Source organism: Ktedonobacteraceae bacterium (genome assembly GCA_035653615.1).
In the GTDB taxonomy this organism is placed as follows: Bacteria; Chloroflexota; Ktedonobacteria; order Ktedonobacterales; family Ktedonobacteraceae; genus DASRBN01.
The window spans coordinates 230,687-329,306 of record DASRBN010000035.1 but is presented as its reverse complement, the minus strand read 5'-3'; the positions used below and the strand labels follow the sequence as shown (position 1 = coordinate 329,306).

Here is a 98,620-nt window from a genome sequence, read left to right as displayed (position 1 = left end):
CGGCAACGCGCGCGGCTCCCAGGGCAACTTCAACACGGCGAAAGGCTTCACCGGCCAGTATAACGACCCCTTGACCGGATTGGACTATTACGTCTCGCGCTACTACGACCCGGTGGTGGGTGTTTTCCTCTCGGCGGATAAGGTGCAGGGGAACCTGCCGGGGATGGACCCCTATACCTATGTCGGGGGGAATCCTGAGACGAAGAGTGATCCAACCGGCCAGATGATCGAGGGACAAAACAACGAGTACGGTAATATCGATTCGCAGGGCAATCTGCACATCTGGGTGCAGTACCCCTCCTATGGCAACGGGCAAGGCTACCTCTATCACACCTACTTCTATACCCGTGAGCAGCTTCAACAGCCGGATTCTCAGCCGCCCCCTTCTCCTCAAGGAGACTTTTGGCAGCAGACCTTGGGATTTTTCGACATACTATTGAGGAAATGGCTGGTTGAGAGCAATATAGATACATCTTGTGGCTTTTACATGCTGAGTTTTACACCCTCAACCAAGGTCGCTACATCGGAGGGGGAAAGGGCTATTGGCTCCTTACATGCAGGGGAAAAAGTCTGGGCCTATAATTCCAGGACGCACAAAATGGAATGGGAACCAATTGTCCATGTGTGGATCAACCATGATGATGACCTGGTCGATGTCACCATTACCTCTACCCTACGTTCCCAACACGGTAAGCCAGCTCACGCGACCAATGAGGTGATCCATACCAACAAGAAGCATCCTTTTCTGACGCTAGAACAGGGCTTTGTCCCTGTCTCGCAACTAGGAGTAGGGATGCACGTGGTAAATGCAGAGGGCGGTATCGGTACCGTCACCCGTTTGAAGACTGTGCCAGGGATCATGACGATGTACAACCTGGAAGTGGCCCAGGACCATACCTATGCGGTCGGAAAGGGCAACTGGATTGTCCATAACTGCAGTGTCCCCATGTCGTCGTTCGATAATCGTTTTGCAGGAATGGGTGGCGCACCTTATAGCGAACTAATCACACTGATCCCAGCAGGGGCTAGATTCCTTCCATTCAAGGGTGAGGGAGGGATGCAAGGGTTTAAATGGGTCTGGAACGAAATAGGCCCAGATGGCTTATCGTATAGATACGAATTAAGAATGCACAGCCCGGATCCTAGAGCTATAGCAAACTATCCCGATTCAAATGCTGCACAGGGCTGGACCTGGCGTCTACAAAGATCCGGCGGAGTTGATCCAACAAATCCGAAGTCGCAAGGAAAAGGTACTTGGTTCATGGATGCAGAAGGAAACTGGTATAAGCAGGGTCAGATGACTGAGGAGGAAATTAATGCGACACATATTCCTATGGGCACTCCAACTCCAGAGGATATACAAATGCTAGAGGATCTCTTTGGCCCTCCGTCTTCCCCATGATGTATATCGTCTCAGTATAGCTGAGACGATATTCTATGAAAGGATCAAGAGAGAAGCACTGCTTCTCTCTTGATCCTTTCAGTATTGCTTTCAAGCTTCTTCTCCCCAGCTATGAAGCCCTTCTAATTCATCAGAATAGAGTAAAGTAATTTCTATACTAGCTGCCGCTAAAAAGTATTTGCGAGGAGGCCTTTTTATCCACTGAGGAAGTCTCTCCTCCAAACAATAGATTCGTGCATCAGGAAGCATTTCTGCATAGACTTGAATCTCAGCAGCCTCTTCGTCAGTCGCCATCCGCCAATAAAACTCTTCCTCAAAATAGGTTGGGCATGCTATATAAGTAATGCTATATAAGCGGATTTCTACATTGTAAGCCTTGGGAAATCCTCTATCTCCCGTAATGAGTAGGATGAGAATATTATCTCCCTGTTCAAACGCTTTCAAGTAAAAATAAAACATCCCCAATTTATTGATGTCAAGAATGTTCCAGGATTTTCTAATAGCCATATTGCTCCTCCTCCTTCAGAGATTACATACACCACCAAGAAAGCGTCCTCAGTTCCAATTCTTGCCCGGCATATGAGGCAAAAATAAAATGACTGACGTAGGTGTAACTCTTGACAGAGTGTAGCAGATGAGCAATGACTGGTCAATAACGGTTGGAGTAGTACTCAGGGCTTTCCAATGCTAGCCGATAGGGATGAAAATGCTGCTCAGCCGACGCAATTTTTACTTACCAGCTCCTGCTCGGTTTTTTAGCATTGGAAAGCCCTGGTTCCGGCTTGACCCGCTTGACCTCTTTCCGTTATAGTTGGTGCGCATACAACCATTATTTGGATGAGGAATATGATGAGCGAGCAACGAAAAAGCATTTACCTGGGATTGTTACTCCACAATCACCAGCCGGTCGGCAATTTCCCCTGGGTATTTCAGCAGGTCTACGACGAGGCCTATCTGCCAATGATAGAGGCGCTGGAACGCCATCCTAAAGTACGCCTGTCGCTGCACTACACAGGTTCATTGATAGATTGGTTAGAAGAAACGCATCCTGATTTCCTGCAACGAGTAGCGAAACTGGCGCAAAGCGGCCAGGTCGAGATTGTCAGCGGTGGCTACTACGAGCCGATCCTGCCCTCCATCCCCGATAGCGACAAAATCGGCCAGATTCGCCGCTTGACGGAACGTATCCAGCAAGATTTTGGCGCGAGCGCAAGCGGCATGTGGATCGCCGAACGCGTCTGGGAGCCTGGCTTGCCGCGCCTGATCCGCGAAGCAGGCATCGAATGGACGATTCTGGACGACATACATTTTAAAAATGTGGGCTTAGAGGACAGCGATCTCTATGGCTATTATGCCACCGAAGATCAAAGCCCTGTCCTCAAAGTCTTCGCCACCAGCAAGGCCATGCGCTATACCATACCCTGGCGCCCGGTAAGTGAGACCATTGAAACGCTGCGCTCGCTCGCCACCATCGACGGCAGGCGCATCATGGCAATGGGCGACGACGGAGAAAAGTTCGGCAGCTGGCCCGGAACCCAGGAATATTGCTGGGGTACCAATTCCTCCAAGGGCTGGGTAGAGCAATTTTTCACGGCGCTCGAAGAGAATAGCTCCTGGTTGCACACCATACCGTTAGGCGAATACGCCCGTACCTATCCGGCGCTGGGCCGCATCTATATCCCCACATCCTCGTATATCGAGATGACGGAGTGGGCCTTGCCCGCCAAAAAATCGTATCTATTCGGCAAGTTGCTGCACCAGTTAGAGGATGAGAAACGCGATACCATCCTCCAATTCATGCGCGGCGGGTTCTGGCGCAATTTCCTCGTGCGCTATCCTGAAGTGAATAACCAGCACAAAAAAATGCTGCGCGTGCATGACGCCGTCTATGCTGTTGAAGCCGGTGAAGAGACCGGCCTGGTACAGTTGTGGAAGGCCCAGGCCAACGATACTTACTGGCATGGCCTCTTTGGTGGCATCTACATGGGCCACGTGCGCTCGGCTATCTACCACCATCTGATCAAAGCCGAGAATGCCGCCGACCGCGTCCGTTTCGGCACCGGTCACTGGCAGCGTTACGAGTTCACCGATTTTGACCGCGACAGCCAGAACGAACTGATCATCGAGAGCGATACGCAAAATCTCTACATTGACCCCCATCGCGGCGGTACGCTCTTTGAGTGGGATGTGCGCCGCAGCGAACATAACCTGCTCGCCGTCATGACCCGCCGCGAAGAAAGCTATCACCAGACGCTGCGCGAGTACGAGCGAGAACGGCGCAAGAACCTGGCCGCGACAGCCGCCAGAGCCCTCACAACCCGGGTCGAAAGTGAAAGTGCTGAGCCAGAATCCCCCCATACCACTATACGCACGAAAGAACCCGATCTCGACCGCTTGCTGGTCGTCGATCCCTATCGCCGCACCAGCCTGATCGATCATTTCCTGGCGCCCGGCACCACCCTGTCACTCTTCGCTGAGGCTCGTTTCGAAGAGCAAGGAAACTTCGTCGAACAACCCTATCATGCTGAAGTACACCAGCATGAAGAGGGCATAAGCATCCTTCTAGTACGCGATGGGCACGTTCGACGCCCTGGAGCTTTATCCCCTATTCCGGTGCGTATCAGCAAAATGCTCTTCCTGCCGCCTGGCAAAGAGCAACTGGTTGTTCGTTATACCATCCAGAATAGAGGGGAAGCACGCCTACAAACGCGCTTCGCGTGCGAATGGAACTTGCATCTCCTGGGAGGCGGCGGCAATGACCAGGCCTATTACCATGTCCCTGGGCGTGTCCTCGATAATCAGCATTTCGACAGCACAGGCGAGGTTCCCGGCGCCAACAACTTTCACATCGGCAATCGCTGGCTCCGGCAAGACCTGAAGTTTTCGCTGAGCGAGGCTGCTACGCTATGGCGTTTCTCCATCGAAACGGTAACCGGCTCCGAGGCCGGCTTCGAGCGCAACCACCAGGGCAGTTGCCTGGCCCTGTTATGGCCGGTAGAGCTTCATGCCGGCCAGCATTGGGATGTTGAAATTAATTGCACCGGACAACCCCTTTAGACAGTCAGGAAAACCCGTAAAACCTGTGTAGGCCCTGGTTTTCTGGCCGTTTGTATGGTATAGTTCTAACAACGCCTATTGTTGATCTGTAGGGGCGTACCACGTGTTGGATCAGTCCGCACGCTACTGGTCGCCCGCTTTCGATGATCAACAATACGTGAGCGTTAAGAAGCCGCGTTGACTCCCAACTGTTTTCCAGTTGCAACGATGGCACCAAGCAATAGCTCTAAATGTTGTAACACGTAGCAGGTGCATGTCTTCATGCTTCTCTGAGAGGAGAATCCTGCCCGTGCCCTGCTACAAGAGCGAAAAGGAGTTACCTTCATGGCTCGTGTCGCATTTGAACACGTCTACAAGCGATTCGGCAAAGTTGAAGTCGTCCACGATATCAACCTGGATATCAAGGACAAAGAGTTCCTCGTACTGGTTGGCCCCTCCGGCTGTGGCAAAAGCACCTGCCTGCGTATGATCGCCGGCCTGGAAGATGCAACCGAGGGCCTCATCTACATTGGCGACCGGGTGGTGAACAATGTCGATCCCAAGGATCGCGACATCGCCATGGTTTTCCAGAACTACGCCCTTTATCCCCACATGACCGTCTACGACAACATGGCCTTTGGCCTGAAACTGCGTCACTTCCCACAGCAAGAAATTAAAAAGCGTGTGGAAGACGCGGCGGAAATCCTCGGCCTGCAACAACTGCTCAAACGCAAGCCCAAAGAGCTTTCGGGCGGACAGCGCCAGCGCGTCGCGTTAGGTCGTGCCCTGGTCCGTTCCGCGCAAGTCTTCCTGTTGGACGAGCCGCTCTCCAACCTGGATGCCAAGCTGCGCGTCCAGACGCGTGCTGAAATCTCCAAGATTCACCAGCGCGTCAAGACCACGTTTGTCTATGTCACACATGACCAGACCGAGGCGATGACCATGGGAACCCGCATCGCCGTCTTGAATGCCGGTGTCATCCAGCAGTTGGGCGCGCCGCAGGAACTGTATGATCATCCCTCCAACCTCTTTGTGGCCGGTTTCATTGGCTCCCCTGCCATGAATTTCTTCCCTGGCGCCCAGGTAGTAGCGGATGGCAACACAACTCGAATCGTCATTCCCGACGTAGGGCAGGTCGAGGTTCCGCCGCTGTACGTCGAGCAGACACGAGCCGCGGCTGACAAAAACCTGACCTTCGGCATACGGCCAGAACACCTGGAAGATGTCTCATTATTGCCTGAGAATGCCCGCACCGGTTCGGTTCTTCAAGGTCCCGTCGATGTTGTGGAACATCTTGGCAGTGAATTGCTTGTTTACATGACTGCCGGCGGCAAGAATATCGTCGCTCGCGTCGATCCGCGTTCCCATGCGCATCCCGGCGGCGTCATCGCGCTGCACGTCGATAACGAATACATCCACCTCTTCGACACTGATACAGGAGCAGCGATCTATTAATCGCCCTGATTGGTAAGAAGGTGCGGGGAGCGAGCAGGTATGATGCCTCTCTCGCTCCCCGCCGCTTTTTGGAATGCGCTACTATGACTACTAAAACACCTCTCCCGTAGCGCGTTGTATAATAAAGGCCGGAGTGGTTGGGCTATAGGGAACTTTAGGAATGGAAACGAGATAAGAATGGTAACTTTGGCATCTGCCGCCGACCCCACCTATCGTCGCGAACTTGGCAATGGGCTTGTTCAACGCTGGTCTACTCAAGCGGATACGGAAAAGATTGCGCAACTGTGTGGGATAGTCTTTCGCGATAAAGAGAATGACCCATCTAATAACTATATGCTGACCTCTGTGCGTGGGCAGATGAGTGGCGATCATCCCCTGATGGGGCCAGGCGACTACGCGGTAATCGAGGATACAAGCAAAGAGGGCAATCCCATTATTGCCTGCACCTGCCTCTGGCGACGGCGTTGGGAGTACGAAGGCATCGCCTTTGATGTTGGGCAGCCCGAATTTGTTGCTACCCACCCGGACTATCGCAATCGTGGGCTTATACGCAGGCTATTTGAAATGGTACACGCCCGCAGCGAGGCTGAAGGGCATCTTGTGCAGGGCATCACCGGCATTCCGTACTTTTACCGCCAATTTGGCTACGAATACGCGCTCGATCTGGAAGGGCGCAGGGTCACCTATAGTGCGCTCATCCCCAAAGCGCAGGAGTCTACCCCTGAGCCATATACACTGCGAGCGGCCACATTTGACGATATTCCCCTGCTCATGGAATTATATAATCGCCAGCAGGCGCGGAGTATGGTCTGGTCGGTTCTCTCAGAGCGCTTCTGGCGCTACTATCTTGATGAAACGGAAGATCCGTCTGCATTAGGCAAGCAGATAGCAATCAAAATGATCATTGATACTGTGGGTGTGGCGCAAGGGTACGTTATGTTTGCAGATCGGCGCTGGGGCAGCAGCCTCAATGTGTATGCATTGAACATTGTTGCAGGCGCGAACTGGCAGGCGATTGTGCCGTCACTTCTGCGCGCCCTGCAATCGTATGGTATACAGTTGCCTGATGCAAAGCCGGGTGTGCCGCCTTTCAATGCTCTCAGTTTCTGTTTGGGGAGCGCGCATCCCCTCTATGAGGCGTTGGGTGAGGAACTGGCCCCGTTTTACGAACCGCCCTACGCGTGGTATATTCGTGTCCCTGATGTGCTGGCATTCCTGCGTCATATCGCTCCTGTTTTAGAGCGACGCCTGGCAAACTCTGCGGCGGCATCCTTCACGGGCAAATTCACCATTGATTTCTTCCGTGGCGGCTTGAGCATAATTTTCGACAGCGGGCGTATCAAACAAATCGAACCATGGCGCGCGCCACTCTACCAGAGCGATGCTGATGCGATCTGCCCCGCGCTGGTCTTTTTGCAATTGCTCTTCGGCTATCGCAGCCTGGACGAATTGCGCTATGCATACCCCGACGTGCGTGTCGAAAAACCTGGCGCCGGCGTAGTGCTCAACGCGCTCTTCCCAAAGAAATTCTCCTGGGTACCAGGATAAAATCGAATACTCTATAATCGAATACTCTATAATAGAATCACCTGTTGTTAGCAAAGGAATATCCACAATATGAAGCGAGTGCTGGCCTTACAACATTGTTGGGATGATCCACCTGGGTATCTAGGCGAAATCCTGCAAGAACACGACATCTATTGCGAAACCGTCAAGGTCGAAGAGGCCCCCGTGCCTGAAGATGTTGCGCAATATGATGCCATCATTTCGATGGGCGGCCCGCAGCATGCCGCCGACGATGAACACTATCCCTACTTTGTTCCCGAAAAAGCGCTCATTCGCCAGGCCGTTGAGCTGGATATTCCTTTTCTAGGGGTCTGTCTCGGCGGCCAGTTGCTCGCCCACGCCCTCGGCGCTCCTGTCAGGCGTCACGACATGATCGAACTTGGTTTCTTTCAGGTGGAGTTCACGCCCGAAGGGAAAACCGATCCGCTCTTGCAGGGTTTGCCCGGCTCGCAGCTCGTCTTTCACTGGCATATGGATGTCTTCGACATTCCGCAAGGCGGAGTCAGGCTGGCTTCCAGCGAGAACACGCTTAACCAGGCATTTCGCATCGGGCCAAGGGCTTATGGCCTGCAATATCACGTCGAACTGACCCCCGGCATGTTCAATACCTGGTTCCAGTACCCCGATTATCGCCAGGAAATCATCAACATATTAGGCCCCAATGCGCCCGCGCTCCTTGAGCAACAGCGCGACTTGCACTACTCGACATATCGCCAGCATTCGCGCATCATGTTTGAGAATTTCCTGCGGATAGCGGAACTGCTTCCAGTGGCAAGCGATCGCCCAGCAGCGTCTCCAGGTAAGGCGTGACGTGCCAGTAGTTTTTCAGCTTGATATATTCCTGGACGAATTGCGCCGTATCCTGTTGCCCGCGTTTGACTGCCCGGATCATCAGATTTTTGTCCGTATGTTCGGGCGAAACAAATTCAACCACGTCGGTTTTGTAGCCCAGCATGCGCAGGATGAGCGCTCGAAAAGCGTCCGTCAGGATGTCGCCCATGCGCTGCTTCAGAATGCCATGCCGGAAAACCGGCTCGAACGGTTCCACAGCCTGCAGCTGCTTCTGCAAATGATGGTGGCAGCAAGGCGCGCAGAGAATCAGCCGCGATTGCCAGCGAATGCCCTGCGCAATCGCCTCATCCGTTGCCGTATCGCAGGCATGCAAGGCCAGCACGATATCGGGTGGTACGTCAGGCTCGTAATCGATAATCGACGACCTCTGGAAACAGGCATCTGTATATCCTAACTGCTCGCTTTCGGCGTTATCTTTCTGAATCAAGGTCTCATTGACATCGATCCCTACCAGGCGCGCCGGAATGCCACGCACATCATTGAGATAATGATAGGCCGCGAACGAGAGGTAGGCCGAACCGCAGCCACAATCAAGGATATTGACCGGCGTCTTCTCAAACGCATCCAGTTCTTCAGTATGCTCAAGCAGCTTGAGAAACTCGTTGATCTGGGAAAATTTGGCATGCATGCCGGGCCGGATTTTTCCCAGTGTATCCATAATGCCCACCGCTTGCAGGAAGGCATCGGGCCGCTCCGCGGGCAGGGGCAACTTTTTGCTCGCGTCATGGGCAAGGTCTGGTTTCTGGCCGGGCGTGTCAACTTTCTCCACCTGTACAACCGCCTGTCCCTTTTTATTCAAGTGAACACGCAGGATTTGATCTATGGCCTGAGCGGTGATGCTGCTGAAAGGCAATGCCAGCACTTCATCAAGTTTCTCACCGGCCTGCACGCCGGAATAGTTCCTGGTAATATCCTGCTTTTCCGTAAAGTACGAAAATTGCAGGTGGCGCTGCCTTTTGATCATGACCGGTCGCACGATCACCTGCCGCCAGGGCATCGCCTTTCCCTTCACGGTCAACCGCACGAATTTTTCTTCGTCCAACGCGATGCGTTTTATTTGTTCTTTATAAGTCTCTGTCATACCATCATTTTACAACAAAGCGTCATTTCTTATAGTTTTTCAATTTTTTTGGAGATTTCCCATTTCATTTCCGCTCTGTTTCTGCTATACTTGCTCACAAATGTCTCATCTGATCTCCGTAGGGGTAGGCACTGTCCCCACGGGAACACCGGGACAGGCACCAGGCACTGTCCCTACAGGACGGGTGAAGCTGGGTCACTGCAAGGAGCATTCGACATAGATGTCGCAACATAAAACGAGTCGGCGGAAGCATAGTACAACGGAAGCACATATACCATTCAAAATTGTAGGCTATAGCATTGCTTGCGAGCGACATATTCACCGCAATGAAGATAGCTTTATCATAGAAAAAAATAGCGGTCTTGCCGCGGTATTCGATGGCGTTGGTGGTAGTGCCGCCGGTGAGATCGCCTCGCGTACCGCCGCGCGTGCTACCCGGCAGGCCTGGCGCCAGGCTTTACAAGAGGTGCGCAAGGGCCGCAATGTTGATAGTTACCTCGAAAATTGTGATACCACCGATTTTTGTTTATTGCTGCAACATTTGATCGAAAAAGCCGACGATCTCGTGCGCACCGAGGGGGCGCGGCAGGCAGGAACCGATGACCTCGCCACTACCGTTGCGCTTGCCGCGCTCTGCCGCCAGAGCGCGAAAAATGAGTATACAATGGTCTATGCCCATGTTGGCGATAGCCGCGTATACCTGTTGCGCGAGCACGAGACTCTCAAACGCCTGACCGTTGATGATGGCTTATTGGGCAGGCTGGTAGAAAATTCGATGGTGAGCGAGGAAGATGCCCACCGTATCGACCAGGCCATGCATGTCGAGGATCTCTCAGACCTTGAATTTAGCTACTTCCGCCTGCGCGGTGGTATAACGCAGGCCCTGGGTGGCCCTACGCCCCCAACTATTCATGCCGAACAGGTCACTATCATTCCCGGCGACCGTATCCTGCTCTGTACAGATGGCATCCATGATAATCTGACCGATGCGGAGATTGAAGACATCTTGCGCAACGCGCCCCGCCAGACCGTCGCGCGGCGCTTAGTGGAAAAAGCGCTACTCCGCTCCCGCCAGGAACGCCAGGATACCATTCGCGCGAAACCCGACGATATGACCGCAATTGTCATGACTTGCCGCTTCTAACCTGCAGGCTCCAGGACAGGCACCAGGCACTGTCCCTACAGTCCATTCCAGGCATAGACCGTGTCGGGCTTCACACCAGGACTGTTGTATGCCAGGGTAATCAGTTCGTGCGCGGTCAGTGTGATATTGCGGAAATCCCCCGAATATGGCTTCCCATTGACCCAGACTTGCCAGCCGTTCGTCGAGGCCAGCTGTGTGGGGAACCCCAGGGACGAAAAGTGCGTAGACCATTCATCGAAGAAATTCCCCAGCGTATAATCTTTCTGCGTGGGGGACTCGATATGAATGACTCCGGTTGTGTCGTGCGTATGCAGCCAGTAGTAGCAAGAACCATCAGAAGCAATGCCCATATTTGCCGGAATCGGGCTGAGCGAGCCATTGATGTAAATCGACAAATGAGCATGAATATGGTAGACCGTTTGCTCCAGAGCATCGCAGTAAATATTATCTACCGGCGGGTAAGCCGAATTAACGACCGTCTCAGTTGATGAAGCCTGATTCTGTTGATTATAGATCACGAAGCCGGCGATTGCCGCGAGAATAATGATACCGGCGCCAACGAAACTGAACAGGGTAATACGCCCTGAGCGCCTATCCCGTTGCAGTTGCTGCTGTTTCTGCTGCTTCGCGGCCTGCTGAGCTGCCCGGCGCGCACTCGGTTTGCCCTGTACCCTGGCGGACTGCCCATTAGCGCCATCCTGGGCAGATGGCTTCGTTACACTTCCGGTATTCTGTTTGGATGCAGTACTTCCGGTGCTCTGTTTGGAGACAGCATTCTGAGAACGTTGCTTACTATTACTTGTACCTGTCTTACTTGTTTGCTTCGGCATGAAATACAACCCCTTAAAAGCTTGCAGTAGCGAGATTATTCCATCCACCTTTATACCGCATGCTGGCTAATAAATCAATACTAAATTGTAAAATTTCTATAAAGTGAGATCAGCCAGTCGAATCGTCCTGCTTTCACCCCATGTGGCCTCCCATTCACAATGCTGCTCCACCATCTTCTGCTGAGATACCGCTAACCCCTCATCCTGCCCTTCTTCCCCTACTGGAGCCTGGCAGAGCAAACGCAATGCATACCGCTTCTCATCCACCACCCTGCACTCCACATGCAACACATACTTTCCCCACGGCAGGGGGCCGATACGATAGCTTGCGCCCGCTCTACGCAGCTGCTGCGGCAACACCGGCTGCACAGTAAGATGGCCCGCCTCTTCCGCTCGCAAACCCAAGACATAGCGCGCAATCAAATCGACGCTCAAGGCGCCCCAACCGTAGCCCTCGATACCGGCGTTCACATAGTCGATAGCGCCCCATTTACCGCTCGTAATCGTTCTGCGATACTCTCGCGTGACTCCCGGTATATTACCATATTCGTCCAGTGTGCGAGCATCTGTGCTGCGATATGAGCTGTCAATGAAGCGATAAGCCATTTCAGCAGCTTCAACCGGCATCCCGGCGGCGCTGGCCGCGCCGATCATGGTCATGACAATCGGCGGCCAACCAAAAGGCGCGACGAACCGCGCTTCCTGACGAGTTTGCGCCAGAACCGGGCGTAGTTGTTCGATCTGTCCCCAGCCCGCGGCTCCACAAAAAATGGGCGCGAGGTGCATCGGGTCGCGTTCTGTTGACCACTCGCCCGTCACCGAATCATAGTCGCGAAACCAGCCATCCTGCCACATCTGGCGCGTCTTCACCGTAAATTCATCTGCGATCCTTTGCCATTCTGCCGCGTCCTGCGCGTAGGAATAGACTTCCTGCTCGCCTGCTACTTCCCCCTCTGGAATCTGCGCATCCCCTGTCATGGCGGCATTGGTAAGTAATGTCGCCCAACGTGCCAGAATAGTCGCGCTCAAAGCCATGCTCGCCTGAAGATCAACCGGTCGCACGTGTTCGATGATCGTCCCGCCCGTCTGTTGCGGCCCGAAACGGCTTGACACATCCTGGCCGCTCTCCCACGAACAGGCATAGACCATCCAGCCCTCGGCATCGCGACGCGCATCGAGCCACCATCGAATATACGCCACTGCTAGCGAGTAGAGACGACGCAGCCAGTTCAGGTCGCCCGTGTGCCGGAAGAGCTGGTCGCAGCACCACAAAGGATAACCCCATTCCGGCGCGGTACCACAGATTTGCCCATCATCGGCCACCATATTGTAGCTGCCATCCTCGCGCATACATGGTAAATTGGGCCGTGGCGAAGACTCGAAATGGCCCAGGATGACTTCAGCAGCCAATGCAGGGTCGGCATAGCTCAGGAAAAGGGTATCCATGGCAGCCTCCGCAAGCACTGTGCGCGGGGCCTGAATTTGCATGCCATCCCAGGGTGTCGGGATGATACCGGCGGGCGGTCGAATGGTCATGCGCAGCGTCTCTAGATCGTAGACAAATCCACGCTTCCAGTGGGCAGGCCAGTCGCCGCTCAGTTGAGGCGCGTTCTGCCAGAAGGCTTCATCGTCTTCGCGATGCCCGGCCTCGGCAAGCGCGATCTCTTCAAGGCCATCTTCCCAATGCTTGTAGGCCGAATCCTGCGAAACGCCGCGTGCCAGGACAGCATTCAGCACACAGCTCGATGATCGCTCTGCTAACGTCAAGGTACAGGGCAAGGCCAGAGTCCGCACCTGCCAGCCGGTATCCTGCTGTCGCTGCGTAATATTCGGCGTGGGTACAGCTACACCACGTGCCCATGCCGAGACATCCTCAAGTGAAACGACATACGCCATCCCTCCCCACGTAATCGGCGTATCGCCCGCGGCCCGCGCTCCATGGATAAAAACATCGCCCTCGCTCGCCAGACCAAGCATACCACAGCCAACCTGCCGATTTTCCAGCGCGTAAAGCCCATGTTCCCACAGCCGGCTGGTAGCAGGATTATGCGTATGCGCATGAATAAGGTAACAGGTAACGGGCAGTGGCAAATCCGCGCTCGTTGCCAGGTTGAGTACGCATCCCAGCGCATGCTCGCTGACAAGAAAATAGCGCGCTGTCAGTGTAAGATGGAACATTGGCACGTGGCAGCTATACTCAAAGCGGTTTTTCGTATGCAGGTGGCTGGTAATCGTGCATTTATACCGCCGAAAGTCTTCCGGTGTCACAAGCACCATATCGTATATCTTCAGGCCAATCGTGAGGTGAGAGGTATATTGGAACTGGTTGTTGACATAACTACCAAGATTAGGTACATGCCAGCCCATGCCAAGTGGTGGTAGCGAACGCAAAACCCCACTCGGATTAAGTTTCCACGCATGATAGGGGTTGTCGAGGTAACCATGAGGGGTAAAATCGTCATGTGGAACCATACAATACTTGCCTTCCTGGATACCGGTCATGCCATAAAAAGATATGACTGCATTGTACAGATACCAGGTGGGCGAGGTCAATACCTGCTTTCACCTCTTCAGCGAGGCGAGATTGACTTTGTCTTCCCCCTCTTGTACAGTATCATCAGAGAAAGGCTAGCCGGGCCATGTCTTTCATAGCATAATTGTATTGAAAATGGAGCCATGAACCTGGCTGCTTGATGCTTCCTCTTATCTTATGGCCTGGACATCGTTGTTTGAGTTTCTCCACAATGGCGAAAGGAGCAGAGCTTCTCATGAAGACAATGGACAGCGACATTAAGGATGAAGTTTTTGTAGATGAGTATACCGGTGGACTGATTGGACCCAGCCTGGGATTTGCGGCGACGATCAAGGATGGCGGCCACATTCGCTGTGTCGTTCCGCCTGGCTGCTGGGGACCCATGATCACGCCGGAGTTCCGCGGTGGGCACGAAGTCACGCGCCCGGTTGCCGTGGAGGGAGCGCGCGTGGGTGATGCGCTTGCCATCACCATCGAGTCTATGCGCGTGCTGTCGCTGGCAACCTCCTCCGGCACGATGGTGACCAACAAGGCCGCCTTCGGCGACGATCCGTTCGTCGATAAAAAGTGCCCGGGCTGTGGCACAGCATGGCCCGCGAGCCGTGTCGAGGGAACCGGTGAGAACAGCATCCGTTGTGTGAAATGCGGTACAGTTGTCAATCCGTTCGGCTTCGAGGAGGGCTATACCATCGTCTTCGATCATGATAGCCAGGTCGGCCTGACGCTTGACGCCGCCAATGCCCACGACTTCGCGCAGCACGCCCGCGAAGTTGCCGCCCTGCCGCCCAATGCTCGCCAGCATCCCATCCTGTTATTTGAGCCACACACCATTCCCGGCGTGCTTGCTCGCCTGCGCCCATTTATCGGCAATATCGGCACAACGCCCAGCGCCGATCTGCCGGATTCGCACAATGCAGGGGACTTTGGCAATTTCCTCGTCGGAGCGCGTCACCCCTATGGCATGACATTGGAAACGCTCAATCGCGTCAAGACCGACGCGCACCTCGATACCAACGAAGTGCGTCCCGGCGCCATTCTGATCTGCCCCGTCAAGATCGACGGCGGAGGCGTCTATATCGGCGATTGCCATGCCAATCAGGGCGACGGCGAATTGGGCCTGCATACGACCGATATTACCGCCGAGGCCCGCGTGCGCGTCAACGTCATCAAGAACCTGGCGCTAGATGGTCCCATTCTGCTGCCGGTGGCGGAGGACCTGCCATTCATCACCCGCCCTTATTCAAGGGAGGAGCTGGAAGCAGGCGAGCGCCTGGCTCAGCGCTACCATGTGCAATTGCAGCGCAGCGTCGGCCCCGTACAATTCATCGGCACCGGCCCAACCCTCAATGAGGCCACCGATAATGCCATCCAGCGCGCCGGCGAGGTGTTGCATATGACGACGGCTGAAGTGCGCAACCGCTGTACCATCACCGGCGGTGTAGAGATTGGCCGCCTGCCCGGTGTCGTGCAGTTGAACATGCTTGTACCCATGGACAAACTCGATGCCATAGGCATCGGCAGCTATGTCCGCCAGCAATATGGGTTGTGATACAATCGAACATTTTCTGGTTGTTATGTTCCTCCTTCAGGAGAGAGGAACACAACAGCCTCGTCTATTTCAATGATGGGGGAACCATGCATGTAAGGGTTGCAATATACGGTGCGGCGCGCGTCATCATCGGCCAGCCACTCGTCGAGCTATCGTTTCATGCTTCCTCCATCACCCTTGGACAGCTATTGGAAGAAATGAGCAAGAGGTTTCCCCGTGCCCGTCCATACTTGCTGGATGAAGCCGGAAAGCTGCCATCCTACATGCGTGTCCTTATCAATAATAGGCGCCCGGACCCCGATGCTACCCCTGCTACAGCGATTCATGATGGCGACCATGTCGCTCTCATGGTAGCTGTGGCAGGCGGAGTTTATGAATCTGGTGAAAGGCTCGAATCCTCTTTCTTAAAGAAGGGAATGTACATTCATGACAACAGTACCCTACGAGCGCGTTGACCACGCCATCGAGCAAGTCACGCCCACCATTCAACGTATTGTCAGCGACGTGTGGCAGTTCTCCGAACTCTCGCTCCAGGAGGTCAGGTCGGCACGGCTGCTCATGCAGGTATTGCAGGAAAACGGGTTTAGGATCACCAGCAGAGGCACTGCCGGCGTTCCCACCGCCTTCATCGCCGAATATGGCTCCGGCACCCCCATCCTTGGCTTCCTGGCTGAATATGATGCCTTGCCGGGTCTTGGCAATGAAGCCGTGCCATATCGCGAGCCGCGCAAGGACGGCGTCAGTAGCGGACACGGCTGCGGTCACAATCTCCTGGGGGCCGGTTGCGTTGGTGCTGCTATTGCCCTGAAACAGGTTATGGCCGAAAACGCTATTCCCGGCACCATTCGTGTCTACGGCTGCGCCGCTGAAGAGACCGAAGGCGCGAAGGTCTACATGGCGCGCGAGGGACTGTTCCGCGACCTGGATGTCGCGCTGCACTGGCATCCCGGTCCGCTGGCCAGGGTCAGTAATTACCGATCCACAGCCGTCAATCAGCTCAAAATCGAATTCTTTGGCAAAAGTGCCCATGCCGCCGGAGGCCCCTGGCTTGGACGCAGCGCCGTACATGCCGCCGAACTCTTCGCCCACGGACTCAATCTCATGCGCGAGCATCTCGAACCTACGGCTCGCATGCACTATATTTATGAAAGCGCCGGTATGGCCCCCAACGTCGTTCCCGATTATGCCAGGCTGATCCTCTACATCCGCGATAGCGACCGCCCGCGTGTAGAAGCTACCACTGCCTGGGTGAAACAGGTCGCCGAGGGAGCCGCCCTTGCGACCCAAACCAGCGCTAAAGTTCTCGTATATACCGGCCTTTACGATCTCTTGCCGAACACACCTCTCGCCGCCCGTATGCAAGAGCACCTTGAACGTGTCGGCATTCCGGCATATACTGAAGAGGAGCAGGCATTTGCCAGGGAACTCCAGCAAAACATCGGAGTTGAGCCAGAGGGCATGACATCGGAGACGCATCCGCTCGGCGATGAAAACTTCTTGATGGGCGCATCGACCGATGTAGGCGATGTCAGCTGGAACGTGCCCACAATGGGTTACGGCATGCCCACCATGCCGCTGGGAGTCGCGGTGCATACCTGGGCAGCCACCGCCTGTCACGGCATGAGTATTGGTTTCAAGGGGGCGCTTCAGGCGGCAAGGGCGCTGGCGCTGGCGGGTCTGGACGTTATGACGGATGCGGAGTTACGCCAGGCGGCCCGCGATGATTTTGAGCGCCGTGTCCGCGAGCATCCCTATGTCTCGCCGCTGCCAGCGGAGTTGAAGCGCCCACTCGGCATTCCAGCATGGCTTGACGATGCGGCTATAGCGGAAGCTTGATGGAAAAACCACAGGAGGTACAACCTATGGCGGTCTACATCGTCGCAGAGCAAGAAATTATTGATCCAGAGGGCTATCGTGAATACCAGAGGCGAGTAGTTCCAACTATACTCCAGTATGGCGGAAAAGTCCTCGCCGCCGGCAAACCGGTTGCTATCATAGAAGGCAACTGGCATCCAAAGCGAGTGCTGATCCTGGAGTTTGAAAGTCTCGAGCAGGTCAATCGCTGGTACAACTCGGAAGAATACACGGCAATAAAAGATATCCGCCTGAAATCGGCCCTTACCCAGGGCGTGGTAGTACAGGGGCTTCAGTGATGGATATCGTGCAGGAGGTCTTGCGAGCGGAACATCGCATCCGGCTTTCCATTCGTGAGACGCCGCTTGAGCATTCATTCTCCTTGAGCAAACAAACGGGAAGCCAGGTGTATTTGAAACTGGAAAACCTGCAATATACCGGCTCGTTTAAGGTGCGCGGGGCTATGAATGCTCTCCTCTCGCTTGCACCACAACAAAAGGAAAAGGGCGTGGTGGCCGCGTCTTCCGGCAATCATGGCATCGCCGTGGCTTTTGGATTGCATACACTCAAGATGCATGGCACCATTTTTGTGCCTGAAGATGCCTCTCCCATCAAGGTGAGGGCTATTCGAAGTTATGGCGCGGATATTCAGGTCTGGGGCAGCGATTGCGTGGTGACGGAGGCCTATGCTCGTTCCTACGCGGCGCAGCACGGCATGGCCTATATCTCACCTTACAATGATGAGCACGTCATAGGCGGTCAGGGCACTATCGGCGTCGAGCTATGCCGTCAGGCGGAGCATATCGACGTGGTGCTGGTGGCCCTCGGCGGCGGCGGAATGATCTCCGGCGTTGCGGCCTATGTAAAGACCGTTTTCCCGCGCGCAGAAATTATCGGTTGCTCGCCGGAACATTCGCCCGTCATGGCAAAGTCGGTGCAGGCCGGGCGTATTCTAGAGATGGAGTCGCTGCCGACACTTTCGGATGGCACGGCGGGCGGCGTGGAGCAGGATGCGATTACATTCCCACTCTGCCGCCGCCTGGTCGATGACTACATCCTCGTCACCGAAGCGGAGATTCGCCAGGCCATGCGCCTGTGCATCGAGACCCATCACATGCTCATTGAGGGCGCAGCCGCCGTTCCACTCGCCGCACTGCTGAAAACACCGCGGCGGTTCCAGGATAAAACCGTGGTGGTGATCCTGTGCGGCGCCAATCTGAGCCTGGAAACCTTAAAAACGATCTTATAGCTGCGGCTGCCAGATCTGAACGGTGGCATCCTGGCTGCACGAAGCAATCAGCTTGCCATCGGGCGACCACACAACGTTCCAGACGATATCTGTATGCCCCTTGTACGCCATGATGGTTTGCCCTGTCGTCGCGTTCCAGATACGCACCATATTATCGTCCCCACCGGAAGCAATCAGTTTGCTATCACGCGACCATGCCAGCGCGTAGATGTTATTTGCATCCCCATATCCTGTATATGTCAGCAACGTCTGGCCTGTTGTCGCGTCCCACACCTTTACTGTGTTGCCGGAAGAGACGGGGCCATTGGTACCTGCGCTTCCGGTACTTGAAACGATCTTTTTTCCATCCGGCGACCAGGCAACCATCCACACAGGCGCTCCATTGCCCTTATACGTCAACACGTGCTGCCCGTTGGAAGCATTCCAGATTTGCACGGTGCCATCATAGCTGGCCGAGGCAATATCTGTGCCATTGGGAGACCAGGCAATCCTTTGTACAGCGCTGCTATGACCCGTATAGTTCACCATTACCCTGCCGCTCGCAGCATCGCGCACCAGCACCGTACCATCCTCGCTGCCCGAAGCGATGCGTTTGCTATCCGGCGACCACGCCAGCCCTTGAATGAAACCGGTCTGTCCGGTGTAGTTCGCGATGAGCTTGCCTGTGGCAGCGTTCAACAGCGTCACCGAGCCATCGCCGCCGCCCGCGGCAATTTCTTTCCCATCCGGCGACCATGCCACCGCGAATACATAGCTGCCGGTGTTATAACTCCAGACCTGTTTTCCGGTCTGCGTACTCCAGGCTTGCACCGTATAATCATCGCTGCCGGAGACCATTTCCTTTCCATCCGGCGACCACGCTATCCCCACAACCGCCTTGCCGTGTCCATTGTATGTCAATAGCGCCTTGGAGAGCGTTGGAAAATTCGGGGTAGGGGTGGCAGTCGGAGCCATAGTCGCGGTAGCTGTCGGTCTAGGCGTGGACGCTCCAGAACCGGCGGTTGAAGCAGGCGCGTTAGAAGCGCACCCGGCAAGCAGCAGGAATACCATGCAACAGGCTCCGTGAAATACTACGCGGCGAAGATTGAGGCCATAAGCAGATAACGCAATTGGATTTCTATCCATCGTCCTTCCCTTTCATAAGCCATCTACGCGGCAATTACCGGTGCATCCAGCGTAGCATATGGATGGGAAAGCGTCATTCGCCAAAAGACGTATTTTCTCGTAGAGGGCAGTACGCGCTTGCCCTCATAAAAGATGAAGTGTCCTGGCCCTTACAATCGCGGCGGTGCGGCTATGCGCGTCGAGCTTGGAGTAAATGTGTTCGAGGTGCTTCTTCACGGTGCCCCTGGTAATTACTAATCGCCCGGCTATCTCTGAATTGGAAAGGCCGCCCGCTACGAGTTGAAGTATCTCTATTTCCCGTTCGCTCAGCGGCTCCAGAAGCTCAGAAGATACAATGGTGGGAAGGAGTGGGTCTGATGAACTGCCCGCAAGTCTGCGCCAACCGGGCACATAGTCGTTCATGAGTTGTTCCAGGCAACGGCAGCGCTCATAGAGATGGTGCGCCTCATACTGGCGTATGACATCGTGCAGGCGTATGAACCCGGCCACCGTATCGGTGAATTGTCGCTGTTGAAAAGTAAAAACGATCTGATCAATCAGCAGTTCAACCAATGTATAGTAATCGCCGAACAGTTGCGCAAGTGAAAGGGTAATCTCGGCCAGCTCCTGCGCGCGTGCATAGTCTCCCTGTGCGCGTGCCAACTCGGTCTGCACGGCCATAGAAAAAAGCTGCCGGTATGCGGATGGCGGTGTGCCTGGAGGGGTGTATCCCGGTGATCGCCCGTCTGCCTGGAGGAGCGTACCCAGGTGGTCGCCCGTGGAGAGCAGACGCAAAGAGTAGCTGAAATCTTCAAACGCTCGCTCAAGATTGCTGCTGGTGCGAGCAAAAAATCCACGCACAAAAACGGCCACAGCCAGCATGTCCGGAGCGTCAATGCCATCAGTGTGTTGTAAGCTCTCGGCGAACTGGTGAGCGGCTTGATAGTTCCCAAGCATATCCGCGATATACACAAAACTGGCGAGCGGTTCCCAGAGGCCGTGCGAGGAACCGGATGCTCTTGCCAGTTCCAGACTTTTGCACCAGATACGCCATCCCTGCGAGTACCTGCCGCGGGCAGTAAGCAAGCAGCCCAATCGATTCAAGAAATGGGTCAGATGCTGCCAATCCTGCATGCGCCGGCTGGCTCCAATGCCCAGGCGCAGTATATGCTCCGCCACAGCGGAAGTGCTGGGACGGCAAACCAGATATGCCAGCGCATGAACCAGGCGTATGATGATGACGTGCTGCGATTGCCTCCATGCCTCGATCAATGCCGCGTAAAGGAAGCGCCATTCCTGCTCCAGTTGGAGGACATCATACGTATAGCGTTCAGCATAGGCGAGGGCATAACTCAATAGATCGCCAGTAGCCGAATGAGAGACCTCCGGCACCAGCAACGCAACGCGCTCCATCTCGCTTGAAATCCACGTGGGATCGCACAAGTAAACATCATTATGAGGAAGCGCCTGTAGAGACAGCGCCTCGTGCCTGTCCTCATCCTCGACATGCCGCCGCTCCTGTAGGGACAGTGCCTCGTGCCTGTCCTGCTGCCCCGAGGAGTATTTCAAGTCGCTACCTCCAACGCCGGGATTGGCTCATTGCAAGCGTTTCTTTCTACACCCTAATGTACGCTCTCGAAAACCACAAGCTCACATCCCCTCTTCTCCTCACCTGGCTATGTTCTCTTACTTTGTATCTGACCGCTCCCTACCACATACTTCCGCAGTAGCATAAACGAGACGCCATGTATCAGCAGTGCGGCACATAATGCCAGGATGAAAGCGAATGCGATGCCCCAGCTTTCAATGGTGGCGGAAACAATAACAAAGAAGACCGCGAAGGTACTAAAGCCCATCATAAGCCCGCGCAGCACCCGCCGGGCGGCTATCGGCCCTTGAAAATGTGCGGAGAAAGCAGACAAAATACTGGCATACATAGGGAAAGTCGTAAGCAATCCACTTAATTGTGGACCCAGAACATTTGCGAGTCCTGTAAGGACCAGCACAACACTCGTAGCCACTAGCATACGCAGGAATATTTCCCACTGCGGCGGATTTTTTAATTCCACTTGCTCCTGACCCCCAGGCAAGAGTTTCAGCACGATTGCAAGCACACAAACAACTGTTATAAATGCGACGATCAGGGGAACCGAGACGTGTGCTAAAACAACAGTCAGCAGCATAAATACGCCCCAGCCTACGAGCATACTCCATAGCCAGTTCAAGCGGAACGAGAGCCAGCTATACGCCAGGCAAAAAAGCGCTGTTGAAATCTGTCCCAACAATGTGCCGACCGCCGCGGTGGCAGCGAAAGATTTTCCTTGCTCAAGCGCCAGGAATAAACTAACCGGTCCCGAAGTGAGGGGCAGTCCAATGAGCCAGCCGCTTACCGCAGGCCCCCAGCGCCTGCCCGCCAGGCTCACCAGGCCGATTAATACCGGGGTCAACAATACTTTGAAGAGGAGCATCTTATGCCCCTCTACGGGCGCACATATGCGAGCTACGCCAAGATTTCATGGGAAGGAAGCACCATTTCATAACAGCACAGTAGCACGCGTAACTGTACCCTGTCAAGCGACCAGGAAGCATTGAAACAATTTTATTTCCCCCTTCGTTTTACGTATATAGAATATATGTTCTAAGAAAGAACGGCCTGGTGCAAAGGAGTGTATTCCAGCCATTTCTGAGGCTTGACGTTCAGAGTGAGAATAAGAGAAATCGTTTTTAACCATGCTTACGATACATACACAACGCGGCAAGCGCATAGAGATCATCTTGCAATCTGAACTTTGCGATCCAGTACACGTGGGTGAGTACGTGCGCGCCTACTGCCACCTGCATGGCAGCGATCACCAGCGCTCGCTCTCCATCAATAAAGCGAACGGCTGGGGGCATTGTTTTAATGCTGCATGTGATGTCACCGTGCTGGTCGCAGAATGGAATCGTGAAACCGCGCAGCGCCTGATACGCATGCACTATCAGGGATTATCTCCTGAGTCGTCAGAAACCTATCATCCTCCAAACGAAAATAAAAAGAAATTGCCGTTTGTCTACCAGCCTGTACTGCTGCACGCGCCCAGAACCGTGCCGAAGTGGCAGCGAGACGAACTGGCCTGGCTGCTTTCACTGGAACAACAGATGCGCGCGGCTTTAAAGCAATCAGCCAGGGCGCGGGCATATCTACGCGAACGGGGCATTCCACTGGAAGTAGCGATTGATACCGGCGTTTGCTATCTACCTGCCGAGATAATGAACAGGCCCGAACTGCGTGGGCAGCGCCGCATCCTCCAGCGCTGGACAGACCGCATGCTTTTTCCCCTGGTCTCTCCTTATGGCAAGGGGTTCATTGGGCGTTCCTTATGGCAGTGGAAGCCAGGAATGGATGAAAACGCGCATAAGGAGCTCCTGGATAAGCCTGGGAGACCACGCCGCTGGATCAAGACGAATCCGGCCGGCTGGTTTGGAACTGACCTGGAGCAGTTTCCGCGATCCATTGTACTCGTCGAGGGAGCTTTTGACCGCCTGGCGCTGATCGCGGCAGGTTTTCCTGCAAGAGATATTGTGGCATTGGCCGGAACCGCGGCACAGGTAGACTGGTTCCCATCGCAATTGTATATTGTGACGCTTGCGCTTGACAATGACGCTGGTGGTGAGGAAGCAACACGCCGCCTGGCTGAACAGTTTGAAGAGGCCAGTATCACAGTAAAAATATGCTCGCAGCAAGAAAATCCCGGCGGCAAGGATTGGAACGAACGCTGGCGTCAATCAGGATCGGCCTGCCTGACTCCACTTCTAGCCCTGTATGAGACTGAAAATGAAGAATACACTGTAATCCGTCCCTTTACCTATTTGCCTTCTCGAAAAGCATTCGAAATAGGCTCTCAATCTCCTCGTTCGGTAAATCAAGTGTAGCATCCCCCACAGTCAGCTCGAATTTTTGATAGGCAGGTAAGACCGCCGGAGTTAACCACTGAAAGAGCCTGACACGCGTCTCTTTTGCGATCTCAAGCGCGGCGGCCAGCAACTTCTCTTGTTCTCCACGCAGGAAAACGTGCATCATATTCGTATGCGGTGGGTTTGGCACAATCTCGATTTGTGGAAATCCGGCAAGCAGAGCCGCTATCTCCTTTGCCTTTGCGCAATAGACCTCCATCCGGCCCAACTTCTCCCTCAAGCCCTTCTGAGCCGAGAGAACATAGGGATAGAGGTGAATCAGGTTACCACCATGTCGTCGCTGCCAGACGCGCGCCTCAGCAATAACATCCGCAGGCCCGGCCAGCATCGACCCTGCAATGCCGCCAAGAATTTTGTAAAAAGAGACATAGACAGTATCGAACAGCCCGGCAATTTCAGCATATTCGCGCCTGTAGAATGGCTGTGTTTCCCAGAGCCGCGCCCCATCCAGGTGCGTGGGAATATGACGTTGAAGTGCCCAATCGATCACCTCGTTCAGCTCCTCCCAGGTCGGCAATTGACCACCTATTTCTCGCTGTGGCAATTCCAGTAACAAAGCTCCCACCGGCTCGGCAATCGCACTGAGGTCTTTGAGCGTAAGCAGCCTATCCGGAGAACCGGCCAGGATAGCGTGCAGTCCATGCAAACGCTCATACGCTTTCTGTTCATGTATTTCCAGGTGACTCGTAGGATGAAAAACAACCGTAGATGTCCCTCGTCGCTCGCACCAGATACGCAACGCAATCTGCTGGCACATGGTTCCACTGGGCATGAAAACGGCCGCCTCTTTCCCCAAAAGTGCCGCCACTTCTGCCTCAAATCGATTGATGATCTCGCCCTGTCCATAACGATCTACTTCGATGTCTGGGTCTGTCGTCTCCGCAAGTTCTCTCAAAACCTGCTGAGGTGTGCGAGGATAATGCTGGGTAAGAAAACGTGTGCATGCCTTATATACCTGCTGTGCTTCGTCTGTATGTGTCATGTCGGATCCTTAATAGTCGGCGTGGAAGAACAGGGTTATCACCCTGGAGACAAATTTTTCAACAACAAAATCGTATCACAAAAACTCACATTCGTAACGTTCACCGTTACGAATAGCAAAGCGCTACATTATCTGCTTCTAAAAGGTTCGACAATTAAAAATTCTATGGCACAAAACAAATACAAAAAGGAGTTATACCATGATCTACTACCGCGTTGCCTTACGCGTAAATGAAACCGCGAACTGGCAATGGAAATCAACCCTGTTAACATCTCCACAATCAGTCATGGGTTTAATCAAGATGTTTAGCTGTGTGCCGCAAGAGCGTATTCGCGTATTCTTCTCTGCCTCGCCTGAGAAATTGAATGAGATGCTGACCCGTGAAAACGAAGGCCTGACTTCCAATTCCATGACGGCAACACAATTTCTAAGTGGCCAAAGAATAAGCCGCGAAGATATAGTACGCCTTGAATCCGAGCCTTTAAATACCCATGAGAAGGAAGTTGCTATCCCGGCCGCGGTGACCGCAACAAAGGCTATCAACGAGCACCACAGTGACACGAACAGAGCAGGCATCAGCGTACTTGACATAAGAAGATTAGAGGTAGAACCTGGCACACCCGGCGATCATGATACACCTTACAGGTTCTCCTTGCCGGTCTCAATGCCGCAAACGCTGGCCTGGCTCACCCTCATGCTGAAAGTACAATCGGGCGAATTGGTACCGTAAAGGGGGAGATCTTTGCGGTATACTACTATTACAGGGTCTATAAGCCCTGGTGATTCTCGGTAGGAGCGCGAGGGATTCTTCGCTTCGCTCAGAATGACAGGCGTGCGCGCACGCCTGTCATTCTGAGCGAAGCGAAGAATCCCTCCCCCATCCTGAGCCTACCTGGGTTCACCTCGTCCTGGGGACCTCTGGGAAATCAGCGGGATAAGCCGGATTGTCAACCATAAAAAGCGTTATACATGCCTGAATATTATAAATATGATGCAATTGTAGTTGGGTCGGGACCCAATGGCCTGGCAGCCGCTATCACCATCGCGCGTACAGGCCGATCGGTAATTGTCTTCGAGGCGAAGGACACAATAGGGGGTGGCGCTCGCACGAAGGAATTGACGCTGCCGGGTTTCCTACACGATGTCTGTTCTGCTATACATCCACTTGCAGTAACCTCCCCATTCCTTCGTTCGCTGCCTCTTGCTTCACACGGCCTGGAATGGATACAACCCGATGCTCCCCTTGCTCACCCGCTCGATGATGGCACGGCCATGGTGCTTGAGCGTTCAGTAGAGCAAACGGCTGCGACCCTGGGCCGTGACGCGCTGGCATACGAGAAAATGGTGAATCCACTCGTCAGGCACTGGAACATCATCGAAAATGCATTCCTTGGCCCCCTGCGTATATCGCCCTTGCTGCATCCTTTCGTCCTGGTTCCCTTTGGACTGCGCGCCATTCGTTCGGCCAGCAGCGTCGCGGAAACAGAATTTAAAGGGGAGCGCGCTCGTGCCCTTTTCGCCGGCCTTGCCGCGCACTCCATGTTGCCCCTCAATCGCCCACCCAGCGCCGCCTTCGGCCTCATGGTTGGTCTTCCCGCGCATATTGTCGGATGGCCTTTTCCACGTGGTGGCGCCCAGAAAATCTCAGATGCCATGGCGGCATATTTACGTTCATTGGGCGGAGAAATTGTAACAAATTTCGAGATCAACTCTCTCGATGCATTGCCTGAAGCGCGGGCAACCCTTTTTGATGTGACGCCGCGCCAGTTATTGCGCATCGCCGGTGATCGCTTGAACGGTTTATACAAGCAGCAACTCAGGCACTATCGCTATGGTCCCGGCGTCTTCAAAGTTGATTTCGCATTGGATGGCCCGGTGCCATGGAAAGCGGAAGCATGCCTGCGCGCCGGAGCCGTCCATATCGGCGGCACCTTCCCGGAGATAGCCGCGTCTGAATCGGCCTGCTGGAAAGGGATACCCCCCGAAAAACCGTTCGTCATCACCGCCCAGCAGAGCCTCTTCGACCCTACACGCGCCCCCACTGGAAAGCAAACCCTCTGGGCCTATTGCCATGTACCCAATGGCTCGACCTTCGACATGACGGAGCGCATCGAAGCGCAGATCGAACGTTTCGCGCCCGGTTTTCGCGACCGCATTCTGGCCCGTCACACCATGTCACCCACCCAACTCCAACAATACAACGCCAATTATATCGGGGGCGACATCAATGGTGGCGTGCAGGATTTCCTGCAACTCTTCACGCGACCCGCCGTCCGCCTCGTGCCTTACGCCACCCCCGACAAGCATCTCTATATCTGTTCATCATCGACCCCACCCGGTGGCGGCGTGCATGGCATGTGCGGCTATTTCGCGGCCAGAGCAGCCTTAAAGAGGGCCTTTTGAAGGTCTGCATCTCCTGAGTGGTCAATGTCTCTCTGTACTCGTATCTACATCAAAGAGAATCTTTTTCACATCCTCAACCGTCTGAGCATGAATCAGTTTAAGGAAGACCGTTTGTAAAGTCTCAGGGTCTCTGATCTTATTTACCTGCTCCTCGGCCAGGATCAATGCCTCAGGGAAATCCTTCTGTATAAAGGTCAGCAACATCTTCCGTTGTCCCTGTAGCTCGCCCTGCTCAACTCCTTGTTCAATGCCCTGCTCAATGCCCTGCTCGATACCCTGAGCAACCCCTTGCTCAAAGTATTCTTGCGCGATCTCCTTGTAGACCCAGGATTCGCGCAGAATATCCTGGAACATGTGAAACCTCCTCTTGAACCATGCGCTTGCGTCGGTGCCTTCTTTGTACACCAGCCCACCCAACAAGCGGGTCAGTGCCAACAAGTCGTACTCCTGCGCCTGTGTCAATTTTTCTACCACCTGATTGACCGCGGCGGGTCGTTTGCCTCCCCGGGTCAGAATCACCAACGGTAGCAATCCTAACCAGCCATGCTGCAAGAAGAACTCGGCCGGTAGCTCCCATAATTGTATCATATGATAGTTGAAGCGATACTCCTCCCAGCCATCGCGATGCACACGAATATATGGCGGTTGGTCCACTTCTCCAACCTTGCGCAGGAAAATCACGAACGGAGAGACTTCCCAATGCTGGTTTTCCCGCGAGGCGATCACGCTGTACTCCGCCACTCGTCGCCCCATCTCAGGATCACGATACGATTGAAATTCGATCAGCAGCAGTCCAGGCTCGCCACCTTTGCTGATCTCGATCAGGGCATCGACATAGAGCTGCTGGCTCTGCAATTCCACATTTAAGGTGCGTACAAACGTGGCCTCCGCCATTAGCCAGTTAGTAAAGTGCGGCGCATAGGTTTTGACCAGCCGCTTCATAATACTATCCCATAAGCCTGCCATGCTGGACTAGACCCCCTCATCCATTTTATGGCCTGTAGTGTAGCATGCTGTAGAGGTTTTGTCGAGTGGGCAAGCCAGGGGCCAGGGGAGGGAAGGCACGAGGTGTTGTTCCTAACAGCATTTTAGCGAAGTTCATCAGAGCGAGATGGCTCCTCCTTCTTCTTCTGACAGATATGCAAAAACTTCTCAACTACCGCCTCCTGCTCAGCCGTCTCAATCGAACCTGGGCGTTTCATGCGTACCTGCTCAATCGCTTCCCTGGCGCTACAGCCCTGCGAGACCAGGTAGCATGCCAGGATGGTTCCGGTGCGGCCAAGGCCCGCTCGACAATGGACGGCAACCGGTAAGCCCTGCGCCAGAAAGTCGTCAATAATGTCTATGGCTCGCTTGACCTGCTCAAGAGTTGGAGCAGTAAAGTCGGTTACAGGCAAATGCTCCGCTCGAAGCTGATACTTGCTGAGCAGTTCAGCTGGCAATGACTCTTCCGATAGGGTGAGTAACGCCTGTACTCCTAGTTTGCTCAACAGAGCGATGGTATCCTCAGAGCGTGGATAGGAGACGCCAGCCAGCCTGTTCTCAATCATCCAGCCAAAGTTCGGAGCGATAAACTGTTGCTTTTCCTCTTCGGTGAGAGGATATGCTTGCAATACACGCAATGGCGAATCAATAAGCTCGTGGCGAAAGGCAGGGTCCGAGTACATACGTTCTTTGATTTGCTGAACAATTTCTTCGGACATGGTTTGCCTCGCTTTCGGCCTTCAGATGGTATTGGTTTGATATTATTTTGAACGCAGTTTGCCAATAACTCCGCCGATAGTTCCTCCAATGAGTCCAAGCAGGATTACTGGTATTATCTCAATACCATGAATGTAAAAGATTTGATATTGAATCCAAATGCTTAAAAAACCAATAAATTCTCCTATCAATGATGTATATATACCTGAAATGATCCCTGTTCTTATTTTTCTAGTTTTCTTCGAAGAACCTTGACCCGCAAACAGGCTGAAAAATATAAACAAAAGCAAAGAGAAAATGTTGAATCCTCCGACATCAAGATAAATGTTAGTATAAAAAAGAATAATAGATACAATACCAAGGATGCTTCCGAAAATAAGGCTGTGCCGCAAAATAGGATGGCCAATTGTTGTTGCCTTCTGAGGTGCAGGCTGTCCTGTATATGGTGTGCCTCTGAAAGCATTTTGCGTCGTAGATACGCCCGGAGTGTTTGGAGTAGAAAGCGATCCCTGGTTATAAAGCGCAACCGAGGGATTCCTGGCTGGTATCGTTGGTGCAAGAGGTGGATTGTATGGCGAAGATTGATGCAATTGCGTAGCTGGCTTCGAGACAGCTGCTTTGAAATCCACCAGTAATTTCCCCGCCGTCTCGTATCTCGCAGCCGGGTTTTTCGCCATTGCTTTCCCTATCACTGGCTCCAGGTTGGAAGGCAGGTCTGATCGCCTTGAACGTAAAGGAGGCGGCGGTTCAGTAAGGTGTTTGAGCATGATTGATTCGGGTGTTGTGCCGCGAAATGGTAGTTCGCCTGCCAGCATCTGGTAGAGCATCACGCCTAAAGCATAGATATCGCTGCGCTGCTGGGGCAGGCCTTGAAGATGCTCCGGCGCCATGTAATGTGGAGAGCCGAAACGCAGGCTCGAACCGCCCTCTACCGCGCCCTCTTTCATCAAATGGGCCAGTCCAAAATCTGAGAGTAAGAGGATGCCATCCTGGTGCAGCAGGTTGAGCGGTTTGAGGTCAAGGTGAACGACGTTTCTGGCATGGGCGTAGTCTAAAGCCGCGCAGATTTGTGTGAGATAGTTTTCGGTCTCTTGCAGGTTCAATTGACCGCGCTGCTTCAAAATATCGTGCAGCGTTCCTCCACTGATAAAGGGCATGACGAGAAAGGCGCGGTTGCCCTCTAGTTCAAAGTCGTAGACGGGCAGGATGTTGGGATGGCTCAGGCCAGCCAGCGTTTGTGCTTCGCGAATAAAACGCTGGCAGAAAGATACATCACTGAAATGTTTCTCCAGCAGAACTTTGATGGCCTGTGGCCGGTTGAGGTAGAGATTTTGTGCCTTGTAGACATCCCCAAATCCCCCACTGCCAAGCAGTTCGCCCAGGAGGTACTTGTTCCCCAATCTTTGACCAGAAAGCGGACCTTGAGAAGCCATCTGACTATCCCCTTCTCAATCACTCATGCAACGCTATTTAATAACTGAACGACTCATCTTGCCGTTGAGTTATTATAGCATAGCTGAGAGCGATTGAAAATGTGGGATAGTCAAGTTCTCCTTCTCAAGCCTGAAATCAGGACGACCCTTGCGGTCGTCCTGATGAATTTTTCCCATCGAATCGGGTAATGCTGTAGGGACAGTGGCTTGTCCCTGTCCTCGTGCCCCAGCCGGGACAGGGACAAGCCACTGTCCCTACAGGACGAGGCGATTCCTCTGTTCGGTTGACAAAGTTCATTAGAGGTAACTTTCAAATTTACTCCAGCGGTGACTTCTCGGTCGGCGAAATCTCTGTCGGAGCTGCCTCATTCTCCGTCGTTACCTCGGTCGGCGTTTCCATGCTTGATGCGGTTGATTCTCTCAGTGGAGGCACAAAGAAGGATTCCTCGTATTCCTCTGTGGGAACGTAACGGTTTTTGCCGATAGCGCCGCCAATTGCTCCACCGGCCAATCCAAGCAGCAACGCGACGATAATCACAATCACCAGCACAAACAACTCGATCTCAATGACCGTCTGGGATGTATAGACAGCCGGGTTCTGGTGAGTCTTTCTGGCCTGATCCTGGAAAGTCCCAATGATAGCGTTTATATTGACTAAGACGAGAACGAAAGAGACCAGAGAAGAGACCAGAGAACTGAATAGACCCGTCCATACACCGGCTGCCACGCCTGTCGTCGTCTTACCGGTTAGTTGTGAAGCTCGCAGACCGGCGATGAATCCGAATAGAATATAGAGTCCGTAAGCTATCAGCGTACCAATGCCAGCCAGGGCAGCCGCTTGACTTATAAAGCTAAACAGCACCTCGATAATGCCGAGAGCGATTCCAAAGATAAGCCCATTGCGCAAAGCTGGCCGGCTCGGGCTTGTTAAGAAACTCTGCATATTGTTCTCCTACTATATGACATAACAATCATTGCGATAACAAAAACCTTTTCCATGATACCTTAGTGTGCAGGAAGATACAAGTCATGCTCCCTTTAAATGCTTGATCTCATCTTCTAACCGGTCGCAGTAGGCGCTCCATCGCTGATTTTCAGTCTGCAGCGCCTCATTCTCCTTCAGCGCCTGTTGTAGCCTGTTGCGCATCGTCTGTTTCTCCTGCATCGCGTCGTTCAGGTTGACGCGTAAATGGTCGATCTCCCGTGTGGCATACTCCAGTTCCTCACTGCGCGAACTGTGTTCCTGGCGTACCTGCTCGAGATCTTCTTCAAGTTCCTGTACCTGAGCATTCAGTTCGAGAATTTTTTGTGTGAAATTCAATACATCTTGTTTGCGCTGCTGGCGCTCGTTTTCCAGATCGTGTTGAAGCAGCGCGATACGCGGACTGTTGCGCCATCCCAGCAAGATATCATACAACTCGCGCTCCGCGCTGCCCTCCCGGCTCGCATTGCGCATACTAAGTAATTCGTTAATATCCCAATGACCTCCTGCCAGCAAGCCGCCAAGGGCGCGCAGCGAGATAGCAAGACGGTCGGGTTGCAGGAGGCTAGAGCGACCGGTCGAACGTCCTGCCCATAAACCATATTCACCCAGCATACTCGCATATTCCCGGATATCCTGGTGTGGTGCGATAATGCCCAGCACTCCCGCAGCCTCAGCGCGCAGGCTGGTAGGCGCATCGGGATCATGCAGCATATCCAAAAGGCTCTCTTCCGCCTCCTCACCGAGCAGCAAGAATGCCTGGATGATGCGCTCCTGGTGGCTTGGATAGTCATACAGCGCTTGAACCATATGGGTCAGTACCATATTCGCGCCCAGGAGCAACAACAATGCCAGCACCCGCAGGCTCGCCTGCTCATCGCTATGTGTTTGCACATGTTCCAGCAGCGCCGGTATCATTTCATGCTCTGATCCTGGCTGCAAGGCCTCATCGTGAATGCGCTCCAACAACAATATCAGCGCCATAGAAACCTTATCCAGCTCACTGCTATTCAGTAGCTCGACAAGCTCATCCTTGATGACGACCGTGCGCATCTTGCGAAAGATGGTGCGGGCAGCTTCACGCCGTTCAGGATTGCTTGTATCGCTGCGCGCCGACCAGATGAAGGCAAAAGCCGGTACGCCCATCTCGCTCAATATATTTTGTGCTGTCTCCGCCACATGCGCCTCGGCATCGGTAATCAACCTGCCCACGCCGGGAACAGCTTTTTCGCCGATATCAACCAGTGTAAATGCCGCGCCATGACGCCTCGGCTCTATACGCAGGCTATCCAGCAGCGCATTCAGCGCTATTTCGCCGCTCCTGCCATCCTCCTGCACGATACGCACCAGTACCTCCGAAACATGGCCCACCAGGTGCGCATCTTCCAGCCCTTGTAGCAGCGTGGGAATGCTTATCTCGGCCAGGTCGTAGACCAGTACATGCACAAGCGTCTCGCGTGCGCGCTGCGGCAGCCCCAGGTTGAAGAGCTGCACAGCTTCATGAATCGCTTCAGGTATCTGGCGTACCAGCTCCACCACGATATGCCGCGAGCGCTCCTGCGCCAGATTATTCAAAGAATCCAGGCCTGGCACCAGCATCGGGAGTATCTCCGGGCCGAAGTTTGATAAGACCGCGAAGGCAGGATCGCCGCGTTCGGGATCGTCCAGCAAGGCGACCAGGGGGGGAACGGCTTCCTGAGGATGCCGCAGCAGGTATTCGGTTATTACTTCCCTCCAATGAGCCTCCGGTCGATGTAACTCGTCCAGCAGCGCCGGAACAATAATGCGCCCGCTCATCTCGCCTACCATCAGGCGCACGCAGTCCTGCACACGCCTGTTGGAGTGAAAGAGATTGGCGACCAGTACCTGCGCGGCTTCAGCCCCTTTTTCCAGGAATATATCAATGATCCGTTCTGCCTGCGCATCGCTGCCCCTTGCCAGGCTATTCAACAATTGCTCACCTGGGAAATGCGCCATGCCGAGAATCGCGCGCTGCACCCGCGCGATGAGTTCCGCGTCTTGATAAACCTCCAACGCCTCGATCAACTGGTCGAGCGCTACTTCCCCAAGCCGGCTGAGTGCATTGATCGCGCCTTCATGGAGCAATGGATTGGAATGCGCCAGTATAGCGAGCAAAGGTGGAACGGCTCGCGCATCGGCGAATTCGCCCAGCGCATGGATAACGGCCAGCAGCAGCGTCTGCCCCGCCTGCGCTGTTTGCAAAAGAGGAATAAGCGCCGGAAGCGCTCGTGGATCACGCACGCGCTCCAGGACATGGACCAGCAGGTGCGTGCGCTCGGGTTCCACAGGAGATAATGCCTGTATAACCGGATTGACGACATCCTCACCAATATCGCCCAATACCTGTTCTGCCCTGGTCGCAACGAACTCGCTATCGCCATGCAATACGACATCAATGAGACCGGCAATGCTTGCAGGAGCATAAGCGCGCAAAGCAAGCGCAACATATTGCTGCACCGTCATAGAAGGATCAGCCAGCAGCGTGAGAAGATAGGGCAATGCACGCTCATCGCGCACGTATCCGAACACCTCGACAATGCGTACACGCACCAGTTCCGGCGGCTGCTGGCGTAGTAGCCCTATCAGGCGCGAAGTCGCCGCCGGGCCGATATCTTCCAACGTCTTGAGCGCGCTGCGAGCCGTTCCCTCATCACTTGACGCGAGATTCTGTACCAGTAAGTCAATGGCCTTTTCCCCACTCTCGCTCTGACCCTGCTGCACAAGGATTTCTCGCGCCGCCTCCTGCACCTCTGCTGCATAATTCGCGGACAGCACCGCCAGGAGAAGATTAATGATGCTCTGATATTGTGTTTGATTGAGTCGCCTCGCAGGGCTTGATTCCCCAAGAAAGCGCTCTAAGATTTTGAGTGCTGCCAGCTGAATTTGTTTTCGCACCGCCGATGGCGTATGATTTGCCAATTCTTCTAGCAAAAGCAATAGCGCATGTTCAGGGCCAAGGCGAATTAACGCGCTGATGGCCCGATTCATCACGAATTGATCCTGATCGCCCAGACAGACAAGTAAAGGGGGTACCGCGCTCGATTCACCGGTCCCGCCAAGGATATTAATCGCCGCGGAGCGCAAACGCAGGCTTCTGCCGGCCCCGACCTGCGACAGTTCTGCCGCGCGAGGAACAGCTGTCGCCCCGCAATGCCCCAGAACGCGCACCAGCCGTTTGACCTGCTGATCGTAAGCCCCGTTATCTACAATCGCACACAGTTCTTTGAAAAGCAGATCGGGAACAATCAAGGGATCGAGAAGCGGTATAAACAGTTCAGCGCCATCAATCAACAATATTGGGAACAGCGATTGATAGATTTCCTCGCCCCCGCTCACAGCGCAGCGAGTAAAGAGATCTGCCAATTGTTGGCGCGAACTCGCATCACTCAAAACTGCCGCCGCAACTTTCTCCACTGTTGGCGGCATTCCTACCCGACCGGCATTCTCACCCTGCGATCCTGACCAGGCCGTACCAATACAGAGCATGCTAAATACCAGCGTTTCTATAGGAGCTTCCTGTGCCTGTGCAGTGATGCGTTCGGCCAGTGCTACTGCGTTATCTACCTGTCCGGCCCACATCACTATAGCTACAGCGTGGCATTCAACATCACTGAGTAAACGCTGTAGCATCGCCCCATTGTCTATCTGTCCTGCCTGGCCTGTTGCAGTAGATTCTCCCATTACAGTATTGAAATAGTAGCCAACCAGGTACGCGGCAATCAATTGATGGCGGAAGCGTATCGTACCACCAGGATTTTCTTCGATCAGAGTCGCGCGTCGTGCAAATTGCAGCAGTTGCTCCTTCTCATCCCGGCTAACTCCCTGATCTCCCCTCCGCTCCTCATGACTATCTATCTGGCCTGGTCCCCGTAGGGGCCGATTGATCGTGCCCACCGCCGATTTATCGGCCCCCCCCGCCCAGGCCAGTTCGCCAAGGAAGAACAATATCTCTTTCTCTTCTGGAACCTCCGAATGCTGATCTAACGTGCTTGACGCATGCCGCATCACGCACATCACAAATTCCTGTAAAAGGCGCCCGCGCGTATCAATGTGCCTGGCCTGTTCAACGCCAATCTTATCGATGATCTCAAGCAGCACGAAGAGCAACATAGGGTTAGAATATTGATGACGAACAGGACTATGCGTAATCACATCGATAATTTGCCCCGCGGTATGCCTCCGGTCGTTGCCTGAACGTGCAATGACCAGTGATGCCCCCGAATCGATGTATTGCTCGATGAAGCTGCGAATCTGCGCCATATCAAGCGGTAAAAACGTTGCCCGTGCCACCAGATTTTCGCTTGCCGCCCGCACCAGTTCTTGCTGCCGTCGGAAATGCGCTTCGCTGCCGGTGACTACCAGCCGGTTTTGCTGCTGGCTCATCAACTGCGCAACTTCTGTATTGACTACAGCCTGGTACTGCTCATCAACCTCGTCCAAACCATCGCATAAGAACACGATACGCCCCCGCGCCATTAATCTGTTCAGATACGGGCGCAGGTGGTGCAGACCCGGAAGGTCGCCACTAAGCAGAAAATCAAGTAACGTTCCATTTCCCATCGCCTCTGTTGAAGTCGTCTCCTTGAGTGCCTGGAGGAAGAGGCTGTACTGGCTCAAAGGAATATAGATGGGGATGTGGTCGCGACCAGACATCAACGCGGCCCATCGCTGCAAGCAGGTGTACTGGTACAGGCGCAGGAACGTCGTTTTGCCCATGCCCGCCGACCCCAGAACTAACAGGTGCGAATGCCGTTCCCGCGCGAGTTCACTCAACGACATGCTCTGGGATGGGGTCGAAATCGTGGGATCGGCAGTATCTTGATGATAAGCCAGATTCGTATTATATGCGACTTTCCAGGTCGTCAGCGGCGTATATAAAGTGCGATAGTCTTCTAGATTGCTCTGTATTTCTCGCAGGTAAGCGCGAATAGCAAGCGGTCTTTCGGATAGTAGCACCAGTCCACTGATAATTAGCAGTTCAAAGAGAGGAATGACTAGCAATAGCGGAGTGTGTACGAGCGTTGTCAGCAGGCTTGCAAGGCTATGTGGGGCATTTCTACCGAATAGATGGAATGGATTAAGTATCCAGAGAATCACCTCAATGCAAATAAGGACTAGCGCTATGCCAGGGCCAATCAGAAAATGGAGTAAGCGCGACCGCGTCTCACCTGATCTTACAGAAGACCCTATGCTCCTGTCGATCATCCTGGCTTGAGCTGCGGATTCTGTGGCGTACTGCTCTTTTGACATGCCGCGATCACTGCCTTTCATGTTTTGTCATGGCTAGCAGAGACAGTATATCGCAAATATCACTTATTGACTATAGCTCGCAGGCCTCGATTTGCCGGCCTGCATAGTCTCAATAGCACCTGATATTTAGTCAAAAGTGAAATCTCCGCCAAAAAAGGGGCCTGATTGCTCAATTTTGTGATAGAAATCACTGTATTCCGGTGAATATTGTGCTAGTATAGCGATTAGAATAGGAGAAATGTCGGTTTATGATTCAACTCATCCATTGTATCCGTTTCTTTTTAGGAAGTCACCTATGTTCTCTTTACCTTCAGAAATATCGACTTTGAAAGAGGTATCCTATGGAATCAGCCCAGAATCAGTTTCCCGGGACGCGCTATGGAACAGGTGAAGATGACGATACGGCAAAACACGTAATTGTGAAGGTGCCCGCAAATTTTACGCATATGGGGATAGCTGCCATAGGGAAAGAACCGGTCGAATCAAAAAGCCCTGCGCAAATGAATGGCAATGCCGAGAAGAAAGCCATCTCTAGCGTTGAGGCTATTGATACCCTCAAACTGCCAGACATGTTACCCGGTATTTCTGGAACGCGTACAGCAGTGGTATTGCCTGCCGCGGCAGGTCAATCGTATCAAAAAAAGGGAATGTCGCGCAGTAAGGTCTTCTTCTTGCTGGGCCTGCTTTTGATGCTGGTCATCAATACCACTATCGCCGGTTATGCGCAGATTACGGGACCCCAGGGGTGGGCTAATGTACTTGGCGGTTCATCGACCACCGCGAATAAAAACCTGATCCAGGTGATCAATAAAGGTCTTCGACAGTTAACGCCCCGAGCGACCGGACAGGCAACGCAAAAGTTGACGCCGCAGCAATATATCAATCTGATCCTGCAAAACATGACGTTGGACCAAAAACTGGGGCAGATGATGATTGTGCAGTTTACCGGGCCGACCTATGGACTCGATATCAGCGCTATGGTCAGCCAGTATAATGTAGGAGCCGTGCTAATTTTTACCGCTAACAATAACATTGTGAGTAAGACGCAGCTCAAAGGCTTGATCGCCCAGATGCAGAGCAACAGCACGATTCCCCTTGCCGTGGCAATCGACCAGGAGGGTGGGACGGTAGATCGATTAGTAAACCTGGACGGGCCTCGACCATCAGCAACAGAGATAGGGGCGACAAACGACCCGGCTAAAGCCGGGGCAGAGGGCATTCAGGATGCCGAAGACCTCTCATCCTACGGTTTTAACCTCAATCTTGCGCCTGTTGTGGATGTGAATAATACGTATAACCCGCAGCTGGTTGATCGGACATTCGGCAACAATCCCTCGCTCGTCACCGAAATGGCCCAGGCCTACCTGCAAGGGCTGCAACAGAGCGGCAAAGTACTCGGCACGCTGAAGCATTTCCCCGGATTAGGCGATGTCAGCACCGACCCACATATAGGAGTTCCTGTTTTAACCCGCTCAAAGAGCGAATTGGAAACTATCGACTGGGCGCCATATCGAGCGCTGATCCAGCAGGGCATTGTCCATGCCGTCATGGTAACGCATGAACTCGTGCAAGCGGTGGATAATACTATTCCATCTTCCCTCTCTTACAAAGTCGTCACCGGCATCCTGCGCGACGAATTAGGCTTTCAAGGCGTTATTATGACGGATAGTCTTACCATGGAAAGCATTACCTCCTACTATCCAGAAGGGCAGGCGGCGGCCTTAGCTGTTGAGGCCGGCGATGACCTGCTGATGGGTGCATCTACACCACAAGACGTTGCTACTATGATCGAAGGCATCAAGCAGGCTATAGCCTCGGGCGCCATTAGCCAGCAGCGTATCGACGACTCGGTACGCCGCATTTTAATGCTAAAATACGAAATGGGTTTGCTTCCTTTACCAAAGGAATAAAAGTAATCAGGATATTCCGGAATCGAAGGGTCAAAGATGTTGCGCGTAAGTATACCGGATGCAGAGAAAAATAAAAGATGGTCAATGTTGGTATTCGGGCTCATTGCACTTGAAACGATACTGGTAACATTGGCGCTGGTGCCCGCTCAATTGTGGACGCGCCTGCTGCCGAATTCTGAAACGGCGGCATTGGATGGACCATTCCCTCCCATTATCGCTATGATCATACCCGTGCTGTTGTACCTCCTCCCTACGGTAATCGGATTTCTCTGCCGCTCATGGCAGCGAGCGCTGCTTTTTGCCACATTGCCGGCATGGATAGGGCTTGGACTCTTCGTCATTGCTGCCACCTCCAAAGTTGGCGCATTCTACCTGGTTGCCCCCACCCAGGTTATGGCTAATGTCAGCCTGCTGGAACTTTTCGCCGCACTAGGAGGAATAGGTTGGTTAGCTCGACATCTCTTCGATTTGCGCTAGAATAAGGGTATGCAAAAACCATCATTGCGTCCGTTGAGATTGGTACATATCGATTCATTTCAACCGGAGGAAGATAATAACCTGGAAGCAGGGGATGAACAAGTGGAGAAGGCGAAGACAAAAGGGATAAAAGCAGCGCCTATTGAAAATAGTACACGTACAATTTCAGGAGTATTACCTTCTGTGCCCTCTTATGCTGCCGAAACAGATATACCTCTCGGAGAGGCGGGCGCGCAGCACCTCCTCAAGAGAACACCTGCCAATTATCTGCTCAACCAGGCCTATGGTCTCTGGGTTTATTTTTCTCTCTTCTTCCTGACGCTCATCATCACACACAAGGTATCGGTTGAGGAATACGGCATCTTCGCGGTTGCATCTGCCGCTTTCAATACCATCGCCTATATCGTCGCCTTCGGTCTGGAAGACGCTACAACAACCTTTGTGCCACGTGTCTTTGCCGAGCATGGTAAGGCATCGGCAGCGCTACTCGTCCGGCGCTTGATGGCCTTACGCATCGTGACGCTCATCATTAGCGTCATTATCATGTTATTCGGCTTGCAGGTACTCGCTGCTATCATTGCCGCCATTCCCATTTCCGGTTCAGCAGCCATGGCCGCGGGCCTGCGCGCCCCCAGCCTGCTCGGCCACATCGCTCCCATCGCTTTCTATATCCTCGGCAATGGCATTGCCAGCCTGCTTACCGCCGTCTACGCCTCCATTATGCGCATGCGAGTGGTCTTTATTGCCGGCAGCGTGGTGCAGTTGCTGATCCTGGTCTTCAGCTTTTTCCTGCTGCAAATCGGTTGGGGTATTGATAGTATTCTCTGGCTGGAAGCCATATGTACGCTGCTGAACGCCGCTGTGCTTGCCCTCTGGCAGGCTCCATTACTACTCGCGCGTGGGGCCGAATACAAACAGCCGATGTGGCCTGTAGTGCGGCTTGGCATTTCCGCCTGGCTGACGAATCTGGTTTCAGGCGCGCTACTCAAGCAAGTCTCGATCATCCTGCTGGGTTACTTTGCCATCTCGCTGGCACAGATCGCTTTCTTCAACCTCTCCTTTCAGCTGGCACATGCCGCCAGTATCCTGCTCGTCTCTGGCTTTGGTGGTGTTGGCGGTGCCGCGCTGGCGGCAGCTTTCGTCGGAAAAAACTATCATCGGCTTGGCCGTTCGTGGCAGACGCTCATCAAAATTGAAACATTGCTGGCCGCTCCTCTGCTCCTATTCTGCCTCTTCAACGCGCAAAATATCGCGGTAGCGCTTTACGGCTCAAATTTCGCCGCTGTAGGGCCGCTCCTGGCCATCTTTCTGTTCTTCAACATCATCGTGCGTGTCCTGGGCACGACAATTCACCAGTCCACGCTCTATGTCATGGGAAAGGCAAGACTGGTCGTGCTGGGCCAATGGGTTGGTCTGCTCGTGGTGGTCGTCATCGGAATAGCGTTAATACCCCGCTGGGGGCCTGCTGGAGCGCTTGTCGCCGATGGAATTTCGCAGATCGTCACAGGCAGTATGCTGCTCGCATTCCTCTGGCGCGACCTGCCGGAGAAGTATCCCCTGGGGTTCACGCTGCGCTTACTACTCGCGTTCACCATCGCCGCGCTGCCTGAACTTGTCTGGCATCCTGCCGGGCACGTCTTGTTGGGCGTTGCCGGTATAATCTTCCTGCTCCTGAGCCTTGGTCTTTTGCTCTTGATCCGCCCCCTCAGCATGACAGACCTGGAGATGATTCACAGCCTGAATCCGCTGGCAGCGAAGTATTTGAAAAGTTTCGCCAGGACAAAGTAGTGGTCAGTTCAGTTAGGTTTTAGGGAGGGAGCGGACCCGCCTCTCTTCTGTTGTCAGAACCATCTCCCAAAACCCAGGTACAATGATCGTCAAGCAGTTCCAAGTTTGACCGGCAAGGAAAGAAGGAGAGAGTGGGAGTGAAAAGCAGAAAGGTTTTTAGTAGCCAGCCGACCACTGAGCTTGACCCGACCTGAATCGAAAGCTCCATTGAGGAGGCAAAGCATGACTGACATCCCTATTCATGAGTTGGTCGCTCGTATCCGAGAAACCCCTGGCTGTACGGTAGCTGAGCCGATTGGACGACGAGACCTTCGCCTGCCGGTCGTGCATCCCGGACACGTCTTGCCAGAGGACTTACGCGAATTCTACGAGGTGTGCGGAGGGCTGACGCTCTTCAAGCAAAGTCCGTATACCACGATTCTTGTGCCTCCCATGGAGGTTGTCGTAGCCACGCCGTTCTTAGAGCCGGGGGCCTATCCTGATCAATTCACCTCTTCCCTGGACGATATTTCCTGGTCGTGGTATCTCATCGCTCGCGATGAAAACCGAGAGTATCTGACGATCGATCTGAGCAAGGAGCGGGCGGGGCGCTGTTATGATAGTTCGCTAGGATGTCATGCCAATCCCGGTTCTTGCGCGATCGTGGCCTTTTCCTTTACCGAACTCGTTAGACGGTTATACGAGGACCAGGGAGAGCATTGGCTTCCTGACCTGCTTGCCTTGGGCGACGCTTATCAAGGAATTGGCTCCCAGTGAAGGGATAGACCTAGCAGAGCCGCGGGTCATCCCTTTTGCCCTCTCGCTACAGACGGGCCTACTACTCGCCTCCTCCTAGAGAAGCAGCCCGTGCAGTCAGTTCACTTCGGCTTCTTTCACCGGATAGAGCCGCGAGAGCTTGACGCGCGCATCGCGCGAGGTGAACTGCCAGGAGATCCCTCGCCGCTGTTGGTTGCGTTCCGTTTCCACCGCCGAGACCTGGCGGCGGAGTGCTGCTTCGTCTGGCAAGCGTCGGGAGAGGGCATTGCGCTCCAGAATAGCGATCTCGATCTCGGCCATATTCAACCAACTGCCGTGCTTGGGGGTGTAGTGGAACTCGACACGTTGCAGAATGCGACGTGCTTCGGCGGGAGGGAAGGCTTCGTAGAGGGAGGCCGGGGTGTGTGTGTTCAGGTTGTCCTGCACCAGGCGAATGTACTCCACGTGCGGATAGACCTCATCCACCAACCAGCGCACCACCTTGGCGTAGTCCTGCATGGTCCGTTGTGCGGTGACTTCCACATGTCGCCAGCCTGCCAATGGCTCGACCATGACGAAGAGATTGCGCGTGCCGTTGCGTTCATACTCGTAATCCACGCGCACTGGCTGGCCTGGCTCCACAGGAAGGGACGGCTGGACATCGGCATGCAACACCACCGGCTTCTCATCCAGGCAGACCGTCGGGTACTGCGGATCATACGGTTCCTCGTAGAGGTCCAGCACGTCTTCCATCGCGGCGACAAACTCCCCTCCTACTGACGGGAGGCACCAATGTTCGTGTTGCCAGGGCTTCAGTTCGTTTTTTTGAGCAGCTCGTGGATGGTCGTGGGCGAAATGTTGGCCACAAATCCCAACTCGACCGCTTTCTGCGCCAGGAGTCGCACGGTCCAGTGGTCATGCCCATCGGGCGACGGGCTACACGCCACGGCAATCAGGTGAGCGGTCTGGAGACCCGAGAGGGCGCTGCGGCGGTGCTGCTGCACTTTGTCGTGCAAGACAACCTCCAGTCCTCCCTCGGCGAACCTCCGTCGCACATTCGTCACCGTTGCCTCACACACATCGAAGGCGGCAGCAAGCTCGGCGGTACTCCATCCCTCGGCGGATTTGAGCAGGATGCGCGCACGGGTGAGGGTGCGGGCGTTGGCTTTGCCGCGATGCACAAAGGTTTCCAGAGTTCGCTGCTCTTCCTCGGTTAAGGTCACTGCTGGTGGTCGTGGCATACTGATCCTCCGTTTTGGCTCAGCATACCACCTCCCTAAAACCTAACTGAACTGACCAGTAGAGAGTTTACGTATCATATTTTATCGGGATCAAAACCAAGTGAGCGCAGTTTTGCCGCCAGTGCTTCATCTTTAGTGAGACGCTGTTGCCAGTATATATCGAAGAGACGAAGGTACTGCTCGTCTGGCACTAAAAAAACTTTGCAGTTGTACACTCCATAAGTGTCCTTCTGGTTCTATTTTGTCCTGGTTGGCTTCTCAGGCTTGCTGGCCCAGAAGTAGCATAATTATCATAGCATACTTATGAAACCCCAACAAGTGGCTCACTTTTGATAAAGTATACAAATTTGGCGTCAAATGCTATACTCAGCATGAGTTTGAAGTACTTTATTAGCAATGGTAATACATCACGTTACCCGCATTGGAGAACACAATGGATACTCGATTTTATCAGGCGCAAGGACTTGACATCCAACGAATTGCCATCGATTTAGAGAATATGTTCCTTATGCAAGGCTACCAGGTGCAGCATTTTGGCGATAGAAATCATATGGTCGTTCAGTTCAAAAAGGGCGGCGACTTTGCCGCTATCATAGGTATGCAGGCCGCGTTGACATTGACCCTGCAAAACACGCCGGGCGGCGTCATGGCAGTCATTGGCCAACAAAAATGGGCGGACAAAGCAGCAGTGGGCGCTGTCGGACTACTTGTCTTATGGCCACTTGCATTCACAGCTGGCGCGGGCGCGATACGGCAATCGAACCTCACCGAACAACTCCTCAATGCCCTGGATGCAGTAGTACGCCAGCAGCAAGCCAATGTGCAGGTTGGCCCCGTTCCTTTTCACATGCTACCGCCACAGGTGCAGCAGCAAATGGCACCGCCGCCTCCACCATCCAATACACCACCTCCACCACCTGCTTACACGCCACCACCTCAATGGACCCCTGGCTCACCGTCTCCCTATCCTCCACAACAGGCCGTAGTGCCACCACCTCCACCCTTACAACAGCAGGTACGAGCAGTATCGCAATCACCTGCCTTTAAAAAAGTAGAATGCCCGCACTGCCATACACAAAACGACGCCGGCGATGTGTACTGCGCCCACTGCGGCCAACTATTAGTACCGCAAGAAATACACTGCCCTCAATGTGGAGCAAGCAATAAACCGGATGCCGCCTTTTGTACAAAGTGTGGTACTTCGTTCAAAGAAAAACGTGTGGCAGAACCAACGGTCGCAGTGGAGATGACCCCAAAAACAGAGGTGGTGATGCCCAATAAACCGGGCGGCAATGCCTGGGGCTACCTGCTTTTTGCGAATGAGAATCGGGTAGAACTGACCGGTTCGCGCTTAACTATCGGACGTGCCAACCCGGATACAGGCGATGTGAAACCAGACATCAATTTGTATGATGTCCCCGAATCCAATACCGTCTCGCGCATGCATGCCGTAATAGAGCGCACGCAGGATGGCTATACACTTACCGACCTGAAAAGTACAAACCTCACCCGCATAAATGGCCAGCAGCTTGCTCCAAATACTCCTACCTCCTTTGAGGACGGCAGTACGCTCGAATTTGGCAAAGTAGCCTGTACTTTCAAGCAAGCTTCATGATTTCCGAATATCTGATAAGCGTGTCGCGAAGCGCAGCCCAAGCCCATCTGGCCCCACAATGGTGAAATCGCGCAGGCCATAATAGCGGTCTTCAAGCGGCCGTAAGACCTGCGCGCCTAACTCCTGTGCCAGGCTCCAATAGTCATCGACGTTCGGCACCATGATACGAATATTGCCAACAGGAGACGACGGCGGAGGTGATGCAGCGGGTACCTCTTCAAGAAACAAAAGCGAATCTTCCCACTGCAATTCCACGAAATCGCCATCATCGCGCGCAAGCTGGAAGCCCAGCCGCTGGTAGAATTCGCACGATGCTCTCAGATCGCGCACATATAGCTCAACAATAAGCTGATTAGCCGGCGGAACGTATGGATTCATAAAAGCTGTTCTCCTTGCTACTATCCCTCTCTCATGGTACACTCAACAAGAACACCTGTACAACGTCAAGGAGAGCGGCATGGTAGTAATAGCAAAAAAAAACGCAACGCAGACACTCTATTGGGCACGTGTGCCTGGCCCGATAGGAGCCTGCGTCGTCATAGCCACAGAAAATGGTGTATGTTGGACCGGCACGCCCGGAACACCGGCAGATACAGGCTTCGCGTGGGCGAGGCGCAAAATGGAAATCGAGCGGGTGATCGAAGGCGAAAAGATCGGCCCCCTGCAAAAGGCGGTGGACGAACTCGCGCGCTACATGGCAGGAGAACCCCTGCAATTCACCTGCCCCCTGGACATGCAGGGTACGGCATTTCAGCTCGCCGTCTGGCAAGAACTGCTTCGTATCCCCTACGGTGAAACCCGCTCCTACCAGGAAATCGCGCAAGCCATTGGCCGGCCCGCAGCTGTGCGAGCAGTGGGAGCAGCCAACGGAGCCAATCCAATTGCTATCATCGTTCCTTGCCACCGCGTCATAGGTAGCAATGGCTCACTAACAGGCTATGGCGGTGGCATTCCCGCCAAACAATGGCTGCTCGCGCTGGAGAAAGCTGGCGTTCCTCAATCTTAGTAGTTCTCTGCCGGTGTCATGAATATTTTCAATAGCCCGCGAATTGCGATTGCCGCAATGCTGACATCAAGAATAATCAGTACAATCCACAGCCAGACGAGTGAGATATTGTTACTCACCGAGTTGGAAAGCAAGGGTATCAGAATAATCAGCGGTATCGCAAGCATGGCCAGGCAACAGAGGATTACAAAACCGGGCAGGATGATACGCCATAGACCTGAATCTCGCAGATTCTCGGTTTTTGCCGTACCATAAGCCTGCCTGCGCTCAGAAATCGGTATTTCCTGCGCAACATTCGGGCTGGTAAAGGATTCCTTCTCGGCGGTTGCCGCAGGACTTGTATCGAGGGCAGGTTTTTCTGCCTCCACATTCGGGCTGGTAGCAGCAAGTTTCTCTTCTGCTGCGCTGCTGCCAGCATTTGGCGCTCGTTTTTCTGGTGGTACATTTGAAGGGGAGCTCATCTGATCCATGATCATCTCCTGAATAATAATTGCTTTAACGTAAGTATATCACAGAAACACGCCAGTGCGGTCTGACAGCGACGATCATATCATGTTGCAATTACCCCCACCATGAACTATGCTACATGCTAATCAAACGTTCCAGGCGCAAAAACAGCAATCAACATCGGAGCCTATCCCATGCCGGACAATCTGGTACAGCATGAAAACGAAAAAGATTCATATGATAACTCGCCTATCTTATGGTGGAGCTGGCGGCCCGGCATTAAACCACGTAATGCCATACTTTTCGGTGGCCTGCTCGCTTTCCTCGGCCTGCTGCTTATAGGCAGCGGGCTATTTACGCTGCTAGTGGGAATAATCGATGCCAATTCGCCACCGCTACAAATTCCAGGAACCGTAACGGGGCATACGACGAATATAGTAGATACCCTCCCTCATCTCATCATTCGTTTGCATGACGGCAATTCTGCGGTCGTTCCCGCGGTCTCTCAATCTCTTGCTAAAAGCATACACAATGGCGACCCGGTACTGCTGGACTATTCACCGCACCTGCGTTTCCTCTACGCCCTGGATTATGCCGGCCAACGTTATCCCCTGCCGGGAACGAGCGCGAGCGGTGACCCATTCGGTTCTTTAGCACTGTTGCTCATCGGCCTGGTATTATTCCCTTATCCTTTCCTACTCGCGCGTTGGGGATGGCTCGATTGGCGTGCAAAGTATCGCGGTCGAGATAGAGGACAATACACTATGATAGCAAGCGTCGTTGCATTACGCTCGACAGGGCAAGCACGCCGCACCAATCGCCCTGGATTGACCCCGCGTTTTGCGGGTTCCTGGTATGGAGTAGCATTACAGCCCTTAGATTCGGACGAGATCAAAACCTTTAGCGTACCTGAACAAACATACAAACGTTTGCGTAAAGATACAATAGTAGAGATTATATTTTCTCCTCAACTGCATTATGTGTATTCAATTGAAGAAACAAACATTAAAAATCCATAAGAATACTGAAAACCTCTTCCAAATTTTCCCGTCTCATGGTATAATATCAACCAGGGGAAATTCCATATCAGGCCAAAATTTTTACATTGTCACAGTAGGCACTCGTCTTACGTCGTTGGAGTTTGTCCGCAAGCTCGCAAATCACAACCGAGTGTTGAGGGGGAACAATGGACTTCAACCATTTCTTAACCAATTCATAACCTTCCTTCCCTTCCGCCGCATTGCCAGAGGTTGAATAATTGAATTGGTTAAATGTTTCTCTGTTCGAGCAGTCGGACAACATTGATCTCTATTTTTGAAAGTGAGGTGTAGTTTTGCGCTTCTCTTCCCGCTCAAAGTTGAGCATCGCGCTCTCCCTGTTTGCTCTGGCAGCCATTGTCGCCGGGCTGTTCGCAACAGGAGCATTGCGCGGAACAGCTACCCATGCTGCATCGGCAAGCAATCCAGGGCTAAAACATGTGACGTACGGATGTGATGAGACCAGTGCTTTGCTATGCACGGAGATCTCCAATGCATACAATCCCTGGCCCTACTACGTCGGACATGACGAGCCATCGAATCTCTACTATTCCAATGTGCCTGGCTCTGGTAATCAGATGCAGTACGAGCTCACGCTGCCTAAAGATCCGCAGGGCACCAAGGAAGTCAAGGGGAAATCCTGGAACTTCCAGCTCACGCCAGCCTTCTGGTTCGGTATGGCGATGTGCGATACGCAGTCATTCCCCGAACAGGTGAAGAACTGCACGCCCGACAGCGACAAGAACATCGTCGACCCCGCCATCAGCCCCAAGCATCCTGGAACCGCATTCATGGAGATGCAGTTCTATCCTCCCGGTTGGGTGGAGTGGCCTGCTGGCAACAGCTGCGACCCCACCAAGTGGTGTGCCGCCCTTAACATCGACAGCTACTCTGCCAATCCTGTCACGGGACAGGCGCTCAACTCTACCTGTCAGGGAGAGATTGTCGGTGGCGTCGAGTACATCAACTTCGCGTTCATTACCTTGAACGGGAAACCGCAGCCGAATTCACCCCCCAATCCCCTTCATGCAACGCAAGATACCTTTACGCCCAATCCAAATTACGACCTGTTCATGAATTCGGGCGATGATGTCATCATTAGGATGCATGACACCGCTCATGGCCTGCAAATCGACCTCAACGACCAGACGACAGGGCAGAGCGGCTCCATGACAACGAGTGCCGCCAATGGGTTTGGCCAGATCAAGTTTGCGCCCAACGGAACCAGCTGCACGGAAATTAATTACGATTTCCATCCCATGTACAGCACCTCCTCTGAGGAGACCCGTGTGACGTGGGCCGCCCATACCTACAACATCGCCTACGATGTCGAAATCGGCCACTTTGACTACTGCAATGGCTCAAACGCGATTTCTCCTGGAGGCAACTGCCCCACGGGTAATACAGAGGGCATCATTAACGACCAGGAGCCAACCGACAGCGATGATACGGGCTGTTTCCCTGCCTCTTCATCTTCGCTAGTTCAGGTGAGTGGATGCATAGGCGAAAATGTCCCCGGCTTTGATGGAGTCCCCTACCAGCCCCTGTGGCCTGATGGCAATACTACCCTGCATCCAACGCCGATTCGCGTCACCAGTCCTCTAACCGGCCCAGATTACAATGTCAACTATAGTCGTACGGCGTTCGAGTCGGATATGCCGCGCATTGAGATTGACACTGGCCAGTGCAATCGCGATACCGGTCAGGGCTGCACAATTATCCCAGATACCGATGACGGGTATCCCGCCAACTTCTACCCGTTCTTCAGTACAGCTCAATTCCGTCAGGATTGTGTCTGGCAGTTCGGTAATCACATTCCGGGCAGCACCAATGACTTCAACGAGTACAACCAGTATGGTCAGTTGATTACTGTAACCTATACCAGTGTTGGTGGCAGCGCCGTTGCGCACTTTGAGGATTTCCGCCAGATACTGCCGAAGAATTATTGTCCGTCCAACAACTAATTCGCTCTTCTGAGCGAGAGAAGGAGGGCCACTTCATCGAAGTGGTTCTCCTTTTTTACTTTCATGGTAGAAGAGAACCTTCGCTGTTCATTGCATGTAAGGGAAGTTCGTACCTTCAAAGATTCTGATTTCCTCGAGGTATAAAAAATGAGCTTGAAAGCTCCTCAACAACAGGCCCAGACTCTTACGCAGCATTTCCTGGATATTGTCTTCCCTCCACGATGTGCCGGTTGTAAGCGCAATGGCTATATCCTCTGCCCATCCTGTATCGCTCGAATTCAACCTCTGCCTCCTACAATCTGCCAGCATTGTTGCGCTCCGCTTCCTCCTGATGGAATCTGTAAAGCCTGCTATTACCATCGCCTGACCTTGAGTGGTTTGCGGGCCATTGGCCCGTTCCAGGAACCATTGCGTGGATACATTCATGCGCTCAAGTACAGGGGAAATACCCGCCTGGCACAACCTCTTGGAGAACTGCTGGCCCAGGCTTATGTGAGATATGCTATTCAAGCCGACATGATTGTTCCGGTGCCCTTGCATAGCCAGCGCGAACGCCAGCGTGGCTATAACCACTCCTATTTGTTGGCCCGCACCTGTTCTACAAAACTCGGCATTCCGCTGCATACCGGCCTGCTCATCCGCACACGGGCAACGCTCGCTCAGGTAGACTTGCACCCCAGGGAGCGCCGCCAGAACGTCACCGGCGCCTTTATTTGTCCCCCTCCATTTACAACTGGCGCTCTTTTGAATCGCAGAATCCTTATCGTCGATGATGTATCTACCACCGGTTCCACGCTGGAGGCCTGCGCCGCTCCCCTCTTCTCAGCTGGTGCGCTGGCAGTCTGGGGCCTCGTTCTGGCCAGGCCAGCATTTTAAACGATTATATCCCGGTTCATGACAGGTAAAGTGTCCTCAATCTACAAGTTATGTGGAAGGGTGTGCTATAATAAGCCACAAAGAGTCAAGCATTGCATGTCAGGCAGCAAAAGGATAGGCTTATTGAGTGTCGGGGGCGTGCTGCCTGCCCGAGAGTAGAGAGGAATCCCAATGTCGAGCAGTGGGAAATGGCTAAGAACCAGCTTTATCTGGCTCATAATGTTGCTGGCCATTGTCCTGATCATCGTACTTTTCTTCCGTTCGCCATCTGATACAAAACAGGTCAACGTATCAACGATTTTGAGCGATATCAAAACCGACATGAGTAAGAATCAGCAGGATACGTTGGATGTCTCAAGCGATACCATCACATTGACTCGTGGCCAGGATGGAAGCAAAGAAGCAGCGAATATAAACAGTTCTTTTGATGTTACGCAGGTGCTCAAGGATAATGGCATCGATTATACGAATAGCCACTTGTTGGTACTTGAGTATGAAGCCCCCAGCGCATTAGGAGCCTGGCTGAGTATTCTCGGTGGTCTCATTCCTTTTATCCTGGTTGCCGGCCTGCTGATCTTCATGATGCGCCAGGCACAGGGAAGTAATAATCAGGCTATGTCGTTTGGCAAGAGCCGCGCCCGCATGTTTATGGGCAACAAACCCACCGTCACCTTCGCCGATGTTGCCGGCGTGGAAGAGGCAAAGCAGGAATTGCAGGAAATCGTCGAGTTTTTGAAATTTCCTGATAAGTTTGCCGCGCTTGGGGCCCGTATCCCTAAGGGCCTGTTGCTGGTAGGCCCACCAGGAACCGGCAAAACATTGATTTCACGCGCTGTCGCGGGCGAGGCCGGTGTCCCTTTCTTTAGCATCAGCGGCTCCGAATTTGTCGAAATGTTTGTCGGCGTCGGTGCCAGCCGCGTTCGTGACCTCTTCGACCAGGCCAAACGCAACAGCCCCTGTATCGTTTTCGTTGACGAGATCGATGCCGTCGGTCGGCAACGCGGCGCAGGTCTCGGTGGCTCCCACGATGAACGCGAACAAACACTCAATCAAATTCTCGTCGAGATGGATGGGTTCGATACCAATACCAATGTAATCGTGATAGCGGCGACAAACCGCCCCGATGTACTCGATCCCGCGCTGCTACGCCCCGGTCGTTTTGATCGCCAGGTCGTGCTTGATCGCCCCGACATTCGCGGGCGCATCTCCATCCTCCAGGTTCACGCCCGCGGCAAGCCATTAGAAACAAGCATCTCTCTGGAAACGCTCGCCAAACAAACACCCGGCTTCTCCGGCGCTGATCTTGCCAATCTGCTCAACGAGGCCGCTATCCTGGCCGCCCGGCGCAATAAGCGCAAAATTGGCATGAGCGAGCTCGAGGAGGCGATTGATCGCGTTGTTGCCGGCCCGGCGCGTAAAAGCCGCATCATCAGCGAGCGTGAAAAGGCGATCACCGCGTATCATGAAGTCGGCCACGCCATGGTAGCTCGTATGCTGCCCAACACCGACCCCGTGCATAAGGTCTCCATTGTAGCGCGCGGCCAGGCAGGCGGCTTTACGATGTTGCTGCCTACAGAGGATCGGTACCTCTGGAGCAAACCACAATTTGAGGATATGCTTGCATACGCCCTTGGCGGACACGTCGCCGAGTTGATCATCTTTGGCGAGGTCACAACCGGCGCTTCGAATGATATAGAACGCGTGACAAAGATTGCCCGCTCAATGGTGACCGAATATGGCATGAGCAACGTTATTGGGCCAGTAGCGCTGGGGCACAAAGATGAGCTTGTTTTCCTGGGCCGCGACTTCGGCGAGCAGCGCAACTACAGCGAACAGACCGCCCGCGAGATAGATGAAGAGGTACGCCGCATCATCCAGGAGGCTTTTGATAAGGCCTATAACGTACTCCTCCAGAACAAAACACGCCTGATTATGATCAGCGAACGCCTCATAAAAGAAGAGACCCTCGAGGGGCCGGTGTTTGAAGCCCTCTTCAACCAGCCCATCGACGATGGGCAATACGAATCACCCTCCATTCTCGCAGGCATGCCCCATCTCAATCCTGCGGGTAGCAACGGCGGGCAACTTCGCATCCCAGAACACGGTTCATCTTATCCTCTGCCCCCAATGTTGCAGCCACCGTATGCACCCGAAGCTGGCGCCTGATACTACTCGCTCGCAAGCACAGGAGTTGCGCTCAGGCCGACGTGACGCTGGATCAGACCAAGCGTATGCAGATGTACAATAAGGCCGAGCAGCAGTTGGTCAACGATGTGGCCTGGCTGCCTATGGATCAGCGCTTCGGCACTCACCTGCTGAAGCCCTATGTCATTGGCCGCGTCTTCAACGCACAGGACCTCGTCCCGCCTGATGACTGGGCCAATGTGTACATCGCCGCGCATTAATCGGCAAAGGATGCCTTCGCCGCAGGTCTGGTAGCTGCGCTTACAGATGCAGTGAAAAAAAGAGCGAGGAACGGTACTTCCGAGAGTACCAATCCTCGCTCTTTTTCGCCAATAAAAAGGGTGACCGATGGGGCTTGAACCCACAACCGCTGGAGCCACAATCCAGAGCTCTGCCGATTGAGCTACGGTCACCATAGCAACACGTCTTGAACGTATCGCTAGTATAGACGAGCGCTTGCGAATTGTCAAGCAGAAAATTGCCTTTTTTCGTGCGTTAGTGCCCGTGTTATGCTATCACACCATCATGCCATGATTTTCCAATGTCTGCGGCGCCCTGAGATACAAAGCCCAGTACCCCTGGTATTCGCCATAACGATCCAGCAATACCTGCATCTCGGACGGGGCAAGCATTTGTCCCTGGTTGTAAATCCTGGCCGCCGCCTTAGCAAGTTCCTGGTCAACCGCCGGTACTCGCTCCATCCGTCCCAGGCCACGTACCATGATGAAGTGCGCAGACCACTCGCCGATACCTCGGACGCCACGAATTGCCGCCGCAACTTCATCGTAGTCACCATATCGCAAAAATTGCTCGTCCACCTCATTGAAGAACTGGATAACCGCCCGTAGATACTCTACCTTACGCTCGTTGCGCACCACACTTGCCAGCTCAGCATTATCAACGGCGGCCATCTGCGCCGGTTCCGGGAATCCCCAATAGCTTCCCTCCGGTAAGGTAATAGTGCTTCCCCAGCGCTCCACCATAGCCATCTTTATTTTGTGAGCGACACGCCAGGGAATGCGCTGCCCTAAGATCGCCCAGCAGGCAATCTCGAACGGCGTCAGAAACTTCGGCTGGTGCAATCCATAGAAACGCTCGACCATAGGAGCAAAGGCATCGTCTTCCCGCCCAATCTCGTAGAAAGGTCGCAGATCATCGTCCAGGCTGAGAAAGAAGCGCATGCGGTCAGTCATGGTAGCACATTCCGCCTCGCTCAATGGCTGTTCCGAATAGAGGGTATAGGCAAGTTCAGGTTCCTCGATTGTGCCGGTACTATGTAGCTCAAAGGCTACCGCGTGCCCATTTAGCGTGACCGCTTTGGTTAGCGAATCAGGAGCAAGCGCCTGTTCTCCCACCGTCGGTCCGAAGCCATTGAGAAAGCCCAATGTCTTGAAGAAGTCAAAAGGTGGGCATGGTTTCAGTGCCCCAGAGAGTACATTTAGATCAGTGGATGTTGACATAAGTACATTACCTCCTGCTTTCCTGGCGTGTTGAGTAACTGTAAGCATCAAAAGATTCCCTCCAAATCCTCTTAATCGAGGATGAATCAGAAAATTCCTTCAGGTCTGCTTACAGTATAATTGGTGCTGATGACAACAGTATGTCAGCAGCAAACTTACTCTTGACAATAACTCTTTCCTGCCCTACACTCCAAACAGAACAGAAGATAACTTTGACCAGCATACTAACCAGAAGGTAGATCAATGGAAAGGGATCGCAAGTAGCATGTCGCAAAGTATTCCAGACGAAACCAGGAACCAGGCATTACCTAATCACAATGAAGCGGACCTTTCGCATCTACCTCAGGTTCCTCCCGGCATCTTAATTCCCGTTCCTGGCACGACGCCGCGTCGTAGAACGCGCTGGCCGGACGCCATTGACGTCATCTTCGAGAAAGACCCCGCGTGTCGCAACATCTTCGAAGCCTTGCTCTACCAGGGGCTGTGGGCGCTTTTCTATCATCGTATTGCACATGCCCTCTACAAAGCGCACATTCCCTTTATTCCCAGGCTGATCTCGCAATTCGCGCGTTTCATCACTGGCGGTATCGAGATCCATCCCGGCGCGAAGATCGGCAAACGTTTCTTCATCGACCATGGTGCTGGCGTCGTAATCGGTGAAACGGCAGAGATCGGCAATAACGTCATGCTTTATCACCAGGTCACACTCGGCGCAACCGGCTGGTGGCGACCCAGCCCCGGTCGTCGCCAGAAACGTCACCCCACCATAGAAGATGACGTGACCATCGGAGTCGGAGCAGCTATCCTGGGACCGATCACCATCGGTAGGGGCAGCAAAATTGGCGGCATGACCCTGGTGCTCGAATCCGTTCCCCCCAATTCCGTCGTTGCTTCCAAGCCTGCTGAACTGCTGGTAAAGGGCGGCGAAACGCTCAAAAAGCACCAGGAACTCACTCAAGGCTGGAACGGTGAGATGGACTACCAGATTTAGACTGTATATGGATGCGGCTGGCCTTTTCTCTAAATTTCTTCTGCAAGAAGATCCTCAATCTTGAACAGGGAGTCTTCCCGAAGGCGGTGTAGGTGGCCTCCATCCATGACCAATATAGAGCCTGGCCTGTTCGTGCCTGGAAAATCCTGGCAGCGAGTCATCATGACGTGCCGATGAGTCGTAAAGCGAAGGATGGTTGCGCGGTGATCTGAAATTTTCTTCGTCGTATCCTGAGATCAGGAAGCGAAAAAGCCAGCGGCCAAAGCGAACGATTGATTTCAACATTTTGCTCCTTACTCGCTTGCATCAAAACTCTTCTGCTCCAAATCTTCCACCAGTATATCCCGCATCGAAGATAATAACAAGTAAGTACAGGTTCCCATCTAATACGTCAGGATCGTGCTGATAACCATGTCCCAGAACCGATTCACCTCCAGGGCATAACCGACGCGTGCATTGGGTGCTTTGCCGCGTGTGTCGTAGACATCGCACACCGTCCGCCCGCTTGTCCATTCACCCGTCGTTTCGATCTCAACATGCATATCATGGGCTTTCAGGATGGTGGGATCAACTACGGCAGCAACAGCGCACGGGTCATGTACCGGAGCAGCTGGAAAGCCAAACTTATCCCGATACCTGCCGGCAAAGAAATCCAGCAGGTCTGCCGCGAAAGTCGCAACCGGTCGATGTGCTTCGCGCAAGCAGCTTAAGATTTCCTCGGTAGCCAGCGCCTGGTGCGTCACTTCCAGCGTACTCATCGTAATCGGTCGTCCACACGAGAAGACAATAGCCGCCGCTTCAGGGTCGGTATGGATATTAAACTCGGCAGCAGGCGTGACATTGCCCAGGCCGATGGCACCGCCCATCAGCGAAATACCGGCAATTTTGGGTAGAATGGCAGGCTCGCGGCGCATAGCGGCCGCGATATTTGTCAAAGGGCCGGTAGGAACAAGCGTAATATCTCCATCCGAATTCAGGAGCAGTTCGATCAGCAGTTCGACTCCGTGCTGGGGTGCCAGCTCGATATCCGGTTCTGGAATATGTGGTCCATCCAATCCCGATTCGCCATGAATATCCGGCGCGTGCTTTGCCGGGCGCACAAGCGGTCGATCCATCCCCCTTGCCACAGGCACATCTCGGATGTCCGCCAGCGAACACACCTTCAGCGCATTCAGCGTCGTCTTCTCAACCGATTGATTGCCCGCGACCGTAGTAATGGCCAGCAGTTCAATGTCAGGATGGTGAGCCGCCAGCAGTATAGCAATCGCGTCGTCATGGCCGGGATCGCAATCGAGAATGATCTTGTGCTTCATAATATATCTTCACCCTTGAAATTGTTGGACGTAGCAAGCAGCGTTGTTTAATAGTAACATGTGGGTGAGGGGATTTTCAAGCAAAAGCTATTTCATTAGCGATGTTTGTGTATTACCTTACTATGCCCCGACCACTGCCCCATATGCAATAGGCAAAACCTCGACCGCTAAAGACGAGCCATTCAAGCAAAGATACCCTTTCGCTCGCTCAAACTCATCAAGAAGTCCTATCCCATAAAATTGACCCGTGACGCAGGCGCTGCTCGTCGTTATCCCTATAATTTTTCCAGCATCATCATATATCGTTGGTTCTAGATACTTCAGGCTCGCCGCGCCTGTTTCCGCTCGTAGTCGTACCAATCTTCGTGTGGCCTTGCAAGAGAGCATCTGCTGCCTGCCCACGAAAAACGGCTTATGCAATTTGATAGCGCTGCCAAAACCCGCCTCCATAGGATTGACCGAATACGGGCCGGCCAGCTCCTTCTCATAAAGGGGCAAGCCGGCCTCTATTCTGAGACTTTCTGTCGCGAGCAGCCCCACCGAGCTTAAGTGATGAGCAGCACCCGCGTCCATCAATGTATTCCACAGGGATACAGCTTGCGACTGTGGCACAAAGATTTCATATCCCACAGGCTCACCGCTATATCCCCTGCGCCCAATCCACGCAGTTCTACCCGCAAACGTAAGCTCAGCAATGTGTCCTTTTTTCAAATTATGCAACACATGGTGACCCTTATTCTCTGCCAACAGGGATTGCAGAATAGCGGTAGATGCTGGCCCTTGTAATGCAAGGATGGTCAATGCGTCAGGAGTGGTTGTGAGATTGGTAATATTACAGGTTCTATCCACCTCAATAGCCGGTCTTGCCAGGTCTATCATTACCTCGTGGGCGGCAGCAGTGCGTAACCAGCTTTCTACCATCCCGGCGTGAAGAGGCTCTAATTCCATCATGAAGTAATCAGTTGCAAGGCGGTACACGATACAATCGCTGAGAACCGTACCATCAGGACTCAGAATGCAGGTTCGACAACTTGCCTCCTTATTCAGTGATGGAATATGTTCTGTCAATACCAGGTCTAAAAATCTTTCTGCCCCCCATCCTTCAAAGCCCAATAAAACCTTGTAAGAAAGATCGAACAGCCCGGCATGCTGGCGCACCGATTGATGTTCATGGTGGTGAGAAGTGAAATAGAGAGGCACCTGTTGACCGCCGAAATCGGCGAACCTGGCCCCCAATGCTTTATGGCAATCATGCAATGGCGAAGGCCCGGCCAGCAACCTGGAAGAATTTCTCTCTTCAAAAGCAAATCTTTGTTTATTCACATTGGACGCCGGAAGTGTTGTTTGCCCCATAAAATACGGTTTGCTGTAGTCGATTAACCCTTCTTCCTCTCGTTTGCTGCCATTGTGAGAACGAGTAAGCCCCTGAGCCACGTGATCAATTTCGGGTTGTACTTCATTGAGAAATCGCCGGTCAGCTCGCCGAATCACCACCGGCCCATCGATGGTAATAAAAGGATCGTTGCTCTCGACTACAATATGGCCATCTGAAAGCATGCGCAGCCAATCGTGAAGACCAGGCTCAGCATCGTTTGCATAGATCAACAGGTATCGTGGGTATGGTCGGCTCTCTAGAGCGCAAATATACACATCGAGCCGCTTTTCGCCATTCGCATACAGTATCAGCGCGGGAGTCAGTTCCCCTATTTTCAAGCTATAGACATCTCTGGTGACAATCGATTGCAGAAATCCTGTGGCCCGCTCTCCTGTCACCATCAAGGCTTCTAACCACTTTGTCGCGGTTCGTATCTCCAGGTGCCTGCGTGCTGGAAATGTTTCAAAATGCTCATTGCGATGCTTTAAAATTTCCTTGACTCGCAGGCTGGCGGACCGCAGCAACTCGGCCTCGATTTTGCCTCCCGGCGTTTCCCTGCGCGAACCGTAAAAACGATATGATCGAATGCCTTTACAGATATCGGCGATAATGGATGCAATCTCGCGCACTTCGGTCTCACCATAACCCAGTTGTGAAATCCAGGTCGTTCCCAGGCGCACGCCAGAGGCCAGGGCGGCATGGGTATCACCCGGAATCATGTTGCTATTGCAGCTGATACCCGCTCGCTCTAAGATGCGCGTCACAACGTCACCGGTTAATCGTTGCCCGGTCATAACAGGAACTTTCCCAACATCCGCGACCACAATATGCGTATTGGTGCCACCAAAGGCTACCGGTATCTCCATCTCGGTGAGATAGTGATGCAAAAGGCGAGCGTTCCCCGCAATGGTGTGCTGCAACTGCCGGAATGCTTGCGTCCCCGCGATTTCAAAAGCCACTGCCAGGGCCACGATCTGCTGGAATACCGGCGCGCTTTGCAAGCCGGGGAACACTGCTCTATCGATGGATTCCGCTATCGCAGAATCCGTGCTGAGGATAGCCGCTCCCCGCGGGCCGCACAATGTCTTGTAGGTGGTAAACGTCACCACATCCGCGTAGCCGATTGGATTAGGAATAAGGCCGGCGCTCACCAGCCCTGCCGGGTGCGAGATATCGGCCAGAATAAATGGTCCTGACTCGATTTCTTCAGCAATCTCCCGCAATCTTTGCCAGTCGATTGCCCACGGGTAAGAACTGGCTCCGCCAACAATTAATTTGGGACGATAGCATAGGGCGAGGTCTCGAATCGAATCGTAGTCCAGCTGTTGCGTCACCGGATCGACGCCATAGTGTACTATCCTGTATGTCTTGCCAGATCGGTGTAAAGGACTTCCATGCGTCAGGTGGCCGCCGTCTACGAGATTCATGCTTAAAACAACATCTCCAGGTTTCAAAAGGGCCTCGAATACTGCCGTGTTTGCTAATGAGCCGGTGGGACATTGCAGGTTCACATGGATATCCGCGGCGTCAACTGAAAGATTACTATTGTTCGCCCACCGCGTCGAGAAAACGGCAGCTGCCCGTCTCTGAGCCACCACTTCAACGACGTTCGCCAGCTCGGTTCCCTTATTGTAGCGCGAATCCCCGAAGCGTCCATAATGCGCCACCTGCTCGTCCACATCGAGTAGATGCTCCCAGGAAACCGAATGCATGCGTCTTGGTGGATATCCCTCGGCGTCAATGTTGGAGAAGACAGAGGCCTGCGCTTCTTTCACAGCGCGCGGGCATAAACTCGAAGCAGCTCCCAGGCAAATTTGTGAGAATTGCCGCTCTTCTTCCCGTTCTAGAACCGTAGCCAACCACGGGTCAGCTTCAGGGATAGAGCGTTGCCAGAATTGCTCAATGGCAGTAGGGTTCATAGAATAATAGCTCCCATATTAATGCCTGTGATGATTGTTCTTGCCTTTTTCATGTTGGAAGTCTTTAGCGGATTGGCCGTTCTGCTCCAGAACGGATAGTGCAGGCACTCGATAGGCTTCGCGGGCGATTGATTTCAGCGGCGGTTTATTCGCCTGCATGCTCGCCGCCTGGCTTTCTTGCAGCAATTGCGCCAGTTGAGCAACCGTGGGTTCTTCGAGAAAACTGTATATAGGTACCTCTGTTGAAAGGGCAGCACGTAACCGCGACAAAACCTGCATCGCTAACAGCGAATCCCCACCTAACGCAAAGAAGTTGTCGTGAATACCTACCTGCTCGATTTCCAGCACCTCGGACCAGGTGGCTGCAATCGTTTCTTCCAACGGAGTGCGTGGCCTGTTGTTGATCGATTGGATTTCGGGACGCGATAGATCAGGCGCCGGCAATGCATGGCGGTCTAACTTACCGTTCGCATTCAAAGGCATGGCATCCAGTTGCACATATATAGTTGGAATCATGTATTCTGGAAGCTTCATTCGCAGCCAGTCACGCAACTCTTCATTGGAAGGTGACACTTCCGTGGCCAGAACTATGTATGCCACCAGGTGCCTGGCCTCATCACCAGATTCCCAGGCGAGAACGACGCTCTCATGTATGGCAGGGTGACGTTCCAGCACGCTTTCTATTTCGCTCGGCTCGATACGCAAACCCCGAATCTTGATGAGATTGTCGCTTCTTCCAAGAAACTGAATCGAACCATCGGGCAGATAGCGCGCCCTATCGCGTGTTTTATATAATCGCTTTCCAGGTTCCCGCGAAAATGGATCGGGAAGAAACACCTCGGCGGTTCTCTCCGCATTATTGATATATCCGCGCCCGACACCTATGCCACCTATATACAATTCGCCGACCTCTCCCTCTGGAACCGGCATCAATTGCTCATCAAGGATATGGGCATCTATATTGTGAATAGGCCAGCCTATGGGCATAATTGGTAGCGGATAGTCCTCCGCCGGCGGTTCGTAGATCGCATAGTGACAATTGTCATCGGAACACTCGGTCGAACCGCAGTTGTTGAGCATTGGAATAGCAGGATAGAGGCGCAGCCATTGCCGGCACAGTTCTGGCGATAAAGCATCACCTGTTGGCACAATCCAGCGCAGATTCCTTAGCCTGGGACGCTCATCACCCAGCATCATCGCTTCCTTTACCATGGCTCGTAGCATTGATGGTACCACCTGCAAGACCGTAATTTTTTGCTGATCTGTTTGCCACAGCAGTTGTAGTGGATCATTTGCGATCTCATCCTTGACGATGTGGACGCAGCCTCCTACCACTAATGCCGCCAGGCATTGCCATACAACAATATCGAAGCTTGGCGGACTATTCTGGGCAACTCTATCCGCCATACCTATATCCATATCCGCTAATTTGGCATAGGTATGGTTGACCATTCCGGCCTGCTCAACCATCACACCCTTTGGTAATCCCGTTGAACCAGAAGTATACATAACATATGCCAGATTTGCCGGTTTACTATACGATGGGAGATTTTCGTGGGCCTCTTTCTCCTGCATAAGAGCCTCAAAATGGAGAACCTGCGGCCCCTTTCCTGCATCGAACGGTGCGAGTGCATCTGATAAGAGCGTTTCGTAATGGTGTGTTGTAAGTACATAGGGACAACGACTCTGTTCAAGTATCTCGAAATGCCGCCGAACTGGATACTGTGGATCGAGCGGAAGGAAAGCGCCACCAGCCTTAAATAGAGCCAGAATTGCCGTTACAAAATCAATACTGCGTTCGACAAGCATTGCCACCGTCGTCTCCGGCACCACTCCTCTGGTGCGTAAATGGCGCGCTAATTGATTGGCCCGCTGATTCAAATCCTGGTAGGTGATCTGTTGATGCCCATGAACTATAGCCACTGCCAGGGGAGTTCGTACTACCTGGTCTTCGAATAGCTCATGCAAGCACCGGGTATGTAGATGAGCCTTCGAAGACGTCCATTCCACCATTGGCTGTTCTCCTTCGGTCTTGCCTGCGTCATTCACTATCACTGTAGTTTCCGGGTGTATGTGCCTTACACCTGCGCCACGTGCAGTCGACGAATACTTGCGGAAGTAAACTCCTCATCGCTCCCACCGGAAACGAATAGAGATACAATCTTTCTAAGAGCCTAACAAAGGCGGGAGCATTGGACAATATAGAAAGTACGAAAGTTTTCAGCGGGTATTTCTCTATATCATTACTAAGTAGTTAAACTATAGCGCTTAGTTGCTAACACGATAAAATTAGTGAAGAAATTACTACCCAGATGAGCAATGCTTACCCCGCAACTTTTTCTACACGTAAATATGAGCTAAATGGGTAAATTTACGTACCGGCTTTTCGGGTTACTGCTGCATCAGTCCTATTTAATAGAGTTTTAATGAACGCAATTTCATACAAACCGGCACATTCATAACATGAAAGATGCTTTCGCAACCAGGTCTTAACCTGATTGTCATTACTTCTCAAGAGGAACATGATATATTTCTGGGAAATAACCGGTAATAATCTAATAATCTCTTCTATCGGTTAGAGCAAGGTTTCATTATGATGCGGAATGATTCGGGCCTTCACTCGCAAATGTTCATATAAGAGATGGTGCATGAGGTACAAAACAGGGTAAAATATTTTACCTGCTAGATGCTATGGTGGATGTAATAGAATGCCAGAGAGAACCGAACTTTCAGAGGTCAAGCGCGCACTGTTAGCCCAATATTTGCTCAGTGACCGCCCACAGGCTACAGCCAGAAATGGTATTCCCCGGCGCTCGCCAGGAGAGATAGCACCGCTTTCTTTTGGACAACAACAAATATGGCTGCTTTCGCAACTGCAACCCGATATTCCTGTATATAATGAGCGCGTCACCGTTCACTTGCCTGGATCATTGGATGTTGATGCGCTTACAAAAAGCCTGAATGAAATCATCCGTCGGCATGAAGCATGGCGTACCATCTTTCCCCTGGTAGACGGACAGCCTGTACAGGTGATTCAACCGGCTCTCCATCTCAAACTGCCCGTTGTGGATCTGCGCCCTCTCCCAGAAGCACAGCGAGAGGCACAGGCCGTGCGCCTGGCATCTTCGGATGCCAGACGCCCTTTTGATCTTTCAAGAGGTCCATTGCTGCGCGCCTTGTTGATACAGATGGGGGACGAGGAACACAGGCTATTTTTGACGCTACACCACATCATCTTCGACGGCATCACGATATACCAGGTGTTCCTACCTGAACTGTCCGCGCTCTATGCAGCTTTCTCGGCAGGACAACCGTCGCCACTCCCCGACCTGCCTATCCAGTATGCCGATTTCGCGGCCTGGCAGCGAGAGGAGATGCAAGAGCAGGCTATGGCCCCTGGCATTGCCTATTGGAAGCAGCAGCTTGCGGGCGCCCCCGCCGCGCTTGAACTGCCCACTGATCGCCCTCGACCTGCCGTTCCTACCTATCGTGGGTTTGTACAGCCATTCACGCTGTCAGCTTCCCTCAGCGCTCGTTTGCGCGCGTTGTGCCGCCAGGAACAGGTAACGATGTACATGTTGCTGCTGGCAGCTTTCACTACCCTGCTTTATCGCTATACAGAGCAAGAGGATATCCTCATCGGTACCGCAACAGGAGGGCGTGTGCGCTCGGAACTCGAGCAGCTAATGGGGTTGTTTATGAATACGGTCGTGATGCGCTCAAAGCTATCAGGAAATCTTCGCTTCCTCGACCTCCTCAAGCAGGTTCGTGAGACCACGTTCGAGGCTCAGGCCCACGCGGATGTCCCTTTTGAATACGTGGTGAAGGAATTACAACCGCAGCGCAGTCTAAGTTACAATCCTCTCTTCCAGGTCCTGTTTGTATTCGAACCACAACACCCTGTCCTACCCTCCGGTTGGACCCTGTCCCACATGGATGCGCAAACGGGCATCTCCAAATTCGATCTCACTTTGATTGCCGAAGATCGAACCGAAGGCATCATTGGCCGCTTCGAGTATAGCACCGACCTCTTCGACGACACGACTATTCAGCGTATGATAAGTCACTGGCAAACACTGCTGGAGAGCATCGCGCAGCATCCCGATCACAAGCTATCGGAATTAGCTCTTCTAACAGAAAACGAGCGTCAACGCCTGCTGGTAGAATGGAACGCTACTACTACAGCATTTCCAGAAGAGAGGCCTGTCCACCGGCTGATTGAGGAGCAGGTCGAGCGCACACCTGATGCTGTGGCCCTGGCTTATGGCGTTGAACAGTTAACCTATCGAGCATTGAATGCGCGTGCCAACCGGCTTGCGCGCTACTTGCGACAATCAGGAGTAGGGCCGGAGGTGATAGTTGGTCTCCTGCTACCCAATAGCCTGGAAATGATAGTGGGAATGCTCGGTGTGCTCAAAGCAGGAGGCGCTTACGTGCCCTTCGATCCGGCGACGCCCTCCGACCGGCTGGCCTTTATGTTGCAGGACGCCCGCGTCTCCTTCGTCCTCACAAACAGGAACATGATGCCCGCGAGTGGGGATGTCATCACCCCATCCTCGCCGCTCTACCTGGCTATCGATGAGATTCCGGACGATAATTCGGATGACAACCCGAAAAGCCATGTACAGGGTCAGCATCTCGCATATATCATGTACACCTCTGGCTCAACCGGTCGCCCCAAAGGAGTAGCCATTACACACCAGAATCTCTGGCACTCTACCCTGGCGCGCATAGCATATTATCGCGAGCCGGTACGCAAGTACTTACTGCTCTCCGCGCTGACATTCGATAGTTCGGTCGCCGGTATTTATTGGACGTTGTGCCAGGGAGGAACGCTATTGCTGCCTGAAGAGGGAGTAGTGCGCGATCCATTCCTGCTCAGCGACCTTATCGCAAAGCAGGAGCCTTCTCACACCTTGTGCGTGCCATCATTATATAGCTTGTTGCTCGAGCAGGCATCAACGCGCCCGTTAGACTCATTGCGGACCGTCATCGTTGCCGGCGAGCGTTGTCCGAAGGCCCTGGTGGAGCGCCACTTCACCTGCCTGCCCAATAGTGCCCTTTACAACGAGTATGGGCCGACCGAGGCGACCGTCTGGTGTACCGTCTATCGCTGCCAACCGGGGGAAAAGAGAGAATCGGTGCCTATTGGTCGCCCCATTGCCAATACGCAGGTCTACGTCCTGGATTCACATCTTCAACCGGTGCCCGTTGGAGTTGCCGGGGAATTGTATGTTGGCGGAGCAGGAATAGCACGCGGTTATGTACAGCGCCCAGAAGCGACGGCCGAGCGTTTCATCCCCAATCCTTTTGTAGGAACCAGGTTTACCGCGTCCCAGGAAGGTGCCCGGCTTTATAAAACAGGGGATCGCGTGCGCTATCTGCCCGATGGCAATATTGAGTTCCTTGAGCGCACTGATCACCAGGTCAAACTGCGTGGCTATCGCATCGAGTTAGGAGAAATCGAAGAGATACTGCGCCGGCATCCAGGAGTGAGGGATGTGGCCGTGATTGCGCGGGAGGATGCCCCTGGAGATACGCGCCTGGTCGCTTATGTCGTGCCGCAAGACAACGCTGTCCTGACCATCGACGACTTACATTCTTTTATATCACTATATGTACCTGTATATATGTTTCCATCGGCTTATATACTGCTGCCGGCCCTACCATTGCTGCCGAATGGCAAGTTGGATCGTAAAGCTCTGCCTGTGCCCGGGCCAGATCAACTTCGTCTGAGTTCAAATCATGATGCATATGTTCCTCCTCGCACACACATCGAAGAGGTCGTGGCCGCTACGTGGTCTCAGGTTCTTGGCATCGAGCAGATTGGAATCTACGACGATTTCTTCACGCTGGGCGGGCATTCCCTGCTTGCTATGTACGTAGTTTCACGCCTTCATGCGACCTTAGCAGTGGAACTTCCCTTGCGCAGCTTCTTTGAAACTCCAACAATTGCCGGATTAGCCGATAAAATAATGCGAATGAAATCTAACGATACCGGGCAACAATTGCCACCAATACGGTCAGTCTCTCGCGAGCATTACCGTATGAAATTGACTTCAAATTCATTATCACTGGGTAGGAGTAGTTTGCGAGATGAATAAAAATGGCGTCATGGCTACATCTTCAAGCCATACTTCAATGGAAGAAGATGTCTATCTATTTCCAACTTCCTTCACCCAGCAAAGCCTCTGGTTCCTTCACCAGCTGGAGCCTCAAAGCGCTGCGTACAATATGCCGTCCGCCATTCGTCTAAGCTTCGCTGTGAATGAGGAGGCACTCGAGCGAAGCCTCAATGCACTAGTACAGCGTCATGAAGTCCTGCGCACCACATTTAGCATGCAGAATGGGCAGCCTGTGCAGGTCGTTAAGCCTGCCTGGAGCATCCCATTATCTATTGTTGATCTGCGGGCTTTCCCCCGATCCGAGCGAGAGAGTAAGGCGCGGAATCTTGCAGTGCAAGAAGCCATGAAACCCTTTCATCTCGCACTAGGTCCGCTTATCCGAGCAACTTTAGTCCAATTGGACGAAGAGGAGTTTGTGTTGCTGGTCAACATGCATCATAGTATTTCGGATGGCTGGTCCTTTGGTATTTTCCTGCAAGAACTGGCGCAGCTCTACGATGCCTTCGCACATGGTCGTCCATCCCCGTTGTCAGACTTGCCCATTCAATATGCCGATTTCGCGGTCTGGCAGCGCGAGCGGCTGCAGGAAGGGCATTTTGAGGAGCAAATGCATTACTGGAGGCAACAACTCAAGGATGCTCCCGCCATCCTCGAGTTGCCAGCAGATCATGTGCGCCCGTCTGTTCCCACGTTCAGGGGATCGATGCACTTATTCACATTCTCGAAAGATCTGACCGGAGACCTCAAGGCTTTGAGCCGCCAGGAAGGGGTCACGTTGCACATGCTGCTGGTCGCGGCTTTCCAGACCCTGCTTTACCGCTACTCGGGGCAGGAAGATATCGTCGTTGGCTCGCCTGTCGTTGGGCGCGCGCAATCCGAAACCGCGAGCTTAATCGGCGCCTTCGTCAATACACTGGCCTTGCGAACCGATGTATCCGGCAATCCTACTTTCAAGGAACTGCTCAGGCGCGTGCGCAAGATGACTCTGGAAGCGCAGGCGAATGCCGATGTGCCTTTCGAATACATCGTACAGCAATTGCATCCCGAGCGTGACTTGAATCAGCATCCATTCTTCCAGGTGCTGCTGTCCCTCGACCCGCCGGCGCCCGATCTTCCCCCAGGATGGACGCTCACTTACACCGACATCGATACAGAGACATCGAAGTTTGATCTATCGATCATCGCCGAAGATCGACCGGACGGCCTGACCGGCCGCTTCGAATATCGCACCACATTGTTCGATGCGACAACCATTCAACGCATGCTTGGCCACTGGCAGACACTCCTGGAAGGGGTGGTCGCCAATCCTGAACAGCATATCGTGCAATTGCCACTGCTAACCGGTGCTGAACGACAGCAGATTCTGGTAGAGTGGAACAATACCACTGCGCCCTATCATGGGGAACGCTGCGTTCATCACCTTTTCGAAGCGCAAGTGGAGCGCAATCCCGATGGGGTGGCGCTCCTTTATGGTGATGAGCGAATGATATATAAAGAGCTGAACGCACGGGCCAATCAGCTGGCACACCACTTGCAAAAACTGGGAGTCGGGCCGGAAGTGCTAGTAGGTATCTGTATGGATCGCTCCTTCGAGATGATTATAAGTCTGCTTGGCATCCTAAAAGCCGGTGGCGCCTATCTCCCGCTCGATCCGGCATATCCCAAAGAGCGGCTTGCTTTCATGCTTGCGGATGCGCAGTCCCACATCCTCCTCACGCAACAGCAATTGGCTGGAGAACTGCCAACAGATGGCCTGCACGTGATTGTTCTGGATACAGAATGGGAAAAGGTCGCTCGCGAAAGCACTGATAATCCTACCAGTGATGTCACTTCCGATAACCTTGCTTATGTCATGTATACTTCAGGTTCCACTGGCAAACCCAAGGGCGTAGAAATATGCCATCGCAGCATCAACCGCCTGGTTATCGGCGCCAATTACGCGCAGCTGGATGCCTCACAAACAATTCTGCATATGGCCCCCATTTCATTCGACGCCTCGACGTTGGAGGTATGGGGCGCTTTGTTGCATGGGGCTCGCTGCGTACTTTTCTCCGAGCAAATTCCTACTCCCAAAAGTATTGGCGCGGTCATACACAAACACAAGGTGACGACTGCCTGGCTGACCGCTTCCCTGTTCAATGCGGTGATCGACGAAGCGCCTGAAGCGCTGCTCGGCCTTCAGCAAGTCCTTACCGGCGGAGAAGCTCTCTCAGTCACTCATATTCGTCGTGCTTTAGAGTCATTGCCGCAGGCGCGGCTCATTAATGGCTACGGGCCGCATGAAACGACTACCTTCGCCTGCTGCTACACTATTCCCAGGCCATTGCCCGAAGGCATCCGCTCTATCCCTATCGGCACGCCTATCAGCAATACGCAAATATATATCCTCGACCGTTATAATAACCCTGTACCCATTGGTATTGCGGGCGAATTGCATATTGGCGGTCCAGGTCTGGCGCGTGGTTACCTGCGCCGTCCCGAACTTACCAACGAGAAGTTCATCACCCATCCGTTCAGCGAAGAGCCGGGAGCCCGCCTGTACAAGACAGGAGATATAGTGCGTTTTCTGCCGGATGGCACGATTGAGTACCTCGGGCGCAAGGACCAGCAGGTTAAACTACGCGGTTTCCGCATCGAATTAGGCGAGATCGAAGCAATACTGGGCCGGCATCCCGCCATTCGGGAAGCCGCGGTCATTGTCCACCAGAACGAACGCAGTGAAAAACGGCTGGTCGCTTACGTTGTGACGCAAAGGAAGCAGAAACTTCCAATCAGCGAACTGCGCAGCTTCCTGGGTGAAAAGCTGCCGGAGTATATGATACCGTCCGATTTTATCTTCCTGGATGCTCTCCCTCTGACACCGAATGGCAAACTGGATACACGCAGCCTGCCGGCGCCGGAATCAACCCGGCGTATGGTAGAGGATACCTACGTCGCCCCGACCCAGATGGTGCATTATCAACTGATCGAGATCTGGGAGGAACTGCTAGATGTGCGCCCTATCGGCATCCGCGATAACTTCTTTTACCTGGGAGGCCATTCTTTACTCGCCGCTCGCCTGATCGATAAAATAGAAAAGGTCTTTAAGAAGCAGCTTTCTCTTGCTACGCTTTTTAGCGGCCCGACCATTGAGCAACTCGCCAATGCTCTCAAGCGCCCTGCGGAGAGCGATTCGCGCTCTCCTGTGGTCACGATTCAGGCCGGTGGAAACCAGATCCCGTTTTTCTATTTGCCAGGAGACTGGAACAGCGGCGCATTCTATTCTTACAGGTTAGCGCAAGCTCTGGGGCCAGAACAGCCATTTTACGTGCTGGAGCGCTATAGATTTGATGGCCTGCGCATTCCGCCCACTTTCGAGGCCATCGCCGCGGAACATATCAAATCGATGCGGGCTATTCAACCCGAAGGTCCATACCGCTTAGGTGGCTTTTGCAATGGCGGGCTTGAGGCGTATGAAATAGCCAGGCAGTTAACCGCGGCAGGGCAAACCGTAGACCTGCTTGTAATGATAGACCCGGCTACTCCTGGCCCTCATGCGGCTATGCGTAATATGCTTAACCGGGTCGGCAGCCTTTTACGACTAGGGCAGGATAAACAGTTAGATATATTCCTGCTTGCCCGCCACATGCGCAAATACCTACGCCATCGCTATAGATATTTGCGCGACGAACACTATCGTAAAATGCTGCAAGGCGTGGAGCAATTTGGAACCGTCGAAAAATTCGAACTCGGTCGCGATATGTACGCTATGGGTTTCGAAATACCCCGCGTCGAAGCGTTCATTCCCAAAACCGAATACCTGCGTGATGACTGGCCCAGTGTCTATCTCTGGGTTGCCTCAGGCTATTTGCCATATCACTATCCCGGAAAGATTACATTCTTCTGGTCAGAAAAAGAGTTTCCTCATCGAGAGGAATGGTACAAGCAGGTCGAAGCGGAAAACGGGGAGGTGCATATTATTCCCGGCACGCACATGACCTGCAGAACCGATAACCTCCCCATCCTGGCCCAACACCTGCGCGAGTGCATCAGCAAGTTACAATCCTGATTGTGCAGGCCGATCAATCGCGCCCACTGCCGATTGACCGGCCTGCTATGCTTACCGGGCTAACCTGCTGGAGTGCATAACTTATGGCTTACCTCAGACCAGAAGCGACAGTGAAAGTCGCCTCGTGGCAATTTGTTTTGCCCTTTCCACATTGCTTCTTTTTATCAGGTGCGCTGGCGATCTCGAATATAGGAAATGCTGCGCCGCCGGCGAAACTGGTAGCAATATAATCACCTACCATCCATCCCTGATTCGTGTTCGCGAGCCAGGATAGGGATATTGGCCCTGCGATATTACTGGTAGGCGTCCACGTAGTCCCCCCGTCTGTTGAAGACGTATAGCCTATTTCAAGCTGGCATGTGGAAAAATTGCAATTCGCCTGCGGATAGTAGTAATAGGCTAGCACCAGATGCGCTGTGTTTCCAGAGGTAAGTGGATCAATACCAAGCCCGGGAAGAAAATGATCTATGCCGCTGCCTACCAGGTCGGCAGGAATCAATTGTACAGGAGACCAGTTGATCCCATCGCTGGAAGTCGTCATCACAAAATCATTGGCCGAGCAAGATTCCTCAAAACGGCAGTCTTGCCATACGACATACACCGTTCCTGAGCCATCGATAGCCGCTGAGATAAGCGGAGTATCGCGCAGGTTTCCGGCCACAGTATGAGCTGTTATCGAAGCCACCGTAACTGTGTTGCTCCAGCTCGCACCTCCATTCATAGAGGTGAAAGACAAGACTGCATTTGCATCCACATTATCGATAGGAACAATAACGGTTCCATCCGGCTGTACGAGGGGCTGTCCGCCTACACCAGAAGCATTATCCTGGGTACTTAATGGTTGTCCCCAGCTTAATCCACCATCATTGGACGCACTCAGTTGAATGAGGGAGTTAGGAGTGGCGTCCCATTGATCGTAACAGTTTCCATAGTAAGGACTGCTGGGGGAATTATCACAAACGATCCAATCCTTATCGAGATTTCCTTGACTGCTATCGACAACAACAGGATTTTCCCAGGTATAACCACCATCGGTTGACCTGCTTACAATCACTGCCAGGAAATGCAGTTTGTTCCTATTTTTGGTAATAGCTAGTGAAGAGATCAACCATACATTATGTTTCGCGTCATAGGCGACTGCGGGATCGGTGACATTATCATAAGGATTCTTCGGGTTCACAATCCTGGTGATGCCCGGCAGAAAGCCGTTTTGCCAGGTGATACCATTGTCGCTAGAGGTTGCCCAACCGATATTGTCGCTCCCGCCGCGATTGAACCGCCCAACCTGGAAGGTGGCCACTATAGTCGAGCCAAAGGCAAAGATATCAGGCTCAACTTCGGTCTGGTGTTCAGCTGCCTTATTTTGATAAGGGTCAGTACTCAACTGAACGCTAGCAACGCTGCCAGGTGCATGGCCATGCGCGGCAAGTGAAAAGGAATGTGAGACGAGCAAGAGCATACAACCGCTAATGAGAGCTATCGCAAGTCCAATGTACGTCAGGAAACGCGATAGTGGGGGGGACATAAACCGCATGAGTAGTAAAGATCCTTCCTTTTTGTGAATGAACTGTAGGGGCGTACCGTGTGCTGGATGAATCCACGCTCTACGGTCGCCCGTGTCTGCCTGACAAGAACAATGTTTGGCCATTTAAGGGTAGCATTTAGCAGAGGCCAGATAGGGTGAGAAAAAGTGAATATTGGATGTCTGGCGTACAATGCATGTTGAGATTACTTAACTTGCGCTTTGAGAGCAAAATGCGCAGCCAAAAAGAAGATGCCCTCGTCTCAAAGGATCAAGGGCATCTTTAATAAATGCTTAGCTGCTCGGTGTGAAGGCATACAGGCAACCGTCATTATTCCCTATGTAAAGCACGCCATTGGAAATTGTGGCCGGCCCTAAAAAAGTAGCATGACCGGGAGCGAGATGATAATCGAAAAGTATACTGCCGTCGGCAGTGCTAATCACAAGCATATCGGTACCTGCACCTATAACTATCAGACCGGGCACGGCCATAACAGGGTCCTGTACATTCGCCTTGATACAATCTTGCCAGATATAAGAACCATTGGCAGGGTTAACAGCCCTGATGCTTCCAGCACAAGTTGTCCCATTAATTGTAGTCTTGTTTCCGGCAATATACAGGTTTGTGCCATCCCAGGCGCTGGATGAGATATTATCTCCCGCGCTTGAAATCTGATCCTGCCATAGAGGACCGGCCGCAATATTTGTACGATCGAAGGCATAATAGGTACGATTCTTGTTGATAAGCCCGACCATATGGGTCAAGGTGCCATTAATAGTGGCATCGAACAGGGTAGGCGTGCTGCCGAAGTCGTTATCACCTTTCAAATTCGGCACTCTCCAGGAAGCCACTAACGAGAGGTCCAAAGCATTTAATTCTACCAGTGAAAGAGCCAGGGTCTCATGCTTACAGGCGCCGGCATTTCCGGTGCCAAAGTAAAGCATGCCTGTTGATTCATCGATAGCCACCGAACCCCAAACGGTAGCTCCTGTGCAACCATCCGGTACTGTTTTAAAGACATTCAGAATGGCCCCGGTTGCCGCATCCATCTGCACAATCTGTCCCTGTACCAGTGGACAATCGCCGAAAGAAGCAACACCCTCATAGATATCGCCATTATAGAAAGCCGGTGAACTCCAGAGGAAAGTGGCCGGCGGCAGGCCCAGCTTCGTATGCCAGATAATGCTACCGTTTGAAGCATTGAGGGCATAGAATATAGCATCTCCCCCTCCTACAAAGACAACCTGCGTATTCTGTCCATTGATCGATACAGTGGCAACAGTAGCAGTGCTCGCAACACCCGCGGCAGTGGGATGGCACCCCGCGTTTTTATCTACAGTAATTCCAAGATTCTTTGACCAGAGGCCTTTTTGATTCTTGAGATTTGTCGCCCGTTCGTGACCATCCCAGGAACCCCAGTAAAGTACGCCATTAGAGACGATAGGCTGAGCCGTGATCGTACCATTCGTCATATGTGTCCAGGATAGTGTGAGATTTGGGGCAGTGCTCGGGTTAATCACAGTCTCATTGGCGTTGAAGCTGGTACGTGCGTTACTGCCGAGAAAAGTTGTCCAGTCGCCCGTATCGGCATGTGCATTGGTCTTAGGCATCATCGCCGAAACAATCACTGTAGCGAGCACAATGGCAAGCCCGATAAAAAATATCAGAAAACTGCGCAATTTCCATGGTTGCTTTCCACTAAAGAAATGCTTCATATATTCTCTTATGAACCTCCTCGGGGGGTAGGGGTCAGATTCATAACGTCCTGGTGCAGAGTCGCTCGGGGGTAGGGGCCAGAGTATGGGATTTTAACAAAATACTGTGATAATCGACGTGCGGGGCCGATTTATCGGCCCCTGGTGGGAATCCCGCCATCATTTGTTAAACCGCATACTCTGGCCCCTACCCCCGAAGGATGGATACCCTCGCACCCGTTCATGCCTATCAACGTTTATTTGGAGCGAGCTGAGCCACCTGGCGCGAAAGCATAAAGGTCTCCGTGGGCATCTCCTATATAAAGGACACCATTCGAGATCGTTGCTGAACCCTGGAAGACCGCTCCTGGCCGCGTAGCAGTGTAGCTGTACAGGATAGTTCCATTTGTGGCATCAGCTACGTTGAACGTATTGCCATCGCCGAAGACGACCAGGCCCGGTACACCCATCGTCCACAAGGCCGGACCCTGGTTAAGGCAATCTTGCCACAGGTACGAGCCATCTGCCGGGTTGATCGCGCTCACGCTGGATGCGCACTGCGTTCCATTTATCGTCGTGGCATCCGCGGCCACATAGAGGGTCGTCCCATCCCAGGTACTTGCCTCGGTGTTGACTTTATAGCTGCCTTTCTGCGGCGCTGCCAACTGATCTTGCCACAACGGGCCGGCACTAAGATTCGTGCGATCAAGAGCATAGTAGGTTCCGTTGTTACTGAGTGCGCCTACCATCTGATACAAAGTGCCGTTGATTGTTGCCGAGAAGAGCGTCGGGGTGCTTCTGAAGTCAAGCCCGCTCTTGGTCGATGGTATCTGCCAGGAATTGACATAGGACAGGTCCGTCGTATTCAATTCTACAATTGCATTCGCATAAGGCTCTGCTTGCGAGCAGGTGCCGGGTGCTCCGGTAGCGAAGTACAGCATACCTGTCTGCTCATCGATTGCCGCGGAACCCCAGATAGGCGCACCGGTGCAACCGCTGGGCACAGTGCTGAAGGTGTTTAAAATTTGTCCTGTCGCCGCATCCAACTGATAGAATTTCGATTGTGCGCTCACGCAACTGCCCTGGACACCCGTGCCGATGTACAGGTCGCCGTTATAGAACGCTACCGAACCCCAGATGAAGTGCAGTGGGCCACCCAGTGGGGTACGCCAGATTTGTTTACCCGTCATAGCATCCAGCGCATAGAAATTGGAGAGCGCCCCACCTTCGAAGTCCACCGATGTCGGTTGCCCATTGATTGTAACGGTGGCAACGGTCGAGGTACCCACTACACCTACCTTAGGTGGTTCGCAGCTCTTCCTGGACGAAAGGCCGAGATCATGTGTCCAGATATTGTTGCCGTTATTCAGCTTTGTCGCCTGCACGCGGCCAGACCAGAGGCCCCAGTAGAGCAGGTTATTCGCCACCACCGGTTGCGACGTGATGGGCGCCTCGCAACATGTCGATTTCTCCCAGACAAGCTGCAAGCTTGAGGCAGTTGATGGATTGATGATGGTCTCCGAACTATTGAAATTGCTTCGACCATTATCCCCCAGATAAGTCGTCGGCCAGCCTGGATTGTCAGCATGTGCATGCTGCAACCGTGGCAGCACCACAGAGAGTGTGATTGTGAATACTATTACCAGTAATAGCAGGCATCGCAGCCAGATAGGCGTGAAGAGCCGCTTTACGCCATTGAACACAGCATTCATTGTTCTTTCCCTTCCTTTTGCACCTATACACCTTGCATATGGTTCCTTGATAGGGTAGAGGAAACAGGTGAAGACTGTGTAAATAACGGGTAGAGAAGTGGTTAAAATAACTCTTCAAGCATTCAAATGTTACCGGATTGGCCGCTGGAAAACCTCGTACAAGAGAATACGCTTGCTCACTTCAGGTTATAAAACCTTAACCTGAAGTTGCTAATAATTACCATATCTTAATTGGGCTTCTGTAAGACAACGATAGTAAGCATGATACAGTATGAAGGAGCCGTAAACATCCTAAAATGTTCCGATAGTAAACCTGTAGGGGCGAACCCTGGTGGTCGCCCGCTCCACGCGCCAGACCACGTTTGACAAAGTAACAGGTATCGATGTGCCAGGACATCAAAGCACGATCAAGAGGTAAAAGGCAGTAATATTGCATGGTGAACCAACTTGAACAATTACCGAAAGATCAATCACACAGGCACCTTCACCGGCTGCGTCTTCAACCGCTAGCAGAGCTTGAGGACGATGATATAACGCTGAAAGTGCCGAGAATTGGTAGATTGAGGCGGTCCGAGAACATAATCACCCCGCCACTGTCTGACTTTCTCACCCCATCACTGCCTGACCTTGAGCCATGGGAGGTGGAGCAACTTCAATTCATACCTGAAGAGACTAAAGTAGAGGATCAGACCTTCGACGCGGATGACCCTGATCTTGAGAAGCTTGCTACGATTCCGATGATGGTGCTCGATGGCATCTCGAAGCAGCAAGGTACGGCGACGCCGGTAATGGCTTCAGAGATCACAGGCGCGGCGAGTAATGCCAGTATTGTGGGCCTCGGCAATATCGCCGGTTACGTCTTCAAGTATGCCAACAATCTACTGATCCAACGTGGGCTGCACGCCAGCTTCTTTGGCCTCTATTCGCTCAGTATGTCGGTCGTCACGCTGGTCTCATCCATATTCGATCTTGGTATGGACAATGCCATGATTCGTTACATGGCCATCTATCGTGGCAAAAAGCAGACACATTTGTTGCGCACGCTGACAATCTTTTGCACCACCCTGGTTAGCATCACCGGCATATTGGGCGGATTGTTAGTTCTCTTTTTCGCCACTCCTCTAGCCACGCTGCAAAATAAACCCGATATCGCGCCATTTTTACAATACATGGCCCCATTAGTTCCATTGTTATGCTTGCAGACCGTCTGGCTGGGCGGTTTACAGGGACTGAAAGAATTCAAGCAGCGTGTCTTGATACAGCGGTTCGTGATACCTTTGAGTACGTTTCTCCTCATGCTCATCGCTATCTTATTCTTCCGCAACATCACCGGCATTGTCATCGTGACCTTCCTCGGTGTGCTGCTTACCGATGTCATCAACCTGTATTTTCTCTTTCGCGCGGTTTCTCGTCTCACAAAAGCCGGAATGGTCGAAAACGAAACCTACCAGGCGCGAGAGTGGATGGGATTCGCCGTACCTAATTTTTTGACGACGATTATCAGCACCGTCCTGGACTCCGTTGATACCTTGCTGCTCGCCTTCTATGTACCAGCGGCGGCCATTGGGCAATATGCTGCCGGTCTCAAAATAACCGGTTTTATCTCGATGCCTCTCAGCACCATCAATGTCATTTTCACGCCTACGATAGCCGAACTCTACGCGAAAAAAGAGATGCAGAAGCTGTCCGCCATGTTCAAAATTATGACAAAGTGGTCCGTTGTGCTCTGCCTGCCGATTTTTGGCATAAGTGTCATCTTCGCTGCCCCTTTGCTTGAAATATCGGGCCGCGATTTCGTATCAGGAGCGGGAATCCTGATCGTACTGGCAATCGGTGATATATTGACCGTTGCCGGCGGTTCCGGTGGCTACATGCTTCTTATGACGGGCCACCAGAAGGTTTCGGTCTTCAATTCCCTGGCCGTGGTTATTCTCAATGTCGTTCTCGGTATCATCCTGACCCAGCACTATGGCGCATTTGGCACCGCAATCAGTACCAGCGCAGCGCTGATCGCGATCAATGCCGCGCGGGTCGTCGAAATTCAACTTTTGCTCAAAATGCATCCCTATCGCCTGGACATGTTGAAACCCCTGGGAGCAGGACTGATCAGCGGACTGTTCACGGCTATTCTCCTCTTCCTGCTTGATAAGGTCATTGCCTCCAACTCCTTCTTGAGTACGCAATTCCCGATCCAGCTCATACTGGTGCCGGTATTCCTGACCGCTTACGTCGCATTGCTGGTGCTGTTCAAAATCGACCCCGAAGACCGCATCATCGTGGATAGGCTGTTCAAAAAGGTTCCTTTTGGGAAAGGCAAGCGGGCTGATTAAAGGAATTCCCCAACTTCTCCTGACACACGAAAGCGAAAAGGTCATTGTATAGGCTGCCAGTCCCGCGGACGCCAATTGCACCACCCGATGGTTGCATGCAACACATGCAATTTAATCGCAACCATACCCTCAGCCGGCACATTGTAAATCGAGCCATCAAAACGAATACCCACTGCGATTGGCGCATTCGTGACACGCACCTTATATGCATTCGATACCGCGTTACCTTTCTGTAAGAGTACAAGAGGCTTTTCGTCATATTGAGCAAACTTTAAGCGGTTCTCCTTAGGGGTGCCATCAGTGATCATGGCAAATGTCAATTCGTTACCGAATCTCTTCAGCAATTCCATGTATTCAGGTATCGCCTCATTACAAGGGCCACAGTTCGCAGAGGAGAAGATGAGGACCACCCCTTTTCTCGTCGCCTCGTTCTTATCGTCGATACTTTCCTCATTTGGTAGCAGATCTTTGAGAGTATAGGTCTTGCTGGTGAAGATGTCAGGAAGCTCAAAGTCGGGAGCATCTTCATCTTCTTCTAGTCCATGGAACTCCTCCTCAACAAGAGCAACACCATACTCTTCCCATGACTCAAGCCGCTTCAGCAAGTGCTTTACTTGTACTTTCATCTGCACCAGAACCCAGATTTCAAAAGAGATAAACCCGATCAGGATCATTGCCGCGATCAGCCCAAAATTCTCGAAAGCCGGAAGTGTGGAAAGTCCGGTGACTATACCTCTACCAAGACCACTGATTACTATTCCCACTCCGGCAAGCACAATCAGGATTCCATTGCGGATCAAGGAGAGTTTTTTCTGCCGAATCTTCTTTTCTACTAGTTGATCATGCTCGGCCGCCAGTCGTGCTTGCTCATCCAGCCTGGGTTTATCCTCTATCTGGTGAAGCGTCTCAATGGCTTCGGTGAGTTCAGCCACAGTTGGAAACTCGAAGATGGTACGTAGTGATACCTTCAATTGGAGGGTATCGCTTATACGATAGGCGATTTGAGTAGCTAATAAGGAGTGTCCCCCTAATTCGAAGAAGTTGTCATGAATCCCCACCTGATCCAGCTTGAGTACCTCACTCCAGATTCTTGCCACAAGTTTCTCAACGGGAGTGCGAGGGGCTGCGTAGTCATTGTCCATGAGGGAGCGGCTGTTCTCAGGCATAGGCAAAGCATGGTGATCCACCTTGCCATTAGGAGTGAGTGGCAGGGTCTCCAACAACACAAAAGCCGACGGGAGCATGTAGGCAGGCAATCGTTTTGCAAGAAAGCGACGTAAATCAACCTGTGTTGGAAGCTCTTGTTGCTGTCGCGCAACGACATAGGCCACCAGTTGTGTGTCTCCAAACGCCTCCCCGCGTTGCTGCTCTTTCCCTGGTGTGCGGGCAATAACCACGGCCTCACTCACAGCCGGGTGTTTCGCCAGGACAGCTTCGATTTCGCCCAACTCAATGCGATAGCCATGGATTTTGACCTGTGTATCAGTACGTCCCAGGTATTCAATCTGACCATCCGGTAGATAACGCGCCAGGTCCCCCGTCTTATAGAGCCGTTCTCCCAGCTCGCTGCTAAAGGGATTGGGGAGGAAGCGTTCAGCCGTTAACTCGGGCCGCCCTAAGTAGCCGCGAGCCAGGCATATCCCCGCAATATAAAGTTCTCCTGCTACCCCAATAGGAACGGGTTGCAAGTGCGCATCCAGCAGGTAAATCGACACATGTGGAATTGGCCGCCCAATCAGCACCTCGCGCTCCTGCTTTGTCTGCTGTGAATCCCCTTGCAGTTCAGCCATCGTCACCGCTATCGTTGCCTCAGTTGGACCATATGTATTAAAGAATCGCACCTGTTGGTCTACCTTCTTCCGCCATATCGCCAACTGTTCCGGCAATGCGCGCTCCCCACCAATAATTACCCTGCGTATAGTTGGAGGAAGCGATACTGCATCCCTTTCCAGGCTGCGTGTCAGTTCGTGCCAGTAAGCCGTCGGCAGGTTCAACGTCGTGATGGACCAGGCCTGGCACTGTTGCAGAAACGTAGCCACTGAGTTGAGCATGATGTCGGTTCGTAAATAGAGGGTTGCTCCACTGATGAGGCAAGGATAGATCTCCTCGGCACTGGCATCGAAACTGATCGATGCAAACTGCAGCACATGATCATCGGGTAGCAGCCCAAACCTCTCCCGCGCATACTCAATATAGTTGGTCAAGGCATGATGGAGTATCATCACCCCCTTGGGTTGCCCGGTTGAGCCTGATGTATATATTACATAGGCCAGGTGCGCTGGCTGGACGCCGCTGGCTACATTCGTCGTACTTTCCTGAGCAATAAGAGGCCAGTCCGAGTCCAGATAGACTGATCTGGCTGTATGAGTTGGAAGGGCATGAGCTAGCCTTTGTTGTGTGAGCAGGATGGCTATCTGGGAATCCTCGAGCAGAAAGGCGAGCCGCTCCTTCGGGTAGGTCGGATCAATAGGCACATAAGCGCTCCCCGCCTTAAGAATACCCAGAAGTCCAACGATCATGCCTACAGAACGATCCAGGCAGATCCCCACCAGCACTTCTGGTCCTGCTCCAGCTTTCTGTAAATAGCGTGCTAGTTGATTGGCACGCGCATTGAGCTCGCTATAGGTCAGCTGCTCATCCTCGAATACTAACGCGATGGCATCAGGGGTACGCTCAACCTGCTCCTCAAACAGTTCGTGGATGCATTTGTCATGCGGATAGGTTTTCGCTGTATGGTTCCACTCGATAAGTAGCTGCTGCCGCTCGGATGCACTCAGTAACGGGAGTAACCAGATGGATTGTTCAGGATCAGCTACCATGCCTTCCAACAGCGTTTGCAGGTGAGTCGCCATACGTGCAATCGTCTCGGCCTCGAACAGGTCAATATTGTACTCCAATACACCCCTCAGTCCGGTTTCGCTCTCCTCCATGGTTAGCGTCAAATCAAACCTGGCCGTATGGGTCTCGATCTCCAGAGGTTCCGAAGTCAGGTTGCTTAGTTCTAGAGTGCGTTGTGGCGCATCCTGCAGGACGAACATGACCTGGAATAATGGATTGCGGCTCAGGTCGCGTTTGGGCTGGAGAGCTTCCACAATCTGCTCAAAAGGCAGATCCTGGTGAGCGTAAGTATCCAGTACCATTTTGCGCACCTGCTGCAATAACTCCCGTACTGTAGGTTCGCCGCTCAAACGTGTGCGTAAGACCAGCGTGTTGACAAAGCAGCCGATAAGCGGCTCAATTTCGGCACGAGTGCGATTGGGGATGAGGCTACCAACCACAATATCATTCTCACCGCTATAACGGACCAGCAGCAGTTGGAAAGCCGCTAGCAAGGTCATGAACAGGGTAACGTCCTCGCGCTGGCTCAATGCCCGTACAGCCAGCTTGAGCGGCTCAGGCAGTTGGAAGACGTAGCGTCCTCCCCGAAAGCGTTGAACATCTGGGCGAGGATAATCGGTGGGTAAGCGTAAAGGATCAGGGAGGTCCCGCAATTGCTCTCGCCAGTAGGCGAGTTGCGTGTCAAGAACCTCACCCTGCAACCACTGGCGTTGCCAGAAGGCGAAGTCGGCGTATTGGATGCTCAGAGGAGGCAAAGACAAGGGCTGTTGCTGGATGAAAGCCTGGTAGAAGGAGGTCAATTCATGCATGAAGACGCCCATGGACCAGCTATCACAGATGATGGAATGGAAAGTAAGCAACAGGATGTGTTCGTTGGGATTCAAGCGCAGCAGGGTGGCGCGTAAAAGCTGCTTGCTGGCCAGGTCAATAGGCTTCTCTAACTCTTGTAGCATGAGCTGCTGGGTCTGGACTTCGCGCTCAGAGGGTGCCATTTGTGACAAATCGACCAGGGGTACTGGCAAATCTAAGCTGGGGGCAATGATCTGCCGGGGTTCACCATTCATCGTAAGGATGGAGGTACGCAGCGTTTCATGGCGTTGCACAATAGCTTGCAGACTACGTTGTAAGGCTTCCATATCCAGAGGGCCAGAGAGGCGTATGGCCAGGGGCAAAAGATAGGTGATGCTACCGGGTTCCAGTTGATCGAGCAACCAGAACCGTTGCTGTGCAAAGGAAAGTGGCAATGGGCCTTCCCTTGGAACTGGTTGCAAGGTGGCCATCGGCAGGCTCCCCGCATTACTGCCGCTTTCCCTCTGCGGATGAATGGTATCAGGGTTCTCAGTCGTTAGCATCTTATGACCTCCTCTTAACCAGAGTTCATCATTCCAGGCGATATAGAAGCGTTGTAGGAACCTCAGGATGCCCCGAGCAAAGACCACATAGCTATACAGCAGGCATCCATAACAGTGAGGCTTACCTCAAATCGAGAAAGGCAAGAGTTGTCTTCGTCACGACGAGGGGCTTGTCGTGATAGAAGAAATCAAAAACAGCTTCTTTATCAGCTCCTCCCCAGAAGCAGAAAAGGGCTTGAGAAAACTAGAACCTATCAATAATCTAGCGTACCTCATTATAGCTCAAAAGTAAAGGATTTTAGAAGCACAAACCAGATAGCTTCTTTAAATAAGTATAATTACCTACTGGATGACAACAGGTAATCATACTTATATTTGATATATGATGGTTTTTCCTGAATGATAGATCTGAAACATGATTCCAAAATCTACCGGGTTGTGCAACGAGACAAACTCAAGTCTAGAAATGGCCCCACCCATTGTAGGTCGTTGTATCCAGGACAGCGAACCAATCGAAATCGGTGAAGCTTTGGGTGTTGAGTGGTTCATAGCTCCTGTTCTTTTGACTGCCAGAGCGAATCGGCAGTGTCGCCATTTCCTCGGCAGGAAGCCCTTGCCCTTGATGGGTGGGAATGAACCGCACCGGCCCAGGAGCGGCTGTGAACCGTGCCTCAAGCGTCCCGGCTTCCGGCTGGCCTATCCCATTGGCTACTGATTCGCCTATGGCTGAGCCGATGACGGCATAGCGGCGACCGAACCGTTCATGTAGATGAGATCCAACGGGCCACAAGTTCATCGTCTCATTCCCCCAGTGCCATTGCATCTTTCCACGCTTGAGATGGCTATTGTGGGCAAAAACCAGGACCTTGCCTCGCCCCTGTTCGCGGGAGACGATATATTCCAGATTCTCTGCCATCATAGCGTCGCGTGTATTGAACAGTCTCTCCTGGCGTTTCTCCGACGCTTGCGCTAACGCCGCATGATAGTGTAAGAGCTGTCGTGCCACCACAGCATAGTGCATAGCTTCTCGATAGCGGCTCCCATCGCTTTTGGCGACCAGTTCGGGATGGCGCACGCGCAGTTCTGCAATTAGCTCCTCGGTCTCGATCCGCAATGCGGTTGCCTCCGGTGATCGACCGATCGCTTGCGTCGGGTCAAACGCGGCAGCCGGATTCTCCCAGGCAGCGTCCTCTCCGAGCAGCGGATCGATACGCTGGCGATACTCCTGGCCGAGGACCTCATCAACTGAACTGAGGTAATCAAGCGCGACATACAGAGTCTGGCGGGGACTATCTGCAATGATATCGGTCGGGCTATCAAATCCATAGAACTGGAGTTTTGTCGGGTGAGCTGGATTAGCATTGTAGCGTCTCATCCACTCGATCAGCTCGCGATTCGCTTCGAATGTTCCGAACCCGTGGCTCCATCCAGTCTCCTGCACTGCCTCATAGGATGCCGGACCGCGTCCAAGCACGTAGTCGTTGGTGACAGACCCCCGAGGAAAACTGCTCTCAACGGCAATGGCGCTATAGCCATGGGCTTCGACAAGGCGTTGGAAGACCTGGTTGCGCAGGACAAGCAACTCTTCCCCTCCATGGAGTGCCTCTCCAAAGCCAAGCAATGCCACCTCATCGCCAGGTGAGTCGACCACCGTATCAACGGCGGCGTTGAAGTCCGGGCGAGAATCGAGCGAGCATCGAATCATCTCGTGCGCTATCCAGCCGTCAAGTGTCGAATATACTTCTGCTGTGTTTGTCATGAGACTACCTTTCATTGTTTTCACTGTACCATTTATCCAATGAGAAATCTTCTCCTCCTCCGGACTATTTTGTTAAAATTCGTCATACATCTCCGATCCAGCCTGGCCGGGCTTTTTCTGGATCACATGCCTAATCTACAACACAGATGCAATATTGGAGGGTTAGCAAGCGGAATATTCTTATGCCATGTGGTATAAAGAGACATGTATGGAAGAGAAGTCTCTATAACGTTCTTGAGAGTTTTACATGGAACTTCGTCATGCTTTGCGTCCTATTGATCTGGCCAGAGCTGCAGGCATCAGCGTTCAGCAGGTGCGCAACTATGAGAGCCTGGGCCTGTTGCCGGCAGCTTCACGGAGCAAGAGCGGCTACCGTCTCTACACCCGGCGCCATCTTGCCGCGCTCAAGACCGCTCGTGCCCTGATTGGTGGCTATGGCTGGCCGCGCGTGCCGAAGATCATGCAGGCCCTTCATCAGGATGACCTTTCAGCTGCACTTGCACTGATCGACTCGCGCCATGCCGAGCTTGCCAGCAAGCGCCGGGAATGCGAGCAGACGCTCAGCGCCCTGCATGCCCTGGCCGCGCAACCCGAGCCCCGGCAAAGTGGCCGCCCTCCTCAATCGTTGCGGGTGGGAGAGGCGGCCAGACAGGTTGGTGTGCGCGTCTCAGCCCTGCATTTCTGGGAGCAGCAGGGCCTTTTGCATCCGTTGCGCGACCGGAGCAGCCACTATCGCCTCTACGACGAGCAACAGATGCGGCGCCTGCGCCTAGTGGTTCTCCTCAGAGAGGCCGGCTACAACTTCTCCGTCATTCGGTCTGTCCTGGACGAGATGGCGGCAGGCCGGCCAGAACAGGCAATTGTGGCGGTAGAGAAGAGGCGCGAGGAACTGACGTTGACAAGCTGGAAGTGCATCGAAGCCCTGGCCTGCTTCCATCGCTATGTGCAGGAGTTTTGTGGAGAGCTTCTCGCCAGAGACTCCCTCCTGGAGAGTATCCAATTATGCCTTTGTTGCTCTATGACACAGTGCGCGAAACGCTGATAGCATTAATTGTTGTATTGCCTATCGCGTTATTAAGGTGGTGGTCTGAAACAGGCTTTACGCGTGGTGTAAATGGGCAAGGAATCTTACTCTGTCTGCTGCCACTTCTATTCATTGTCGGACCAACATTACTGTCCTTGCGAGGTATCACTAGAGCGCCAACCTTGCTGCTGGTTACTGGCATTACCCTTTCATTGTTGGTCGGATTTGCTGAGGAAGGAATGTTTCGTGGTGTGATCATGCGCTGCCTGCTTCCTAAAGGTATCTGGCCAGCAGTACTCTTTTCTACCTTCTGTTTTGCAGGCGTTCATCTGACCCATCTACTCAGCGGTGCCTCCTGGGGCTATACTGCTGACCAGGTCATTTTAGCTCTGGGCGCGGGCGTTCTCCTGGCGTCGCTGCGAATACGTACTGCTCCACGCCGGCCTCGATGTTATCGGAGTGATCTATCAGGATATGTATCCAGCATCCGTTTTATCTGCTCCATCAATTGCTGCCCATACGCTCAATATGCTTCTCTGCCTGATCTATTTTTCCATTGCCCTGGTTCTCCTGCGTCCTGGGCAGATTGCAGCATTTGACAGCAAAACCGGTAGACAAGCCTGGATTTCGGTGGATGGTAGTGGAAATTCGATTGGCTTCTAGAGCAGCTGGAAGATGTTGGGAGACAGCAATAGATGAGGTAGTGCCGGTGGAGGGAAGCGGCCCGGGCCGTCCGCCCCCGTCTTTCCCGGCCCGCCCCGTGCTCGCTTTCCCCGGCCCGCGTCCGTTTTTGGATGCCTTTGTTCATAGAGAGTCGTTGCCGTTGCCGTAAGAATTGTCGTAAGGTTCTGACAACTTACTGTGCCGCCTTCCCTCGTCTAGTGCCACTACGCTAGCACGTAGCGGCGTGCTGCTCGCTGGCCAGTGCCTTTTAACCTTCCTCGTTCTACCAACTTTTCCAAATCCCTATGAGCTGTTCTATCAGTTACACCCGTCAATTGCCTGTAGATCCCATTCGTGATAAACCCATGTTCCTGGACATAATGCAATGCCTGTATCAATCTCTTTTCCACCTGCTCAGCACGGCGATCCTGCACCACTACCTCGGGAAAGGAATCCTCATGCTCTTCCCAAAGTGTTCCTCCTTGATGCTGCAATGGCGGCTCTGGAGTACGTAAAGCTGGCGCTTTCTGGAATGTCACAATAAACTCACTCATCTCTCGAAATTGCGGAGCAGGAAGTTCCATCCGCTTCGTTTCATCTAACATAAATCTGACACCGCTGCCAATTTGCTCTATGTATCCAGGAATATCGCTCAATAAACCCGCAAGTACAGGATTACGGAGCTTGGATTGCACCTCACCGCGCTGCATCTGCTCAACGGTGATTCCAGGCAGTAATAAACCGGGACTATGCACCTCGACCCGATCAGGATAATAAAAGACGCGAACTCTTTCACCGCGCCTGCTATAATCCCGATGTACTACCGCATTAATGACAGCCTCACGTAACACCTCAATGGAATACTCAGGGATGTCAATCCGCTTCCAGCCTTCAACACGCGCTCCTACAGCGATGTACCGATTAAGAAACGCCTCGGTGCCATCTACCAAATCCTGGAGCGTTCCCGTCACGATTTTACGGTCAGCATACCGGCTGGCTCCAACCGTTTCTCGAAACAACACACATACCACCTCACTTTGAGGGATATGGTCCTGCGGACTATGTCCGAAGAAGAGTATGCCAGCATTCGTAGGAACGATTGTCCCGCTGCTCACCTCTATTGCGCACCGCATACCAATCAGTGACCGATCGATATTCTTGAAACGACCCGACTGCCGAGCGGAGGCTGAACGACGTGCAATGAAAGCTCTCACCTTTTCCAAATCGATATCTTCCATTGTTGCGTTGTACGTAGGTTCAAGCTCCCAATCACGTAGACCTCGATCGTAGATCATTTCTGATAATTCTGTCATAGTTAATGCTCTGGTTTGGGTTCCCTGCCGTACCCAAAAAATGCCCCCGGCTTGATACACTGGACCATCTGTTGGCGGTATGGTAACAACGAGCAGCCTTTTCCCGGCGAGCACATAGACTTCTGGCTCGGGTGGGTCTAGCACGAGTTCTGGCTTGATCACCTGCCTGGCAGCCCGTAGAACGACATCCATTGTTTCTCCAATACGTTCATCAGGCACTCCCACCACCTTATGGGTAGAGTCTTCAACCCCAATAATCACGATTCCACCTCTCGCATTAGCCATTCCACAGAGCCTCTCTGCTAAATCAACTGCTCGCGGTGCAGCTAATTTCAGCTCGACCGTATTTGTCTCTCCACCTTTAATAAGTGCCTTCAGTTCTGTCTCGCTCAGCTTACCCATACTATCTCCATTAACTCTGTCATTGTTTAAGACAGTCCAATTTTAGCATAAGCAGCGGGTTTCTCCTAGAGGATGTCCGAAGAAATGTCTGAAGAAATGTCTGAAGAAATGTCTGAAAGGGTCTAAATATCGATGAGCTTGTTACTTGAACAGCGATAGCAAGCGACTTTTGCGACACAACTAAGGAATCCCTCAGGGAAAATGGCGGATAGATGGCGCAAATGACAGCTCTGAAAAGCATACATTAAGGGCTTCCAGTGGCCACTTGAAACCATGATGATAATTTTGCCTGACCTTCAGGCATTGTGTGCTCTTTTTCAAGGATGGCGGATATGTTCTCCTTAATTACTATCCACCATACCCTTTCGCCACTTCCACCATCTATTCCCAATAATGCTGTACTACAGGAAGGTACTCAGCTTCTTCAGTTCCATCTCAGTTAGTTTCACCATAGCAGCCTCTTTACATTCTTCTCATCATCTGAAGTGCTCTTCATTTTAGCATAAGTCACTGGCTTCTCATAGGGAATGGCGGATAGATGGCGGATAGTTGGAAGAAACAACGGAATTAACAAGACTATGGTTCTGCGGGTAACCGTGCTAGAATTTGCTGAGCGATAAATTTCAAATCGGCAATCTCTTCTCGTGTTTCCTGCATCTCAGTCTGAAGTCTTTTCATATTTCCATCCAGGTCGATGGCCTGGCTCTGGAGGCCGATAATCTGGTCCTGGAGGTGTGTCATGATCAGCAAAAAATATGAGTGAGCCTGGTTTGTCTTTATAACAGGCCTTGGAAGCGCACCTACACCTGGTTCATTTTGTAGCATTTGACAGCAAAACCGGTAGACAAGCCTGGATTTCGGTGGATGGTAGTGGAAATTCGATTGGCTTCTAGAGGGGCTGGAAGATGTTGGGAGACAGCAATAGATGAGGTAGTGCCGGTGGAGGGATTCGAACCCTCAACCCCGTAAGGGGACTTGTTTTTGAGACAAGCGCGTATACCGTTCCGCCACGCCGGCCAGTCGGACAGGCTGTATGATAACGCATCAAAAGCCCAAAGTCAATATCATTTTTGGCTTTATTTTGAAATCTTCATCATCTCACGACACCCTACCGTACTCCCCAATCAACCGGTACTTTTGATAGCGCATCTCCAGCAGATCATCGATGGGAATCTTTTTCAACTCGGCCAGATTTTTCAGCAGGGCCGCCTTCAGGTTATCCGCCGTGAGCTGGTGATTGTGATGCGCACCACCCAGCGGCTCAGGAATCAACTCATCTACCAGGTGAATTTCCTTCAGTTCGCGGGCGCTGACTCGCATAGCCTCCGCTGCCTGGGGCGCGTAGACCTTGTCGCGCCAGAGTATTGACGCCGCCGATTCGGGTGGCGCAACGCTGTAGACCGCATATTCCAGCATCAGCAGGCGGTCGGTCACGCTAATGGCAAGGGCGCCTCCGCTACCGCCCTCACCGGTTACAACACCAATCGAGGGAACACGCAGGCGCGCCATCAAATACAGATTCGAAGCGATGGCCTCTGCCTGCCCGCGCTCCTCATCCTCCAGACCGGGAAATGCTGCCGGCGTATCGATCAGGCAAATAATCGGAAAACCGAATTTTTCTGCCTGTAGCATCAATCGACCCGCTTTACGATACCCCTCGGGGTGTGGCATGCCGAAGTTACGAAACTGATTCTCTTTTATATCGCGACCCTTTTGATGACAGACCAGCATCACCGTCTCGCCATCCAGTTTCGCGGTGCCTGCCACAATGGCATGATCGTCGTTGAACGCGCGGTCACCATGCAGTTCGAAGAAGTCCTCGCACATCAGATGAATATAATCCAGGGCATGTGGGCGGTCCTTGTGACGGGCCACCTGCACCGTCTCCCAGGCAGTGAGATTGCGGTAAATCTCCTCCGTGCGATGGCGTAGTTCGCGTTCAGCCTCCTGCAACTGCCGGTGCTCGTTCGGCTTCAGGTGGTCGCCCTTGCGCTGCAAACTCGTGATCTTTCTCTCGAGCTCGGCAAGCGGCTTCTCAAATTCCAGGTCGTAGGCCATCGCTTTCCCCTCTTCTATCTGCTGAATTCGGCTCCATTTTTATAGTAGTGGGTAGAAGATTTTCAGCCTGGCGAGCTGCATTGGGTGTATATAAGCGTAAGAGGCGAGCAAACGTTGACCGCAGGTCGCGCCTGTGTACTATCGCATCGATCATGCCGTGCTGGAGAACAAATTCTGAGGTGACTGCCCCCTCAGGCAGCTTCATATGCATGTTTTGCTCGATGACGCGCGGACCGGCGAAACAGATCAGCGCCCCGGGCTCGGCAATCGTCACGTCGCCCAGCATCGCGAAGCTGGCCGTCACGCCGCCCGTCGTAGGGTCCGTAAGCAAGCTGAAGTATGGCAGTTTCGCCTCGCCCAGTTTTGCCAGCGCCGCAGATGCTTTGGCCATCTGCATCAGCGAATAAAGACCCTCTTGCATACGGGCGCCTCCCGACGCGGAGCAGATCAGTACCGCTATGTTTTTCTCGATGCCCAGTTCTATCGCGCGCGTAATCTTCTCGCCAACTACGGAACCCATACTGCCGCCGATAAAACGAAAATCCATCACGGCAAGCGCAAGCGGCAGCGCCTCGATAGTAGCATAGCCACTCACCACTGCCTCATTCAGGCCCACCTTCTGACGCTCTTCTTCGAGCTTTTTCGCGTAGAACTGCACCTCATCTTTGGTGCGGGTGACGAATTTGAGGGGGTCAACAGAAACCATATCACCGTCTGTTTCGACAAAGCTGCCCGGGTCTACCAGCAGTTCAATACGCTCGAATGCTGACAGCTTGAAATGAAAGTTGCACCGAGAGCACACTTTCAAGTTCTTCTCCCACTCGCGCGCCAGCAAGATTTCGCGGCACTTGGGGCATTTCACCACCAGGTTACCCGCGGGCGCGCCCGGTCTCTCATCCTTTCCGGTAGAGGATTGCCCGGTAGGTGGAATGGCAGCTTCCTTGACCATGTGGTTCCCTCCTCGTCAGTCTTGCGCGAAAAGCGCCGCCACAAAACTCTGTGGATCAAAAGGAGCTAAATCCCCGACTTTTTCTCCCGTACCGACAAACTTAATCGGTACCCCCAGGTCGTCGGCGACGGCAAATGCAAAGCCACCCTTGGCGGTACTATCTAATTTGGTAATGATCACTCCCGTCAAACCGATATCTTCCGCGAATTTGCGGGCCGCCAACAGCGCGTTCTGGCCCGTAGTTGCGTCAATGACCATCAAAAGCTCGTGAGGGCCATCCGGTAGCAGTTTCTGTATAACCTTGTTGATCTTCTTCAACTCTTCCATCAGGTTATACTTCGTATGCAAACGCCCGGCAGTATCCACGATCAACACATCGCTGCCGCGTGTTCCTGCCGCCTGGATTGCATCATAAACTACCGCGCCTGGATCCGACCCCGGGCTCTGGCTGATTACCGGCACATTGACCCGCTCACCCCACACTTTGAGCTGGTCGATAGCCGCGGCACGAAAAGTATCTGCCGCCGCCAGGATTACTTTATGCCCCTCTCTTGTGAGCTGGTAGGCCATCTTGGCTATGCTGGTTGTCTTACCTGAGCCATTCACGCCGATAACCAGGATCACAGTAAGGGGGGATTGTTTGGCAAAATACAGCGGAGCAGGCTTCCCAAGCAACTTGACGAGTTCCTGACGCAGTGCGTGCTGTACCTGGTTGGCTGTGTGCATCTGTTCTTCCGTCGCTCGCTGGCGCAATCGGTTCATCAGCCACATCGTCGTACTGGGTCCAACGTCCGCACTAATCAACGCCTCCTCCAACTCATCCCACAGATCGTCCGTAATATCATTTTGACGGAAAGATTCACTAACCCGGCCAAAAAGTCTACGTGTCCGGCTTAAGCTGTTTTTAAAAGGATTAAGATTTTGTTCAGACGTGGAGTCCCCACCTGCGCGCTCTGGAGCAGCTGTTGGTTGGTTTTGGAGTGCTTGTTGCTGTTGCGGCTGTTCTTCCCGTTGCTGCTGTTGCTGTTCTTCCTGTTGCTGCTTTTGTTGTCGCCCAAAAAATCGATTGAGCACGTCAGCAATGACTCCTCTTCGCTGTAGATAAAAAGAAAAGGCAAAAGGAAAAGGTTTTGCCTTTTGCCTTTCAACTCACATTCACTGACCGCGGCACCTCAATAATTACGTGCGGCTGCCGCGATACGAGTGAAGTGACCCATCACTGATGGGTTCATTAATGATGATATCGCCGTTACGGATCTTGATATTGTACAGGCACGACGGGTTGGTGCAAACCCAGGCCTTGTACTCAATGGAAGCTCCCTGGCTACCGAAATCCGAAAGCGGAACCAGATCACCTTCACCACATTTGCGACACCGGGGAAATGCGTTTTCCACGAAATCGCCTCCTTCCTTACTCGCTGAAGGGTACAATTCGCCAACCTCACTAGTAAAACTGAACGATGCCTGGCGAAGAAGTAAGCCGAGGGGGAGCCTCCGCCTCGGCATCCGCGTCCCCACAGCAGTCATACATCATCCATACCACCGCTATCATACCATACTTTCTTACTTCTGTCAGCATTCTTGTGAAGAATTCTTCATCTTACTTGTGTATTGCCCAGATAAGATACTCTCTCTTCGCTAGAAAGCTGCTTTTCAGCATTTTGACAATGTACGTCTGCTTCTAGTGCTAGCATAGCAGGTGTCACAACTTCCGTCAAGTTCTATTTAAATACATGGATACATAGGCCAACTGTGTAATTTTCCCCATACATGGAAATCTGTTCATTTTTCACACGCTCCCATCCCATCGAAGCAGATTTTTCTGCCCATCGTACCCCTTCAGAAGAAAGCCAGCGCGCCGATAAAGATATACCTGAACACGATGAATTGCATTGATCAACTTTGATACAAATCGCCGCTTACGCTCTTTGGCACAAATATTGCACTAAAGCAGTGTAGGAGAGCATATCTGAACAATTTACGACTTCCTCCCCCAATACAAGGAAGTCCCCAACCTCATATTTTGTCGTGTTTGAACAGCTGAAAGAGAGTACTGACAATGGTCGCAAATCTATCAAGGCCGTACAGCGCCAATCGTATACGTAACGAAGTTCCTACCATGCCCATGAGAAAAAGCCCCACGAGAAAAAATAGCGCCTGCGCAGTGGTTGAGGCATACCGCGAGCCTGACCTGCAGGATGATTTCTTTGATGAGCGAGAAGAGGCTTTTGACATTGACGAAGAAGAGGATGCGCGTGGTATTACTGATGACGCGGTAAAACAATACCTCAAAGAAATCGGAACCTATCCCTTGTTAAACGCCGAGCAAGAGTTGATGCTGGCCGAACGCATCGCGCATGGTGATCAATCCGCCCTGCACAGCTTAATCGAAGCAAATCTCCGCCTCGTCGTCAGTATTGCCAAGCGCTATTCAAACCAGGGTCTTCCCCTGCTGGACATCGTCCAGGAGGGCAACATTGGACTGATGCGGGCCGCGGAGAAGTTCGACTACCGGCGCGGTTACCGTTTCAGCACCTATGCCACCTGGTGGATTCGCCAGGCTATCAGCCGTGCCATCGCCGAGCATTCACGCACTATCCATATTCCCGTGCATGTCGTAGAGATTATTTATAAGATCAAACGTGTCGCGCGCCGTTTGTACCAGGAATATGGCATCGAGCCGCTGCCGGAGCAACTGGCCGCTGAGCTAGGATTGCCAAAAGATCGCGTCATCGAATTATTGAGCGTCTGCGACCAGCCAGTTTCCCTCGATGCCCCTGTAGCCGAGGATGAGCAATACCACCTCGCCGATACTCTGGAAGATACCAATACCGGCAGCGCCGCGGATCAGGTATCCTACCAGCTCTTGCGCAACAGCATCGAGCAGGCCATGGATGTCCTCGACCCCCGCGAGCGCACGATCATCTCCATGCGCTATGGCTTGCAAGACGGCAAGACGCACACACTCGACGAGGTCAGCGTGGAATTCAAACTCACCCGCGAGCGTATTCGCCAGATTGAGGTCAAAGCCCTGCGCAAACTGCGCTATCCCGACCGCTACGTCGATGCGGGATTGCGCGAGTACGTCCATGCTTGATTGAGCAGTGTTCAAGATACAAAAATGCAGCGGTGAACAGCCCTGTGGCGTTATTCAACGCTGCATTTTTTGTGTCTCCTATACCTCCAGTTCGACCCCCCCTGCCTTTGCTTGCAGGTAAGCATAGATGAACGGGTCAACGTCGCCGTTCAAGTAGCCCTCGGTATCGCTCGTCTCGTAATTGGTGCGATGGTCTTTGACGATATTGTATGGGTGGACGGTGACGGTGCGAATCTGCGTCCCGAAATCGGCCTGTACAAATTCACCTTTGAGTTTGGCCGCCTCCTCTTCGCGCTTCTTCACCTCGCGTTCGTACAGGCGCGCCCTCAAAATGCGCATCGCCACTTCACGGTTCTGAATTTGCGAGCGTTCGTTCTGACAGGTCACGACGATGCCCGTAGGAATATGCCGGATACGTACCGCGGAATCCGTCTTGTTCACATGCTGTCCGCCGGCTCCTGTCGAGCGGTAGGTATCCACCTCGATATCTTCGGGTCGAATGGTAATTTCAATGGTGTCCTCGATATCGGGCATGACTTCGACTTTGGCAAATGAGGTATGGCGGCGGTGCGCGGCATCGAAAGGCGAAAGACGTATCAATCGATGCGTACCAATCTCCGAGCGCAGGTAGCCGTAGGCGTAGCGCCCGCGAATTTCAATGGTAACGCTCTTCACACCCGCTTCCTCACCCTCATTATATTCGTAGATTTCAGTGCGGAATTTGTGACCCTCGGCCCAGCGCAGGTACATACGTAGCAGCATCTCGGCCCAATCCTGCGCATCCACGCCGCCGCTGCCCGCGTGAATACTCATGATCGCGTCGCGTGTATCATGTTCGCCGTTGAGCATCAACGCGAATTGCAGCTTCTCAACCTCCTGCTCGATATCCGCCAGTGACTGCGCAACCTCTGCCTGCATGCCTTCATCTGGCTCCTCCTCAAGCAATTCGGCTAATCCATGCAGGTCATTCAGTTGCTCATCGATGGCTTCCCAGGTCGAAACCTCCTCGCGCAGCGCGTTCAATTGCTGCATCTGGCCCTGGGCCTTGCGATTATCGGCCCAGAAATCCTCGGCCATGCTCTCTGCTTCCAGGTCCTGAATTTGTTCTTTCTTTGTTGCCAGGTCAAAGACGCACCATAGTTTCATGGACGCGCCCTTGCAGGCGTTCGATTTGATTGGTAAGTTCACTCATAGCTGGCATTGTAACATGTTTTGGACACCTTTGCACGTTTGAACCCTATCCTATCCTACCCTACTTTTCAAGGCCACCTTTGTGGTAGCATTACTACAGGGTGTATCTTCTCCCTGCGTGCCGGCTCTTCATGGCTACACTTGCCGGTGAAGTCAGGTCTGAGATTCTGAAAAGGGAAGGAGTCCGTATGCAGCCAAATATACTTGCTTCCACGACGCCTGTCCGTTGGGGCGTACTCAGTGCCGCGAATATTGCGATCAAGTATGTGATACCCGCCATTATGGCCTCACAAAGCGAAATGCTGCTCGCGCTCGCCAGTCGTAATCCGCAGCGGGCGCGAGAATTGATGGCCCACCTGCCCGATGTGCGCATTTACGGCGAGTACGAAAGCCTGCTCGAAGACCCCGAAATCGAGGCCATCTATAACCCCTTGCCCAATAGCCTGCACGCGGAATGGACGATACGAGCATTAGAAGCCAAAAAACATGTCCTGTGCGAGAAGCCCCTGGCCGTCACCGCGGACCAGGGAGCGGCAATGATTGAGGCCGCGCGCGCTAACGGAGTTCTCCTGATGGAGGCCTTCATGTATCGTTTCCATCCACAGACCATCTGGGCGCTTGAGCAGGTACAGGCGGGGCGCATCGGGGAGGTCAAACTCGTCCATTCCTCGTTTTCTTTCAATATATTGCATCCCCCCCGCAGACAGGATATCCGTTTGCAGGCTGCGCTCGCCGGCGGCTCGCTCATGGATGTCGGCTGCTACCCTATCAATTTCTGTCGCGCAGTCTATGGTCATCCGCCGGTAGCCGTGGCCGCTCGCGTCTACCTGCAGGATGACAGCGAAGTGGAACTCTCGGCCAATGCTGTCCTCGATTTTGGCAATGGATGCTTTGGCCTGATCGACTCCAGTTTTGAACTGCCCTCACGTCAGCGCTCTGAAATCATCGGCGATACGGGAACAATTATTATTCCCACCCCATTCACGCCTGGCAACGCGGAGACCGAAGTCATCCTCGCTCTGGAAGGGCAAACAATCCACCAGCGTGTCTCCGCCGTCGATCAGTATCGCCTGGAGGTCGAACACTTCGGAGCTTGCGTGCGCTCTGGCACCGCGCCCTCGCTCAACCTGGAAGAGTCTCTAGAGAACCTTGCCACAATAGAAGCCATCTATTCCTCAGCCGGCTATCCCTGGCCTCCTGCACCTACCGGTCCATAAGACTCGATAACCGCGAAGGAGGAGACGACGCTATGCCACCCATCGATTTTGGACTGATGCTCAGGCCATCTAATCCCGGCGAGACGCTGGATGAGGTCATGGCCTATAACCGGCAGTGTATCGAGGCCATGAAAGCCGGCTTCACAACAGTCTGGCTTGAAGACCACCTGCAAAATGGGCAAACCGGCCAGCTCGAATGTTTCAGCACCCTCAGTTTTCTGGCCGCCCAGTATCCCGAGTTCCACTTCGGAACCCTCGTCCTCGACCAGTCCTATCGCAATCCGGCGCTGCTGGCAAAGATGGCGGCTAACCTGCAATTTCTCACGGGTGGAAGACTCATAATCGGCCTGGGCGCGGGCTGGAAAGAAGATGAATACATCGCCTATGGCTATCCGTTTCCAGGCACCAGGACGCGCCTGGAGGAATTGGAAGAGGCCGCGATTATCCTGCGTGCCATGTGGACTTCTCAGGCTGCTACGTATACCGGCAAGCACTATCGCATTGCTAACGCCTGGTGCGAGCCGCAGCCATCGCCCGCGATCCCCTTGTTGATCGGTGGTGGCGGCGAACGGCATACGCTTGCCATCGTAGCACGTTACGCCGATTGGTGGAACTACAATTCCGTCCCCGTAGAAGAATACGCGCGCAAGCTGGCTATCCTGAAAAAGCACTGCGAAGCCGTAGGGCGCAACATGGCGGAAATTCGTTTGACCTACCTGGCCACTTTGAGTGTATCCGAAGACCCCTCGCAAGTCATACGCCATCCGCAAAAGCATTACGTCGCCGGCAATGCGGCCCAGGCCACGCGCGAACTACAGCAATTTTGCGAGCTTGGCGTCACCCATTTCATGTTTCGCATCCCGAATATTGCTACACTCGAATACTTTATAACCGCCGTCACGCCATATTTTAACGGCTAACCATGCTAATGACGAACTTTACCAAATTCATCCGGCAATAGATAGATGAATCGGCCCCCACGGCTCTGCCGTAGGGGCCGATTCATCGTGCCCAGCGCCGATTCATCGGCCCGCTCCCGTTCTCAATTTCCCCATTCGCGCAAGCAGCTCCCTACCCTCATCGCATCTCACCCCTGGCACAAGCTCAAGAGGACCACGCGTCAAGAGATCGTTGATCGTCCGGCAGGTGACGCCGCGCACCATCATCTCCTCTTCGTTTGCATCCTCGCACAGGGCCGAATAGACCACGCGCCTGATGCCAACAAACGAAATTGCCAGAATGCACATCAGGCAAGGTTCAAGCGTTCACCTTTCAAACCAGCTTCTTCGATAAGACCACACCCGTATTCAGCCCTACCGTGTGCAGCCCTCCGAAAAAACGCGCGTGTTCGATCTTCATACAGCGATCCTGCACCACGATCAATCCGGCAGCGCGGGCTTTCTGCGCTGCCTCCTCGTTGCGAATGCCAAGTTGCAGCCATAACACCTTCGCACCTATCGCGATAGCCTCGTCCGCGACAGGTGGCACATCCTCCGCCTTACGGAAAACATCCACCATCTCAATCGTTTCCCCAGCCTCTTTCGCCTCCGTCAGCGTGGCGTAGACTCGCTTGCCCAGGATAGTTTGCCCGGCATAGTTAGGGTTGACGAGGACGATATCATAGCCTTCGGCCTGCAAGTAGATGGCGACAAAATGGCTCGGACGATACTGGTCGGCGGAAATGCCGACGATAGCCACATGCTTGTATTGCTGCAAGAACTGTAATCGATCATACATGTCAGGTGTTTCGTTCTTCATATAGCCATCCTATAATGTGATGCTGGTTGAGTCTTGTTATTTAGCCGGCGGCTTTTCTCAGCGCCTGGTCGAGGTCCCAAAGAATATCCTCTACATTCTCAAGACCGACCGAGAGACGAATCAAATCGGGTGTCACTCCCCCGGCCAGTTGATCCTCTTCTGAAAGCTGCTGGTGAGTTGTGCTGGCCGGGTGAATAATCAAACTGCGTGCATCGCCCACATTTGCCAGGTGCGAGAGCATGCGCACGCCGTTGATAACCGCCTTTCCGGCTTCGTAGCCCCCCTTTACGCCAAACGTGAAGATAGAGCCTGCCCCGCGCGGGAGATAGCGCCTGGCCAGTTCATATGAAGGATCATTCGGCAGTCCGGGATAATGCACCCAGCTCACCGCGGGATGCTCGTCCAGGAACTGCGCGACACGCAGGGCGTTCTGGCAGTGGCGCTCCATACGCAACGATAGCGTCTCCAATCCTTGCAGGAGCAGGAACGAGTTGAAAGGGCTGATGGCGGGACCCGTATCGCGTACCGTCTCCACACGTGCCTTCATCGCGAAAGCAAAATCACCGAACGTCTCATAAAAGCGCACGCCGTGATAGCCAGGCGAGGGATCCACGATATGCGCGAATTTGCCATTATCCCAGGGAAATTTGCCCGATTCGATCAGCACTCCGGCAATGGATGTGCCATGCCCGCCGATGAACTTTGTCGCCGAATGCATGATAATGTCCGCGCCATACTCGAAAGGGCGGCAGAGATAAGGCGTGGCAAAGGTATTATCGATTACCAGCGGGATACCCGCTTCGTGGGCGATGGCTGAAACAGCCGCGATATCCAGCACATCGCCGCGTGGATTGCCAATTGTTTCTCCATAAAGCGCGCGTGTGCGTGGAGTGAGCGCGCGGCGATAATTTTCAGGGTCGGTGCTATCAATAAAAATAGTATTGATGCCCCAGGTTCGCAGCGTCAGGTCGAACTGCGTGTGCGTTCCCCCGTAAAGGCTGCTCGAGGAGACAATCTCATCGCCCGGGCGCAGCAGCGTCATCATCGTCACCATCTGCGCTGCCATACCCGACGCGGTCGCGACCGCACCGGTACCCCCTTCGAGGGCCGCGATGCGTTCTTCAAACGCGGCCGTGGTTGGATTCATGATGCGCGTATAGATATTGCCGAAACGCTGCAAGGCAAAAAGATGCGCAGCATGATCGGTATCATCAAAAACAAAGGACGTGGTCTGATAGATAGGGACGGCGCGCGCTCCCGTCGCGGGATCAGGACGTTGCCCGGCATGGATGGACAGCGTGTCGAAACCAAAGACATGATCGCTATCGATTTCTGGCATAGTACTTGCTCCTCTGCTCAGTGTTTTTCCTTCCTTTATCCTATCACAATCCAGTCATGGGCATAGTTGCTGTCCTCCCATTACAGTTTTTCTCTTTCTACCATAAAAATTCTTACATGCGATGAAAAACCTTTCATTCATATGAATTCTTCTCATATATTATTGAATATGTAAAATATACTTTGTTTCTCTCACCACTATCAGTTGTCAGCCTTTTACGATTTAAATTCAAAACAAAGAACATTAAAACTTTGTAATAATATCCATTTCTAATCAAAAAGTTATTGACATGAAAGCTTGCTTGTGTTATAGTTCTTCCGGCTACATCAAGGGGTGAGAATAGGCCATAAATTTCTATTCTTTTTGAAGAATAGAAATGTGCTTGTTTTTCAAATCGAATCCATGATTGCGTCCCTGTTATTTCCACCAAGGAGGATTTTCATGTCACGTTATTTCCGTATGCGGAACGTCTGGTTCTTCGTAGGGCCGGTCGCTGTAGTAGTGCTATTGTTCGCGGGCATTCTGGCTTTCAGAGTACCCAACGGTGCGCACGCATCACCCCAGCCCACGCTCTACGTCGGTTCATTTATTGGAGACAATTCTAGCTGTCAATCGCCGGGATTCACTTCCGTTCAGACAGCTGTCGATGCTGCCAACCCGGGTGCTACCGTCTACCTCTGTGGTACGACCCCCTTTATCGAACAGGTGATTATCACGAAGGCTATTACGCTGACCGGAGACCCCGGCGCGGGTATTCAAGCACCGAATCCTTTCCCTCAGACCGATCCTTCGCGCCTGCCGCCGCAGTTTAGCCAGGATAACTTGTTCGTGCCACAGGCCATCGTGTTCATCTGGGGTTCAACTGCCAATGTCAATATCAAAGGTCTGATCATCAGCGGCCCGCTGGGCAATGGTAGTTGCGCAAACAACGAATTCGGTGTGTTGGTAATCGATAATGGCGCGGCCACCCTCAGCGGTGACCAGGTCAATAATATCGAGGATATGAACCCCGGCCTGTATGGTTGCCAGTTCGGTGTCGGCGTCCAGGTCGGTCGTGAATACTGGCCAACCTCGGACTTTAACGGTGATGTCCAGGAGAACTTCGTCGGTACGGCTACCATTAGCACTACCTCCATATCCAACTATCAGAAAAACGGTATTACCGTCGATGGTACAGGATCAAAGGCTACCATAACAAGCAGCACGATCACCGGCTTTGGGCCGACGCCTGACATCGCCCAGAATGGTATTCAGGTCTCGCGCGGCGCAACGGGTACCGTATCCAAAAATACGATCTCTGGAAACTCTTACACCGGCCAGGGTGGAGCGTCCTCTACCGGGGTTCTCGTGTATGGCGGCTCCTGCTATGAAGGAACATCCACACCGCTGACCACCGGCGTGAAAGTTCAGAACAATACCTTGCAGGGTAACGATCTCGGGATTGCTTTCTCTAACCTCAACGAAACAAACAACCAGCTCGGTTTCTGCTCGCTGCCGATTACCCCGACC

The 98,620-nt window shown here is 53.0% G+C and carries 70 protein-coding genes and 2 tRNA genes (1 of these 72 only partly in view); 35 read left to right on the top strand and 37 right to left on the bottom strand.

Going from position 1 to position 98,620, the window contains the following annotated elements; genetic code table 11:
- On the top strand, positions 1 to 1,402 hold a 1,402-nt coding region (locus VFA09_21025; GenBank protein HZU69769.1), incomplete at its 5' end, for an RHS repeat-associated core domain-containing protein.
- A gap of 90 nt (positions 1,403 to 1,492) precedes the next feature.
- Here VFA09_21025 and VFA09_21020 read toward each other — a convergent pair.
- Positions 1,493 to 1,909: a hypothetical protein gene (locus VFA09_21020; GenBank protein HZU69768.1), complete on the bottom strand. Its 417-nt coding sequence runs from the start codon at positions 1,907 to 1,909 to the stop codon at positions 1,493 to 1,495.
- Between the two features lie 342 nt (positions 1,910 to 2,251).
- Between VFA09_21020 and VFA09_21015 the strand changes: the two genes are divergently transcribed.
- The 4 genes from VFA09_21015 to VFA09_21000 all read left to right on the top strand — a co-directional run bounded on the left by VFA09_21015 (position 2,252) and on the right by VFA09_21000 (position 8,269).
- Positions 2,252 to 4,459, top strand: a complete 2,208-nt coding sequence (locus VFA09_21015; GenBank protein HZU69767.1) for an alpha-amylase/4-alpha-glucanotransferase domain-containing protein — start codon at positions 2,252 to 2,254, stop codon at positions 4,457 to 4,459.
- 324 nt (positions 4,460 to 4,783) lie between these two features.
- A complete protein-coding gene (ugpC, locus tag VFA09_21010; GenBank protein ID HZU69766.1) occupies positions 4,784 to 5,893 on the top strand; it encodes a sn-glycerol-3-phosphate ABC transporter ATP-binding protein UgpC in 1,110 nt (369 codons plus the stop codon).
- 177 nt (positions 5,894 to 6,070) lie between these two features.
- Positions 6,071 to 7,441, top strand: a complete 1,371-nt coding sequence (locus tag VFA09_21005; protein HZU69765.1) for a GNAT family N-acetyltransferase — start codon at positions 6,071 to 6,073, stop codon at positions 7,439 to 7,441.
- A gap of 69 nt (positions 7,442 to 7,510) precedes the next feature.
- The gene (locus tag VFA09_21000; GenBank protein HZU69764.1) at positions 7,511 to 8,269 is read left to right on the top strand and encodes a type 1 glutamine amidotransferase; all 759 of its coding nucleotides are present in this window, start codon (positions 7,511 to 7,513) and stop codon (positions 8,267 to 8,269) included.
- Here the strand turns inward: VFA09_21000 and VFA09_20995 are convergent.
- The gene (locus VFA09_20995; protein ID HZU69763.1) at positions 8,187 to 9,392 is read right to left on the bottom strand and encodes an SAM-dependent methyltransferase; all 1,206 of its coding nucleotides are present in this window, start codon (positions 9,390 to 9,392) and stop codon (positions 8,187 to 8,189) included. The two genes, VFA09_21000 and VFA09_20995, sit on opposite strands and share 83 nt — an antisense overlap.
- 220 nt (positions 9,393 to 9,612) lie before the next feature.
- On the opposite strand from VFA09_20995, the gene VFA09_20990 reads away from it, so the two are divergent.
- Complete coding sequence (locus VFA09_20990; protein HZU69762.1) at positions 9,613 to 10,536, top strand: PP2C family serine/threonine-protein phosphatase; 924 nt, start codon at positions 9,613 to 9,615, stop codon at positions 10,534 to 10,536.
- A 35-nt stretch (positions 10,537 to 10,571) separates the two neighbouring features.
- Here the strand turns inward: VFA09_20990 and VFA09_20985 are convergent, their stop codons facing one another.
- Both VFA09_20985 and VFA09_20980 read right to left on the bottom strand, forming a co-directional pair.
- Complete coding sequence (locus tag VFA09_20985; GenBank protein ID HZU69761.1) at positions 10,572 to 11,366, bottom strand: hypothetical protein; 795 nt, start codon at positions 11,364 to 11,366, stop codon at positions 10,572 to 10,574.
- Between the two features lie 96 nt (positions 11,367 to 11,462).
- Positions 11,463 to 13,838, bottom strand: coding sequence for a trehalase family glycosidase (locus VFA09_20980; GenBank protein ID HZU69760.1), 2,376 nt, complete (start codon positions 13,836 to 13,838; stop codon positions 11,463 to 11,465).
- 296 nt (positions 13,839 to 14,134) lie between these two features.
- Between VFA09_20980 and VFA09_20975 the strand changes: the two genes are divergently transcribed.
- From VFA09_20975 to VFA09_20955, 5 genes are all read left to right on the top strand, one after another.
- A complete protein-coding gene (locus VFA09_20975) occupies positions 14,135 to 15,448 on the top strand; it encodes an acetamidase/formamidase family protein (protein ID HZU69759.1) in 1,314 nt (437 codons plus the stop codon).
- An 86-nt stretch (positions 15,449 to 15,534) separates the two neighbouring features.
- Entirely contained in the window at positions 15,535 to 15,903 is a 369-nt protein-coding gene (locus VFA09_20970) for a MoaD/ThiS family protein (protein HZU69758.1), read from the top strand.
- Positions 15,875 to 17,284 carry an amidohydrolase gene (locus VFA09_20965; GenBank protein HZU69757.1) on the top strand — a complete coding sequence of 470 codons (1,410 nt, stop codon included), beginning with the start codon at positions 15,875 to 15,877 and terminating at the stop codon, positions 17,282 to 17,284. Before VFA09_20970 ends, VFA09_20965 begins: the two co-directional genes overlap by 29 nt.
- Before the next feature lie 26 nt (positions 17,285 to 17,310).
- Entirely contained in the window at positions 17,311 to 17,601 is a 291-nt protein-coding gene (locus VFA09_20960; GenBank protein ID HZU69756.1) for a DUF1330 domain-containing protein, read from the top strand.
- Positions 17,601 to 18,551 carry a threonine/serine dehydratase gene (locus VFA09_20955; GenBank protein HZU69755.1) on the top strand — a complete coding sequence of 317 codons (951 nt, stop codon included), beginning with the start codon at positions 17,601 to 17,603 and terminating at the stop codon, positions 18,549 to 18,551. The genes VFA09_20960 and VFA09_20955 overlap by 1 nt, the downstream gene beginning before the upstream one ends.
- Here VFA09_20955 and VFA09_20950 read toward each other — a convergent pair.
- From VFA09_20950 to VFA09_20940, 3 genes are all read right to left on the bottom strand, one after another.
- Entirely contained in the window at positions 18,546 to 19,676 is a 1,131-nt protein-coding gene (locus tag VFA09_20950) for a WD40 repeat domain-containing protein (GenBank protein HZU69754.1), read from the bottom strand. The genes VFA09_20955 and VFA09_20950 overlap by 6 nt on opposite strands.
- A gap of 123 nt (positions 19,677 to 19,799) precedes the next feature.
- Positions 19,800 to 21,224: a response regulator transcription factor gene (locus tag VFA09_20945; protein HZU69753.1), complete on the bottom strand. Its 1,425-nt coding sequence runs from the start codon at positions 21,222 to 21,224 to the stop codon at positions 19,800 to 19,802.
- 107 nt (positions 21,225 to 21,331) lie between these two features.
- The gene (locus tag VFA09_20940; protein ID HZU69752.1) at positions 21,332 to 22,123 is read right to left on the bottom strand and encodes a hypothetical protein; all 792 of its coding nucleotides are present in this window, start codon (positions 22,121 to 22,123) and stop codon (positions 21,332 to 21,334) included.
- 262 nt (positions 22,124 to 22,385) lie between these two features.
- Between VFA09_20940 and VFA09_20935 the strand changes: the two genes are divergently transcribed.
- Positions 22,386 to 23,567, top strand: coding sequence for a toprim domain-containing protein (locus tag VFA09_20935; GenBank protein HZU69751.1), 1,182 nt, complete (start codon positions 22,386 to 22,388; stop codon positions 23,565 to 23,567).
- Here VFA09_20935 and VFA09_20930 read toward each other — a convergent pair.
- Entirely contained in the window at positions 23,497 to 24,591 is a 1,095-nt protein-coding gene (locus VFA09_20930) for a beta-eliminating lyase-related protein (protein ID HZU69750.1), read from the bottom strand. The two genes, VFA09_20935 and VFA09_20930, sit on opposite strands and share 71 nt — an antisense overlap.
- 199 nt (positions 24,592 to 24,790) lie before the next feature.
- Between VFA09_20930 and VFA09_20925 the strand changes: the two genes are divergently transcribed.
- Both VFA09_20925 and VFA09_20920 read left to right on the top strand, forming a co-directional pair.
- Positions 24,791 to 25,321, top strand: a complete 531-nt coding sequence (locus tag VFA09_20925) for a hypothetical protein (GenBank protein HZU69749.1) — start codon at positions 24,791 to 24,793, stop codon at positions 25,319 to 25,321.
- Positions 25,322 to 25,560: 239 nt separating this feature from the next.
- Entirely contained in the window at positions 25,561 to 26,994 is a 1,434-nt protein-coding gene (locus tag VFA09_20920; protein HZU69748.1) for an NAD(P)/FAD-dependent oxidoreductase, read from the top strand.
- Positions 26,995 to 27,015: 21 nt separating this feature from the next.
- On the opposite strand, the gene VFA09_20915 is transcribed toward VFA09_20920, so the two are convergent.
- From VFA09_20915 to VFA09_20895, 5 genes are all read right to left on the bottom strand, one after another.
- Positions 27,016 to 27,960, bottom strand: coding sequence for a hypothetical protein (locus VFA09_20915; GenBank protein ID HZU69747.1), 945 nt, complete (start codon positions 27,958 to 27,960; stop codon positions 27,016 to 27,018).
- Positions 27,961 to 28,082: 122 nt separating this feature from the next.
- Positions 28,083 to 28,697 (bottom strand): dual specificity protein phosphatase family protein, encoded by a 615-nt coding sequence (locus VFA09_20910; protein ID HZU69746.1) that lies wholly within the window; start codon positions 28,695 to 28,697, stop codon positions 28,083 to 28,085.
- A gap of 42 nt (positions 28,698 to 28,739) precedes the next feature.
- Positions 28,740 to 30,128 carry a serine/threonine-protein kinase gene (locus VFA09_20905; protein HZU69745.1) on the bottom strand — a complete coding sequence of 463 codons (1,389 nt, stop codon included), beginning with the start codon at positions 30,126 to 30,128 and terminating at the stop codon, positions 28,740 to 28,742.
- Positions 30,129 to 30,444: 316 nt separating this feature from the next.
- Positions 30,445 to 31,071 carry a hypothetical protein gene (locus VFA09_20900; GenBank protein HZU69744.1) on the bottom strand — a complete coding sequence of 209 codons (627 nt, stop codon included), beginning with the start codon at positions 31,069 to 31,071 and terminating at the stop codon, positions 30,445 to 30,447.
- Positions 31,072 to 31,155: 84 nt separating this feature from the next.
- Positions 31,156 to 36,381, bottom strand: coding sequence for a HEAT repeat domain-containing protein (locus VFA09_20895; GenBank protein HZU69743.1), 5,226 nt, complete (start codon positions 36,379 to 36,381; stop codon positions 31,156 to 31,158).
- 341 nt (positions 36,382 to 36,722) lie between these two features.
- Here VFA09_20895 and VFA09_20890 point away from each other — a divergent pair, with 341 nt between their 5' ends.
- The 4 genes from VFA09_20890 to VFA09_20875 all read left to right on the top strand — a co-directional run bounded on the left by VFA09_20890 (position 36,723) and on the right by VFA09_20875 (position 41,312).
- Positions 36,723 to 38,291 (top strand): glycoside hydrolase family 3 N-terminal domain-containing protein, encoded by a 1,569-nt coding sequence (locus VFA09_20890; protein ID HZU69742.1) that lies wholly within the window; start codon positions 36,723 to 36,725, stop codon positions 38,289 to 38,291.
- A gap of 84 nt (positions 38,292 to 38,375) precedes the next feature.
- Entirely contained in the window at positions 38,376 to 38,768 is a 393-nt protein-coding gene (locus tag VFA09_20885; GenBank protein ID HZU69741.1) for a hypothetical protein, read from the top strand.
- Positions 38,769 to 38,951: 183 nt separating this feature from the next.
- Positions 38,952 to 40,556 (top strand): polysaccharide biosynthesis C-terminal domain-containing protein, encoded by a 1,605-nt coding sequence (locus VFA09_20880; protein HZU69740.1) that lies wholly within the window; start codon positions 38,952 to 38,954, stop codon positions 40,554 to 40,556.
- 222 nt (positions 40,557 to 40,778) lie between these two features.
- Complete coding sequence (locus VFA09_20875; GenBank protein HZU69739.1) at positions 40,779 to 41,312, top strand: SMI1/KNR4 family protein; 534 nt, start codon at positions 40,779 to 40,781, stop codon at positions 41,310 to 41,312.
- A gap of 96 nt (positions 41,313 to 41,408) precedes the next feature.
- Here VFA09_20875 and VFA09_20870 read toward each other — a convergent pair whose 3' ends face one another.
- Both VFA09_20870 and VFA09_20865 read right to left on the bottom strand, forming a co-directional pair.
- On the bottom strand, positions 41,409 to 42,107 hold the full coding sequence (locus VFA09_20870) for an IS630 family transposase (protein HZU69738.1): 699 nt from the start codon (positions 42,105 to 42,107) through the stop codon (positions 41,409 to 41,411).
- The gene (locus VFA09_20865; protein ID HZU69737.1) at positions 42,104 to 42,532 is read right to left on the bottom strand and encodes a helix-turn-helix domain-containing protein; all 429 of its coding nucleotides are present in this window, start codon (positions 42,530 to 42,532) and stop codon (positions 42,104 to 42,106) included. Before VFA09_20865 ends, VFA09_20870 begins: the two co-directional genes overlap by 4 nt.
- A 433-nt stretch (positions 42,533 to 42,965) precedes the next feature.
- Here VFA09_20865 and VFA09_20860 point away from each other — a divergent pair, with 433 nt between their 5' ends.
- On the top strand, positions 42,966 to 44,147 hold the full coding sequence (locus tag VFA09_20860; protein HZU69736.1) for an FHA domain-containing protein: 1,182 nt from the start codon (positions 42,966 to 42,968) through the stop codon (positions 44,145 to 44,147).
- Here VFA09_20860 and VFA09_20855 read toward each other — a convergent pair.
- Complete coding sequence (locus VFA09_20855; GenBank protein ID HZU69735.1) at positions 44,142 to 44,525, bottom strand: VOC family protein; 384 nt, start codon at positions 44,523 to 44,525, stop codon at positions 44,142 to 44,144. The genes VFA09_20860 and VFA09_20855 overlap by 6 nt on opposite strands.
- A gap of 79 nt (positions 44,526 to 44,604) precedes the next feature.
- Between VFA09_20855 and VFA09_20850 the strand changes: the two genes are divergently transcribed.
- The gene (locus VFA09_20850) at positions 44,605 to 45,153 is read left to right on the top strand and encodes a methylated-DNA--[protein]-cysteine S-methyltransferase (GenBank protein HZU69734.1); all 549 of its coding nucleotides are present in this window, start codon (positions 44,605 to 44,607) and stop codon (positions 45,151 to 45,153) included.
- On the opposite strand, the gene VFA09_20845 is transcribed toward VFA09_20850, so the two are convergent.
- Positions 45,150 to 45,623: a hypothetical protein gene (locus tag VFA09_20845; GenBank protein HZU69733.1), complete on the bottom strand. Its 474-nt coding sequence runs from the start codon at positions 45,621 to 45,623 to the stop codon at positions 45,150 to 45,152. The two genes, VFA09_20850 and VFA09_20845, sit on opposite strands and share 4 nt — an antisense overlap.
- A gap of 171 nt (positions 45,624 to 45,794) precedes the next feature.
- Between VFA09_20845 and VFA09_20840 the strand changes: the two genes are divergently transcribed.
- The 5 genes from VFA09_20840 (at position 45,795) to VFA09_20820 (ending at position 51,882) form a co-directional block, all read left to right on the top strand.
- Positions 45,795 to 46,619, top strand: a complete 825-nt coding sequence (locus VFA09_20840) for a hypothetical protein (protein HZU69732.1) — start codon at positions 45,795 to 45,797, stop codon at positions 46,617 to 46,619.
- A gap of 314 nt (positions 46,620 to 46,933) precedes the next feature.
- Complete coding sequence (locus VFA09_20835) at positions 46,934 to 48,601, top strand: hypothetical protein (protein HZU69731.1); 1,668 nt, start codon at positions 46,934 to 46,936, stop codon at positions 48,599 to 48,601.
- A gap of 147 nt (positions 48,602 to 48,748) precedes the next feature.
- Complete coding sequence (locus VFA09_20830; GenBank protein HZU69730.1) at positions 48,749 to 49,477, top strand: ComF family protein; 729 nt, start codon at positions 48,749 to 48,751, stop codon at positions 49,475 to 49,477.
- 171 nt (positions 49,478 to 49,648) lie between these two features.
- Positions 49,649 to 51,643: an ATP-dependent zinc metalloprotease FtsH gene (ftsH, locus tag VFA09_20825; GenBank protein HZU69729.1), complete on the top strand. Its 1,995-nt coding sequence runs from the start codon at positions 49,649 to 49,651 to the stop codon at positions 51,641 to 51,643.
- A 65-nt stretch (positions 51,644 to 51,708) separates the two neighbouring features.
- On the top strand, positions 51,709 to 51,882 hold the full coding sequence (locus VFA09_20820) for a hypothetical protein (GenBank protein HZU69728.1): 174 nt from the start codon (positions 51,709 to 51,711) through the stop codon (positions 51,880 to 51,882).
- A gap of 119 nt (positions 51,883 to 52,001) precedes the next feature.
- Here VFA09_20820 and VFA09_20815 read toward each other — a convergent pair.
- Positions 52,002 to 52,074: transfer RNA gene (locus VFA09_20815), tRNA-His, on the bottom strand.
- 102 nt (positions 52,075 to 52,176) lie between these two features.
- Positions 52,177 to 53,121, bottom strand: coding sequence for a hypothetical protein (locus VFA09_20810; GenBank protein HZU69727.1), 945 nt, complete (start codon positions 53,119 to 53,121; stop codon positions 52,177 to 52,179).
- 265 nt (positions 53,122 to 53,386) lie between these two features.
- Between VFA09_20810 and epsC the strand changes: the two genes are divergently transcribed.
- Positions 53,387 to 54,112, top strand: coding sequence for a serine O-acetyltransferase EpsC (gene epsC, locus VFA09_20805; GenBank protein HZU69726.1), 726 nt, complete (start codon positions 53,387 to 53,389; stop codon positions 54,110 to 54,112).
- 54 nt (positions 54,113 to 54,166) lie between these two features.
- Here the strand turns inward: epsC and VFA09_20800 are convergent, their stop codons facing one another.
- The 4 genes from VFA09_20800 to VFA09_20785 all read right to left on the bottom strand — a co-directional run bounded on the left by VFA09_20800 (position 54,167) and on the right by VFA09_20785 (position 60,732).
- On the bottom strand, positions 54,167 to 54,397 hold the full coding sequence (locus VFA09_20800; GenBank protein HZU69725.1) for a hypothetical protein: 231 nt from the start codon (positions 54,395 to 54,397) through the stop codon (positions 54,167 to 54,169).
- 98 nt (positions 54,398 to 54,495) lie between these two features.
- Positions 54,496 to 55,425 (bottom strand): nucleoside hydrolase, encoded by a 930-nt coding sequence (locus VFA09_20795; GenBank protein ID HZU69724.1) that lies wholly within the window; start codon positions 55,423 to 55,425, stop codon positions 54,496 to 54,498.
- Between the two features lie 120 nt (positions 55,426 to 55,545).
- Complete coding sequence (locus VFA09_20790) at positions 55,546 to 58,719, bottom strand: hypothetical protein (protein HZU69723.1); 3,174 nt, start codon at positions 58,717 to 58,719, stop codon at positions 55,546 to 55,548.
- An 18-nt stretch (positions 58,720 to 58,737) separates the two neighbouring features.
- A complete protein-coding gene (locus VFA09_20785) occupies positions 58,738 to 60,732 on the bottom strand; it encodes a non-ribosomal peptide synthetase (protein ID HZU69722.1) in 1,995 nt (664 codons plus the stop codon).
- Between the two features lie 695 nt (positions 60,733 to 61,427).
- Here VFA09_20785 and VFA09_20780 point away from each other — a divergent pair.
- A complete protein-coding gene (locus VFA09_20780) occupies positions 61,428 to 64,823 on the top strand; it encodes an amino acid adenylation domain-containing protein (protein ID HZU69721.1) in 3,396 nt (1,131 codons plus the stop codon).
- On the top strand, positions 64,816 to 68,892 hold the full coding sequence (locus VFA09_20775; protein HZU69720.1) for an amino acid adenylation domain-containing protein: 4,077 nt from the start codon (positions 64,816 to 64,818) through the stop codon (positions 68,890 to 68,892). The genes VFA09_20780 and VFA09_20775 overlap by 8 nt, the downstream gene beginning before the upstream one ends.
- Before the next feature lie 88 nt (positions 68,893 to 68,980).
- On the opposite strand, the gene VFA09_20770 is transcribed toward VFA09_20775, so the two are convergent.
- From VFA09_20770 to VFA09_20760, 3 genes are all read right to left on the bottom strand, one after another.
- On the bottom strand, positions 68,981 to 70,426 hold the full coding sequence (locus VFA09_20770) for a sialidase family protein (GenBank protein ID HZU69719.1): 1,446 nt from the start codon (positions 70,424 to 70,426) through the stop codon (positions 68,981 to 68,983).
- Positions 70,427 to 70,708: 282 nt separating this feature from the next.
- Complete coding sequence (locus VFA09_20765; protein ID HZU69718.1) at positions 70,709 to 72,130, bottom strand: PQQ-binding-like beta-propeller repeat protein; 1,422 nt, start codon at positions 72,128 to 72,130, stop codon at positions 70,709 to 70,711.
- Between the two features lie 236 nt (positions 72,131 to 72,366).
- On the bottom strand, positions 72,367 to 73,821 hold the full coding sequence (locus VFA09_20760; protein HZU69717.1) for a PQQ-binding-like beta-propeller repeat protein: 1,455 nt from the start codon (positions 73,819 to 73,821) through the stop codon (positions 72,367 to 72,369).
- Between the two features lie 434 nt (positions 73,822 to 74,255).
- Here VFA09_20760 and VFA09_20755 point away from each other — a divergent pair, with 434 nt between their 5' ends.
- Positions 74,256 to 76,151: an oligosaccharide flippase family protein gene (locus tag VFA09_20755; GenBank protein HZU69716.1), complete on the top strand. Its 1,896-nt coding sequence runs from the start codon at positions 74,256 to 74,258 to the stop codon at positions 76,149 to 76,151.
- A 41-nt stretch (positions 76,152 to 76,192) separates the two neighbouring features.
- Here the strand turns inward: VFA09_20755 and VFA09_20750 are convergent, their stop codons facing one another.
- Positions 76,193 to 80,341 carry an amino acid adenylation domain-containing protein gene (locus VFA09_20750; protein ID HZU69715.1) on the bottom strand — a complete coding sequence of 1,383 codons (4,149 nt, stop codon included), beginning with the start codon at positions 80,339 to 80,341 and terminating at the stop codon, positions 76,193 to 76,195.
- 460 nt (positions 80,342 to 80,801) lie between these two features.
- Positions 80,802 to 82,100 carry an erythromycin esterase family protein gene (locus VFA09_20745; GenBank protein HZU69714.1) on the bottom strand — a complete coding sequence of 433 codons (1,299 nt, stop codon included), beginning with the start codon at positions 82,098 to 82,100 and terminating at the stop codon, positions 80,802 to 80,804.
- A gap of 247 nt (positions 82,101 to 82,347) precedes the next feature.
- On the opposite strand from VFA09_20745, the gene VFA09_20740 reads away from it, so the two are divergent.
- Both VFA09_20740 and VFA09_20735 read left to right on the top strand, forming a co-directional pair.
- A complete protein-coding gene (locus tag VFA09_20740; GenBank protein HZU69713.1) occupies positions 82,348 to 83,142 on the top strand; it encodes a MerR family transcriptional regulator in 795 nt (264 codons plus the stop codon).
- A 456-nt stretch (positions 83,143 to 83,598) separates the two neighbouring features.
- The gene (locus tag VFA09_20735; protein ID HZU69712.1) at positions 83,599 to 83,787 is read left to right on the top strand and encodes a hypothetical protein; all 189 of its coding nucleotides are present in this window, start codon (positions 83,599 to 83,601) and stop codon (positions 83,785 to 83,787) included.
- A gap of 224 nt (positions 83,788 to 84,011) precedes the next feature.
- Here the strand turns inward: VFA09_20735 and VFA09_20730 are convergent, their stop codons facing one another.
- From VFA09_20730 to ftsY, 5 genes are all read right to left on the bottom strand, one after another.
- Complete coding sequence (locus VFA09_20730) at positions 84,012 to 85,502, bottom strand: ATP-binding protein (protein ID HZU69711.1); 1,491 nt, start codon at positions 85,500 to 85,502, stop codon at positions 84,012 to 84,014.
- Between the two features lie 934 nt (positions 85,503 to 86,436).
- A tRNA-Leu gene (locus tag VFA09_20725) sits at positions 86,437 to 86,519 on the bottom strand.
- 81 nt (positions 86,520 to 86,600) lie between these two features.
- On the bottom strand, positions 86,601 to 87,560 hold the full coding sequence (locus tag VFA09_20720; protein HZU69710.1) for an acetyl-CoA carboxylase carboxyltransferase subunit alpha: 960 nt from the start codon (positions 87,558 to 87,560) through the stop codon (positions 86,601 to 86,603).
- Complete coding sequence (accD, locus tag VFA09_20715; protein HZU69709.1) at positions 87,538 to 88,509, bottom strand: acetyl-CoA carboxylase, carboxyltransferase subunit beta; 972 nt, start codon at positions 88,507 to 88,509, stop codon at positions 87,538 to 87,540. The genes VFA09_20720 and accD overlap by 23 nt, the downstream gene beginning before the upstream one ends.
- Positions 88,510 to 88,524: 15 nt before the next feature.
- Positions 88,525 to 89,583 (bottom strand): signal recognition particle-docking protein FtsY, encoded by a 1,059-nt coding sequence (ftsY, locus tag VFA09_20710; protein HZU69708.1) that lies wholly within the window; start codon positions 89,581 to 89,583, stop codon positions 88,525 to 88,527.
- Between the two features lie 1,045 nt (positions 89,584 to 90,628).
- Between ftsY and VFA09_20705 the strand changes: the two genes are divergently transcribed.
- A complete protein-coding gene (locus VFA09_20705) occupies positions 90,629 to 91,606 on the top strand; it encodes a sigma-70 family RNA polymerase sigma factor (protein HZU69707.1) in 978 nt (325 codons plus the stop codon).
- Positions 91,607 to 91,684: 78 nt separating this feature from the next.
- On the opposite strand, the gene prfB is transcribed toward VFA09_20705, so the two are convergent.
- Positions 91,685 to 92,798 (bottom strand): peptide chain release factor 2 gene (gene prfB / locus VFA09_20700; GenBank protein ID HZU69706.1). Its coding sequence is split into 2 segments (ribosomal slippage): positions 91,685 to 92,731 and positions 92,733 to 92,798, totalling 1,113 coding nucleotides; the frame shifts between segments, so codons are not numbered across the junction.
- A 187-nt stretch (positions 92,799 to 92,985) separates the two neighbouring features.
- Here prfB and VFA09_20695 point away from each other — a divergent pair.
- Both VFA09_20695 and VFA09_20690 read left to right on the top strand, forming a co-directional pair.
- Positions 92,986 to 94,014, top strand: a complete 1,029-nt coding sequence (locus VFA09_20695; GenBank protein HZU69705.1) for a Gfo/Idh/MocA family oxidoreductase — start codon at positions 92,986 to 92,988, stop codon at positions 94,012 to 94,014.
- Positions 94,015 to 94,046: 32 nt separating this feature from the next.
- On the top strand, positions 94,047 to 94,934 hold the full coding sequence (locus VFA09_20690) for an LLM class flavin-dependent oxidoreductase (GenBank protein ID HZU69704.1): 888 nt from the start codon (positions 94,047 to 94,049) through the stop codon (positions 94,932 to 94,934).
- 102 nt (positions 94,935 to 95,036) lie between these two features.
- On the opposite strand, the gene VFA09_20685 is transcribed toward VFA09_20690, so the two are convergent.
- The 3 genes from VFA09_20685 to VFA09_20675 are packed head-to-tail and all read right to left on the bottom strand — an operon-like array spanning position 95,037 to position 97,111.
- Positions 95,037 to 95,261, bottom strand: coding sequence for a hypothetical protein (locus VFA09_20685; GenBank protein HZU69703.1), 225 nt, complete (start codon positions 95,259 to 95,261; stop codon positions 95,037 to 95,039).
- Between the two features lie 25 nt (positions 95,262 to 95,286).
- Positions 95,287 to 95,772, bottom strand: a complete 486-nt coding sequence (locus tag VFA09_20680; GenBank protein ID HZU69702.1) for a CoA-binding protein — start codon at positions 95,770 to 95,772, stop codon at positions 95,287 to 95,289.
- 40 nt (positions 95,773 to 95,812) lie between these two features.
- Positions 95,813 to 97,111 carry an O-acetylhomoserine aminocarboxypropyltransferase/cysteine synthase family protein gene (locus tag VFA09_20675; protein ID HZU69701.1) on the bottom strand — a complete coding sequence of 433 codons (1,299 nt, stop codon included), beginning with the start codon at positions 97,109 to 97,111 and terminating at the stop codon, positions 95,813 to 95,815.
- Positions 97,112 to 97,552: 441 nt separating this feature from the next.
- Here VFA09_20675 and VFA09_20670 point away from each other — a divergent pair, with 441 nt between their 5' ends.
- Positions 97,553 to 98,620, top strand: the 5' portion of a protein-coding gene (locus VFA09_20670) for a right-handed parallel beta-helix repeat-containing protein (protein ID HZU69700.1). The gene runs 324 nt beyond the window's last position; the window shows 1,068 of its 1,392 coding nt (coding positions 1-1,068); the start codon lies at positions 97,553 to 97,555; its stop codon lies off the right edge, out of view.

Excerpts from the sequence above, each read along its gene's own strand:
- VFA09_20770 (HZU69719.1), bottom strand. The coding sequence starts at position 70,426 with ATGCGGTTTATGTCCCCCCCACTATCGCGTTTCCTGACGTACATTGGA.
- VFA09_20680 (HZU69702.1), bottom strand. The coding sequence starts at position 95,772 with ATGAAGAACGAAACACCTGACATGTATGATCGATTACAGTTCTTGCAG.
- VFA09_20995 (HZU69763.1), bottom strand. The coding sequence starts at position 9,392 with ATGACAGAGACTTATAAAGAACAAATAAAACGCATCGCGTTGGACGAA.
- VFA09_20750 (HZU69715.1), bottom strand. The coding sequence starts at position 80,341 with ATGCTAACGACTGAGAACCCTGATACCATTCATCCGCAGAGGGAAAGC.
- VFA09_20985 (HZU69761.1), bottom strand. The coding sequence starts at position 11,366 with ATGCCGAAGCAAACAAGTAAGACAGGTACAAGTAATAGTAAGCAACGT.
- VFA09_20785 (HZU69722.1), bottom strand. The coding sequence starts at position 60,732 with ATGGTGGAATGGACGTCTTCGAAGGCTCATCTACATACCCGGTGCTTG.
- VFA09_20745 (HZU69714.1), bottom strand. The coding sequence starts at position 82,100 with ATGACAAACACAGCAGAAGTATATTCGACACTTGACGGCTGGATAGCG.
- VFA09_20895 (HZU69743.1), bottom strand. The coding sequence starts at position 36,381 with ATGTCAAAAGAGCAGTACGCCACAGAATCCGCAGCTCAAGCCAGGATG.
- VFA09_20720 (HZU69710.1), bottom strand. The coding sequence starts at position 87,560 with ATGGCCTACGACCTGGAATTTGAGAAGCCGCTTGCCGAGCTCGAGAGA.
- VFA09_20765 (HZU69718.1), bottom strand. The coding sequence starts at position 72,130 with ATGAAGCATTTCTTTAGTGGAAAGCAACCATGGAAATTGCGCAGTTTT.
- VFA09_20840 (HZU69732.1), top strand. The coding sequence starts at position 45,795 with ATGCCGGACAATCTGGTACAGCATGAAAACGAAAAAGATTCATATGAT.
- VFA09_20975 (HZU69759.1), top strand. The coding sequence starts at position 14,135 with ATGAAGACAATGGACAGCGACATTAAGGATGAAGTTTTTGTAGATGAG.
- VFA09_20855 (HZU69735.1), bottom strand. The coding sequence starts at position 44,525 with ATGAATCCATACGTTCCGCCGGCTAATCAGCTTATTGTTGAGCTATAT.
- VFA09_21000 (HZU69764.1), top strand. The coding sequence starts at position 7,511 with ATGAAGCGAGTGCTGGCCTTACAACATTGTTGGGATGATCCACCTGGG.
- VFA09_20910 (HZU69746.1), bottom strand. The coding sequence starts at position 28,697 with ATGTCCGAAGAAATTGTTCAGCAAATCAAAGAACGTATGTACTCGGAC.
- VFA09_20920 (HZU69748.1), top strand. The coding sequence starts at position 25,561 with ATGCCTGAATATTATAAATATGATGCAATTGTAGTTGGGTCGGGACCC.
- VFA09_21020 (HZU69768.1), bottom strand. The coding sequence starts at position 1,909 with ATGGCTATTAGAAAATCCTGGAACATTCTTGACATCAATAAATTGGGG.
- accD (HZU69709.1), bottom strand. The coding sequence starts at position 88,509 with ATGGTCAAGGAAGCTGCCATTCCACCTACCGGGCAATCCTCTACCGGA.
- VFA09_20950 (HZU69754.1), bottom strand. The coding sequence starts at position 19,676 with ATGGATAGAAATCCAATTGCGTTATCTGCTTATGGCCTCAATCTTCGC.
- VFA09_20960 (HZU69756.1), top strand. The coding sequence starts at position 17,311 with ATGGCGGTCTACATCGTCGCAGAGCAAGAAATTATTGATCCAGAGGGC.
- ftsH (HZU69729.1), top strand. The coding sequence starts at position 49,649 with ATGTCGAGCAGTGGGAAATGGCTAAGAACCAGCTTTATCTGGCTCATA.
- VFA09_20875 (HZU69739.1), top strand. The coding sequence starts at position 40,779 with ATGACTGACATCCCTATTCATGAGTTGGTCGCTCGTATCCGAGAAACC.
- VFA09_20970 (HZU69758.1), top strand. The coding sequence starts at position 15,535 with ATGCATGTAAGGGTTGCAATATACGGTGCGGCGCGCGTCATCATCGGC.
- VFA09_20775 (HZU69720.1), top strand. The coding sequence starts at position 64,816 with ATGAATAAAAATGGCGTCATGGCTACATCTTCAAGCCATACTTCAATG.
- VFA09_20740 (HZU69713.1), top strand. The coding sequence starts at position 82,348 with ATGGAACTTCGTCATGCTTTGCGTCCTATTGATCTGGCCAGAGCTGCA.
- VFA09_20800 (HZU69725.1), bottom strand. The coding sequence starts at position 54,397 with ATGTTGAAATCAATCGTTCGCTTTGGCCGCTGGCTTTTTCGCTTCCTG.
- VFA09_20695 (HZU69705.1), top strand. The coding sequence starts at position 92,986 with ATGCAGCCAAATATACTTGCTTCCACGACGCCTGTCCGTTGGGGCGTA.
- VFA09_20885 (HZU69741.1), top strand. The coding sequence starts at position 38,376 with ATGTTGGTATTCGGGCTCATTGCACTTGAAACGATACTGGTAACATTG.
- VFA09_20685 (HZU69703.1), bottom strand. The coding sequence starts at position 95,261 with ATGTGCATTCTGGCAATTTCGTTTGTTGGCATCAGGCGCGTGGTCTAT.
- VFA09_20935 (HZU69751.1), top strand. The coding sequence starts at position 22,386 with ATGCTTACGATACATACACAACGCGGCAAGCGCATAGAGATCATCTTG.
- VFA09_20930 (HZU69750.1), bottom strand. The coding sequence starts at position 24,591 with ATGACACATACAGACGAAGCACAGCAGGTATATAAGGCATGCACACGT.
- ugpC (HZU69766.1), top strand. The coding sequence starts at position 4,784 with ATGGCTCGTGTCGCATTTGAACACGTCTACAAGCGATTCGGCAAAGTT.
- VFA09_20915 (HZU69747.1), bottom strand. The coding sequence starts at position 27,960 with ATGGCAGGCTTATGGGATAGTATTATGAAGCGGCTGGTCAAAACCTAT.
- VFA09_21015 (HZU69767.1), top strand. The coding sequence starts at position 2,252 with ATGAGCGAGCAACGAAAAAGCATTTACCTGGGATTGTTACTCCACAAT.
- VFA09_20925 (HZU69749.1), top strand. The coding sequence starts at position 24,791 with ATGATCTACTACCGCGTTGCCTTACGCGTAAATGAAACCGCGAACTGG.
- VFA09_20865 (HZU69737.1), bottom strand. The coding sequence starts at position 42,532 with ATGCCACGACCACCAGCAGTGACCTTAACCGAGGAAGAGCAGCGAACT.
- VFA09_20990 (HZU69762.1), top strand. The coding sequence starts at position 9,613 with ATGTCGCAACATAAAACGAGTCGGCGGAAGCATAGTACAACGGAAGCA.
- VFA09_21005 (HZU69765.1), top strand. The coding sequence starts at position 6,071 with ATGGTAACTTTGGCATCTGCCGCCGACCCCACCTATCGTCGCGAACTT.
- epsC (HZU69726.1), top strand. The coding sequence starts at position 53,387 with ATGTCGCAAAGTATTCCAGACGAAACCAGGAACCAGGCATTACCTAAT.
- VFA09_20790 (HZU69723.1), bottom strand. The coding sequence starts at position 58,719 with ATGAACCCTACTGCCATTGAGCAATTCTGGCAACGCTCTATCCCTGAA.
- VFA09_20980 (HZU69760.1), bottom strand. The coding sequence starts at position 13,838 with ATGGTTCCACATGACGATTTTACCCCTCATGGTTACCTCGACAACCCC.
- VFA09_20675 (HZU69701.1), bottom strand. The coding sequence starts at position 97,111 with ATGCCAGAAATCGATAGCGATCATGTCTTTGGTTTCGACACGCTGTCC.
- VFA09_20900 (HZU69744.1), bottom strand. The coding sequence starts at position 31,071 with ATGCAGAGTTTCTTAACAAGCCCGAGCCGGCCAGCTTTGCGCAATGGG.
- VFA09_20940 (HZU69752.1), bottom strand. The coding sequence starts at position 22,123 with ATGCTCCTCTTCAAAGTATTGTTGACCCCGGTATTAATCGGCCTGGTG.
- VFA09_20810 (HZU69727.1), bottom strand. The coding sequence starts at position 53,121 with ATGTCAACATCCACTGATCTAAATGTACTCTCTGGGGCACTGAAACCA.
- VFA09_20735 (HZU69712.1), top strand. The coding sequence starts at position 83,599 with ATGTATCCAGCATCCGTTTTATCTGCTCCATCAATTGCTGCCCATACG.
- VFA09_20850 (HZU69734.1), top strand. The coding sequence starts at position 44,605 with ATGGTAGTAATAGCAAAAAAAAACGCAACGCAGACACTCTATTGGGCA.
- VFA09_20730 (HZU69711.1), bottom strand. The coding sequence starts at position 85,502 with ATGGGTAAGCTGAGCGAGACAGAACTGAAGGCACTTATTAAAGGTGGA.
- VFA09_20830 (HZU69730.1), top strand. The coding sequence starts at position 48,749 with ATGAGCTTGAAAGCTCCTCAACAACAGGCCCAGACTCTTACGCAGCAT.
- VFA09_20905 (HZU69745.1), bottom strand. The coding sequence starts at position 30,128 with ATGGCTTCTCAAGGTCCGCTTTCTGGTCAAAGATTGGGGAACAAGTAC.
- VFA09_20860 (HZU69736.1), top strand. The coding sequence starts at position 42,966 with ATGGATACTCGATTTTATCAGGCGCAAGGACTTGACATCCAACGAATT.
- VFA09_20955 (HZU69755.1), top strand. The coding sequence starts at position 17,601 with ATGGATATCGTGCAGGAGGTCTTGCGAGCGGAACATCGCATCCGGCTT.
- VFA09_20755 (HZU69716.1), top strand. The coding sequence starts at position 74,256 with ATGGTGAACCAACTTGAACAATTACCGAAAGATCAATCACACAGGCAC.
- VFA09_20690 (HZU69704.1), top strand. The coding sequence starts at position 94,047 with ATGCCACCCATCGATTTTGGACTGATGCTCAGGCCATCTAATCCCGGC.
- VFA09_20890 (HZU69742.1), top strand. The coding sequence starts at position 36,723 with ATGGAATCAGCCCAGAATCAGTTTCCCGGGACGCGCTATGGAACAGGT.
- VFA09_20795 (HZU69724.1), bottom strand. The coding sequence starts at position 55,425 with ATGAAGCACAAGATCATTCTCGATTGCGATCCCGGCCATGACGACGCG.
- VFA09_20705 (HZU69707.1), top strand. The coding sequence starts at position 90,629 with ATGCCCATGAGAAAAAGCCCCACGAGAAAAAATAGCGCCTGCGCAGTG.
- VFA09_20780 (HZU69721.1), top strand. The coding sequence starts at position 61,428 with ATGCCAGAGAGAACCGAACTTTCAGAGGTCAAGCGCGCACTGTTAGCC.
- VFA09_20820 (HZU69728.1), top strand. The coding sequence starts at position 51,709 with ATGCAGATGTACAATAAGGCCGAGCAGCAGTTGGTCAACGATGTGGCC.
- VFA09_20760 (HZU69717.1), bottom strand. The coding sequence starts at position 73,821 with ATGAATGCTGTGTTCAATGGCGTAAAGCGGCTCTTCACGCCTATCTGG.
- VFA09_20965 (HZU69757.1), top strand. The coding sequence starts at position 15,875 with ATGACAACAGTACCCTACGAGCGCGTTGACCACGCCATCGAGCAAGTC.
- VFA09_20845 (HZU69733.1), bottom strand. The coding sequence starts at position 45,623 with ATGGATCAGATGAGCTCCCCTTCAAATGTACCACCAGAAAAACGAGCG.